General features: G+C 72.7%; 106 protein-coding genes and 2 tRNA genes (2 of these 108 only partly in view). 54 read left to right on the forward strand and 54 right to left on the reverse strand.

Features of this window, described 5'->3' with window-relative positions; genetic code table 11:
* A protein-coding gene (locus tag Q9250_RS06100) for a DEAD/DEAH box helicase (protein WP_306233699.1) crosses the window boundary here: on the reverse strand, positions 1–950 show its 5' portion. It extends 598 nt beyond the left edge of the window; the window shows 950 of its 1,548 coding nt (coding positions 1–950); the start codon lies at positions 948–950; its stop codon lies off the left edge, out of view.
* Positions 951–1,040: 90 nt separating this feature from the next.
* Here Q9250_RS06100 and Q9250_RS06105 point away from each other — a divergent pair, with 90 nt between their 5' ends.
* Positions 1,041–1,763, forward strand: a complete 723-nt coding sequence (locus Q9250_RS06105; RefSeq protein WP_306233700.1) for a ferritin-like fold-containing protein — start codon at positions 1,041–1,043, stop codon at positions 1,761–1,763.
* Between the two features lie 91 nt (positions 1,764–1,854).
* Here Q9250_RS06105 and Q9250_RS06110 read toward each other — a convergent pair whose 3' ends face one another.
* Positions 1,855–2,157, reverse strand: a complete 303-nt coding sequence (locus Q9250_RS06110) for a hypothetical protein (RefSeq protein WP_306233701.1) — start codon at positions 2,155–2,157, stop codon at positions 1,855–1,857.
* The gene (locus Q9250_RS06115; protein WP_306233702.1) at positions 2,157–2,375 is read right to left on the reverse strand and encodes a DUF3107 domain-containing protein; all 219 of its coding nucleotides are present in this window, start codon (positions 2,373–2,375) and stop codon (positions 2,157–2,159) included. The genes Q9250_RS06110 and Q9250_RS06115 overlap by 1 nt, the downstream gene beginning before the upstream one ends.
* A gap of 99 nt (positions 2,376–2,474) precedes the next feature.
* On the opposite strand from Q9250_RS06115, the gene Q9250_RS06120 reads away from it, so the two are divergent.
* Positions 2,475–5,570, forward strand: coding sequence for a UrvD/REP family ATP-dependent DNA helicase (locus tag Q9250_RS06120; protein ID WP_306233703.1), 3,096 nt, complete (start codon positions 2,475–2,477; stop codon positions 5,568–5,570).
* Entirely contained in the window at positions 5,567–8,752 is a 3,186-nt protein-coding gene (locus tag Q9250_RS06125) for an ATP-dependent helicase (RefSeq protein ID WP_306233704.1), read from the forward strand. Before Q9250_RS06120 ends, Q9250_RS06125 begins: the two co-directional genes overlap by 4 nt.
* On the opposite strand, the gene Q9250_RS06130 is transcribed toward Q9250_RS06125, so the two are convergent.
* A complete protein-coding gene (locus Q9250_RS06130) occupies positions 8,738–9,775 on the reverse strand; it encodes a phosphotransferase (RefSeq protein ID WP_306233705.1) in 1,038 nt (345 codons plus the stop codon). The genes Q9250_RS06125 and Q9250_RS06130 overlap by 15 nt on opposite strands.
* A gap of 127 nt (positions 9,776–9,902) precedes the next feature.
* Between Q9250_RS06130 and nudC the strand changes: the two genes are divergently transcribed.
* Positions 9,903–10,730, forward strand: a complete 828-nt coding sequence (nudC, locus tag Q9250_RS06135) for an NAD(+) diphosphatase (RefSeq protein ID WP_306233706.1) — start codon at positions 9,903–9,905, stop codon at positions 10,728–10,730.
* Positions 10,715–12,436 (forward strand): ATP-dependent helicase, encoded by a 1,722-nt coding sequence (locus tag Q9250_RS06140; RefSeq protein WP_306233707.1) that lies wholly within the window; start codon positions 10,715–10,717, stop codon positions 12,434–12,436. The genes nudC and Q9250_RS06140 overlap by 16 nt, the downstream gene beginning before the upstream one ends.
* Here the strand turns inward: Q9250_RS06140 and Q9250_RS06145 are convergent.
* Positions 12,363–13,070, reverse strand: coding sequence for a hypothetical protein (locus Q9250_RS06145; RefSeq protein WP_306233708.1), 708 nt, complete (start codon positions 13,068–13,070; stop codon positions 12,363–12,365). The two genes, Q9250_RS06140 and Q9250_RS06145, sit on opposite strands and share 74 nt — an antisense overlap.
* 49 nt (positions 13,071–13,119) lie before the next feature.
* Positions 13,120–14,652 (reverse strand): zinc-dependent metalloprotease, encoded by a 1,533-nt coding sequence (locus Q9250_RS06150; RefSeq protein WP_306233709.1) that lies wholly within the window; start codon positions 14,650–14,652, stop codon positions 13,120–13,122.
* 20 nt (positions 14,653–14,672) lie between these two features.
* On the opposite strand from Q9250_RS06150, the gene Q9250_RS06155 reads away from it, so the two are divergent.
* From Q9250_RS06155 to Q9250_RS06170, 4 genes are all read left to right on the forward strand, one after another.
* The gene (locus Q9250_RS06155) at positions 14,673–15,797 is read left to right on the forward strand and encodes a YlbL family protein (RefSeq protein ID WP_306233710.1); all 1,125 of its coding nucleotides are present in this window, start codon (positions 14,673–14,675) and stop codon (positions 15,795–15,797) included.
* A 108-nt stretch (positions 15,798–15,905) separates the two neighbouring features.
* On the forward strand, positions 15,906–18,884 hold the full coding sequence (locus Q9250_RS06160) for a UPF0182 family membrane protein (protein ID WP_306233711.1): 2,979 nt from the start codon (positions 15,906–15,908) through the stop codon (positions 18,882–18,884).
* 50 nt (positions 18,885–18,934) lie between these two features.
* Positions 18,935–19,008: transfer RNA gene (locus Q9250_RS06165), tRNA-Met, on the forward strand.
* A gap of 113 nt (positions 19,009–19,121) precedes the next feature.
* Positions 19,122–19,586 (forward strand): SRPBCC family protein, encoded by a 465-nt coding sequence (locus Q9250_RS06170; protein WP_306233712.1) that lies wholly within the window; start codon positions 19,122–19,124, stop codon positions 19,584–19,586.
* A 114-nt stretch (positions 19,587–19,700) separates the two neighbouring features.
* Here Q9250_RS06170 and Q9250_RS06175 read toward each other — a convergent pair whose 3' ends face one another.
* Positions 19,701–20,417, reverse strand: a complete 717-nt coding sequence (locus tag Q9250_RS06175) for an AIM24 family protein (protein ID WP_306233713.1) — start codon at positions 20,415–20,417, stop codon at positions 19,701–19,703.
* The gene (locus tag Q9250_RS06180) at positions 20,414–20,719 is read right to left on the reverse strand and encodes a thiamine-binding protein (RefSeq protein ID WP_306233714.1); all 306 of its coding nucleotides are present in this window, start codon (positions 20,717–20,719) and stop codon (positions 20,414–20,416) included. The genes Q9250_RS06175 and Q9250_RS06180 overlap by 4 nt, the downstream gene beginning before the upstream one ends.
* 72 nt (positions 20,720–20,791) lie before the next feature.
* Between Q9250_RS06180 and Q9250_RS06185 the strand changes: the two genes are divergently transcribed.
* The gene (locus tag Q9250_RS06185) at positions 20,792–21,592 is read left to right on the forward strand and encodes a carbon-nitrogen hydrolase family protein (protein WP_306233715.1); all 801 of its coding nucleotides are present in this window, start codon (positions 20,792–20,794) and stop codon (positions 21,590–21,592) included.
* Between the two features lie 21 nt (positions 21,593–21,613).
* Here the strand turns inward: Q9250_RS06185 and Q9250_RS06190 are convergent, their stop codons facing one another.
* Complete coding sequence (locus tag Q9250_RS06190) at positions 21,614–22,819, reverse strand: aminotransferase class I/II-fold pyridoxal phosphate-dependent enzyme (RefSeq protein WP_306233716.1); 1,206 nt, start codon at positions 22,817–22,819, stop codon at positions 21,614–21,616.
* Between the two features lie 92 nt (positions 22,820–22,911).
* On the opposite strand from Q9250_RS06190, the gene Q9250_RS06195 reads away from it, so the two are divergent.
* Complete coding sequence (locus Q9250_RS06195; protein WP_306233717.1) at positions 22,912–24,450, forward strand: S1C family serine protease; 1,539 nt, start codon at positions 22,912–22,914, stop codon at positions 24,448–24,450.
* Here the strand turns inward: Q9250_RS06195 and Q9250_RS06200 are convergent.
* Positions 24,447–25,376 carry a hypothetical protein gene (locus Q9250_RS06200; RefSeq protein ID WP_306233718.1) on the reverse strand — a complete coding sequence of 310 codons (930 nt, stop codon included), beginning with the start codon at positions 25,374–25,376 and terminating at the stop codon, positions 24,447–24,449. The genes Q9250_RS06195 and Q9250_RS06200 overlap by 4 nt on opposite strands.
* Before the next feature lie 101 nt (positions 25,377–25,477).
* On the opposite strand from Q9250_RS06200, the gene Q9250_RS06205 reads away from it, so the two are divergent.
* Positions 25,478–25,756, forward strand: coding sequence for a DUF3039 domain-containing protein (locus tag Q9250_RS06205; RefSeq protein WP_306233719.1), 279 nt, complete (start codon positions 25,478–25,480; stop codon positions 25,754–25,756).
* A 33-nt stretch (positions 25,757–25,789) separates the two neighbouring features.
* Here Q9250_RS06205 and Q9250_RS06210 read toward each other — a convergent pair whose 3' ends face one another.
* A complete protein-coding gene (locus Q9250_RS06210; protein WP_422665082.1) occupies positions 25,790–27,154 on the reverse strand; it encodes a nicotinate phosphoribosyltransferase in 1,365 nt (454 codons plus the stop codon).
* Between Q9250_RS06210 and Q9250_RS06215 the strand changes: the two genes are divergently transcribed.
* Positions 27,149–27,703: a GNAT family N-acetyltransferase gene (locus Q9250_RS06215; protein ID WP_306233721.1), complete on the forward strand. Its 555-nt coding sequence runs from the start codon at positions 27,149–27,151 to the stop codon at positions 27,701–27,703. The two genes, Q9250_RS06210 and Q9250_RS06215, sit on opposite strands and share 6 nt — an antisense overlap.
* Before the next feature lie 12 nt (positions 27,704–27,715).
* Here the strand turns inward: Q9250_RS06215 and Q9250_RS06220 are convergent, their stop codons facing one another.
* The 5 genes from Q9250_RS06220 to Q9250_RS06240 all read right to left on the reverse strand — a co-directional run bounded on the left by Q9250_RS06220 (position 27,716) and on the right by Q9250_RS06240 (position 31,824).
* Complete coding sequence (locus Q9250_RS06220) at positions 27,716–28,657, reverse strand: polysaccharide deacetylase family protein (protein WP_306233722.1); 942 nt, start codon at positions 28,655–28,657, stop codon at positions 27,716–27,718.
* Positions 28,658–28,719: 62 nt separating this feature from the next.
* Positions 28,720–29,655: an ABC transporter substrate-binding protein gene (locus Q9250_RS06225; protein ID WP_306233723.1), complete on the reverse strand. Its 936-nt coding sequence runs from the start codon at positions 29,653–29,655 to the stop codon at positions 28,720–28,722.
* Entirely contained in the window at positions 29,652–30,377 is a 726-nt protein-coding gene (locus Q9250_RS06230) for an ABC transporter permease (RefSeq protein WP_306233724.1), read from the reverse strand. The genes Q9250_RS06225 and Q9250_RS06230 overlap by 4 nt, the downstream gene beginning before the upstream one ends.
* Positions 30,374–31,015, reverse strand: coding sequence for an ABC transporter permease (locus Q9250_RS06235; RefSeq protein ID WP_306233725.1), 642 nt, complete (start codon positions 31,013–31,015; stop codon positions 30,374–30,376). The genes Q9250_RS06230 and Q9250_RS06235 overlap by 4 nt, the downstream gene beginning before the upstream one ends.
* Positions 31,012–31,824: an ABC transporter ATP-binding protein gene (locus Q9250_RS06240; RefSeq protein WP_306233726.1), complete on the reverse strand. Its 813-nt coding sequence runs from the start codon at positions 31,822–31,824 to the stop codon at positions 31,012–31,014. The genes Q9250_RS06235 and Q9250_RS06240 overlap by 4 nt, the downstream gene beginning before the upstream one ends.
* 93 nt (positions 31,825–31,917) lie before the next feature.
* Here Q9250_RS06240 and murI point away from each other — a divergent pair, with 93 nt between their 5' ends.
* From murI to Q9250_RS06260, 4 genes are all read left to right on the forward strand, one after another.
* A complete protein-coding gene (gene murI, locus Q9250_RS06245) occupies positions 31,918–32,754 on the forward strand; it encodes a glutamate racemase (RefSeq protein WP_306233727.1) in 837 nt (278 codons plus the stop codon).
* 12 nt (positions 32,755–32,766) lie between these two features.
* Entirely contained in the window at positions 32,767–33,504 is a 738-nt protein-coding gene (gene rph / locus Q9250_RS06250; protein WP_306233728.1) for a ribonuclease PH, read from the forward strand.
* Positions 33,501–34,118 (forward strand): RdgB/HAM1 family non-canonical purine NTP pyrophosphatase, encoded by a 618-nt coding sequence (gene rdgB, locus Q9250_RS06255; protein ID WP_306233729.1) that lies wholly within the window; start codon positions 33,501–33,503, stop codon positions 34,116–34,118. The genes rph and rdgB overlap by 4 nt, the downstream gene beginning before the upstream one ends.
* A 248-nt stretch (positions 34,119–34,366) precedes the next feature.
* Positions 34,367–35,020: a metal-dependent transcriptional regulator gene (locus Q9250_RS06260; protein ID WP_306233730.1), complete on the forward strand. Its 654-nt coding sequence runs from the start codon at positions 34,367–34,369 to the stop codon at positions 35,018–35,020.
* A gap of 26 nt (positions 35,021–35,046) precedes the next feature.
* Here the strand turns inward: Q9250_RS06260 and Q9250_RS06265 are convergent, their stop codons facing one another.
* Both Q9250_RS06265 and Q9250_RS06270 read right to left on the reverse strand, forming a co-directional pair.
* Positions 35,047–35,769 carry a DedA family protein gene (locus Q9250_RS06265; RefSeq protein ID WP_306233731.1) on the reverse strand — a complete coding sequence of 241 codons (723 nt, stop codon included), beginning with the start codon at positions 35,767–35,769 and terminating at the stop codon, positions 35,047–35,049.
* Between the two features lie 43 nt (positions 35,770–35,812).
* Positions 35,813–35,895: transfer RNA gene (locus Q9250_RS06270), tRNA-Leu, on the reverse strand.
* A 72-nt stretch (positions 35,896–35,967) separates the two neighbouring features.
* On the opposite strand from Q9250_RS06270, the gene Q9250_RS06275 reads away from it, so the two are divergent.
* The 6 genes from Q9250_RS06275 (at position 35,968) to Q9250_RS06300 (ending at position 40,524) form a co-directional block, all read left to right on the forward strand.
* Complete coding sequence (locus Q9250_RS06275; protein ID WP_306233732.1) at positions 35,968–36,738, forward strand: SDR family NAD(P)-dependent oxidoreductase; 771 nt, start codon at positions 35,968–35,970, stop codon at positions 36,736–36,738.
* Between the two features lie 23 nt (positions 36,739–36,761).
* The gene (locus Q9250_RS06280; RefSeq protein WP_306233733.1) at positions 36,762–37,091 is read left to right on the forward strand and encodes a cupin domain-containing protein; all 330 of its coding nucleotides are present in this window, start codon (positions 36,762–36,764) and stop codon (positions 37,089–37,091) included.
* Complete coding sequence (locus Q9250_RS06285) at positions 37,088–37,993, forward strand: 3-hydroxyacyl-CoA dehydrogenase family protein (RefSeq protein WP_306233734.1); 906 nt, start codon at positions 37,088–37,090, stop codon at positions 37,991–37,993. Before Q9250_RS06280 ends, Q9250_RS06285 begins: the two co-directional genes overlap by 4 nt.
* Before the next feature lie 71 nt (positions 37,994–38,064).
* A complete protein-coding gene (locus Q9250_RS06290) occupies positions 38,065–38,838 on the forward strand; it encodes an SDR family NAD(P)-dependent oxidoreductase (protein ID WP_306233735.1) in 774 nt (257 codons plus the stop codon).
* A gap of 39 nt (positions 38,839–38,877) precedes the next feature.
* Positions 38,878–39,582 (forward strand): flavodoxin family protein, encoded by a 705-nt coding sequence (locus Q9250_RS06295; RefSeq protein ID WP_306233736.1) that lies wholly within the window; start codon positions 38,878–38,880, stop codon positions 39,580–39,582.
* A 6-nt stretch (positions 39,583–39,588) separates the two neighbouring features.
* Positions 39,589–40,524 carry a prenyltransferase/squalene oxidase repeat-containing protein gene (locus Q9250_RS06300; RefSeq protein ID WP_306233737.1) on the forward strand — a complete coding sequence of 312 codons (936 nt, stop codon included), beginning with the start codon at positions 39,589–39,591 and terminating at the stop codon, positions 40,522–40,524.
* Between the two features lie 27 nt (positions 40,525–40,551).
* Here Q9250_RS06300 and Q9250_RS06305 read toward each other — a convergent pair whose 3' ends face one another.
* Entirely contained in the window at positions 40,552–42,087 is a 1,536-nt protein-coding gene (locus tag Q9250_RS06305) for a DEAD/DEAH box helicase (RefSeq protein ID WP_306233931.1), read from the reverse strand.
* 415 nt (positions 42,088–42,502) lie between these two features.
* Here Q9250_RS06305 and Q9250_RS06310 point away from each other — a divergent pair, with 415 nt between their 5' ends.
* On the forward strand, positions 42,503–43,813 hold the full coding sequence (locus tag Q9250_RS06310) for a cytochrome P450 (RefSeq protein WP_306233738.1): 1,311 nt from the start codon (positions 42,503–42,505) through the stop codon (positions 43,811–43,813).
* A 208-nt stretch (positions 43,814–44,021) separates the two neighbouring features.
* On the opposite strand, the gene Q9250_RS06315 is transcribed toward Q9250_RS06310, so the two are convergent.
* Positions 44,022–46,286, reverse strand: coding sequence for an ATP-dependent Clp protease ATP-binding subunit (locus Q9250_RS06315; protein WP_422665098.1), 2,265 nt, complete (start codon positions 46,284–46,286; stop codon positions 44,022–44,024).
* Between the two features lie 224 nt (positions 46,287–46,510).
* On the opposite strand from Q9250_RS06315, the gene Q9250_RS06320 reads away from it, so the two are divergent.
* Together Q9250_RS06320 and Q9250_RS06325 are read left to right on the forward strand one after the other, a co-directional pair.
* Positions 46,511–47,344, forward strand: coding sequence for a YrzE family protein (locus tag Q9250_RS06320; RefSeq protein ID WP_306233740.1), 834 nt, complete (start codon positions 46,511–46,513; stop codon positions 47,342–47,344).
* Positions 47,345–47,532: 188 nt separating this feature from the next.
* Positions 47,533–48,258: a Pr6Pr family membrane protein gene (locus tag Q9250_RS06325; RefSeq protein WP_306233741.1), complete on the forward strand. Its 726-nt coding sequence runs from the start codon at positions 47,533–47,535 to the stop codon at positions 48,256–48,258.
* Positions 48,259–48,346: 88 nt separating this feature from the next.
* Here Q9250_RS06325 and Q9250_RS06330 read toward each other — a convergent pair whose 3' ends face one another.
* Positions 48,347–49,513, reverse strand: coding sequence for a D-alanyl-D-alanine carboxypeptidase family protein (locus tag Q9250_RS06330; RefSeq protein WP_306233742.1), 1,167 nt, complete (start codon positions 49,511–49,513; stop codon positions 48,347–48,349).
* A 289-nt stretch (positions 49,514–49,802) separates the two neighbouring features.
* Here Q9250_RS06330 and Q9250_RS06335 point away from each other — a divergent pair, with 289 nt between their 5' ends.
* Together Q9250_RS06335 and Q9250_RS06340 are read left to right on the forward strand one after the other, a co-directional pair.
* Complete coding sequence (locus Q9250_RS06335; RefSeq protein WP_306233743.1) at positions 49,803–50,585, forward strand: alpha/beta fold hydrolase; 783 nt, start codon at positions 49,803–49,805, stop codon at positions 50,583–50,585.
* A 148-nt stretch (positions 50,586–50,733) separates the two neighbouring features.
* Positions 50,734–51,225 (forward strand): Hsp20/alpha crystallin family protein, encoded by a 492-nt coding sequence (locus tag Q9250_RS06340; RefSeq protein WP_306233744.1) that lies wholly within the window; start codon positions 50,734–50,736, stop codon positions 51,223–51,225.
* 76 nt (positions 51,226–51,301) lie between these two features.
* Here the strand turns inward: Q9250_RS06340 and Q9250_RS06345 are convergent, their stop codons facing one another.
* Positions 51,302–51,847, reverse strand: a complete 546-nt coding sequence (locus Q9250_RS06345; RefSeq protein WP_306233745.1) for a hypothetical protein — start codon at positions 51,845–51,847, stop codon at positions 51,302–51,304.
* 149 nt (positions 51,848–51,996) lie between these two features.
* Between Q9250_RS06345 and Q9250_RS06350 the strand changes: the two genes are divergently transcribed.
* Complete coding sequence (locus Q9250_RS06350; protein WP_306233746.1) at positions 51,997–52,596, forward strand: ATP-binding protein; 600 nt, start codon at positions 51,997–51,999, stop codon at positions 52,594–52,596.
* A gap of 196 nt (positions 52,597–52,792) precedes the next feature.
* Here Q9250_RS06350 and Q9250_RS06355 read toward each other — a convergent pair whose 3' ends face one another.
* The 5 genes from Q9250_RS06355 to Q9250_RS06375 all read right to left on the reverse strand — a co-directional run bounded on the left by Q9250_RS06355 (position 52,793) and on the right by Q9250_RS06375 (position 57,436).
* On the reverse strand, positions 52,793–54,088 hold the full coding sequence (locus Q9250_RS06355) for an ABC transporter permease (RefSeq protein ID WP_306233747.1): 1,296 nt from the start codon (positions 54,086–54,088) through the stop codon (positions 52,793–52,795).
* Positions 54,085–54,786: an ABC transporter ATP-binding protein gene (locus Q9250_RS06360; protein WP_306233748.1), complete on the reverse strand. Its 702-nt coding sequence runs from the start codon at positions 54,784–54,786 to the stop codon at positions 54,085–54,087. The genes Q9250_RS06355 and Q9250_RS06360 overlap by 4 nt, the downstream gene beginning before the upstream one ends.
* A gap of 545 nt (positions 54,787–55,331) precedes the next feature.
* Positions 55,332–55,994, reverse strand: a complete 663-nt coding sequence (locus tag Q9250_RS06365) for a dihydrofolate reductase family protein (protein WP_306233749.1) — start codon at positions 55,992–55,994, stop codon at positions 55,332–55,334.
* Between the two features lie 120 nt (positions 55,995–56,114).
* A complete protein-coding gene (locus Q9250_RS06370) occupies positions 56,115–56,606 on the reverse strand; it encodes a DUF6326 family protein (protein WP_306233750.1) in 492 nt (163 codons plus the stop codon).
* Positions 56,603–57,436 carry a hypothetical protein gene (locus Q9250_RS06375; RefSeq protein ID WP_306233751.1) on the reverse strand — a complete coding sequence of 278 codons (834 nt, stop codon included), beginning with the start codon at positions 57,434–57,436 and terminating at the stop codon, positions 56,603–56,605. Before Q9250_RS06375 ends, Q9250_RS06370 begins: the two co-directional genes overlap by 4 nt.
* A gap of 111 nt (positions 57,437–57,547) precedes the next feature.
* On the opposite strand from Q9250_RS06375, the gene Q9250_RS06380 reads away from it, so the two are divergent.
* Entirely contained in the window at positions 57,548–58,222 is a 675-nt protein-coding gene (locus tag Q9250_RS06380; RefSeq protein ID WP_306233752.1) for a TetR/AcrR family transcriptional regulator, read from the forward strand.
* Positions 58,223–58,282: 60 nt separating this feature from the next.
* Here Q9250_RS06380 and Q9250_RS06385 read toward each other — a convergent pair whose 3' ends face one another.
* The 9 genes from Q9250_RS06385 to Q9250_RS06425 all read right to left on the reverse strand — a co-directional run bounded on the left by Q9250_RS06385 (position 58,283) and on the right by Q9250_RS06425 (position 67,437).
* Positions 58,283–59,230 carry a hypothetical protein gene (locus tag Q9250_RS06385; RefSeq protein WP_306233753.1) on the reverse strand — a complete coding sequence of 316 codons (948 nt, stop codon included), beginning with the start codon at positions 59,228–59,230 and terminating at the stop codon, positions 58,283–58,285.
* 59 nt (positions 59,231–59,289) lie between these two features.
* Positions 59,290–60,561, reverse strand: a complete 1,272-nt coding sequence (locus Q9250_RS06390; RefSeq protein WP_306233754.1) for a hypothetical protein — start codon at positions 60,559–60,561, stop codon at positions 59,290–59,292.
* A 25-nt stretch (positions 60,562–60,586) separates the two neighbouring features.
* Entirely contained in the window at positions 60,587–61,438 is an 852-nt protein-coding gene (locus Q9250_RS06395; protein ID WP_306233755.1) for a hypothetical protein, read from the reverse strand.
* 38 nt (positions 61,439–61,476) lie between these two features.
* The gene (locus Q9250_RS06400) at positions 61,477–61,908 is read right to left on the reverse strand and encodes a heat shock protein transcriptional repressor HspR (RefSeq protein WP_306233756.1); all 432 of its coding nucleotides are present in this window, start codon (positions 61,906–61,908) and stop codon (positions 61,477–61,479) included.
* Positions 61,908–62,876, reverse strand: a complete 969-nt coding sequence (locus Q9250_RS06405; protein ID WP_306233757.1) for a DnaJ C-terminal domain-containing protein — start codon at positions 62,874–62,876, stop codon at positions 61,908–61,910. The genes Q9250_RS06400 and Q9250_RS06405 overlap by 1 nt, the downstream gene beginning before the upstream one ends.
* Positions 62,877–62,996: 120 nt before the next feature.
* A complete protein-coding gene (locus tag Q9250_RS06410; protein WP_306233758.1) occupies positions 62,997–63,701 on the reverse strand; it encodes a nucleotide exchange factor GrpE in 705 nt (234 codons plus the stop codon).
* 2 nt (positions 63,702–63,703) lie between these two features.
* Positions 63,704–65,560: a molecular chaperone DnaK gene (dnaK, locus tag Q9250_RS06415; protein ID WP_306233759.1), complete on the reverse strand. Its 1,857-nt coding sequence runs from the start codon at positions 65,558–65,560 to the stop codon at positions 63,704–63,706.
* A gap of 241 nt (positions 65,561–65,801) precedes the next feature.
* Positions 65,802–66,953: a cation:proton antiporter gene (locus Q9250_RS06420; protein WP_306233760.1), complete on the reverse strand. Its 1,152-nt coding sequence runs from the start codon at positions 66,951–66,953 to the stop codon at positions 65,802–65,804.
* A gap of 1 nt (position 66,954) precedes the next feature.
* Positions 66,955–67,437, reverse strand: coding sequence for a cation:proton antiporter regulatory subunit (locus Q9250_RS06425; RefSeq protein WP_306233761.1), 483 nt, complete (start codon positions 67,435–67,437; stop codon positions 66,955–66,957).
* A gap of 90 nt (positions 67,438–67,527) precedes the next feature.
* Between Q9250_RS06425 and Q9250_RS06430 the strand changes: the two genes are divergently transcribed.
* Together Q9250_RS06430 and Q9250_RS06435 are read left to right on the forward strand one after the other, a co-directional pair.
* Positions 67,528–68,997, forward strand: coding sequence for an MFS transporter (locus Q9250_RS06430; RefSeq protein ID WP_306233762.1), 1,470 nt, complete (start codon positions 67,528–67,530; stop codon positions 68,995–68,997).
* 262 nt (positions 68,998–69,259) lie between these two features.
* Positions 69,260–70,198, forward strand: a complete 939-nt coding sequence (locus tag Q9250_RS06435) for an endonuclease domain-containing protein (protein ID WP_306233763.1) — start codon at positions 69,260–69,262, stop codon at positions 70,196–70,198.
* Positions 70,199–70,315: 117 nt separating this feature from the next.
* Here Q9250_RS06435 and Q9250_RS06440 read toward each other — a convergent pair whose 3' ends face one another.
* Together Q9250_RS06440 and dcd are read right to left on the reverse strand one after the other, a co-directional pair.
* Entirely contained in the window at positions 70,316–71,248 is a 933-nt protein-coding gene (locus Q9250_RS06440; RefSeq protein WP_306233764.1) for a hypothetical protein, read from the reverse strand.
* Positions 71,248–71,883: a dCTP deaminase gene (gene dcd / locus Q9250_RS06445; RefSeq protein WP_306233765.1), complete on the reverse strand. Its 636-nt coding sequence runs from the start codon at positions 71,881–71,883 to the stop codon at positions 71,248–71,250. Before dcd ends, Q9250_RS06440 begins: the two co-directional genes overlap by 1 nt.
* A gap of 133 nt (positions 71,884–72,016) precedes the next feature.
* On the opposite strand from dcd, the gene Q9250_RS06450 reads away from it, so the two are divergent.
* The gene (locus tag Q9250_RS06450; protein WP_306233766.1) at positions 72,017–72,484 is read left to right on the forward strand and encodes a hypothetical protein; all 468 of its coding nucleotides are present in this window, start codon (positions 72,017–72,019) and stop codon (positions 72,482–72,484) included.
* 18 nt (positions 72,485–72,502) lie between these two features.
* On the opposite strand, the gene Q9250_RS06455 is transcribed toward Q9250_RS06450, so the two are convergent.
* Together Q9250_RS06455 and Q9250_RS06460 are read right to left on the reverse strand one after the other, a co-directional pair.
* Positions 72,503–73,228 carry a DUF1206 domain-containing protein gene (locus Q9250_RS06455; protein WP_306233767.1) on the reverse strand — a complete coding sequence of 242 codons (726 nt, stop codon included), beginning with the start codon at positions 73,226–73,228 and terminating at the stop codon, positions 72,503–72,505.
* 187 nt (positions 73,229–73,415) lie between these two features.
* The gene (locus Q9250_RS06460; protein ID WP_306233768.1) at positions 73,416–74,237 is read right to left on the reverse strand and encodes a DUF1206 domain-containing protein; all 822 of its coding nucleotides are present in this window, start codon (positions 74,235–74,237) and stop codon (positions 73,416–73,418) included.
* Positions 74,238–74,315: 78 nt separating this feature from the next.
* Here Q9250_RS06460 and Q9250_RS06465 point away from each other — a divergent pair, with 78 nt between their 5' ends.
* Positions 74,316–74,972 (forward strand): dienelactone hydrolase family protein, encoded by a 657-nt coding sequence (locus Q9250_RS06465; RefSeq protein WP_306233769.1) that lies wholly within the window; start codon positions 74,316–74,318, stop codon positions 74,970–74,972.
* A 181-nt stretch (positions 74,973–75,153) separates the two neighbouring features.
* Positions 75,154–77,775: an ATP-binding protein gene (locus Q9250_RS06470; RefSeq protein WP_306233770.1), complete on the forward strand. Its 2,622-nt coding sequence runs from the start codon at positions 75,154–75,156 to the stop codon at positions 77,773–77,775.
* 19 nt (positions 77,776–77,794) lie between these two features.
* On the opposite strand, the gene Q9250_RS06475 is transcribed toward Q9250_RS06470, so the two are convergent.
* On the reverse strand, positions 77,795–78,904 hold the full coding sequence (locus Q9250_RS06475; protein WP_306233771.1) for a carboxylate-amine ligase: 1,110 nt from the start codon (positions 78,902–78,904) through the stop codon (positions 77,795–77,797).
* Positions 78,905–78,994: 90 nt separating this feature from the next.
* Between Q9250_RS06475 and ku the strand changes: the two genes are divergently transcribed.
* From ku to Q9250_RS06490, 3 genes are all read left to right on the forward strand, one after another.
* Complete coding sequence (ku, locus tag Q9250_RS06480) at positions 78,995–79,975, forward strand: non-homologous end joining protein Ku (RefSeq protein ID WP_306233772.1); 981 nt, start codon at positions 78,995–78,997, stop codon at positions 79,973–79,975.
* A gap of 1 nt (position 79,976) precedes the next feature.
* Complete coding sequence (locus Q9250_RS06485) at positions 79,977–82,604, forward strand: ATP-dependent DNA ligase (protein ID WP_306233773.1); 2,628 nt, start codon at positions 79,977–79,979, stop codon at positions 82,602–82,604.
* Between the two features lie 271 nt (positions 82,605–82,875).
* Positions 82,876–84,048, forward strand: a complete 1,173-nt coding sequence (locus Q9250_RS06490; protein WP_306233774.1) for an acyl-CoA dehydrogenase family protein — start codon at positions 82,876–82,878, stop codon at positions 84,046–84,048.
* A gap of 43 nt (positions 84,049–84,091) precedes the next feature.
* Here Q9250_RS06490 and lepB read toward each other — a convergent pair whose 3' ends face one another.
* The 5 genes from lepB to Q9250_RS06515 all read right to left on the reverse strand — a co-directional run bounded on the left by lepB (position 84,092) and on the right by Q9250_RS06515 (position 88,662).
* A complete protein-coding gene (gene lepB / locus Q9250_RS06495; protein WP_306233775.1) occupies positions 84,092–84,586 on the reverse strand; it encodes a signal peptidase I in 495 nt (164 codons plus the stop codon).
* Entirely contained in the window at positions 84,568–86,190 is a 1,623-nt protein-coding gene (locus Q9250_RS06500; RefSeq protein WP_306233776.1) for a multicopper oxidase family protein, read from the reverse strand. Before Q9250_RS06500 ends, lepB begins: the two co-directional genes overlap by 19 nt.
* A 224-nt stretch (positions 86,191–86,414) precedes the next feature.
* On the reverse strand, positions 86,415–87,365 hold the full coding sequence (locus Q9250_RS06505) for an AfsR/SARP family transcriptional regulator (RefSeq protein WP_306233777.1): 951 nt from the start codon (positions 87,363–87,365) through the stop codon (positions 86,415–86,417).
* Between the two features lie 118 nt (positions 87,366–87,483).
* The gene (locus Q9250_RS06510) at positions 87,484–88,074 is read right to left on the reverse strand and encodes a hypothetical protein (protein WP_306233778.1); all 591 of its coding nucleotides are present in this window, start codon (positions 88,072–88,074) and stop codon (positions 87,484–87,486) included.
* A gap of 66 nt (positions 88,075–88,140) precedes the next feature.
* Positions 88,141–88,662: a DinB family protein gene (locus Q9250_RS06515; RefSeq protein ID WP_306233779.1), complete on the reverse strand. Its 522-nt coding sequence runs from the start codon at positions 88,660–88,662 to the stop codon at positions 88,141–88,143.
* Positions 88,663–89,017: 355 nt separating this feature from the next.
* Here Q9250_RS06515 and Q9250_RS06520 point away from each other — a divergent pair, with 355 nt between their 5' ends.
* Positions 89,018–89,977, forward strand: coding sequence for a cytochrome c oxidase assembly protein (locus Q9250_RS06520; RefSeq protein ID WP_306233780.1), 960 nt, complete (start codon positions 89,018–89,020; stop codon positions 89,975–89,977).
* A gap of 38 nt (positions 89,978–90,015) precedes the next feature.
* Here Q9250_RS06520 and merA read toward each other — a convergent pair whose 3' ends face one another.
* Entirely contained in the window at positions 90,016–91,392 is a 1,377-nt protein-coding gene (gene merA, locus Q9250_RS06525; protein ID WP_306233781.1) for a mercury(II) reductase, read from the reverse strand.
* Positions 91,393–91,491: 99 nt separating this feature from the next.
* Here merA and Q9250_RS06530 point away from each other — a divergent pair, with 99 nt between their 5' ends.
* The 7 genes from Q9250_RS06530 to Q9250_RS06560 all read left to right on the forward strand — a co-directional run bounded on the left by Q9250_RS06530 (position 91,492) and on the right by Q9250_RS06560 (position 99,491).
* Positions 91,492–91,881, forward strand: a complete 390-nt coding sequence (locus Q9250_RS06530; RefSeq protein ID WP_306233783.1) for a heavy metal-responsive transcriptional regulator — start codon at positions 91,492–91,494, stop codon at positions 91,879–91,881.
* A gap of 222 nt (positions 91,882–92,103) precedes the next feature.
* Positions 92,104–93,288, forward strand: coding sequence for a thiolase family protein (locus Q9250_RS06535; RefSeq protein WP_306233784.1), 1,185 nt, complete (start codon positions 92,104–92,106; stop codon positions 93,286–93,288).
* Positions 93,289–93,382: 94 nt separating this feature from the next.
* Complete coding sequence (locus Q9250_RS06540) at positions 93,383–94,240, forward strand: enoyl-CoA hydratase/isomerase family protein (protein WP_306233785.1); 858 nt, start codon at positions 93,383–93,385, stop codon at positions 94,238–94,240.
* A 134-nt stretch (positions 94,241–94,374) separates the two neighbouring features.
* Positions 94,375–95,184 carry a 3-hydroxyacyl-CoA dehydrogenase family protein gene (locus Q9250_RS06545; RefSeq protein ID WP_422665099.1) on the forward strand — a complete coding sequence of 270 codons (810 nt, stop codon included), beginning with the start codon at positions 94,375–94,377 and terminating at the stop codon, positions 95,182–95,184.
* A gap of 153 nt (positions 95,185–95,337) precedes the next feature.
* Positions 95,338–97,434, forward strand: coding sequence for a phenylacetic acid degradation bifunctional protein PaaZ (gene paaZ / locus Q9250_RS06550; RefSeq protein ID WP_306233786.1), 2,097 nt, complete (start codon positions 95,338–95,340; stop codon positions 97,432–97,434).
* A 296-nt stretch (positions 97,435–97,730) separates the two neighbouring features.
* Positions 97,731–98,135: a nuclear transport factor 2 family protein gene (locus Q9250_RS06555; protein ID WP_306233787.1), complete on the forward strand. Its 405-nt coding sequence runs from the start codon at positions 97,731–97,733 to the stop codon at positions 98,133–98,135.
* A 123-nt stretch (positions 98,136–98,258) separates the two neighbouring features.
* Positions 98,259–99,491 (forward strand): ATP-binding protein, encoded by a 1,233-nt coding sequence (locus Q9250_RS06560; RefSeq protein WP_306233788.1) that lies wholly within the window; start codon positions 98,259–98,261, stop codon positions 99,489–99,491.
* A 160-nt stretch (positions 99,492–99,651) separates the two neighbouring features.
* Here Q9250_RS06560 and Q9250_RS06565 read toward each other — a convergent pair whose 3' ends face one another.
* The 5 genes from Q9250_RS06565 to paaI form a co-directional block, all read right to left on the reverse strand.
* Entirely contained in the window at positions 99,652–100,359 is a 708-nt protein-coding gene (locus Q9250_RS06565) for a LysM peptidoglycan-binding domain-containing protein (protein ID WP_306233933.1), read from the reverse strand.
* Positions 100,360–100,540: 181 nt separating this feature from the next.
* Positions 100,541–101,023: a nucleotidyltransferase domain-containing protein gene (locus tag Q9250_RS06570; protein WP_306233790.1), complete on the reverse strand. Its 483-nt coding sequence runs from the start codon at positions 101,021–101,023 to the stop codon at positions 100,541–100,543.
* Between the two features lie 7 nt (positions 101,024–101,030).
* The gene (locus Q9250_RS06575; RefSeq protein ID WP_306233791.1) at positions 101,031–101,642 is read right to left on the reverse strand and encodes a TetR/AcrR family transcriptional regulator; all 612 of its coding nucleotides are present in this window, start codon (positions 101,640–101,642) and stop codon (positions 101,031–101,033) included.
* Positions 101,643–101,701: 59 nt separating this feature from the next.
* Positions 101,702–103,024, reverse strand: a complete 1,323-nt coding sequence (gene paaK, locus Q9250_RS06580) for a phenylacetate--CoA ligase PaaK (RefSeq protein WP_306233792.1) — start codon at positions 103,022–103,024, stop codon at positions 101,702–101,704.
* A gap of 26 nt (positions 103,025–103,050) precedes the next feature.
* Positions 103,051–103,512 (reverse strand): hydroxyphenylacetyl-CoA thioesterase PaaI, encoded by a 462-nt coding sequence (paaI, locus tag Q9250_RS06585; protein WP_306233793.1) that lies wholly within the window; start codon positions 103,510–103,512, stop codon positions 103,051–103,053.
* A gap of 106 nt (positions 103,513–103,618) precedes the next feature.
* On the opposite strand from paaI, the gene paaA reads away from it, so the two are divergent.
* The 8 genes from paaA (at position 103,619) to Q9250_RS06625 (ending at position 110,129) form a co-directional block, all read left to right on the forward strand.
* Complete coding sequence (gene paaA, locus Q9250_RS06590) at positions 103,619–104,596, forward strand: 1,2-phenylacetyl-CoA epoxidase subunit PaaA (RefSeq protein WP_306233794.1); 978 nt, start codon at positions 103,619–103,621, stop codon at positions 104,594–104,596.
* A 97-nt stretch (positions 104,597–104,693) separates the two neighbouring features.
* Complete coding sequence (gene paaB / locus Q9250_RS06595; protein WP_306233934.1) at positions 104,694–104,999, forward strand: 1,2-phenylacetyl-CoA epoxidase subunit PaaB; 306 nt, start codon at positions 104,694–104,696, stop codon at positions 104,997–104,999.
* Entirely contained in the window at positions 104,996–105,889 is an 894-nt protein-coding gene (gene paaC / locus Q9250_RS06600; protein WP_422665083.1) for a 1,2-phenylacetyl-CoA epoxidase subunit PaaC, read from the forward strand. Before paaB ends, paaC begins: the two co-directional genes overlap by 4 nt.
* Entirely contained in the window at positions 105,886–106,392 is a 507-nt protein-coding gene (paaD, locus tag Q9250_RS06605; RefSeq protein WP_306233795.1) for a 1,2-phenylacetyl-CoA epoxidase subunit PaaD, read from the forward strand. Before paaC ends, paaD begins: the two co-directional genes overlap by 4 nt.
* Before the next feature lies 1 nt (position 106,393).
* Complete coding sequence (gene paaE, locus Q9250_RS06610; protein ID WP_306233796.1) at positions 106,394–107,536, forward strand: 1,2-phenylacetyl-CoA epoxidase subunit PaaE; 1,143 nt, start codon at positions 106,394–106,396, stop codon at positions 107,534–107,536.
* Between the two features lie 142 nt (positions 107,537–107,678).
* Positions 107,679–108,452 carry an enoyl-CoA hydratase/isomerase family protein gene (locus Q9250_RS06615; RefSeq protein ID WP_306233797.1) on the forward strand — a complete coding sequence of 258 codons (774 nt, stop codon included), beginning with the start codon at positions 107,679–107,681 and terminating at the stop codon, positions 108,450–108,452.
* A gap of 41 nt (positions 108,453–108,493) precedes the next feature.
* Positions 108,494–109,288 carry a maleylpyruvate isomerase N-terminal domain-containing protein gene (locus tag Q9250_RS06620; RefSeq protein ID WP_306233798.1) on the forward strand — a complete coding sequence of 265 codons (795 nt, stop codon included), beginning with the start codon at positions 108,494–108,496 and terminating at the stop codon, positions 109,286–109,288.
* 67 nt (positions 109,289–109,355) lie between these two features.
* Complete coding sequence (locus Q9250_RS06625) at positions 109,356–110,129, forward strand: DUF805 domain-containing protein (protein WP_306233799.1); 774 nt, start codon at positions 109,356–109,358, stop codon at positions 110,127–110,129.
* A gap of 90 nt (positions 110,130–110,219) precedes the next feature.
* Here Q9250_RS06625 and Q9250_RS06630 read toward each other — a convergent pair whose 3' ends face one another.
* Entirely contained in the window at positions 110,220–111,251 is a 1,032-nt protein-coding gene (locus Q9250_RS06630; RefSeq protein WP_306233800.1) for an FAD-dependent oxidoreductase, read from the reverse strand.
* A gap of 72 nt (positions 111,252–111,323) precedes the next feature.
* Positions 111,324–111,658, reverse strand: the 3' portion of a protein-coding gene (locus tag Q9250_RS06635; protein WP_306233801.1) for an SAM-dependent methyltransferase. Its footprint extends 82 nt past the window's final position; 335 of the gene's 417 nt are visible here — the last part of the coding sequence; the start codon falls outside the window, past its right edge; its stop codon occupies positions 111,324–111,326.

Below are 111,658 nucleotides of genomic sequence, written 5' to 3' on the forward strand. Positions count from 1 at the left end.
TGGTTGATCACGTGCGTGACGTCGTCGACGTCGATGCCGCGGGCGGCCACGTCGGTGGCGATCAGCACATCCTTCTTGCCGGCCTTGAACTGCGCCATCGCGCGCTCGCGCGCCTCCTGGCTCATGTCGCCGTGCACAGCGGCGGCCTGGAAGCCGCGGTCGATGAGCTCCTCGGTGATGCGCGAGGCGGCGCGCTTCGTGCGCGTGAAGACGACGGTCTTGCCGCGGCCCTCGGCCTGCAGGATGCGCGAGATGACCTCGTCCTTGTCGAGCGCGTGCGCCCGGTAGACGACGTGCTCGATGTTGGCCTGCGCGATGGTGTCGTCGACGTCGGTCGCGCGGATGTGCAGCGGGCGCGACATGAAGCGCCGCGCCAGCGCGACGACGGCGCCCGGCATGGTGGCCGAGAACAGCATCGTGTGCCGCACCGCGGGCACCTTCGAGAAGATCTTCTCGACATCGGGCAGGAAGCCCAGGTCGAGCATCTTGTCGGCCTCGTCGAGCACGATCTCCTGCACGTTGGAGAGGTCGAGGATGCGTTGCTGCGAGAGATCGAGGAGGCGTCCGGGGGTGCCCACCACGATCTGGGCGCCCGCCTTCAGCTGGTCGATCTGGCCCTCGTAGGCCTTGCCGCCGTAGATGGAGACGACCGTCGTCGGACGGTTGGAGGTGATGAGCTCCATGTCTTCGGTCACCTGCACCGCGAGCTCGCGGGTGGGCACGACGATGAGCGCCTGCACGCCGGGGACGGGGTCGGCGCCGAGGCGCTGCGCGAGGGGGAGGCCGAACGCGAAGGTCTTGCCGGTGCCGGTCTTCGCCTGGCCGATGATGTCCTGTCCGGAGAGCGCGAGCGGGATCGTCTGCGTCTGGATCGGGAACGGCTCGAGGATGCCGCGGTCGGCGAGCGCCTGCACCATGTCGGCTTCGATGTTGAGGTCTTGGAAGGTCAAGAGGGGGTTCCGCCTGTTCGTTAGCTCCCCACAGCCTACCCGGGGGCATGCCGAACGGGCCTCCGGACGGCCCTAGACTGCTCGACTGTGGTGAAGTGGTTCGACAGGACGCCGCGCGATGTGACCCGGCAGCTGCTGCGGCACCACCGCGTGCCGGTCGTCGGCGACCGCGTGCTGCTGAGCGATGTGCGGCCGGCGCTGGTGCCGTTCGTGGGCCAGGCGCTCGGTCTCGAGCTCGACATCGTGGCGAAGGCCGGGCGCGTGCTCGATGCCGCGCCGTCGGCCGAGGCGCAGGTCGCGCTGGCTGAGGTGGTGCGCATCCACGCGACCCGGGCGACGGCGTTCGCGCGCATCCTCGAGAGCGAGGACGTCGAGCCCGAGGACGCCATGCGGCCCTTCGCCGACAGCGCCCGCGAGTTCTCGCACCACATCTCCGGCGCCGACTGGTACGAGGAGCTGCTGGCGATCCACGTCGTGAGCGGCCTGCTCGAGGACTTCTTCGTCGCGATCGTGCCCGGGCTGCCCGCCGACGACCAGGACGCCATGCTGCGCGCGCTGCGAGGCGAGAGCGCCCACCCGCAGCTCGTGAAGCTGCTGCAGGCGGCCATCGAGCTGACGCCGCGGCTGTCGGACCGGCTGGCGGTCTGGGGTCGCAGGCTCGTGGGGGATGCGCTGCTGCAGATGTACCTGGCGGTCAACGGCCCCGACGACTCCGGTCGTGCGGTGCCGAGCCAGCCGCGGCTCGAGCCGGCCTTCAACGACATCGTGGCGTCGCACACGCGTCGCATGGACGAACTGGGCCTCACCGCCTGAGCACGCCGCGTCGCGGCGTCGTCGGACGGCTCATGCCTGCTGCGACGCTGTGAAGCCCTTCGCGCAGCCGCTCAGAACCGCTGCGAGCCGGTCAGGCCTTCTGCGAGGTGAGCTGCGCGAGGTACTCGGCGTCGGCGCGCGCGCGGCGCTTCGGCAGCACGCGGGGCACGGTGAACGACACGAGCGCCGCAGCGGCGAGCGAGGCGAGCCACAGCCAGAGGTTGTCGGCGGTCGCGCCGGCGAGCATGCCGATCGTCCAGGCGACGCCGGCCGCGGCGGCGCCGAGCGACGGCGCCAGGTAGAGCCCGGTCCACTCGCGGCCGGGCGTCGCGAAGCGCGCGAAGAGGCCGATCGCTGCGCCGAGCACCATCGGCACGAGCACCAGGATGGGCATCAGGCCACGAAGCCGATCTTGCGCACCGACTCGCTGCCGATCTCGACGTAGGCGATGTTCGCGCTGGGCACGATGTAGCGGCGGCCCTTCGCGTCGTCGATCGTGAGCTGGCCGCCGTCGAGCGCGCCGACCACAGCGGCCTGCACCTCTTCGACGGTCTGCGCCGAGTCGAACGCGATCTCGCGAGCCGAGTCCTTGATGCCGATGCGGATGTCCATGCTCCTGAGGATAGGCGATCGGCGACGCCGCTCCTGCCGTGTCCGCGACCGGCGAACGGCTGGCCCGCCGATGTCGGTGGCCCCGGATACCGTGGCGGCATGCCCACGCAGACCCTGCCCGTCACGAGCGTCCCGAGCGTCACCCTCGACGCCAGCCAGCGCGCTGTGCTCGCCCTGCCGGGCGACGCATCCGCCATCGTGCTCGGCGTGGCCGGCTCCGGCAAGACGACCACCCTCGTCGAGCTCGCGGCAGCGCGGCTGGCGGCGGGCCTCGAACCCGCCCGACTGCTGGTGATCGCCGGCTCGCGGCAGGCCGCGACCGCGCTGCGCGACCGGCTGGCGCATCGCACCGCGATCGTCACGCCGGGGCCGCTCGCCCGTTCGATGCCGTCGTTCGCGCACGCGGTGCTGACCGCCGAGGCGCTCGCCGATGGGCGGCCGGCGCCGCAGCTGCTCTCGGGTGCCGAGCAGGACCGCATCATCGCGGCCATGCTCGCAGGCCATGCCGACGACGCCGCGGCGGGCCATGCGAGCGGCCCCGCCTGGCCCGAGCACCTGGGCGCCGAGGTGCGCGAGCAGGCGGGCTTCCGCGCCGAGCTGCGCGAGCTGCTGGCGGCCGTCGACGAGCGGGGCATGACGGCGGATGCGCTGGCTCGCCGCGGTCACGAGCGCGCCGTTCCCGAGTGGGTCGCCGCCGCAGCCTTCAAGGAGGAGTTCGATCGGCTGCAGCGGCTCGAGCGCCGGGGCGCCGACGCGGTGACGGCCGCGTCGCTGCTGCGGCGGGCCGCGCGCGCGGTCGCGACGGTCGACGCCGCGCTGCTGCCGATGCTCGTGCTCGTCGACGACGCGCAGGAGCTCACCGAGGGCGCCGTGGTCGTGCTCGAGGCGCTGCGCGAGCGCGGGGCCACCGTGATCGCGTTCGGCGATCCCGACACGACGACGGGCGGCTTCCGCGGCGCCGATCCGGCGCTGCTGGCGGCGCTGCCCGGGCGGCTGGGGTTCGGGGCCCAGCCTGGGCACCGGCTCGAGCTGGCGCTCGACCACCGGCACGGGCCGGCGGTGCGCGAGCTCGCCACCCGCATCGCGGGCGGCATCGGCACGGCGCTCGCGGGCGGGCAGCGCGATGCGCGGGCGACGGGCGGGGTCGACGCGGTCGCGCTGCACCTGTCGGCGTCGGTCGACGACCAGGCGCGCCGCATCGCGCGGCTCGTGCACGAGCGCCGCGCCGCCGGCGTGCCGCACGACGGCATCGCCGTGATCGTGCGCACGGGCCGGGCGGCGAGTGAGCTGGCGTCGCTGCTGTCGGCGCTCGACGTGCCGGTCTCGGCGAGCGGCCCGACGAGGCTCCGCGACACCGAGGTGGTCGACGCCCTCGTGCAGGTGCTCGCGGTCGCGACGGGCCGGCGCGAGCTGACGGCCGAGCTCGCCGAGCAGCTGCTGCGCAGCGATCTGCTCGGCCTCGACGCGCTCGCGGTGCGGCGGCTGAAGCGGGCGCTGCGGCACCGCATCATCGCCGACGGCGGCGAGGTGCACGTGGTGGGTGCCGAGCTCGTGCGCGACGCGGTGCTCGAGCCCGCGCTGCTCGAGGGCCTCCGCGGCGCGCGCCAGGGCGCCGATGCGGCACGGCGGCTGGCCCGCATGCTCGCCGACGCGCGAGCGCTCGCGACGGCCGACGACCCCGCGGCGGCCGACCAGGTGCTGTGGGCCGTCTGGAGCGCCGCGGGCGTCGCGGCCGCCTGGCAGCGCACGGCGCTCGACAGCGGCACGGGCGTCGAGCGCACGCTCGCCAACCGGCGCCTCGACGCTGTCGTCGCGCTCTTCGACCAGGTGGCGCGGCTCATCGAGCGGCGCCCCGACGCCGACACCGGCGCGTTCGTCGACGCCTGGCTGACGTCGTCGGTCGACGACGACTCGCTCGCCGCCCGCGCCGAGCACGCGCGCGTGGCCATCGGCACGCCGGGGCAGTTCGTGGGCCGCGAGCTCGACACGGTGATCGTCGCCGGGCTGCAGGACGGCGTCTGGCCCAACCTGCGCGCCCGCGGCTCGCTGCTGGGCGCGAACCGGCTCGACGGCGACGACACCGTCGACGCGCGCGCCGAGGTGCTGCACGACGAGCTGCGCACGTTCCTGAAGGCGGTCTCCACCGCCCGTTCGGCCGTGCTGCTCACCGCCGTCGCCAGCGACGACGAGCAGCCCTCGCCGTTCGTGGCCGGTCTCGACCCGGCGCCGGAGCCCGACGGCGGCTGGCACTCGCTGCGCTCGCTGGTCGCGAGCCTCCGCCGGCGTGCCGTGCGCGCCGCGAGCGAGGGCGACGAGCGCGACCTGGCGCTCGCCGCCACGGCGCTGCGGCGGCTCGGCGAGGCCGGGGTGCCCGGTGCCGCGACGGGGGAGTGGGCCGGCCTGGCCGAGATCTCGAGCACCGAGCGACTCGACGCGCTCGACGCCGTGCAGGCGAGCCCGTCGTCGCTGCAGAGCCTCGTCGACTGCGAGGTCGCCTGGGTGATCGACCGGGTCGCGGGCTCCACCGGCGGCCAGGCCGCGGGCTTCGGCACGATCGTGCACGAGGCCGTCGAGCAGCATGACGCGACCGACCCCGCCCAGCTCGAGCATGCGATCAGCGCCCGCTTCGGAGAGCTCGCGCACGAGTCGAGCTGGGAGGCCGCGCGCCAGCACGGCGACATCGCGCCGGTCGCGGCGACGATCGCCGACTACTTCCAGCGCCTCCGCGGCCTCGGGTGGCGGGTCGAGAGCGCCGAGCACGAGGCGCGCTTCGAGGTGGGGCTCGACGGCGGCGCGCTGCTGAAGGGCTCCATCGACTGGCTCGAGCACGCGCCCGACGGCACGGTGCGGGTGGTCGACCTCAAGACCGGCAAGCGCAAGCCCGACGAGCACGCCGAGCTCGGCAACCTGCAGCTGCGCGCCTACCAGCTGGCCATCGCGCTCGGCGGCATCGCCGGCGTGCCGCCGGAAGCGGCCACCGAGGCGCGGCTGTTCCTGCCCCGGCTCGAGCGGCGCGAGAAGTCGATCGACGCCGAGCCCTTCACCGATGTGCGCGAGCGGTTCGAGGCGCACCTGGCCGAGGCCGTCGCCACGATGGGCGGCGCCGCCTTCCGCGCCGTGCCCGCCGAGCACTGCTTCGAGCGCTTCGCCCACGGCCAGTGCGCCATCCACGTCCTCCCCGAGGTGACCGAATGACCGACGAGCTGCCCATCCAGACCCTCGCCGAGCCCCGCTCGTTCAGCGCGATCGAGCTGGCGGCGCTGCTCGACGAGGCCGCCGGCCGCGCCCCGCTGCCGCCCACGGAGGAGCAGGAGCGCGTGATCGAGGCGCCCTTCTCGCCCACGCTGGTCGTCGCGGGCGCCGGCAGCGGCAAGACGCACACGATGGCGCAGCGCGTGCTGTGGCTGGTCGCCAACGGCCACGCCGCGCCCGACCAGGTGCTCGGCCTCACCTTCACCCGCAAGGCGGCCCGCGAGCTCGCCGAGCGACTCGAGGTGCAGCTCGAGCTGCTCGCGAAGGCCGGGCTGGTCGACGAGGAGCTGGTGCGCACGCGCAAGCCCGTCGTGCAGACCTACAACTCGTTCGCCGGCTCGCTGTTCAAGGAGTGGGCGCTGCTCATCGGGCGCGACCCCGACTCCGAGGTGCTCACCGATCCCGCCGCACTGCTGCTCGCGCTGCGCGTCGCCCGCGGGTCCGACGACGTGCGGCTCGCCGAGATCGGCTCGGCCGCGCAGGTCGCCGAGCGGGTGCTGCAGCTCGCTGGCGAGCTCGGCGACCACCGCGTCTCGACCGCGCGGCTGCGCCGCAGCGGCATCCCCGCGGCCTTCGCGGCCCTCACCGACCTGCCGCCCGAGGCCGACGCGAAGGCGCTGACCAAGGCGAAGCGCGACGACCTGGCCGACGACGGCCGCCGCGTGGGCGCGCTCGACGCGCTCGCCGACCTCGTCGACGCCTTCGAGGCGCAGAAGCGCAGCCTCGGCGTGCTGCAGTTCAGCGACCAGGTGCGGCTCGCGCTCGACGCGATCGACGCGCACCCCGCCGCCGTCGACGAGCTGCGGGAGCGCCACCGCTTCGTGCTGCTCGACGAGTTCCAGGACACCTCCGTGCTGCAGCTGCAGCTGCTGGGGCGGCTCTTCCGCCAGACGCCGGTGATGGCGGTGGGCGATCCGAACCAGGCGATCTACGGCTTCCGCGGCGCGAGCGCCGGCACGCTCGCGCTCTTCCCCGAGCACTTCGGGCAGACCACCGCGATGACGCTCTCGATCAGCTGGCGCAACGACGTCGAGGTGCTGCGCATCGCCGACGCCATCGCCCGTGGCCTGCCGCCGCAGCCCGGCGTGCCGGTCGAGCGGCTGCACCCGCGGTGCGAGGCGGGCCCGGGCGACGTCAGCGTGCGGCACCTGCCCACCCTCGAGGACGAGGCGCACGAGCTCGCCGCCTGGCTGCGCGGCCACGGCGCGGGCACCGGCACCGGCGACGTCACCGCCGCGCTGCTCGTGCGCACGCACCAGCAGGGCATCGAGCTGGCCGACGGCCTGCGCTCGCTCGGCATCGACGTGATCCGCTGGGGCGGCGGGGGCCTGCTGCAGGAGTCCGCCGCCGTCGACCTGGTCGCGGCGCTGCGCGTGCTCGGCAGGCCCGAGGAGGGCTCGAGCCTCGTGCGCCTGCTCGCCGGCAGCCGGTGGCGCGTCGGCGTCGCCGACCTGATGGCGCTCCAGCGCCAAGCGCGCCGGCTCGCCGGCGCCGGGCTCACCGACGAGCAGCGCGCGCGTGACCGCAGCGCGGTCGTCGCAGAGGCGAGCTCGTCGATCGTCGACGCGCTCGACGCGCTGGTCGACGCCGACGGGCTCGAGGGCGCGACGGATGCGGGCTTCGCACGGCTCCGCGAGGCGGCGGTGCTGCTGCGCGGCCTTCGCCGCCGCGCAGGCATGCCGCTGCCCGAGTACGTGCGACACGTCGAGCAGGCGCTGCGGCTCGACATCGAGGTGGGCGCGAGCGCGCACCGGCACCACGCGGTGCTCGACGCCTTCGCGCGCGAGGCGCACGCCTTCGCCGCCGCCGACCAGCGCGGCACGCTCGACGCCTTCCTCGCCTACCTCGACGCGCTCGACGCCGATCGCGGCCCCGACGCCCCGCAGCCCGAGCCGGCGCCTGGCGCGGTGCACGTGTTGACCATGCACGCTGCCAAGGGCCTGGAGTGGGATGTCGTGGCGCTGCCCAGGCTCGCCCAGTCGCGCAACGACCCGAGCACGCGCGGCTGGCTCGACTGGGGCAAGGTGCCCTACGAGCTGCGCGGCGACCGCAGCCTGCTCGCCGAGCTGCAGTGGCGCCAGCCGACGTCGCACGCCTACATCGCGGAGCGCGACGCCTACCGCGAGCAGCTGGCGGCCTTCGACGAGAGCGAGCGCGACCGGCTCGCCTACGTCGCGGTCACGCGCGCCCGTCGCGCGCTGTGGCTCTCGGGCGCGCAGTGGTACGGCACCGGCCCGACGCCCGCGAAGCCGACCCGGCTGCTCGAGCTCGCCGCCGAGGCGACGGGCGCCGGCCTGCTGCCGCCGGCGACCAAGCTCGACGGCAACCCGCGTGCGGGCACCGCGGCGAGCACCGTCTGGCCGGCCGACCCGCTCGGCACGCGTCGCCCGGCGGTGGAGCGCGCCGCCGCCGCCGTCGAGGCCGCAGACTCGGCAGCGGCGACGCCGTGGGACGACGCCATCGCGCTGCTGCTGGCCGACCGCAGGGCCACGCCGCTCGCCCTCCCGAGCCGCATCGCCGCATCCGGCTTCAAGGACTGGGCGGCCGACCCCGTCGCGGTCGCCCGCCAGATCGCCCGCCCGATGCCGCAGCAGCCGTTCGCCGCCACCCGGCTCGGCACCCTCTTCCACAGCTGGGTCGAGCGCCGCGGCAGCGCGGTCAGCCTCGGCGACGCCGTCGACGACGAGCCGCTCGACCAGGAGCTGGTGGGCATCGACGCCGAGCGGCTCGAGCGGCTGAAGCGCACCTTCGCCGCGTCGCCCTACGGCGACCGCGAGCCGGCCGAGACCGAGATCGAGATCCACCTGCCGCTCGCCGGCACGACGGTGGTGTGCAAGATCGACGCCGTCTACCGCGACGGCGACCGGGCGACGGTCGTCGACTGGAAGACCGGACGGCTGCCGAGCGGCGACGCCGACCTCGAGGCGCGGCAGCTGCAGCTCGCGCTGTACCGCGCCGCCTACGCGCTGCACGCCCGGCTCGACCCTGAGCTGGTCGACGCGGAGCTGTACTTCGTCGAGCACGACAAGGTGGTCAGGCCCGATCGCATCGAGTCGCTCGCCGAGCTCGAGGCGCGCTGGCTCGCGGCGCAGCAGGCGGTGGCCGAGGCCTCAGCGGTCGGCTGAGCCCCGCTCCGCCTGCACCTCGGCGGTCGTGCCGGACGGCGACGACTCGTCGAGGTACTCCTGCACGCCGGTGAGGTCCATGGTCTCGAGCGCCTGCGGCGCGATCGCCGCACCGGGGTCGCGGTCGACGCGTGCGATCAGCCCGGCGAGCATGCCCTTCGCGTCGTCGACGATCATCGCGTCGCCCTTGTCGACGCCGTGCAGCAGCCAGCGCGCGATGTCGAGCTCCGCGTGCAGCATCGCCCGCTGGCGCACGTGCCGGTCGCCGATGCCGCGTGCCGCGGCGTGCGCCTGGAACGCGCGATCGACGCTGCCGAACTCGCTCGAGCCGAGCAGGAACGCGAGATCGCGGGCGGGATCGCCGACCGACAGCGCGTGCCAGCCGTCGATGCCGGCGACCTTCGCGCCCTCGACGCGGAACGCCTGCGCCTGCAGATCGCCGTGCACGAGCGTCGGCTTGAACTGCCACAGCCGGTCGTCGTTGAGCGCGAGCTCCCAGCGCTCCAGCAGCGGCGCGGGCACGTGGCCGGTCGTGGCGGCGCGGTCGAAGGAGTCGAGCAGCGACCGGCGCAGCGAGCCGGCGGTCGCCGTCGGCAGACCGGCGTCGGCGGCCACCGAGGTCGGCAGCTCATGGATGGCCGCGATCGCCTCGCCGACGCTCGCCGGGAGCCCCGGTCGAGCGGGGGAGATGTCGGCCAGCCGCATCGGCGAGCCGCCCAGCCTCGACAGCACGAACAGCGTCGACCTGCCGGCCTCGACCGAGCCGAGCAGGGTGGGCACGTCGAACGGCAGGCGCGAGCGGATGCCGAGGGTCAGCGCCGACAGGGCCGTCGCGTGATCCTTGGCCGTGCGCAGCGCCGCGACGGAGCGGGGGAGCACGACCTGCACCGTCTCGCCGTCGGAGAGCCGCGCCGCCACGACCGAGCGGTGCTCGTCCGAGCCGTCCTCCGTCGCGCCGACGACGTCCAGGCCGGGCACGGCGGTGGTGGCGAGCGCGGATAGAGTGAAGGGGTTCGTGCTCATGCAGGCCAGGCTAGGCCGACCTCGACCCGAGGCAGCCGCGCCACGCGACGGAGGTGACGTGCAGGTTCCACCGCTCGCTCGATCGGCGCTCGACCGAGACCACGCATCGCGTATCGACGCGGACGCCGTGGCCCGCGCCCTCGAGGACCCGTCGACGCGCATCATCGCCATCGCCGGCGACCGCTCCCCGGTGCGCGACGGCGCGCTCGTGCGGCTGCGCGTCGACGAGCTGCCCGAGTACGCGGCGCACGTCGAGCCGCGCGTGCCGCTCAGCTGGCTCGGCAGGGCGCGCGCCGGCGGAGCGACCGACTCGGGCCCGGTCGTGCTCAGCATGCTGGTGCACGAGCCCTTCGACGTCCCGGGCGCCGAGTGGCGGTCGCTCCGCGACGTGGGCGCCGCGCTCGACGATGCCGACGCCGGCGTGCTGGTGCAGGCGGTCGCGCTGGGCGTCTGGCAGCGCGAGAGCCATCACAGCCCGGTCGACGGCAGCGCCACGGCGTTCGAGGAGTCCGGCTGGGTGCGGCGCGACGTCGGCGGCTCGCCGCACTTCCCCCGCACCGACCCGGCCGTGATCGTCGCCATCCACGACGCTGCCGACGAGCGCATCCTGCTCGGCCACAACGCCGCGTGGCCCGAGTGCCGCTACTCGCTGATCGCCGGCTTCGTCGACCCGGGCGAGTCGCTCGAGGCGGCCGTCATCCGCGAGGTCGCCGAGGAGACGGGCCTGCGCGTCGTCGAGCCGCGCTACCTCGGCTCGCAGCCGTGGCCGTTCCCGCGCAGCCTGATGGTCGGCTTCGAGTGCGTCGCGCCTGAGCCCGACACGATCCGTCCCGACGGCGTAGAGATCCTCGACGTGCGCTGGTTCACGCGTGACCAGCTGCGCAGCGGCGTCGTGCAGCTGCCGGGCCCGACGTCGATCGCGTCGTGGATCATCGACGCGTGGCTGCAGCGGTGACGAGCGCCCCCAAGCCCGACGCCGAACGCATCCTCGCCGGACTCGACGAGCAGCAGCGCGTCGCCGCGACGACGCTCGGCGGCCCGGTGGCGATCCTCGCAGGCGCCGGCACCGGCAAGACGCGCGCCATCACGCACCGCATCGCCTACGGCGTCGCCACCGGCGAGCAGGTCGAGCATGCCTCGCTCGCGCTGACGTTCACCACCCGCGCGGCCGGCGAGATGCGCACGAGGCTCGCGCGGCTCGGGGCGGGCGGCGTGCAGGCGCGCACGTTCCACGCGGCGGCACTGGCGCAGCTCGGCCACTTCTGGCCCCGCATCACCGGCTCGCGCATGCCGAAGCTGCTGCCGCAGAAGGCCGCAACGCTCGCCGATGCCGCGGCGCAGCTGCGCCTGCGGCTGCCCACCGCCCAGCTGCGCGACGCCGCCGGCGAGATCGAGTGGCGCAAGTCGCAGGCGATGACGATGGAGGACTACGGCGTGCAGGCCCGGGTGCGCCCGCTGCCGACGGGCCTCGACCCCGAGGCCATGATCGACCTCCACATGGCCTACGAGCGGGTCAAGGACGAGCGCCGCCTGATCGACTTCGAGGACGTGCTGCTCGCCACCACCGGCATGATCGAGCGCGAGCCGGTCGTCGCCGACGAGGTGCGCTCGCGCTACCGCCACTTCACCGTCGACGAGTACCAGGACGTGTCGCCCATGCAGCAGCAGCTGCTGGCGGCCTGGCTCGGCGACCGCCGCGACGTCTGCGTCGTCGGCGACCCCAGCCAGACCATCTACTCGTTCGCCGGCGCCGACCCCGCGAGCCTGGGCCGCTTCGTGCACGATCACCCCGAGGCCGAGGTGGTGCGGCTCGAGCGCTCCTACCGGTCGACCGCCGCGATCGTCGGCTGCGCGAACCGGCTGATGCGGGGCCGCGATGCCCTGACCCTCGAGGCCGCGTCAGGGCAGCGCGGCGTCGAGCCGAGCCTCACCGAGCACGGCAGCGACACCGCCGAGGCGGCGGCGGTCGCCGCAGCGATCAAGGCGCAGGTCGTCGCCGGCACCGACCCCGGCCACATCGCGGTGCTCACCCGCTTCCACGCGCAGACCGGCCTCATCGAGCAGGCGCTCGCGGGCGTCGGCCTCTCGTCGACGGTGCGCGGCTCGGCGCGCTTCTTCGAGATCCCGGTCGTGAAGCGCGCGGTCATGATGCTCCGCAGCGCCCGTGCCGACGGCCGCCCGGTGTTCCAGTCGGTCACCGACATCGTGATGGGCCTCGGCTACCGGGCCGAGCCGCCGGCGACCCACGGCGAGGAGCGCGCCCAGTGGGATGCGCTGCACGCGCTGGTCACGCTGGCCGAGGAGGCAGGTGGCACCGACCTCGCGGCCTTCGCGAACGACCTCGCCCGCCGCGCGGCCACCGAGCACGAGCCCACCGTCGCGGCGGTGACCATCGCGACGATCCACGCGGCGAAGGGCCTGGAGTGGCAGCACGTGCACGTGATCGGCCTCGCCGAGGGCCTGCTGCCCATCTCGCACGCCACCACGCTCGCCGAGATCGACGAGGAGCGCCGGCTCCTCTACGTCGCCATCACCCGCGCCCAGCGCAGCCTCTCGCTCACGTGGGCGACGCACTCCGGCCACGCCGTCAGGCAGCCTTCGCGGTTCCTGGCCGAGATCGGTGCGAGCAGGCCCGCGGCCGGACGCGGCGCAGCGCGCTGATGCCGCCGTCGCGCTGACGGATCCGGGCGCCCCACCCCGACGGCAGCGTGCCCTCCCCGAGCCGGCGCACCGCATCCAGCACCGTCAGGATCGTCTGCGCGGTCGCCGCGGGCGTCGCGACCGGCGCGAGATGCCCGGGCACGAGCGTCTCGTCGACTGGGGCGCACGCGGGGCACTGGTCGCCTGCGGCGACGAACGGGCCCACCTGCACCCAGGCGTCGCCGACCACGATCGGCAGGTGCGCGACGCCGTCGAGCAGCAGCCGCTCGCGCTCGGCGTACGGCAGCCGCCACGGCGCGACCGGGATCACGAGCGCGTCGTCGGCGACCGCGTGCCCGGCCCGGTCGAGCGCGCGGTGCACGTCGAGGGCGAGACGGATGCGTCCGCGGACGCGCGCGGGCACGACCGGCTCGGTCTCGATCAGCGCGGGTGCGACCGCGTCGAGCAGCGCAGCGGCCGGCTCGTCGCCGAGCAGGTGCTCGAGCTCGCGCCGCAGCACACCGCGGGTGAGCAGCGCGAGCCCGCGCAGCGTCGACGCGTCGGCGTCGAGCTCGACGACCGGCTGCTGCGCGCCGATCGCGATGCGGTCGGGCGAGGTGCGGAAGACGGCCAGGTGCGGGTCGAGTCGGAGCATGGCGGCATGGTGCGCCATCGCGGCCGATCGCGTCGGCCGCTCTCCACAGCTACCGCTGCGCTGGCGGCTCCGGCTGCTCGTCGTCGTCGGAAGGAGCGTCGCCGGCTTCGCCAACGTCGTCGCCGCCAGCGTCGCCGGCTTCGCCAACGTCGTCGCCGCCAGCGTCGCCGGCCTCAGCTGCGTCGCCGGCCTCAGCTGCATCGACCGGGGCCTCGTCGGCCGGCGCCTCGGCGGCCTCCGCCTCACCGCCCGCGCCAGCCGGCTCGTCAGCGCGCTCGGCGTCGTCGAGCAGCTCCTGGAGCGCCAGGTCCATCTCGTCGAGCTCGCCGCCGCCCTGGAGCCGGGCGATGACGCGCGACGGGTCGTCGATGTCGGCGGCATCGGGCATCAGGTCGGGCTGGTCCCACAGCGAGTCGCGCACCTGCGGGCCCACCGCATCCGTCACCGCGCGCCAGAAGGCGGCCGCCTCGCGCAGCCGGCGCGGGCGGATCTCGAGGCCGACGAGGGTGCCGAACGCCTTCTCGGCGGGGCCGCCCGTCGCGCGGCGGCGGCGCACGGTCTCGGCGATCGCGTCGCGCTTGGGCAGCCGCGCTGTCGCCGAATCGGTGACCGCGTCGACCCAGCCCTCGATGAGCGCGATGGTCGACTCGAGGCGCGCGAGCGTCTCGATCTGCTCGGGGCTCTTCGGCGGGATGAGCGCGCCGTTCTTGAGCGCCTCGCGCAGCTCCTCGGGGTTCGTGGGGTCGAACGACTCGGCGAGCTCCTCGAGCTTGTCGATGTCGATGTGGATGCCCTCGGCGTACTCGCGCACGGAGGAGAGCACGTGCAGCCGCAGCCAGCGGGCATGGTGGAAGAGCCGCGCGTGGGCCAGCTCGCGCGCGGCCATCCAGATGCGCACCTGGTCCTCGGGGATCTCGAGCCCCTCGGCGGCCGTGCGGAGGTTGACGGGCAGCAGCGCGCCGTCCTGCGCCAGCAGCGGGAAGCCGAAGTCGCCGCCGGCGACCGTCTCGCCGGCGAGCTGCCCGATGACGTTGCCGAGCTGCATCGCGAACATCGTGCCGCCGACGTTGCGCAGGATCTTCTCGGCGCCCGCCAGCATCTCCTGCGCCTCCTCGGGCGCGTGCTCCTGCATCGCGCGGGTGAGGGCGCTCGCGATGCTGTTCGCCACGGGCTCGCTCAGCTCCTGCCAGACGGGCAGGGTCGCGTCGACCCACTGCTGGCGCGAGAGCAGCTGCAGCTCGCCCGCGGCGGCGCCGATGTCGGTCGTGTCGCCGAGCCACAGCGCGGCGAGGTCGACCGCCTGCCGCACGGCCTCGCGCTCGGCGCTGGTGACCGAGCCCGGGTCGCGCTGCACGACGGCGGCGGCCTGCCGCTGCGTCGCCGACCAGTCGATGCCGTCCTCGGTGCGCGACAGCGCCGCCTGCAGCTGCGCCATCAGCGCCTGCAGCTGCGCGGGGTCGGAGGGCATCCCCGCGGCGCCCGCGAGGCGGGAGGGATCGATGGGCCCCTCACCGGAGAGGAAGCGCTGCAGCATCTCGCGCAGCTCATCCTCGGGGCGACGGTCGTCGGGGTCCTCAGGCATGCGACTACGCTAGCCCCAGCATGTCCGAGCCTGCCGGGAATACGCCCATCCTGCCCTCCGCCGTCCGCGAACACCACGCGCGCCGGCCGCGGTTCGCCGACCTCCGTCCACGACGGATGCGTCGGGCCGGCTGGGCTGCGCTGGCGGCGGCGGGCGTGGGCTCGCTCGCGCTCGCCTTCGTCCCGTCGCCCTACGTGGTGGAGGTGCCGGGCCCGACGTTCGACACCCTGGGATCCACGGAGGCCGGCGAGCTGATCGTCGTCGAGGGCACCGAGACCTACCCGACCGAGGGCGAGCTGCGACTGCTGACCGTCGCCTACTTCGGCAACCCGCAGCGGCCGCTCTCCTGGGTCGACGTCGCGCAGTCGTACTTCGACCCGGCCGACTCGATCATCCCGATGGATGTCGCCTACCCGCCATCGGTGACGGTGCAGGAGGCCAACGAGGCCGGCCAGATCGAGATGCGCAACTCGCAGTCGGCGGCGATCGCCGCCGCGCTGATCCACGAGGGCGAGGAGGTGGTCAGCGACGTCCGCGTCGCGGGGGTGATCGCCGGCACCCCTGCCGACGGCGTGCTGCGCGAGGGCGACCGCATCGTCCGCGTCAACGGCGCGACCGCCTACGACGTCTGGTCGATCCGCGCGTCCATCGCGGCGGCCCCCGGCGCGAGCACCTTCGACATCGAGCGCGAGGGCCAGCCGCTGACGCTCGAGGTGACGCCCGCCGTCGACGGCGAGTCCCGCATCGTCGGCATCTACCCGTCGAACGAGTTCACGTTCCCGTTCCAGGTCGACATCCAGCTGCCGAACGTGGGCGGCCCCAGCGCCGGCATGATGTTCGCGCTCGGCATCATCGACGAGATCACTCCCGGCGCCATGACGGCGGGCACCCGCTGGGCAGGCACCGGCACCATCTCGGCCCTCGGCGAGGTCGGCCCGATCGGCGGCATCGTGCAGAAGATGCACGGCGCGGTCGATGCCGGCGCCTCGCACTTCCTCGCACCGGCCGGCAACTGCGCCGACGTCGTCGGCCATGTGCCCGACGGCCTGACGGTCTTCTCCGCGGCGACGCTCGACGAGGCCGTCACGGCGATCGAGACGGTCGCGATGAACGCCGACACCTCGGGGCTGCCCACCTGCGGCTGATGCTCGCCGCACTGGCCGGGTGCTCATAGGGACGACGGATACGATGGCGGCACTGCCCGACCAGCCCTCTTGGAGCAACACGACGTGTCCGCGTACCCCGAACGACCCATGCCGACCACTGCTCCGAGGAGGCAGAGGCCTTCGCCCCTGCTGATCACGGTGCTGATCGTGGCGGCGATCATCGGAGCGTTCGTGCTCTTCTCCGGCTTCTACGCTGATGTGCTCTGGTTCGACCAGCTCGGGTTCCTGCAGGTGCTGCAGACGCGCTGGGTCTCGATGCTGGTGATGTTCCTCATCGGCTTCGTCGCCATGGCGGTGCCGCTGGCGATCAGCGTGCAGGTGGCCTTCCGCTCGCGGCCGGTCTACGCGCAGCTGAACTCGCAGCTCGACCGCTACCAGGAGCTCGTCGAGCCGCTGCGCAAGGTCGGCATGTGGGCGGCACCGGCGGTGCTGGGCCTGTTCGCCGGCATCGCCTCGGCCTCGCAGTGGGAGACGGCGCAGCTGTGGCTCAACCGCCAGAGCTTCGGCGAGGTCGACCCCCAGTTCGGCCTCGACATCGGCTTCTACGTCTTCGAGCTGCCGTTCTACCAGCAGATCATCGGCTTCACGCTCGCCGTGCTCTTCATCAGCCTCGTCGCGTCGCTCGCGACGGCCTACCTCTACGGCGCGATCCGCGTCACGGGCCGCGAGTTCCGCATCTCCCGCTCGGCACGCGTGCAGCTCGCCGTCATCGGCGCGCTCTACATGATCGCCCTCGGCGCCTCGATCTGGCTCGGCCAGTACGCCGCGCTCACGCAGACCTCGCAGGGCTTCCTCGCGACCGGCGCCGGCTACACCGAGGTGAACGCCACGATCCCCGGCGCGCAGATCATGGCGGGCATCGCGGCGCTGGTCGCCGTCTTCTTCATCGTCACGGCGGTCATCGGCCGCTGGCGCATCGCGATCGTCGGCACGGCGCTGCTGATCGCGGCATCGCTGGTGGTGGGCATCGCCTACCCGGCCATCGTGCAGCGCTTCCAGGTCGACCCGAGCCCGGTCAACTTCGAGACTGAGTACATCCAGCGCAACATCGACGCGACGCGCAGCGCCTGGGGCGTCGACGCCATGGTCGAGACCCCGTCCGACGCGCGTACCGACGCCGAGCCCGGCGCGCTCCGGGCCGACGCCGAGACGACTGCGAACATCCGCATCATCGACCCCGCGCTGGTCACCGATGCGTTCGCGAACCTGCAGGAGTACCGGCCGTACTACGGCTTCCCCGAGCAGCTCGACGTCGACCGCTACGAGATCGACGGCGAGACGACCGACACCGTGATCGCGGTGCGCGAGCTCGACCTGTCGGGCCTCGATGAAGACAGCTGGTACAACCGCCACATCCGCTACACCCACGGCTACGGCGTCGTCGCGGCCTACGGCAACCAGCGCGGCCCCGAGGGCCAGCCGGTGTTCCTCCAGGCGGGCATCCCCACCGATGGTGCGCTCGGCGAGTACGAGCCGCGCGTCTACTTCGGCGAATCCACGCCCGACTACTCGATCGTGGGGGCGCCGGAGGCGACCGATCCGGTGGAGCTCGACTATCCGCGCTCGACCGAGGAGGGCAGCGGCAACGCCGAGACGACCTTCACCGGCGAGGGCGGCCCGAAGCTCGACAGCATCCTCAACCGGCTCGTCTACGCGATGAAGTTCCAGTCCGAGCAGATCATCCTCTCCGACGCGGTGAACGACGACTCGCAGATCCTCTACGACCGCCACCCGCGCGACCGCGTCGCCGCGGTGGCGCCCTACCTGACGCTCGACACCGACACGTACCCCGCGGTCGTCGACGAGCGCCTGGTCTGGATCGTCGACGGCATGACGACCTCGTCGACGGTGCCGTACTCGACGCACCGCTCGATCGCGCAGACCATCGCCGACACCACGAACCCCGCCCCGGGCTTCACGGCAGACGACGTCGTCAACTACATGCGCAACTCGGTGAAGGCGGTCGTGGATGCGTACGACGGCTCGGTCACGCTGTACGCCTGGGACACCGAGGATCCGATCCTCAAGGCCTGGCAGCAGATCTACCCCGGCACCATCCGTCCGATGGAGGAGATGTCTGGCGATCTGATGAGTCACGTGCGCTACCCGGCCGACATGTTCAAGCTGCAGCGCAACATCCTCGGCGACTACCACGTCACGAACCCGGCCACGTTCTTCTCCGGCGACGACCAGTGGTCGACGCCCGCCGACCCGACGTGGTCGAACGAGCAGGTCGCAGCGCCGCCGCAGCCCCCGTACTACCTGACGATGTCGGTCGACGGGCAGGATCCGGCGTTCACGCTGTACTCGACGTTCATCCCGCGCGATGGTCGTGAGGTGCTCTACGGCTACCTGTCGGTGAACGCGGATGCCGGAGGCACGGCAGGGGAGGTGGCCGACACCTACGGCCAGCTCACGCTGCAGATGCTGCCGAAGGACAGATCGATCCCTGGCCCCGGTCAGGTGCAGAACACCTTCGACACCGATGACGAGGTCTCGCGCGAGCTGAACCTGCTGCGCCAGGGCGCGTCCGACGTGCTGAACGGCAACCTGCTGACGCTGCCGGTCGGCGGCGGCCTGCTCTACGTGCAACCCGTCTACCTGCAGTCGACCGGTGCCACCTCCTACCCGGTGCTGCGCAAGATCCTGGTGGCCTTCGGCGACGACATCGCCTTCGAGGACACGCTCGACGAGGCCCTCGACTCGCTGTTCGGTGGCGACTCGGGTGCTGATGCCGGCGACTCGGGCGTGGATCCGACGACCGAGGAGCCGACCGATCCTGGTGCCGAGCCCGGTGTGGACACCGACCTCGAGGCGCAGCTCGACTCCTCCCTGCAGGCGGCCGTGACGGCCATGCAGGAGCGCCAGGCGGCCTACGCCTCGGGCGACGTGGTGGCGGCTGCGGAGGCCGATGTGCGGCTGACGTCGGCGCTGCAGCAGGCGGTCGACATCTCGGCGCAGATCGACGGCACGGCCGTGCCCGAGGGCACGGCACCCGAGGGCGCGGCACCCGAGCAGTCGGCACCGGCCGAGGAGCCCGCTCCCGAGGAGTCGACCGCTCCGTAGCGGCCCGATTTGCCGAACCCCGCGGCACCTGGTAACGTCTCTTCTTGTGCCGCGGGGTGGAGCAGCTCGGTAGCTCGCCGGGCTCATAACCCGGAGGTCGCAGGTTCAAATCCTGTCCCCGCAACAAGAAGTCCGCGTACTGCGGCACATGGAAGAGGCCCCCGCAAGGGGGCCTCTTCTGCATCTCCCGGGCAACCGAGCAGGGTCCGGGCGCCGATTCGTCTCTAGGCTCGCGCCATGGCACGCTTCTCGTTCTCCCGCTCCGTCGACATCGCAGCCCCTCGAGAGCGAGTGCACGCGTTCGTCGACGACTTCCACGAGTGGACCGCCTGGTCGCCCTGGGAGGGCGTCGATCCCCGGCTCGAGCGCCGCTACTCCGGCGCCGAGCGGGGCACGGGCGCCGAGTACGGCTGGAGCGGCAATCGCCGGGCCGGCCAGGGCTCGATGCTGATCCGCTCCTCGTCGCCGGAGCGCATCGACGTCGAGCTGCGCTTCACGAAGCCCTTCAAGGCGACGAACGACACCCGCTTCGACTTCGCCGACACCCCCGGCGGCACGCGCGTGACCTGGACGATGTCGGGCGAGAACCGCGGCCTCTCCGCGCTGATCTGGAAGCTGATGCCCATGGAGCGCGAGCTCGGCAAGCAGTTCGAGCAGGGCCTCCGCGACATGAAGGCGGCGGCGGAGTCCGGGCGGGCGTGAGCGGCGCCGCCAAGGCGTGACCCGCGGCACGGGGGCCGGGCGTCGCACCCGTCTCGCCGTGCGCGGCATCGCCCGCGCCGCCCGCGCCTCGGGGCAGGCTGCGACTGACGGGGCCTACTCGAAGAGCCCGCCGAGGCCGCCGCCGCTCGAGCCGCCGCCGTTGGAGCCGGAGATCTGCTGCCGGCCCTCGCTCGGCTGCACGACCACGAACCCCGGCCCGTGGAACGCGAGCTGGAACGCCTCGCCGGTGCCGCCGCGCAGCAGCGAGCGCATGTTCATCGAGTTCACGACGCTCGGCTGCAGGTTCGACGACCAGCACACCGCCGCGTTCGGGTCGACGAAGGTCGGCTGCCGGGAGCAGTCGAGCAGCAGCGGATTGCCCTCGCACGAGATGCCGACGGTGCCGACGCCGCCGAGCTCGAGGTTGAAGAGGCCGCCCGCCATCATGTTGCCGCTGCGCAGCATCTTGATGTCCCACTGCAGGTTCGGGTCGAAGGCGAGCAGGTTCTTGCCGCTCACCGACAGGCCCTCGTTCTCGAGCTGGACGGTGAACACGTTCGCCGCATCCCGCGCCAGGAACACCTCGCCCTGCCCGCGGATGCGCATGAGCGGGGCGCCCTCGCCGGTGACGAGCTTCTTCAGCATGCGCGCGGCGCCGGCGCCCTCGTGCTGGAACTCCATCTGGCCCTGGTAGGCGACCATGGCGCCCTTCGCGGCGAGCACGTCGCCACCGTTCGAGACGCTGATGCGCAGCATCTTGCTCGACTGCTTCACCCACCGCTCGGTCGACTGCGTCTCCTGATTCGCCTCCGCGAACAGCTCGGATCTCATGCGTCCCCCTCCAGGGCGTGCTCGAGCCTGACGACCTTGCCGTCGAGCTCGCCTGTCCATCCGGGTCGGATGTCGGCCTTCAGGACGAGGGATGCGCGCGGCGTGTGGGCGAGCACGGCGTCGGTCGCGCGCCGCACGACGTCGAACACCTCGTCCCACTCGCCCTCGATCGTCGTGAACATGGCGTCGGTGCGGTTCGGCAGCCCGCTCTCGCGGACCACGCGCACGGCGGCGGCGACCGCGTCGTGCACCGAGCCGTCCTCGCCCGCGGTGCCTGGTGCAACGGAGAATGCGACGAGCATCCTGCTCCCTTCGTCTCCGCGATCCTTGCACCGCGATCCCTTGCGCGCCACGCCCCGCCGTACCCTGGTCGCATGAGTGCCGCGCAGCCCCTCCTGCTCGCCGCCGCCGTGCAGCTGGCGCCGACCGTGGACGTCGACGCGAATCGCGCCGCCGCGGCCGCGTGGATCGATCGCGCCGCGGGCAGGGGAGCGCGGCTCATCGTGCTGCCCGAGTACGCCCAGCACTGCTCCAACGACCTCGCGACGACGGCGCCGGCCGCCGCGGAGGACCTCGACGGACCCTTCGTCGCGATGCTCGCCGAGCGCGCGGCCGCGCACGACGCCCTCATCGTGGCGGGGCTCGTCGAGCGGGTCGACGGCGGTGTCTCCAACACGGTCGTCGCCGTCGACGCATCCGGGGTCCGTGAGGCCTACCGGAAGGTGCACCTCTACGACGCGTTCGGCTCTCGCGAGTCCGACTGGCTGACGCCGGGGGACGTGGCGCAGACCCCGGTGGTCGAGGCGCTCGGCATGCGCATCGGCATCGAGACCTGCTACGACCTGCGGTTCCCCGAGACCACGAGGAGACTGGTGGATGCGGGGGCCGACGTCATCGTCATCCCCGCAGAGTGGGTGCGGGGCCCGCAGAAGGAGCGCCACTGGACGACGCTCGTGACCGCGCGCGCCATCGAGTCGACCGTGCACATCGTGGCCGCCGACCAGGCGCCGCCGCTGGGCGTCGGCTGCTCGCTCATCGTCGACCCGATGGGCATCCCGCTCGCGGCGCTCGGCGACGGCGAGGGCATCGCGATCGCGCCGATCGACCCCGCGCTGACGGCGGCGACGCGTGAGCGCAACCCGTCGCTGGCGAATCGGCGCTACCGGATCGCCTGACGACCTGAGGGCCTGACGCTGTCAGGCGACGGGGAGCGTCGCGTCCTTGAGGCCGGCGAGCCGGTCGGCGGCCTGGTGCAGCATGTCGTCGGACTTGCAGAAGGCGAAGCGCATCGTCGAGCGCAGGTCGCGCCGCGACGGCCGCGCGAGCGCCGACAGCGGCACGCCGACGACTCCCACCAGCTCCGGCATCCGGCGGGCCAGCTCGGTGGCGTCGGTGATGCCGAGCGGCGCGGCGTCGGCCAGCACGAAGTAGCCGGCCATCGCCTCGTGCACCGTGAAGCCGGCTTTGCGCAGGCCGCGGGTGAGGATGTCGCGCTTGCGCGCGAACGACTGCACGATCGTGTCGTAGTGCTCGTCGGCGAGCCGCAGGCCGACCGCGACGGCCGGCTGGAAGGGCGCGCCGTTCACGAACGTCAGGTACTGCTTGACCGCCCCGATCTGGGCGATGCGCTCGGGCGTCGACATGATCCAGCCGACCTTCCAGCCGGTGACCGAGAAGGTCTTGCCGGCCGACGAGATCGAGACGAGCCGGTCGCGCGCGGCCTCGAAGCTCGCCACCGGCACGTGGCGCTCGTCGTAGACCAGGTGCTCGTAGACCTCGTCGGTGACGATGATCGCGTCGCGCCGCTCGGCGATGCGCACGATGTGCCGCATGACCTCCTCGCTGAACACCGCGCCGGTCGGGTTGTGCGGGGAGTTGACGATGATCATGCGCGTGCGCGGGCTCGTCGCCCGCTGCAGGCGGTCGGGGTCGGGCTGGAAGTCCGGTGCGGCCAGCGGCACCGGCACCAGCTCGGCGCCGGCGAGCGCCGCGACCGCCGCATAGGCGTCGTAGTAGGGCTCGAAGACGATCACCTCGTCGCCCGGCTGCAGGTAGGCGAGCATCGTGGCCGCCAGCGCCTCGGTCGCCCCCGCGGTGACCAGCACGTCGCCGCGACCGAGCCCGATGCCGTAGAAGCGGCGCTGGTGCTCGATGATCGCGTCGATCAGCTCAGGGGCGCCCCTGCCCGGCCCGTACTGGTTGCGGCCGTGGTCGATCGCGTGCTTCGCCGCGTCGAGCACGGCGCGCGGGCCGTCCTCGTCGGGGAAGCCCTGCCCGAGGTTGAGCGCCCCCGTCCTCGATGCCAGCGCCGTCATCTCGGCGAAGATCGTCGGCGCGAGCCGGCCATCGGTGCCGAGCAGTCCGGCGCCCGCTGCGGTGCGCTGCCAGGGTGCCTGCTCCATGGCCCCGACGCTACTCGCTCCGCCGGGTGTTCCGAACGGCCGACATGGCAGTCGCATGGCAACCGCATGGATTCGGGTGGCACGCTCGAAGCATGACGAACCCGTACGACCCTGCCCAGCACCCGGGCGGCAACCAGCCCGCAGGGCAGAGCCCTGTGCCGAACCCGATGGCGCCGCGACAGAGCCAAGACCAGCCGAGCGCAGGTCAGCCGAGCGCAGCCCAGCCCGAGTGGCAGCGCTGGCAGAGCCCCGCGCAGCAGTCGAGCACGCCGGCGCCTGCCGCGAGCCCCTACGCAGCGCGACCCTCCGCGCCGTTCGCGAGCCCGTCCACCGGCTCCAACGGCTACGGCGCCTACGGCAACGGTGCGTACAGCAACGGCGGCTACAGCGACGCGCAGCCGACGGCCGCGTTCGGGCAGCCCGGGTCGACGCCCTCGTACGACACACCGACGACCCGCTCGGCGACCGCGCAGGCCGAGCCCCCCCGCCGTCGCGGCGGGCTGATCGTCGGCGGGCTGCTCGCGGCGGCCCTGCTGGGCGGTGCCGCGGGCTTCGGCGGCGGCGCGCTGGCGGGGATGCAGCAGGACGGGCAGACCCAGTCGGCGCCGGCGAGCAGCGGCGTCACGGGCGACACGGTGTCCGATCCGGGGACCATCGCCGACGTGGCGGCGACGGCGGGCCCGTCGGTCGTCACCGTGCAGGCGGTCTCGCAGTCGGGCAGCGGAGAGGGATCCGGCGTCGTCATCGCCGAGGGCGGCTACATCGTCACGAACAACCACGTCGTCACGCTCGACGGCGCCACCGCCGACGCGACCATCACCGTCGAGACCAATGACGGGCGCCTCCTCGGCGCCACGATCGTCGGCACCGACCCCGTCGTCGACCTCGCGGTCATCCGCGTCGACGCCGAGCTGCCCGTCATCACGATCGCGTCGAGCGACGACGTCCGGGTCGGCGACACCGCCGTCGCGATCGGCGCGCCGCTGGGCCTGTCGAACTCGGTCACCGACGGCATCGTCTCCGCCGTCGACCGCGGCCTCCGCATCGCCTCGAGCGCGGCGCCCGACGACGAGCAGCAGTCGCAGCAGGAGCCCTTCGGCTTCTGGCAGGAGGACGGCGCGCAGGCGCCCCAGCAGGACATCTCGATCCCGGTCGTGCAGACCGACGCATCCATCAACCCCGGCAACTCCGGCGGCGCCCTGCTGAACGGGTCGGGCCAGCTGATCGGCGTGAACGTGGCGATCGCCAGCATGGGGCAGGAGGGCTCCTCCGGCTCGATCGGCATCGGCTTCGCGATCGAGGCGAGCCTCGTGCAGCGCGTCGTCGAGGAGATCATCGCCGAGGGCGAGGCCAGCCACGGACTCCTCGGAGCCACCGTGAGCGACGTCCGCGACGCATCCATCGGCACCGTGGGCGCGCAGATCCAGGAGCTCAGCGAGGGCGGCGCGGCCGCCGCGGCAGGCATGCAGGCGGGCGACGTGATCACCGAGATCGACGGCGCCCCCGTCACCAACGCGGTCGACGCGACCGCCCAGGTGCGCTCGCACGCCGCCGGCGCGACGGTCGCCATCACGTACCAGCGCGGCGGGCAGTCCGCCGACGTCGACGTGACGCTGGGCGAGCTGCCCTAGCCCGCTCGACCCTCGTCGGCCGGCGCGTCGCTCGGTGCCTCGGGCACCGGCGGCGCGCCGTGCTGATCAGGGGAGCCCACGTCGCGCAGGCCCGCATCGCCGACTGCGCCGTCTTCGGCGCCACGGCGCTCGCGGAGCCGTCGCAGTCCACCGCCGAGCCCCTCGCGCTCGATCTCGCGCGCCTCACGGATGCGCTGGCCGAGGCTCGGCCGCACCTCCTTGATGACGGGGGAGAGGAAGCCGTGGTGCTGCGTCGGCGCGGGACCGAACGCCTCGCGCGCGGCCTTCACGATGTCGCGGCCCAGGATGTTGTTGCCGACGCCGCCGATGACGGCGCCGATGCCGAACGGCATGGCGCGGCCGAGCATGCCCGCCCCGGTGTTGCGCGCCATCCGCTTGAGGAAGGCGCGACGCATCATGTCGATCACCTGCCCCATCGCGCCGCTCGGCATCGCCGTGGTGATCATCTGGCCCCAGAATGCGTTGCCCGCGGCGCCGCGGCCGAGCGCCTTCTCGGTGGCGCGCTTCACGAGCGCCTTGCCACCGGTGCCCAGCATCAGGCCCATCACGAGCGCCTTGGCGCGCTGCTCGTCCTCGACGGCGATGCCGTGCACCTCGGCGACGGCCTGCGCGAAGAACGCGCTCGCCTCGAGGAAGCCGACGGTCTCGGCCATCGTGAGGCCGACCGATGCGACCGTGCCGACGCCGGGGGCGACCGCGCTGGCGCCGACCGCGGCGCCGCCGCCCGTCACCGCCGCGAGGTACTGCTTCTCGAGCCGCCGGATCATCTGCTCCGGCGTCATCTCGGGGTGCTTCTTGCGCAGGCTGCGCAGGTGGTTGACCACCAGCGGCCGCTGCACGCCCAGGATGCGCTCGAGCGTCTTCATGAGCCAGCCCAGATCCTCGTCGCGTTCGATCTCCTGCATGGGATCCCCCTGTCCTCCGGGCGCCGGCACCGCAGGACCAGCGCGCAGGGCATCCTCTCGCGACTGAGCCGTGAAGCGGCTGAGCGTGGGATCATGGACGCATGACGACCACCCCTGGACCCGACACCGTGGGCACCGGCGGCAGCACCGACGTGCTCGACCGGGAGCTCGAGAAGCTGCTCAACGAGGAGTCGGTCGAGGACGGCGACCACGACCGCTTCTCGCACTACGTCAAGAAGGAGAAGATCCTGCAGTCGGCGCTCTCGGGCAAGCCGGTGCGGGCGCTCTGCGGCAAGAAGTGGACGCCGGGCCGCGACCCGGAGAAGTTCCCCATCTGCCCCACCTGCAAGGACATCTACGAGAAGCTCCGCTCGGAGTGACCGCTCGCCCCGCGACCGTGCGGGGCGGATGCGTCAGCGGAAGACGGTGGGCAGCACCGGTTCGCCCCGCGCCAGTCGGTGCGCCTCGCTCGGCAGCTCCGCCACCGACGCGTCGTGGCGCTGGCGCGCCAGCTCGACACCGGAGTGGCCGAGCCACTGCTGCTGGATCTCGCCGGCGACGACGAGCGGCACCTGCAACGGTCGCCCGGTCTGCGCCGCGGCCTCGACCACCAGCGGGTCGTCGGTGACGAGCACCGTCTCCTCGACGGCGACGCCGCCCGCGTCGAGCGTGCGCACCGCCGACTTCTCGCCCGGCTTCGACGCCTTGTCCTCGCTCTTCTTGCCGACGCCGACCCACTCGCCGTCGTCGCCCTGGCGCGAGACCAGCTTGTAGACCATGCCCGCCGCGGGAGCGCCCGAGCCGGTGACGACGCTCGTGCCGACACCGTACGCATCCACCGGGCTCGCCTGCAGGCCCGCGATCGCGTACTCGTCGAGGTCGCTGGTGACGGTGATGCGGGTGTCGGTGGCACCGAGCGAGTCGAGCAGCCGGCGCGCGTCGGCCGCCACCTCGACGAGGTCGCCGGAGTCGAGGCGGATGCCGCCGAGGCTCGTGCCCGCGACCTCGATCGCGGTGCGGATGCCCTGCTCGATGTCGTAGGTGTCGACCAGCAGCGTCGTGTCGACGCCCAGCACGTCGATCTGCGCCTGGAACGCCTCGGCCTCGGTGTCATGCAGCAGGGTGAAGGAGTGCGCGGCGGTGCCCATGGTGGGGATGCCCCACCGCGCGCCGGCGGCGAGGTTGCTGGTGGCGCTGAAGCCGGCGATGTAGGCGGCGCGGGCGGCGGCGACCGCGGCCTCCTCGTTCGCGCGCCGCGAGCCCATCTCGGCCACCGGCCGGCCCTTGGCTGCCCGGGTCATGCGGGTCGCGGCGTTGGCGACCGCCGAGTCGTAGTTGAGCACCGACAGGGCGACCGTCTCGAGCACGACCGCCTCGGCGAACGTGCCCTCGATGACGAGGATGGGGGAGCCGGGGAAGTAGAGCTCGCCCTCGGCATAGCCGCGGATGTCGCCCGAGAAGCGGTAGTCGGCGAGCCAGTCGAGCAGCTCGGGCGACACCACGTGGTTCTCGCGCAGGAAGCGCAGCTCGTCGTCGCCGAAGCGGAACTCGGCGACCCGCTCGAGGAACCTGCCGGTGCCGGCGACGACGCCGTAGCGGCGCGCGCCCGGCAGACGGCGCGCGAACGCCTCGAAGACGGAGGGACGGAACGCGGTGCCGGCGCGCATGGCGGCATCGATCATCGTCAGCTCGTAGCGGTCGGTCATGAGCGCGGTGTCGGTCACAGGGGCAACCCTATGCCGGGGCTGCTGCGGTGCAGGTAGCGTGGATCGGTGCATTCCTCACGACCGCTGCCCGCCGCCCGCCCGCTGCCGGAGGGCGTCGCGCTCCGCGAGCCGACGCCGGCCGACGCGCTCGCGTGGGCCACGTTCCTCGTGCACGAGCAGCAGCGCACCTACGCCGGGCAGCTGCCGGTCGACTTCGCCGAGCGCGGTCTCGAGCAGGCGAACGTCGCTGGCCTCGAGCACGTCTTCGCGAGCCCTAAGGACGCCGTGCGCCGCATCGCGTGGCTGGGCGACCGGATCGTCGGCCTAGCCGCGACGAGCGCTGCCCCCGCGCGCTGGGAGCGGGAGCTGGGGCTCGTGCCGCCGCCGGCCGACCGCGAGCTCGACCGCCTCTACGTCGCCGCCGAGATGCACGGCTCCGGGCTCGGAGCCGCCCTCTTGGAGGCGGTCGTCGACGAGCGCCCGCACTACCTGTGGCTCATCGACGGGAACGCCCGCGCCGCCCGCTTCTACGAGCGGCGCGGGTTCCGACACCTCGACGAGCAGATCTCGACCGGGCCCACCTGGGGCGGGATCCCGATGCACCGGATGCTCCGCAGCTGACCGCGGCCTCGCTCAACTGAGGTGCGCGAAGGCGACACCGCGATCGAGCAGCACTGGCAGAGCCTGCCGGAAGCCCTCCGCAGCGCCGCCGCCGGGCTGGTTCATGTGCGCGATGACGATGTCGCCGGGCGCTGCCGAGCCGAGCGCCGCGGCGACCTGATCGGCACTGAAGGTGGCGCCGGCGTCGCCGTTCACCGAGAACCCGACGATCGAGCGGCCCAGCATCCGCGCGGCCTCGACGGCCACGTCGTCGGTGAACGCCGTGCCCGGCCGCATCAGCACCGAAGGTGCACCGGTGTGCTCGAGGAACCAGGCGTCGGCGGCCACGATCTCATCGACGGCCTCAGCGAGCGACGCGGTGCCGCGGATGCCGTAGGCCGACTGTCCGGAGACCGAGAGCGGCAGGTGGCGGCTGCCGTGGCTCGCGAGCGCGAACAGCGGCTCTGCCGCGAGATCCTCGGCGAGCGAGCGGTTGACGTCGATCCACCGGGCGTTGAGGAAGAGCATCGCGGGCACGTCGAGCTGGCGCAGCACGTCGAGCAGCGCGACGTCGACGCCGCTCCCGTTGGGGCCGCCGCACGCGTCGAGCGTGAGCACGACGGCCTCGCCGTCGACCCGCACGAGATGGCCGGGCAGGTTGAGTCCCCATTGCTGCGGCGCGCGGTCGTCGAGGGCCTCGATCACCGAGGCCTGGGTCGCTCCCGCGAACTGCGACTCGGCGGCGGAGGTCGCTGCGGTGGTCGGCGCAGGGACAGCGACCGGCGTCGAGGTCGGCGTCGGGGTAGGGCCGCCGCTCGTCGGACGCGGGGCCGAGGGGCTTGGACTCGGGTCGGCGGGCGCCGGGTCGGACAGCGGGCTGCAACCGGCGAGGGCCAGCACGCCGAGCACCACGGCGGTGCGCCGGGTCATCTCGGGAAGCCGTGCTTCCCAGACTTCGCGGCCGCTGCCCTGCATGCCCGGAGTCTATGCACGGCAGCGGCCGGCACCCGGCGCGACGCACGGGTGCCGGGTCGGCGTCAGTCGAGCAGCCCCTCCTCCTCGAGCCAGGCCGCCGCGATGTCTGCGGCCGGCGACTCCTCGACGGTGCTGCGGCGGTTGAGCTCGATGAGGGCCTCCGACGTGAGCGCGGCGCTCACCTCGTTGACCGTCGCCTGCGCCTCCGCGTCGACCTTGTCGCTCGCGATCGGCACGACGTTCGACGAGAGGAACAGGCCCTCCGGATCCTCGAGCACGACCAGGTCGTTCTCGGCGATCGTCGGGTCGGCGGTGTAGACGATGGCGAGCTGGATGTCGCCGTCCTGCAGGGCGCGGATCGTCAGCGGGCCGCCGCCGTCCTCGATCGGCGTGAAGGCGACGTCGATGCCGTAGAACTCCGACAGACCCATCGGGCCGTTCGGGCGGCTCTCGGCCTCGGAGTTGGCACCCATGGTGAGCGGCACGTCGACGTTCGCCAGGTCGGCGACCGTGGTCAGGTCGTACTGCTCGGCGAACTCGCGGGTGACGACATAGCTGTCCTGGTCGGTGGCGGGCGCCTGGTCGAGGATCGTGAGGCCCTCGGGGGCGGCCTCGACGAGCGCGTCGTAGACCTCGTCGCTGAGCCGCTCCTCGGGCTCGGGCGACCAGTACTGCAGCAGTGGCCCGGTGTACTCGGGGAACAGGTCGATCGCGCCCGACTCGATCTCGGGCATGTAGACCTCGCGCTGGCCGATGCGCAGCTGCCGGTCGATCGTGTACCCGTCGGCCTCGAGCGCCTGGGCGTAGAGCTCGGCGATGATCTCGCTCGAGTAGTAGTCCTGCGAGCCGACGACGAGCGTGGTGCCGTCGCCGCCGGCCGCCGGGGCGGCGGTTTCGCCCTCGGCGAGTGGGTCGGCGCTGGCGCAGCCGGCCAGCACGAGGCCGCCTGCGGTGAGGGCTGCGAGGGCGATGCCCGCCCTGCGGATGTTGCGTGTCATGCGTGGATCCTCTCCTGTGCGCCTTGGGGTGCGCGATGAGCCTTGGCGCCGGAGCGCGCTCGGTGGGGTTCGGCGCGGCGGGCAGCCGCGGATTGGGCGAGCTGGAAGCCGAGGTCGACGACCAGCGCGAGCAGGCCGACGAGCAGCGACGCGCCCAGCATCATGTCGTACTGCTGGGTCTTCACGCCCTCGAAGAACGGGCGGCCGATGCCCGTGTTCGCGACGTAGGCGGCGAGGGTCGCCGTCGAGATCACCTGGAGGGCCGCCGAGCGCAGGCCGCCGATGATCACTGGGGCGGCGAGCGGCAGCTCGACGGCCTGCACGATCTGCCACTCGGTCATGCCGACCGCTCGCGCGGCGCCGATCACCGGCCGGTCGACCGACTCGACCCCGGCGTAGGCGCCCGCGAGCACCGGCGGGAGCGCCAGCACCAGCAGCGCCAGGAACGGCGCCTCCAGCCCGATGCCCAGCGCCAGGCCGAAGATCGTCAGCAGGCCGAGCGTCGGCAGCGCCCGTGCGCCGCTCGACACGGCGATCACGAGCGCCCGGCCACGCCCGGTGTGGCCGATCCAGATGCCGGCGGGGATGCCGATCACGGCGGCGGTCAGCACGACCGCGGCCGAGAACCCGAGGTGCTCGAGGATGCGCTGGCCCAGGTTGCCGGCGCCCGTCCAGTTCGCGGGGTCGAGGAGCCAGGCGATCGCCTCGACGAAGAGGTTCATGCGCGCACCGCCCGCAGCCACGGCATGGTCAGCCGCCCGGCGAGCACGCACAGCCCGTCGAGGGCGAACGCGACCGCGACGGTCAGCACGATGCCGGTGAGGATCGACGCCTCGATGCCGCGCTGGAACCCGTCGGTGAAGAGCGTGCCGAGGCTCGAGATGCCGATGACGGCGCCGACCGTCACGAGGCTCACGGTCGACACCGTCACCACCCGCAGCGACGACAGCAGCACCGGGCCGGCGAGCGGCAGCTCGACCTTCCAGAACATCGCCCAGCGGGAGTGCCCGGTCGCGGCGGCGGCCAGCCGGACGTGCCCGGGGACGGAGGCGAACGCATCCGCCGCACCGCGCACCAGCAGCGCGCAGCCGTAGACCGTGAGCGCGGTGATCATCGTGGCGGGGGAGCGCAGCGAGAAGCCGGTGATCGCCGGGATGATGATGAACATCGCCAGCGACGGGATCGCATAGAGCAGGCCGGTGCCGGTCAGCAGCGGGGTGCGCAGCCTGGGGCTGCCGGCCGCGAGGCGGCCGAGCGGCACCGACAGCAGCAGCGCGAGCAGGATCGGCGGGATCGCGAGCAGCAGGTGGTCGACCAGCAGGTCGCCCACGATGTGCAGGTTCTGGCTGAGCCAGGTCATCCGGCCAGCACTCCCGCCGGGCGCCCGTCGCCGTCGACGACAATGCTGCGGCCGTCGACATCGCGGATGCTGAGGGTGCGGCGGGCGCTCTCGGCACCCACGAAGCTGGAGACGAACGCATCCGCCGGCGAGGCGAGGATCTCGGCGGGGGTGCCGCGCTGCGCGATCTCGGCGCCGGTGCGCAGCACCAGCACCTCGTCGCCGAGCGCGAACGCCTCGTCGACGTCGTGCGTGACGAACAGGATGGTCTTGCCGAGCTCGGCCTGCAGCGCCCGCATCTCGGCCTGCAGCTGGTCGCGCACGATCGGGTCGACGGCGCCGAAGGGCTCGTCCATGAGCAGGATGTTCGGGTCCGCCGCCAGCGCGCGCGCGACGCCGACGCGCTGCTGCTGGCCGCCGGAGAGCTGCGCCGGGTAGCGGTCCGCGAGCTTCGGGTCGAGGCCCACGCGCTCGAGCAGGCCCAGCGCCGCCGCGCGCGCCTCGCGGCGGTTCCTGCCCTCGAGCACGGGCACGGTCGCCACGTTGTCGGCGACCGTCCGGTGGGGCAGCAGGCCGCCCGCCTGCAGCACGTAGCCGATCGAGCGGCGCAGCCGCACCGCGTCCATCGAACGCACGTCGACGCCGTCGATCGAGACGGTGCCGCTCGTGGGCTCGACCATGCGGTTCACCATGCGCAGCAGGGTCGTCTTGCCGGAGCCCGAGGAGCCCAGCAGCACGACCACCTTGTGCGAGGGCACGACGAGGCTGAATTCGCCGACCGCGGTGGTGCCGTCCGGATACTGCTTGCGCACGCTGTCGAACTCGATCACGCGTGACTCCTCACGTCGGCGGGGTGCCGACAATACCGCTCGCCGCTGACACGGGGCACGGGCACTGCAGCGCCCGCGACTAGGCTTGCCGTCGTGCAGCGCCCGATCGGAGTCTTCGACAGCGGCGTCGGCGGGCTCACCGTGGCGCGGGCGATCATCGACCAGCTGCCGAACGAGTCGATCACCTACATCGGCGACACCGCCAACGGCCCCTACGGGCCGCGCGACCAGGCCGAGGTGCGGCACCTCGCACTCGACGTGCTCGACACGCTCGTCGGCCAGGGCGTGAAGATGCTCGTCATCGCCTGCAACACCGCCACCGCCGCCGTCTACGACCTGGCCGTCGAGCGGTACGAGCGGGGGATGGGCATCCCCGTCATCGCGGTCATCGAGCCGGCCGTGCGCGCGGCCGTCGCGCAGAGCCGCTCGGGTCGCATCGGCGTGATCGCCACCGCCGGCACGATCGGCTCCGGCGCCTACCAGCGCGCCTTCGCCGAGGCCGGGGTGGCGCACGTCGCCGCCGGTGCCGCGCCGCGCTTCGTCGAGTTCGTCGAGTCGGGCGTCACCACCGGCGACGAGGTGCTCGCCGCCGCCCACGACTACCTCGAGCCGCTGCTCGCCGAGGGGCTCGACACGCTCGTGCTCGGCTGCACCCACTACCCGCTGCTCGCCGGCGCGATCGGCTACGTCGCCGGCCCCGACGTGCGGCTCGTCTCGAGCGCGGAGGAGACCGCGGCCGACGTCTACCGGATCCTCAGCGACCGGAAGATGCTCGCCGCGCCCGGCACCGAGCCCGTCTACGAGTTCGAGGCGACCACCGAGGCGCAGGGCCCGTTCCTGCGGCTCGCGCGGCGCTTCCTCGGACCCGAGGTGACGCACGTCGAGTTCCACCAGACCGGGGTCATCACGCTCCCCGGCCGCACCGACTGAAGGAGACCCCCGATGGCACGCAAGGACGGCAGGCAGCTCGACCAGCTGCGCGAGGTCACGATCGAGCGCGGCTGGAGCCAGCAGGCCGAGGGGAGCGCCCTCATCTCCTTCGGCGGCACTCGGGTGCTGTGCACCGCATCCGTCATGCCCAATGTGCCGCGCTGGATGATGGGCAAGGGCAAGGGCTGGGTGACCGCGGAGTACTCGATGCTGCCGCGCTCGACGAACGAGCGCATGGACCGCGAGAGCGTCAAGGGCCGCGTCGGCGGCCGCACGCACGAGATCTCGCGCCTGATCGGGCGGAGCCTGCGCGCCGGCGTCGACATGCGGGCGCTCGGCGAGCTGTCGATCGCGATCGACTGCGACGTGCTGCAGGCCGACGGCGGCACCCGCACCGCGGCGATCACCGGCGCCTACGTGGCGCTCGCCGACGCGATCTCGTGGGCGCAGGGCCAGGGCCGCGTGCCCAAGAGCGCGAAGCCGCTCATCGACACCGTGTCGGCCGTCTCGGTCGGCATCGTCGACGGGGAGCCGATGCTCGACCTCGCCTACACGGAGGATGTGCGGGCCGGCACCGACATGAACGTCGTCGCCACCGGCCGCGGCCTGCTCATCGAGGTGCAGGGCACCGCGGAGGGCGCGCCGTTCGACCGCTCCGAGCTGAACGCGCTGCTCGACCTGGCGCTCGCCGGCACGGCGACCCTCACCGAGCTGCAGGTGGCCGCGCTCGCCGAGACGCGGGCCGCATGACCAGCCTCGGCTCGACCGGCATCGATGCGGTCGGCGGCGGACTGCAGGTGGTCGTCGCGACCCGCAACCCGCACAAGGTCGAGGAGCTCGGCCGCATCCTCGCGCCGCTGCTGCCGGGCGTCGAGCTGCTGCCCGACAGCGGCCCGGAGCCGGTCGAGGACGGCGACACGTTCGAGGCCAACGCGCTCATCAAGGCGCGCGCGGCGCACGAGCGCACGGGTCTGCCGGCGCTCGCCGACGACTCGGGCATCGAGGTCGATGCGCTCGACGGCGAGCCGGGCATCCACTCGGCCCGCTACGCCGGCACCCGCGTCGACCGCGACAACCTCGAGCTGCTGCTCACGAACCTCGGCGACCGCGCCGACCGCGGGGCGCGCTTCGTGTGCGCTGCGGCGTGGGTCGACGGCGACGGCGAGACCGTCGTGCGCGGCGAGTGGTCGGGCGAGATCGCGGATGCGCCCCGGGGCGCCGGCGGGTTCGGGTACGACCCGATCTTCCTCCCGCACGACGCCGGCGGCCGGGCCGCCGCCGAGCTGAGCCCCGAGGAGAAGGACGCGCTGAGCCACCGGCGGATCGCGTTCACGGCGCTCGCGGAGCGCATCGCGCGCGGCTGACTCGGCAGCCGGCTCCCCGGCCGCGCACGCTCATCGCGGTGCGGTGGGATGCGCTGCTCGCCTGGTCGCTGCTCGCCTGGTCGCTGGGCGTCACGGTGCTCGCGTCGATGGTCGGGTGGTGGCGGCGTTCTGGATGGACATCTCCCCGGGCGGGGCCGTGGTGCTCACGCAGGGCCTGGCGTTCGGGCTAGCGTTGCTGTTCGGGCCCCGCCGGGGGCTCGTCTTCCGGTGGGCGAGAGCGAGGCGTCATGCAGTCGACAGCGGCTGAGGACTACGTCAAGGCGGTCTACCACCACACCGAGTGGCAGTCCGAGCCGATCACGCCGTCGCAGCTCGCGACGCGACTCGGCCTGGCGAACTCGACGGTCACCGAGATGGTGAAGAAGCTGAGCGCCGCGGGCCTCGTGCACCACCGCCCGTACGGCGCGATCGAGCTCACCGACGCGGGCCGGGCGCTCGCGGTGCGGCAGGTGCGCCGGCACCGCGTGGTCGAGACCTGGCTGGTCGAGCGGCACGGCTACGACTGGGACGAGGTGCACGACGAGGCCGAGATCCTCGAGCACGCGCTCAGCGACCGGCTGCTCGACTCGATCGCCACGTCGCTCGGCGACCCCGTGCGCGACCCGCACGGCGACCCCATCCCGGCCGCCGACGGCACGGTGACCAGGCCGGATGCGGTGCTGCTGGCGAGCGCGCGGGTGGGCCACGAGGGCACCGTCGTGCGCATCTCCGACGCCGACCCCGCCATGCTGCGGTTCCTCGCCGAGGCCGGGGTGGCGCTCGACGCGCCGCTCACGGTGCAGGGGCAGAAGCCCTACTCGGGCTCGATCAGCGTGGCGACCCCCACGGGACAGGTCGACCTCGGGCCCGACGTCGCGCAAGCGGTCTGGCTCAGCGCGTAGCCGAGCCCGCGCAGTGCTCGCGGCGGTCAGCGCTCGATGCCGTAGTGCCCGGTGTCGCTGAGGTCGAGCGTCTCGACCGCGCCGGTCGCGGTGCCCTCGCGGATCTCCTTCGCGACCTCCCGGCGCGACTGGATCGCGTGCCAGACGATCACGCCGATCGCCATCGCGACCACGGCCAGCAGCACGACGTCGATGTACTCGGTGACGAGGTCGGCGACGCCCGGGATGTGCGCGACGCCCCAGCCGAGCAGCGGCAGCCCCGCGCCCCAGAGGAGCCCGCCCAGCACGTCCAGCCTCAGGAACAGGGGCCACGGCATCCGCCCCACCCCTGCCGCGACCGGCATGAAGGTGCGCACGATGCCGATGAACCGGGCGATGATCACGGCCGCGGCGCCGTAGCGGATGAAGAAGCGGTTGGTGCGCTCGATCGTGCGATGCGAGAACAGGCCAGACGAGCGCCGCTGGAAGATCGCCGGCCCCGCCTTGTGGCCGATGAAGTAGCCGAGTTGATCGCCGGCGACCGCGCACGCCCAGATGCACAGGCACACCAGCCAGATGGGCTGCGGGATGTCGCCCGTGAACGAGAGCACGCCGGCGACGACGAGCAGCGTGTCGCCGGGCAGCAGGAAGCCCACGAGCAGGCCGGTCTCGACGAAGACGATCGCGCAGACCAGCAGCAGCGCCCACACGCCCGCGCCCTGGATGAGCCCCTCGACGTCGATGAGGAGCTCGGTGGAGAGGGGAGGCATGGTCGCTCCTTCGCGAGGTGCCGCCGCTGGGACGGCCGCTGAGTGCGGGAGAGGGGACTTGAACCCCCACGCCACAAGGGCACAGGAACCTAAATCCTGCGTGTCTGCCAATTCCACCACTCCCGCGTGGATGACGGGATTCAGCGTACCGGCGCAGCGGCATGTCGAACGGCAGGGTGGCGATGGCAGAGTGGGCCCATGCAGATGCGCGCGCTCGTGACGGGGGCGTCGGCGGGGCTCGGCGCGGAGTTCGCCCGGCAGCTCGCGGCCGACGGCTTCTCGCTCGTGCTGGTCGCGCGCCGCGAGGAGCGCCTGCGCGCGCTCGCGGCCGAGCTCTCGGCCGCCCGCCCGGGTACCCAGATCGAGGTGCTGGTGGCCGACCTCACCGACGCGGCAGGCCTCGAGCGGGTGGCGGCGCGCGTGGCGGCCGCCGACCGGCCGATCGACGTCTTGGTCAACAACGCCGGCTTCGCGGTCTCGGAGCCCTTCCACGCATCCGCCATCGACGACGAGCGGGCGATGCACGAGCTGCTCTCGTGGGTGCCGCTGCGGCTCGCGCACGCGGCGCTGCCGGGCATGCGAGCGCGCGGCCACGGCGGCATCCTGAACGTCGCGAGCATGGCCGGGCAGCTGCCGACCGGGTCGTACGCGGCGGCGAAGGCGCAGGTGATCGCGCTCTCGCGCTCGCTGCACGCCCGCTACCGGCGCGATGGCGTGAGCGTGACCGCGCTGCTGCCGGGCTTCGTGGTCACCGAGTTCCACGATCGCATGGAGATCGAGCCGACCGCCGTGCCGCGGGCGGCGTGGGCGGATGCGTCTGCGGTCGTCCGCGACGGGCTCCGCGGCCTGCGCAGGCGGCGCGCGGTCGTCGTGAGCGACTGGCGGTACCGGCTGGCGGCGCCGCTGCTGCCGCTCGTGCCCGACCGGATGGCGGCCGGGTGGGGGCTCGCGGGCCGCCTCGAGGACTGACGGAACGGGAAGAAGGAGGAGCCATGGAGATCATCAGCGCATCGCTCGCGGCGCTCGCGAAGGCCGAGCCGCTCGAGGCGGGCAAGGTCGCCACACGCGTGCTCTCGCACGACGCGGCCGCGACCATCATCCACGTCGGGCTGGGCGCCGGCGGCGAGCTCGACGACCACCGGGTGCCCGGGCCGATCCTGCTGGTCGGGCTCGACGGCACCGCGACGGTCACCGAGGGCGAGGCCTGCGCGCAGATCGAGGCGGGCGGCATGCTGCGCATCGACGAGCACGTCATCCACCGCCTCCGCTCCGACGAGGGCGCCAACGTGCTGCTCGTGCGCCTGCCGAAGGCTGCTGGGTGACCGAGCGCCTGACCGAGCGCACCGCCGTGACCGAGCGCATCGCCGTGCTCGGCGCGGGCGTCATGGGCGCTGGCATCGCGCGCGTCTTCGCTCGCGCCGGCCACGAGGTGCGGGTGTTCGACGTCGACCCGGCGGCCGCCACCCGCGCCGCCGAGTCGGCCGGCGCATCCGCCCACGACACCGTCGAGGCCGCCGTCGTCAGCGCCACCGTGGTGCTCGAGGCGGCGCCCGAGCGGCTCGAGCTGAAGCTGGCGCTGCTGGCGCAGATCGAGGCCGCGAACGCCGATGCCGTGATCGCCTCGAACACCTCGTCGATCGGGGCGGATGCGCTCGCGGCCGGCATGCGGGACCCCTCGCGGCTCGTGATCGCCCATTTCTTCAACCCCGCCGACACGGTGCCGCTCGTCGAGGTGGTGCCGGGGCCGGCGACGCCGCAGGCGACCGTCGACCGGATGGTGGCGCTGCTCAGCGAGGCCGGCAAGGTGGCTGTGCCGCTCGCGCAGCAGGTGCCCGGCTTCATCGCGAACCGGCTGCAGGCGGCGCTCTACCGCGAGGCGATGCACCTCGTCGAGCTGGGCGTCGCGAGCCCGGCGCAGGTCGATCAGGTCGTCACCGCCGGCCTCGGCCCGCGCTGGGCGCTCGCGGGCCCGTTCGAGGTGATGGACCTCGGCGGCCTCGACGTGTGGACGAGCGTGACTGATGGCATCTTCCCGAGCCTCGGCGACGCATCCGCCGCCCCCGACATGCTTCGCGAGCGTGCCGATCGGGGCGAGCTGGGAGCGAAGACGGGGCAGGGATTCCTGCCGAGAGATGCGGATGCGTCGGCCCGGTTCGCGGGCAGGCTGCGGTCGCTGATCGACGCGCGCGACGGCATCGTGGAAGTTCCTTCGAATTTGGAATAGATTGCGTCGCTGCGGGTTGTCTCAAGGGAGTGGGCGACGAGCCACGCCGCCCGTGACGGAAGGATCCGAAGATGACGTTCCCGGTTCTTGAGGGCAAGGTCGCGATCGTGACCGGCGCAGCCATGGGCATGGGCGAGGCGACCGCTCGCCTGTTCGCCGAGGCGGGCGCGAAGGTGGTCGTCGCCGACTTCAACGAGGAGAAGGGCGAGGCCGTCGCGGCCGAGATCCGCGCGAACGGCGGCGAGGCGTTCTTCGTGCAGGTCGACATCTCGAAGGGCGAGCAGGTCGAGGCGATGGTCGCGCAGACCGTCGAGCACTACGGCCGCCTCGACGTGGCGGTTAACAACGCCGCGCTGACCCCCGATCAGGGGCTGGTCTCCGAGATCGACGAGGCCTACTGGGATCGCCTCATGTCGGTCGACCTGAAGGGCACCGCGCTGACGCTCAAGTACGAGCTGCGCCAGATGCTCGCGCAGGGCGACGGCGGCTCGATCGTCAACATCTCGTCGACGTCTGGCTTCCGCGTGCAGCCGATGACGGTCGCCTACAACGCCGCCAAGCACGGCGTGAACGCACTGACGAAGACCGCGGCGGTCGAGAACGGCCCGCACGGGATCCGCGTGAACTCGGTCGCCCCCGGCGCCGTCGACACGCCGATGCTGCGCGGCGCCATCGAGCAGTTCGGCCTCGACCCGAACGAGTACCCCAAGCAGCTCTCGGCGCTGCACCGCTTCGCGCAGCCGGCCGAGATCGCGCAGGCGAGCCTGTGGCTGGCCAGCGACGCCTCGTCGTATGTGACCGGCACGACCCTGCACGTCGACGGCGGATACACCGGCGCCATGTGACCCTTTCGGCGACGGCGTGGGCGTGGCACCGTGGGGCGCATGACCGAACCCATCCGAGCCATCTACTTCAACGGCACGCTCACGCCCTCGCCGGGCGACAGCCACACCGACCTCCTCATCGAGGCCAGCGCGAGCATCCTGCGCGGCCAAGGTGTGGAGGTCGAGGTCGTCAGGGCCGTCGACCACGCGCTCGCGCCGGGCGTGCAGCCCGACATGACCGAGCACGGCGCGAGCGAGGACGCCTGGCCCGCACTCTGGCAGCGGGTGCTGGCAGCCGACATCATCGTGCTCGCCACGCCGATCTGGCTGGGCGACGCATCGAGCGTCACCCGCCGCGTGATCGAGCGGCTCTACGCCGAGTCGGGCGAGCTGAACGACCAGGGCCAGTCGATCTTCTACGGCAAGGTCGCCGGATGCCTCGTGGGCGGCAACGAGGACGGCATGAAGCATGTGGCGCGCGAGGTGCTCTATGCGCTGCAGCACATCGGCTGCACGATCCCGCCGCAGGCCGACGCCGGCTGGGTGGGCGAGGCGGGGCCCGGCCCGAGCTACGGCGACGAGCTCGACGACGGCTCGCACGCGGGGGCCGACAACGACTTCACGAAGCGCAACGTCACGATCATGGCGTGGAACCTGCTGCACCTGGCGAAGATGCTGCGCGGCGGCATCCCCACCGAGGGCAACGACCGCAACGCCTGGGAGCGCGGCGAGCGCTTCGGGTTCCAGAACCCCGAATACCGGTAGCCCCCGATGGACGCGATCGGGTGGCTGCTCGAGGGAGACCCCGCGATCCGGTGGCAGGTGATGGCCGACCTGCTCGACGAGGATCCGGATGCGGTGGCCCGCGAACGCGCGCGCGTCGCCCGGGAGGGCTGGGGCGCGGCACTGCTGGCAGCCCGCGGCCCCGACGGGCAGTGGGCGGGCGGGGCGCACTTCCCGAAGGCCGAGCCGACGCTGCCCGGTCAGCCCTGGACCTCCACCGCCCACGTGCTCACCGAGCTGCGGCTGCTGGGCGCCGACCCGGCCGACGAGGCGGTGCGCGAGGCCGTGGCCGACGTGAAGCGGGTGACGCGCTGGGAGTACGACGACGAGCCGTTCTTCGAGGGCGAGGTGGAGCCGTGCATCAACGGCGCGCTGGTGACGAACGCGGTCTACTACGGCGAGGACGCCGCGCCGATCGTCGAGCGGCTGCTGGGGGAGCGGATGGCCGACGGCGGCTGGAACTGCGAGCAGGAGCAGGGCTCGGTGCGCTCGTCGTTCGACACCACCATCGCGGTGGTCGAGGCGCTCGCGGCCTACGAAGCCGTCAGCGACGACCCGCGCGTGCGCGAGGCTCGCGCGAGCGGCGAGCAGTACCTGCTCGAGCGCGACCTGCTGCGGCGCAAGTCGACCGGCGAGATCCCGAAGCCCAGCTACACCCAGCTGGCCTTCCCGCCCAGGCACGAGTACGACGCGCTGCGGGCGCTCGAACACTTCCGCGCGGTGGGCGCGATGCCCGAGGAGTCGATGCGTGAGGCGATCGACCTGCTGCACGCCAAGCGGCGCGACGACGGCACCTGGGCGCTCGACGTCAAGCACGGCGGCGACGCGGTGAACGACTACGGGCCGGTGGGGGAGCCGAACCGCTGGATCACGCTGAAGGCGCTGCGGGTGCTGCGCTGGGCGGGGCACTCGCTGCGCACGTGAGCCGCGGCGGCGGGCTCGCTCGCGGGCTCAGGCGGTCGCGACCGCGCCCGCGCGGCCGAGGGCGCTGCCGCGCAGCAGTGCGATCGCCGACACGATGCCGAGCAGCGCCAGGGAGGCGTAGGTGGAGACGAAGGTGCTCGAGCTGGTCGCACGGGGGCTGAGATCCGCCATTTGCGGCTCTTCGCCGTTGAGCGTGGGTAGCGGGTGACGCGCCGGAGCAGCAGCACCGGCGGCAGCGGGGCGCTGACCGGCGACCTCGGGACGACCCGAGCGGTCCTTGCGGGGGCGCTCCGAGCGAGCCGCACCGGCGCCGGCACCGTGGGCGCCCGAGCCTGCCAGACCGTCGCGACCGGCGCCGCGGCCGCGGCCACGGCCGCCGCCCGAGCGACCAGCACCCTGCGGCTGCTGGATCTCGTTGCCCGAGCCGGGGCCGCCGGGGACCGGCGCCACGTGGGGCGCGTACGGCCCTACAAGGGCGTCGACCGGGTCGGAGGAGGCGGTGACGATCTGCGCCTGCACCTGGATGCCGGCCTTGCGCAGCAGCGACATGGTGTCGCCGCGCTGCGAGGGGATCATGACGGTGACGACATCGCCCGCCGAGCCGGCGCGAGCCGTGCGGCCCGAGCGGTGCAGGTAGGCCTTGTGCTCCATGGGCGGGTCGACGTGCACCACGAGCTCGACGTTGTCGACGTGCACGCCGCGAGCAGCGACATCCGTCGCCACCAGCACGCGCACGGTGCCGTCGGAGAACTGCGCCAGGTTGCGGTCGCGGGCGTTCTGCGACAGGTTGCCGTGCAGGTCGACGGCGGGGATGCCGGATGCGGTGAGGTGCTTCGCGAGCTTCTTCGCCTGGTGCTTGGTGCGGGTGAAGAGGATGCGGCGGCCCTCGCCCGAGGCGAGGCGGCGCACGAGCAGGTTCTTGTCGTCGGCCGAGACCTCGAACAGGTGGTGCGTCATCGCGGCGACGGGCGAGTTCGCCTCGTCGACCGAGTGCATGACCTCGTTGGTGAGGAAGCGCTTGACGAGCTTGTCCACGCCGTTGTCGAGCGTGGCCGAGAACAGCAGGCGCTGGCCCGACTGCGGCGTCTTGTCGAGGATCTTCGTGACGACCGGCAGGAAGCCGAGGTCGGCCATGTGGTCGGCCTCGTCGATGACGGTCATTTCGATGGCCTGCAGCGAGGCGACGCCCTGCTTCATCAGGTCTTCGAGGCGGCCGGGGCAGGCGACGATGATGTCGACGCCGTTGCGCAGCGCGGTCTCCTGCGGGCGCTGCGAGACGCCGCCGAAGATGGTGGTGACGGTGAGGCCAGCGGCCTTCGCGAGCGGCGCGATCTCGGCCGCGATCTGGGTGGCGAGCTCGCGCGTCGGGGCCAGCACGAGGCCCAGAGGCAGGCCCTTGCGGCGGTTGCCGCCGGCCAGGTCGCCCGACAGGCGCGCGACGAGCGGGATCGAGAAGGCGAGGGTCTTGCCCGAGCCGGTCTTGCCGCGGCCCAGCACGTCGCGACCCGCGAGCGTGTCGGGCAGCGTGTCGGCCTGGATGGGGAAGGGGCTCTCGCGGTCCATCGTCTTCAGCGCGGCGACGAGCTTGGCGGGAACGCCGAGCTGCGCGAAGGTCGTGGTGGCCTCGGGGGCGGTGATGGTGTCAGTCAAGGTTGCTCTTTCTGTGAGCGGAGCGCGCGCATCCGAGACGCCCGCACACAGGTGCAGACGGGGTTTCTTGGGTGGATGCGTCGACGCAGTTCGGCGAGCGCGGCGGAGGCCGCGATCGTTCGCCGTGGAAGTTCATCGACGCGGCGCCTTCCTTCAGGAAGTCACGGCGGAGAGAGGAGCGTTCAACGACGCAGGCGAGCTGGCTTCAACGCCCTGCTCGCACAGTGCCCCCAGCGTAGCAGGCGGGGTCTGACATCACCTAGCACGATGTGCGCAGAGCCCGTCGCAGAGCCCCTCCGCACAGCCACGGGGTCTAGCGTCGGGCGGCATGGCGACGACCACAGTGACCCACCCCCTGCTGCCCGACGACACCCCCGCGTTCGTCGTGCACGGCTACGACTTCGGCGCGCGCATCTGGCGCCGGGCCGGCTCCGCCGCCGCCCGCGCTGTGCCGCTGCGGCTGCTCGGCCGCGACTCGGTGCTGGTGCGCGGCCGCGAGGGCGTCGAGCTCTTCTACGACGAGGGGCGGATGCGTCGCCACGGCGCGATGCCCGCGTTCGTCCAGGAGGTGCTCTTCGGGCACGGCTCGGTGCACTCCCTCGACGGCGCAGCCCACCGCCACCGCAAGGCGACCTTCCTCGACGTCGCCTACGAGAACGCGCAGGTCGAGCGGCTGCTGCCGCACCTCGAGCGCGAGTGGCGCTCGGAGGTCGACGCGTGGCTCTCGGGCGGCACCCGTTCGGCGTACGACGCCGCGGTGGGGGCGCTCGGCCGCGCGATCATGCGCTGGGCGGGGCTGCCCGGCACCGCCGACGCGAAGACCCGCTGGGCCGCGCGCGAGGCGCAGATCGTCGACGGCTTCGGCGTCCCCTACTCGCCCGAGTTCGCGCTCGCCGGGCTCAACCGCTGGTGGAGCGACCGCCACGCGCGCGCGCTGATCGAGGCGGTGCGCGCGGGCACGCTCCACGCGGCCGAGGGCACGGCGCTCCACGAGTGGGCGTGGCACCGCGATCCCGACGGGCAGCTGCTCGACCCCAGGCTCGCCGGCATCGAGCTGCAGAACGTGCTGCGGCCGACGATCGCGGTCGCACGCTTCGTGGCATTCGCGGCGAAGGAGCTGCACGAGCGGCCGGAGTGGCGCGAGCGCATCGCCGCGGAGACCGCCGAGCGCGGTCGCCTCACGGCCGGGCCGCTGGCGACCGCGTTCGCGCAGGAGGTGCGGCGCACCGCACCGTTCGTGCCGATGCTGCCGGCGCAGGCGATCGTCGACGTCGAGCTCGACGGCGAGCACCTGCCGGCAGGCGGCCGCGTCTTCATCGACATTCTCGGCACTGACACCGACGAGCGGTCCTGGGAGCGGGCGGCCGAGTTCGACCCGGAGCGGTTCGTCGGCGCCGACGACTACGAGTCGATTCCCGCGTTCATCCCGCACGGCGGGGGCAGCCCGGCGACCGGCCACCGCTGCCCGGGCGAGAAGATCGCGATCGCCGGGCTCGCCGCGGCCATCGCCGCGCTGAGCGACCCGCGACTGGCGATCAGCGGCGAGCGGCTGGGGGTGAACCGGCGCCGCCTGCCCACCAAGCCCGCTTCCGGCGGCGTGGTGCGCCCCGCATCCGTCGCTCGCTGCCCCTTCCACTGACCCCGGCCGTCCGCCGACGCCCGACCGCACCGCTCCTCCCGCACCGCTCCTCCCGCACAGCTTCTCCCGCACAACGCAAGCCCGCGCACACGATCCCGCGGCATGCGGCCGCGATCCGGCGCAGCTTCCGCGGATCGCGGCCGGCGGGCTTGCGTCGTGCTGCGCCTCGGCGGTGCAGAGCGGCGTCAGCGCTCTGCACCCGGTCGGGTCAGCGCTCGTCGGGCTCGTCGTCGAGCAGCTCGGCGTCGACCGGCTGCTCGTCGAGGTCGTCGACGTCGTCGACGGTGTCGGCGTCGAACGACCACTGCGCGAGCCGCTCGGCGCCGGCCGGCCCGACCCACAGGCCCGAGCCGGAGGGCGCCACGTCGACCACCACCGTGTCGCCGTCTCGCACCTCGCCCGCGAGCAGCGCCCGAGCGAGGCGGTCGTCGATCTCCCGCTGCATGAGCCTGCGCAGGGGGCGCGCGCCGTACATGGGGTCGTAGCCGCGCTCCCCCAGCCACTGGCGTGCCGCATCCGTCACCTCGACCGTGAGCCTGCGCTCGCGGAGGCGACGGTCGAGCCCCAGCACCTGGATGTCGACGATCGCGCCGAGCTCGGCCTGCGAGAGCGCGTCGAAGATGACGATGTCGTCGAGGCGGTTCACGAACTCGGGCTTGAAGGCCGCTCGCACCGCGCCCATCACCTGCTCGCGCGCCTGCGCGGTCGGCACGGTCGGGTCGGTGAGGAAGCCTGAGCCGAGGTTCGAGGTGAGGATGAGGATGGTGTTGCGGAAGTCGACCGTGCGGCCCTGCCCGTCGGTGAGCCGGCCGTCGTCGAGCACCTGCAGCAGCAGGTCGAAGACCTCGGGGTGGGCCTTCTCGACCTCGTCCATGAGGATCACCGAGTACGGGCGGCGGCGCACGGCCTCGGTGAGCTGCCCGCCCTGCTCGTAGCCGATGTAGCCGGGAGGGGCGCCGACGAGCCGGGCGACCGAGTGCTTCTCGCCGTACTCCGACATGTCGATGCGCACGAGCGCCTTCTCGTCGTCGAACAGCAGCTCGGCGAGCGCCTTCGCGAGCTCGGTCTTGCCGACGCCGGTGGGGCCGAGGAAGAGGAACGAGCCGGTGGGCTTGTCGGGATCCGAGACGCCCGCGCGGGTGCGGCGCACCGCATCCGACACCGCGGCCACGGCCTCGCGCTGCCCCACGACGCGGTGGGCGAGCTCGCCCTCGAGCGCGAGCAGCTTCTCGGTCTCGCCCTGCAGCAGCCGGCCGACGGGGATGCCTGTCCAGGCGGCGACCACCGAGGCGATGTCGTCGGCGGTCACCTGGTCGCCGACCATGCGGGCGCCGGCCTCGGCGGCGGTGGCCTCGGCCTGCTTCAGCTGCTGCTCGACGCCCGGGATCTCGCCGTAGAGCAGCCGCGAGGCGCGCTCGAGGTCGCCCTCGCGCTGCGCGCGCTCGGCGCGGCTGCGCAGCTCGTCGAGCGATTCGCGCAGCCCACCGATGCGGTTGAGGCTCGCGCGCTCGGCCTGCCAGCGCTGGTCGAGCCCGGCGAGCTCGGCGCGCTGCGTCTCGAGCGTCTGCTCGAGCTGCGCGAGGCGCTCCTTCGAGGCGTCGTCCTTCTCGCGCTTGAGCGCCAGCCGCTCGATCTCCATGCGGTCGACAGTGCGGCGCAGCTGGTCGATCTCGGTGGGCGCCGAGTCGATCTCCATGCGCAGGCGGCTCGCGGCCTCGTCGATCAGGTCGATCGCCTTGTCGGGCAGCTGGCGCGCGGTGATGTAGCGGTTCGAGAGGGATGCGGCTGCGACGAGTGCGCTGTCGGCGATCGTGACCTTGTGGTGCGCCTCGTACCGCTCCTTGAGGCCGCGCAGGATCGCGACGGTGTCCTCGACGCTCGGCTCGCCCACGTACACCTGCTGGAAGCGCCGCTCCATCGCGGCGTCCTTCTCGATGAACTCGCGGTACTCGTCGAGCGTGGTCGCGCCGATGAGGCGCAGCTCGCCGCGCGCGAGCATGGGCTTCAGCATGTTGCTGGCGCCCTGGCTGCCCTCGGCGGCGCCGGCGCCCATGATGATGTGCAGCTCGTCGATGAAGGTGACGATGCGACCCTCGGCCTTGGCGATCTCGGCGAGCACGTTCTTCATGCGCTCCTCGAAGTCGCCGCGGTACTTGCTGCCGGCGATCATCGCGTTGACGTCGAGCGAGACGATCGACTTGCCCTTCAGGCTCTCGGGCACGTCGCCGGCGACGATGCGCTGCGCGAGGCCCTCGACGACGGCGGTCTTGCCGACGCCGGGCTCGCCGATGAGCACCGGGTTGTTCTTGGTGCGGCGCGAGAGCACCTGGCTGATGCGGCGGATCTCGCTGTCGCGACCGATGACGGGGTCGAGCTTGCCCGCCCGCGCGATCGCCGTCAGGTCGGTGCCGAACTGCTCCAGCGCCGACTGCTCGTCGCCCTGACCGGGCATCATGCCGCCCATCCGTGCCATCTGCTCCCCCATCGATCAAACTTGAGTGGTGTTGACTCAAGTTTACTCCGGATGCTGGATGTTGGCTAGGAGCATGGCGCACGACGGCGGGTGGCGGCGAGGAAGGCTGGACGCCGCCTAGGAAAACCGGGCGGCCTCGGCGAGGAGGCCGATACTGGGGTACAGCAGCGCCGGATCCGGCGCTCGATCGAGCACGACGACGTGAGCGATGTGAGGAGATCGACATGACCACCACCGGCCCGAACGACTCCGTTCCCCGAAGCCAGCCGTACACCTCCGATGCTGAACGGCGGAGCACGCCAGACGACCTGAACGATCGCAGGCACGGCGCGGGCGACCGCGACCGAGACGGCGTGCCCGACGACCGCGAGCGGCAGCGGGCGCTCGGCGACCGCGACGGCGACGGCGTGGCCGATGTGCGCGAGCGCCGGGTCGCCGACGACCGGCTCCGCGACGACCGCTTGGGGTTCGACCCGCGCCACGACCGCGAGCTGGTCGTCGCCCGCGAGCGCGAGCGCTTCGGCGGCGTCAAGGTCGGCGCCGCCTTCTTCGGCTGGCTCACCGCCACCGGCGCCGTGGTGCTGCTCACTGCGCTCGCCGCGGCGATCGCGGCGCTCATCGCGACGCTCACGGGCGGCATCGACGACGCGGTCGAGGACGCGCAGCAGAACCTGCAGTCCACCGGCATCTGGGGCATCGTCATCCTGCTGGCCATCTGGTCCGTCGCCTACTACTGCGGCGGGTACGTCGCCGGGCGCATGGCGCGCTTCGACGGCGCGAAGCAGGGCGTCGCGGTGTGGGCGTGGGCGGTCGTGATCGCCATCATCGCCGCGCTGATCGGCCTGGTGGCCGGGCAGAACTTCGCGCTCCCGCCGGGCTCGATGCCCACCCTGCCGCTGCCCGAGGACCAGGCGACCACCGCCACGATCATCTCTGCCGTGGTCGTCGCGATCGTCGCGCTCGTCGGCGCCGTGCTGGGCGGTCTCGCCGGCATGCGCTTCCACCGCCGCGTCGACCGGGCGGGCTTCGAGGTCGACGCGACCGACGAGCGCCGATAGGGGCGACCCACCGCATCCGCCCGGTACGCCCTCTGTTCGAGCGCGTGCCGGGCGGAGCCACGTCGACCTGCAGCACGCCGCTGTCGAAGCCGCGCTCCGGAGCGGCCGACCACGCCCCGGCTAGGATCGCGATGATCGCTGGGGCACCCGCTCCATCGCCCTGATGCCGCCGAGCCGCGGGAGCACACATGTCGACCAGCACGACGAAGGCCTCGCCCATCCGCCGATTGCTGCTCGTCGGCCGCGCCGTGATCGCCTTCGCGATCCTCGCCGCGATCGTCGGGCAGCTCATCACCAGCGTCACCTTCTGGACGGCGCGCGGCGACGCGTCGATCGCGCTCGACCTCGCCAACTTCTTCAGCTTCTTCACCATCGAGTCGAACGTGCTGGCGATGGTGGTGCTCGCCGTGCTCGTCGCCGCGCAGCTCGGGCGGCCCCGCATCGGTCGCCGCTTCGACGTGCTGCTGCTGTGCGCCGCCACGTACATGGTCGTCACCGGCATCGTCTACAACACGCTCCTGCGCGGCATCGAGCTGCCGCAGGGCGCGACCCTCGGCTGGTCGAACGAGGTGCTGCACCTCATCGCGCCGCTGTGGATGCTGATCGACTGGCTGCTGAGCTCGGGCAAGCGCGACCTGCGCTTCGGCGACATCGGCATCGTCGCGGTGTTCCCCGTCGTGTGGCTCGCCTACACGCTGCTGCGCGGACCCTTCACCCTCGACCAGGCGAGCGGCCGCGACTGGTGGTACCCCTATCCGTTCCTCGACCCGGCGACCCATGCCAACGGCTACGCCGGCGTCGCCATGATGGGCGCGATCGTCGCCGCGACGGTGCTGCTCGCGGCGTCGGGCATGATCGCGATCTCGCGCGCGCAGCGCCGGCGGGCGACCGAAGCGGCGCCCGTGGGCGCCTGACGGGGGCGAGCCGACGCATCCCGCCGACAGCGCTTCTTCGACGACGAGGGGATCGCTCGCTCCGGCGACGGGGCCTGCTCGCGTGCCGCTACAGCCGTTTGGCCAGCGCCTCGGCGGCGCGCTGCAGCCGCCAGTCGAGGCTCGGCTCGGTCGGGGCGCCGGACGGTGCGAGCGCGACCGAGCGCGAGGTGTCCCCGACCTGCAGGTCGAGCGACGCCGCAGCATCCGGATCCCACGCCGCAGGCGCGTGCACCGCGACCCGAACGGGCGTGCCGCGCCAGTGCAGGATGTGGATGGCCGAGGTCGTCTCGAGCTCGACCGGAGCGCCCCAGGGCACGTCGTGCGCGACCTCGGCGTCGGCGGGCAGCACGGTCAGCCACTGCAGGTTGGTCGCGACGCTGTCGACCAGCGCGGCGGTCACCGCGCCGCGATCGACGCCGGGCTGGATGCCCAGCAGCGCGACGCGAACGCGCACGGGCGTGCCGCCGACGACGCGCGTCGCGCTCACGAGCACGGTGCGCCCGTGCGCGTAAAGATTGCCGGTCTTGCCGCTGTCGATGCCCGCCGAGCCGAGCGCCTCGTTGGTGTTCTCGATCAGCCCGATCCGCGGCAGCGTGGCCGTGGCCGTGCCGCTGATCTCCCGCAGGGCGGGCCGCGCATCGACGGCATCCATGAGGTCGAGGAGGCCGGCGGTCGTCGCGACGCCGCGGGCGCTGAGGCCGGTCGCGTCGGCGACCTCGAGCCCCACGATGCCCTGTTCGTCGAGCCATGCTCCGGCGGCCGCGAGGTAGCCGTCGTGGCTGCCCCACGCCCAGTCGGCGAGCGTCATCGTCGCGTTGGAGGCACTGATGAGCATCGCAGCCTCGAGCAGCTGGCGCTGCGTCAGCACGTCGCCGACGGCCACGGGCAGCACCGAGGCGCCCTGCCGGACACCAGCGGCGAGGTGGGCCACGTCGCGCTCGCTGAGCGTGATCGACGGCCCGGCCTCACCCGGTGCCAAGGGGCGCGCATCCAGCAGCACGGCAGCGAAGAGCAGCTTCGCGACGCTCGCCATGGGTCGCGATCCCGTGTCGCCGGCGAAGCCCGTCGCACCCTCGATGCCCTCGACCTCGAAGGCCGCAGCCGCGACGCCCGCGGGCCAGTCCACCGTCGCCTGCCCGATCTCGGTCTCGATCTGCTCGACGCTCAGCGTCGCCGAAGGGGGCGCGGCGCTCGCGACGGTCACCGCGCCCACCCCAGCGACGCCGAGGGCCATCGCCGTGACGCTCGCGAGCGCGAAGCGGGCGCGCCGCGCGCGTCGTGGACGTCGCGCGCCCGAGGTCGCGATCGTCGACCTGTGCTCGAGGGGCTCGATGCTCGGCCTGCCTTCCGGTGGCTTCGCGCGCGCGAGGGGCGCTCGCTGTGATATGGGAACACGCGATCGTCGCCCGGCATTCCGCGCCGCACAGTCCTCTGCGGCCACTCGCGCGCCCGCGCACTCACCGCCTGCGACCGACCTCGCGGCGCCCCACGACGCATCCGCCCGCCATCATTACGCTGGCGGAGTGAGCGACCTCCACACCACGCAGCTCGGCGAGCAGGGCTTGCCCGTCGTCTTCTGCCACGGGCTGTTCGGGCAGGGCAAGAACTGGACGCAGATCGGCAAGGCGCTGAGCGCTCGGCATCGCGTGACGCTCGTCGACATGCCCAACCACGGGCGCTCGCCGTGGACGGAGCGGCTCGACTACGTCGAGATGGCGGATGCGGTGGCGGGCGTCATCGACGAGCCCGCGACGCTCGTCGGTCACTCGATGGGCGGCAAGGCGGCGATGCTCACCGCGCTGCGGCATCCCGACAAGGTCGCGCGGCTGTGCGTCGTCGACGTCTCCCCGGTGCAGTACCGCGAGAGCGACGAGTTCCGCGGCTTCATCGACGCGATGCTCGCGATCGACCTGGCGGCGCTCGGCTCGCGCGGCGAGGCGGATGCGGCGCTGGCCGAGGCGGTGCCGGACCCGGGCGTGCGCGCCTTCCTGATGACCAACCTGCGCCACGAGCGGGGTGCGGAAGGCGACGACGGCTGGCGCTGGCTGCCCAACCTCGAGGTGCTGCGGCGCGACCTGTCGACGCTGCGCGGCTGGCCCGAGACCGACGCGGTCTACGAGGGGCCGGTGCTGTGGATCGCGGGCGCCGAGTCGCGCTACGTGCGCGACGAGTTCCGGGAGGCGATGGAGGCGCGCTTCCCGCACGTGCGGCGGGTCACCGTGAAGGGCGCCGGGCACTGGGTGCACTCGTCGCAGCCGGCGATCGTGACGGCGCTGCTCGAGCGCTTCCTCGGCGACGGGGCCTGATCTTCAGCGAGCTTTGAGGTCGTTTTTAGCACTCTCCAGGTGAGAGTGCCAATACTGGAGGCGTCCCTCGGGGCCCCGCCTCGGTGGACTGCCAGAACACTTCGGCCGCCGCGCAGGGCGGCGGCCCGGCGTGAGGAGGTGGTTGTTCGTGGCACTGACCTTCGACCCGTTCCGCGAGATGGACCGCATGGCGGCACGACTGCTGACCGGCAGCGGCGGCTCCGCAGGCTCCAGCTGGATGCCGATGGACCTCTACCGCTCTGACGACCACTACGTGGTGCACGTCGACCTGCCCGGCATCGATCCGGGCTCGATCGACCTCGGCGTCGATGCCGGCACGCTGACGATCCAGGCCGAGCGCACGATCGGCGGCGGCGACCAGCGGCAGTGGATCGCGCAGGAGCGGCCCGCCGGCCGCTACATCCGGCAGCTGAGCCTCGGCTCCGACGTCGACCTCGACGCCATCGAGGCCTCGTACGAGCACGGCGTGCTCACGCTCACGATCCCGGTCGCCGAGCGCGCGAAGCCGCGCAAGATCGAGGTGCAGCAGGGCGGCGGCCGCACGCAGATCGACGCCGGCAGCGGCTCGAGTTCGGGCGAGGGCTCGAACGCCCGGGCCCAGGCGGGCTCGACGAGCTGACGCGGCACGCCGCGAGCGCAGGCGGTGCAGGCCCAACGGGCCGGCACCGCCTCTGTGCGTACGGCGCAGGCTCCGGTCAGCGGCTCCAGACTCCGTCGAGCGCGAGGAACGCGGTCGAGCGCGGCGGCTCGGCGGTCTCGTCGACGCGCGGCTCGCCGGCGAGCGCGACCCCGTCGAGCTCGATCGAGCCGCGCCGGCACGGCAGCAGCCGCAGCGCCAGGCTGTGCTCGACGCCGTCGAGCTCGAGCTCGTCGGTCGCGACGGCCCGCTCGCCCAGCACGTCGTCGATGCGCACCTCGATGCCGACCGCCCGCGCCACGAGCCCGGACTCCGACAGCTCGACCGCGACCTCGTCGGTGCGCACGTCGACCTGCGACCAGTCGAGCCCCGCGGCCTCGGGCAGGTGCCGCACGAAGCGGCCCGACAGCCACGACGTCAGGCCCGGGTCGATGCCGATCACCCGCACGAGCCCCGCGTGCCAGAGGATCAGCGCCGTGCCCGACCCCATCGGCGACTCGTCGACGCGCCAGACCGACGCGAGCGTCACCGTCTCGTCGCCGTCGAGCAGCTGCACCGTCGGGTTCGCGCCGCGGAGGATGGGGGTTCTGGGGGTCTCGGTCACTCCCACGACGCTACTCGGATGCGTCGGGTCCGGTCGCCACCGCAGCACCGGTCGCGACCGTGGTCGCTGGGCGCCCTCCGCTCGCGAAGCGGGCGCCCGGCCCGCTCACGATGCGGGCGCGAGGCCCCGCGTCCGGCAGAATGCTCCTCATGCCTGACGCCGCCGAGCCCCTCGCGAAGGTCGTGCTCATCGGCGGCGCGTCGGGCTCCGGCAAGTCGCGCATCGCCGAGCTGAGCGGCTTGCCGATCCTCCGCCTCGACGACTTCTACCGCGAGGGCGACGACCCCGCCCTCCCCCGCCTCGACAGCGGCGAGGCCGACTGGGATCACCCCGCATCGTGGCACCGCGACCGCGCGCTCGACGCGCTCGAGCAGCTCGCGCGCACCGGCCGCACGGCCGCACCGGTCTACGACATCTCCCGCAGCGCATCCGCCGGCACCCACGAGGTGACGCTCGGCGGCGCCACCCGCTTCGTGGCGGAGGGCATCTTCGTCGCCGAGGTGGTGGCCGAGGCGCGCCGCCGCGGCATCCTCGCCGAAGCGCTGTGCGTGCGCCGCTCGCGCTGGGTGACGATGGGCCTGCGCTTCGCCCGCGACCTGCGCGAGCACCGCAAGAGCCCGGCGTTCCTGGTGAAGCGCGGGCTGATCCTCGCGGGCCGCGAGCCGGCGATCGTCAAGGCGCTGACGGATGCGGGGTGCCGGCCCGTGCGCGTGCGCACCGCCACGCGCATGCTCGCCCGCGCCCGCTGAGGCGGCGGCCGGCCCACCCTGCCCCCAGCGGGGCCCGCCCCAGCCGCGGCCGCGGCCGCGGCTGCCCCGCACTTCGACGCACAACGCAAGCCGCCGGCCCGGATCTCGGGGGATCCGGGCCGGGCGGCCCTCGTTCGCCGCGGAACACGGTCGACGGGCTTGCGTTGTGCGGAGGCGCCTGCGCAGCGCCGCGCCGCTACTCGTAGCGGAGCGCCTCGATCGGCTGCAGCGACGACGCGCGGCGGGCCGGCAGCGTGCCGGCGAGGAACGCGATGCCCATCACGACGGCCATGATCAGCGCGATCGACAGCGGCTCGAAGCGCACGATCTCGAGGCCGGGCAGCTCGGCGAAGAGCCCCTGCGCGAGGATCGGGCTGACGGTCACCCCGAGCAGGATCGCGACCCCCGCGCCGAGCGCGCTGCCGAGGAAGCCGATGAAGACGGCCTCCATCGAGAACAGCCCGAACACCTTGCCCGAGCGCATGCCCATCGCCTTCATCAGGCCGATCTCGCGGGTGCGCTCCTGCACGCTCATCAGCAGCGTGTTGACGATGCCGAAGCCCGCCGCCAGCAGCGCGATGACCGCGAAGGCGTTGAGGATGCCGGTGACCACGTCGATCACGGTCTTGAACGTGCCGATCTGGTCGGCGACCGTCATGCCCGAGAAGCCCTCGGCCAGCAGGTCGTCCTTGATCGCCGCGATCTGCTCCGGGGTCGAGGCAGGGTCGATCGAGGCGTTCACCGCCAGGTAGACCGGCGACACATCGCCGACCATGCCCGTCTGCTGCGCTTCGCGCACGGCATCCGCGAGCGCCAGGTTGGTCTCGGCGCCCAGCTCGAGCAGGCCGGGGTTCATGACCCCGACGACGACCGCACCGACCTCGTGGTGCGAGCCCACGGCATCCGTCACCCCGAGGGTGCCCGTCTCGCCGATCATGGCGCCGGCGTCGGCGAAGCCCAGCGCGTCGACGTAGTCGAGGGGCAGCTGCACCTGGGGCTCGGCCACGTCGGCGACCGCGGTGCCCGCGGCCAGGTCGGGCACGAACGCGCCCGTGGCGAGGTCGAGCGGCAGCTGGTACTGCTCGGAGCCGCCCGCCTCGATGTAGTCGACCTGCAGCGAGATCATCGGCGTCACCTCGGTGATGCCGGCGACACCCGCGATGGCGTCGAGGTCGGACTCGTTCATGCCTCCCGGCACGAACCCGGGAGGGCCGTCGACCGCGGCGGCGCCGCCGGTCGCCCGCTCCGGGTCGTAGAGCGACGGGCCGTCGTCGACCGGGCCGTCCTCGGGCGCGGCCGTCACGGAGAGCACGCCGGGGGCGCCGATCGCGCCGACCTGGCTGTCGATGAAGCTCGACACACCGGCGCCGATGGCGCTGGTGATCGTGAGGGTGAACGCTCCGATGAAGATGGCGATCACCGTCAGCGAGGTGCGCAGCTTGCTGCGGAACGTGTTCTGCACCGCCGAGGCGATGACGTCGCGGGCCCTCATGCCGTCACCTCCACGAGCTCGGGCGCGATCTCGAGGCCGTCGCGCAGGTGGATCTGCCGGTCGCAGCGGGCCGCGAGCTCCTCGTCGTGCGTGACGATCACGAGCGTGATCCCCTGGGTGCGGTTGAGGTCGAAGAGGATGTCCTCGACCGTGCGGCCGGTGACGGAGTCGAGGTTGCCGGTCGGCTCGTCGGCGAAGATCACCTTCGGCTCGGTGATGAGCGCCCGGGCGATCACGGCCCGCTGCTTCTGCCCGCCCGAGAGCGCGGTGGCGCGGTTGCCCGCCTTGTCGTCGAGCTCGAGCGCGCGGAGCGCCGCCATGCCGCGCTCGGTGCGCTCGCGCTTGCCGAGCCCTGCGATCTTGAGCGGCAGCACGACGTTCTCGAGCACGGTCGCGTCGGGCACGAGGAAGAACTGCTGGAAGACGAAGCCGAAGTCCTCGTTGCGCAGGCGGTGGATCGCTGCCGTGCCGAGGCCGGTCGCGTCGGTGCCGTCGATCGCGAGGCTGCCGGCGTCGGGGGCGTCGAGCAGGGCGAGGATGTGCATGAGGGTCGACTTGCCCGAGCCGCTCTTGCCGATGATGGCGAGCGACTCACCGCGCTGCACCTGCAGCGTCACGCCCTTCAGCGCGTCGAACCGGCTGTCGCCGGAGCCGTAGGACTTGTGGATGTTCTGTGCATCGAGCACGAGGTCGGGCATGGCCGCTCCTGGTTGGGGGGAGTCGCGGAACTCGCGACGACTTGATCCTGCTCCTGCGGCATCTGCCGGGGCAGGGGGTTGACCGGAGGGTTATCCCCCGGTTCACCGCCGCGGGCCGGCTCGGGAGCCGCCACTCGAACGCCGGAAGCGCCAGTCAGACGCGGGACGCGCCAGTCAGGTGCGGGAGGCGCCAGTCAGGTGCGGGAGGCGCCGCTCAGGTGCGGGAGGCGCCAGTCAGGTGCGGGAGGCGCCAGTCAGACGCGGGAGGCGCCACTCGACGGGCAGGCGGGGCGGGGCGGGCGGGGGGTCAGGCGGAGTCGCCGTCGCGCTCGTCGACCATCTGCTCCTTNGCTCAGGTGCGGGAGGCGCCAGTCAGGTGCGGGAGGCGCCAGTCAGGCGCGGGAGGCGCCGCTCAGGTGCGGGAGGCGCCAGTCAGGCGCGGGAGGCGCCGCTCAGGTGCGGGAGGCGCCAGTCAGGTGCGGGAGGCGCCAGTCAGACGCGGGAGGCGCCACTCGACGGGCAGGCGGGGCGGGGCGGGCGGGGGGTCAGGCGGAGTCGCCGTCGCGCTCGTCGACCATCTGCTCCTTGCCGTCGATCACCGCGAAGGTCGCCGTGGTGAACGGCGTCGGCACGAGCGTCATCGCGACGCACCCGTTCGTGGCGACCCGCGCATCCAGCACCTGGAACCCCGTCGGGCCGGCGCCCTCGAACACCCGCTTGCCCGAGCCGATCACCTTCGGCACCACGATCAGCCGCAGCTCGTCGATGAGCGACTCGGCCAGCAGTGTCTGCAGCAGCTGCCACGAGCCGTGCACCTGCAGCTCGCCCTCGCCTGCCGCCTTCAGGTCGCGGATGCGCTGCGGCACGTCGGTGGAGAACACCGACGCCGTGTGCTCCCACGGGGCGTCGCCGGCCGACAGCGTGCCCGAGACGACGTGCTTCGGCATCGCGTTCAGCCGCGCCGCCACCAGGTCGTCGGGATCGGTGACCTGCGGCCAGTAGTCGGCCATCATGTCGTAGGTGGTGCGGCCGAACAGCAGCGCATCGGTCTTCTTGAACCAGCCGTCCACGGTCTCGGCGACCACGTCGTCGAAGATCGTGGCACCCCATCCGCCCCACCGGAAGCCGCCCGAGGTGTCCTCCTCGGCACCGCCCGGACCCTGCATGACGCCGTCGAGCGTCATGAACTCGTGCGCGACCAGTCGCATCCGTCCTCCTCGTCGAGGCAGCGGCGCGCTCCTGGGCGCGCGCCGCGGCAGGTTCGAGCATGCTCGCGCGCCACGGCAGCCGCAAGGGGTGCGCCGCGACGCGCGCGCTCTGCGAGGCGTCTATGCGATTACTCCCGGTCGAAGGTCGGTCGTCGCGGGACCGGCTGCGACGGGGAGGGTTCGAGGCCACTTCCAGGCGGAGCGCAGGATGAAGGCGAGCAGGATCACTTCCAGCCCGAGGCCGAGCACGTAGAAGGACATCCACTCCTGGCCGACCTGGCCCACGGCGTTGAAGGCCGCGAAGGGGATCTGCACGGAGGCGGCGACGAGGTTGGTGATGCGATTGGCCCGGGCGGGCAACGCCATCGAGAGCACGATCATGGCGATCGGGATCGCCAGCAGCGTCAGCGCCGTGATCGCCCAGGTCGGGGTGATGTCGAACTGCCAGACGACGCCGGCGAGGATGTCGTCGACGACGCCGGGCTTGTAGAAGGCGAGGATGTCGACGTAGGCGTAGAGGAGCACGAGGCTCGTCCACGCTGCGGCGAGCTTGGCCTGCACGGGGATCGTGGGGCTCTCGAGCAGGCTGGGGGTCTTCGATCGGATGGTCATCGCTGCTTCCTTCGAGTGGAGCGGTCCGTCCGCCGGATCGGCGATCGGTCTGTGCGGTCATGCGGATGGGTCGAGTCGTTCTCGTCGGTCGTCGCGTCGGCGGGGAGGTCGACCGCTCGAGCGCGCAGCAGCCGCATGCCGGTCACCAGCAGCCACACGAGCCAGGCCGCGACGCCGGGCAGCCCCACGAACAGGAGCGCCGAGCCGTCCGCGATCGCGAAGCTGGCCAGCCCGGCGGCGAGCAGCAGCGCTCCCCCGGCCACGCCGAGCACGCGCTGCCATGGCGGCGCGAGCCGGCTGGCATGCGCCGCCAGCGCAGCGCCGATGAAGGTGGTGCCGAGCGCCGGCAGCGCGAGCGCGAACGCCGCTGCGTGCAGCTGCCAGACGAGCTCGAACAGCGGGCTCGGCTCGGCGAGGTCGCGGGCGGCCAGCACGGTGCCGATCCACAGGACGCTGTAGAGCGCGAAGACCGCCGAGAGCACCGCAGCGGCCGCGACCGCGAGGCGCGACCAGTCCGCACCCGCACCCCCGCGACGCGCGACGAGCCCGTGGAGGCCGGTCACGAACCCGAGCAGCAGCGGCACGTGCAGCGCCTCCTGGCCGACCGCGATCGCGACCACGACCGGGTTCTGCGCGTGCCAGGCGAGCACCTCCTCGATCGGGTCGCCGTAGCCGGGAGGGCCCGTCGCTGCGAACATCCCGTTCTGGATCGCCATCGACGTCGCGAGCGCGATCGCCGTCACGCCGACGACCCGCAGCGTCGCCAGCCCGGGCGGGCTCGCCCCCGGCTCCACCGGCGCCTCGCCGTTCCATCGCTGTTCGATTCCCACGGAATCCTCCTGGCCCTAGACAGTTCGTACACCGTACGTCGTACGCTGTACGAGACACTATTGTCGTACGCTGTACTGGTGTCAAGCATTCGAGCGGGCGAGGAGAGACCGGTGCCAGCGAAGCGGCAACGCAAGGTCGCATCAGACTCGGGCCTGAGCAAGCGACGGGTGGTGGCCGAGGCCATCCGGCTGGCCGACGACGAGGGCGCCGACGGATTGAGCATGCGTCGGCTGGCCAGCGAGCTCGGCGCAGGCGCGATGTCGCTCTACCACTACGTGGCGGGCAAGGAGGAGCTGCTGGACGCCATGGTCGACGTCGTGTTCGACGAGATCGAGCTCCCGCCCGAAGGGACCGACTGGCAGTCGGCGATGCGACGACGAGCGGCATCCGCCCGACAGGTGCTCGCACGTCACCCCTGGGCGATCGGCCTGATGGAGTCGCGGACCTCGGCCGGGCCCGCGAACCTCCGCCACCACGAGGCGGTCACCGCCTGCCTGCGGAAGGCTGGCTTCCCCGTGCTGATGGCGACGCACGCCAACTGGCTGCTCGACAGCTATGTGTACGGCTTCGCGCTGCAGGAGGCGAGCCTGCCGTTCGACACCGCAGAGGAGCTCGCGGGCATGGTCGAGGGCATCTATCTGCCCCAGCTTCCTCCTGACGAGTTCCCCTACCTCAACGAGTCTGCCGCGGCGCTCGCCGCCGCCGGCTTCGACCCGGCGGCGCAGTTCGACTTCGGCCTCGACCTCGTGCTGGCCGCCCTCGAGCCCCTGCGAGCCGCTGCGTAGCGACGATCGCTGGCGGCTCGCCACGCGATCCGAGAATCAGGAGGTCGGCCCAGGTCTGCCTCAGGCGGTCAGCAGCCGCACGAGGTCGGTGCGCGGGATCTGCATCGCAGACGGCAGTGCCGGATCGATCAGCACGCCGTCGACGTGCGTCATCGCCTGCAGCAGCGACAGCAGCATCTCGTGCGACAGCAGCATCGGCTCGCCCTCCAGGCCGAACGCCCGCCACGACGCCATGTCGAGGAACACCGGCAGCAGCCGACGGTCGCCGTCGACCGCGATGCGCGGCTGCGCGCCGTCGACCGGGATCGCGACCGAGGTGCGCCGCAGGCCGAGCACGACCGCGACCTCGTCGCCGGCGGTGAGCCCGGCCCGCACGAGCGCGACCGCGTCACCGCTACCGCCACCGTTCGGTGCGGCCGAAGGGATCGTCATGGGGCTCCGTTCCTCCGCGCCAGAGGACGGGCCGACCGGCTGCGCCGGCCCGCCAGCTGCCGCGGCCCGGCGCGCCTGACGGCGCGCGATCGCCAGCCAGGTCACGGGCCCGGCCGCCCAGCCGATCAGCGTCGCGGAGGCGATCGAGAGCACCACCCAGATCGCGGCCACGATCCAGAAGGCGACCACGCCGGTCAGCAGCGTCACGAGACCCAGCAGCAGGCTCGACAGGCCAGAGAGCACCGCCTGGATCGCGGTGCCGAGCAGGGCACCGCGCGCCGTGACCGCGCCCGCTCCCGCGACGCCGGCCCGACGCATCCGCCCCGCCGAGAGGTGCGTGCCGAGCCAGATCGAGCCGCCCGCGACGAGCAGCAGAGCCAGCACGATCGGCAGCGCCCACCAGAGGTCGGGGCGCTCAGCCCAGGCCACGACCTCGCGGCCCCAGTCGGCCTGGCCGAGCAGATCGATGATCGCCGCGCGCACGATGAGCAGCACGATGCCGACGACCACGAGCCCCCACAGCAGCGCCGCGCCGCCCGCGACGAACGACATGCCGATCGCTCCCGCCGAGCGCACCGCGGCACGCTGCGCGGCATCGAGCGGGTCGAGCCGGGGCGTCCGGGGCCCGCGGCGGCTCATGCGCCGGCGGCCGGGGCCGAGCGCGGGGCACCGCGCAGCGCCACCTGCGCGAGCTCCTCCTCGTCGCGGGCGCGAGCCGCGGCCTCCTCAGCCGCAGCGAGCGCCCGGAAGTCGACGGGCGGGCGCGCGGTGGTGAGGAACATCCAGCCGAAGGCCATGCCGACGAGGCCGGTGAGCAGCACCGCCATCGCCAGCAGCCCGAACAGGGTCGACCACATCGAGCCGACCGTCAGCGACGACGAGCTGCTCGCGAGGAGGCTTCCGACGCCGAACAGGAGCGCACCCGGCCAGTAGACGACGCCGAACACGCCGGTCGCCGCCGTCGTGCACAGCCACGCCAGCCACGCCGAGCGGTGCGGCTTCGCCAGCCCGGCCGACCTCGCCCAGAAGGCGCTGAGCACCCAGCCGAGCGCGAGCACCATGCCGCCGATCAGGGCGCCGATGATCACGGTCGCCCAGACCCGGTCGGGCGTCGTCCAGAGCGCCACGACCGACGTGAAGGAGTCGGCGTCGATGTCGGTGACGGAGTCGCCGGAGAGGTGCAGCAGGAACGCGAAGCCCACCACGAGCACGAACGCCGTCAGCAGGTGCGTGGCCAGCGCCATGACGGTCTGGCCGATCCAAGAGCTGAGCAGCGCGACACGCTTCTGCTTGCTGCTCCAGGTGACGCGGGGCATGGGCAGGAGCATGGGCATCGGCGGCGCATAGCCGCCGGGGGCGTACGGGCCCAGCGCGTACGGACCCTGTGGGTACGCACCCTGCGAATACGGGCCCGGGATGGGCGGGGCGTAGGTCGGGAGCTGCGGGTACGGATGCTGCGGGTGCGGTCCGGGCGGATACGGCCCCTGCGGATACGGTCCCGGACCCTGCCCCGCCGGATCCGCCACGACCGGCTGCCCGTAGGGCGCCCCGCCGTAGACCATTCCGTAGGGCCCCGGCTGCCACTGCGGCGGCACGAAGCGCGACGGCATCGAGGCGGCGATCGCCGGGCGCATGCCGGGCGGCAGCGCCGCTCCCCCGGACGACCCGGCGCCGGGGTTCGCGACCATCTGCATGACCGGCGGACCGAGCGCGGCGCGCTCGCGACGCATCCGCGCCCGCTCCTGTGCCCGACTCTCGATGGCCGTCGTCGGCACGAGCGCATCGCGTGCCGGCGCCGAGTCCGGCCGGAGCGCCTTCGCTCGACCCGCCGCAGCCGCGCGTGCGGCAGCATCGCCGGGCACCGGGGTGTCGGTGCCCGGCGGCGGCGGCGCAGCGGGATCGGTCATGCGGGCGTCAGGGTCTCTGCGGGGCTCAGCGCGCGGCAGCCTCGGGCGCGCCGGTGACGACCGTCGCGCGGAACACCGACGCCATCCACCACCAGACGAGGATGCCGGTGGCCACCGCGATCGCGACCGAGAGCACCAGGAAGAGCAGCACGCCGAAGATCGCGTTCGCCACCACGGCCGAGACGCCGCCATCGCCGAACTGGAAGAACAGGCCGCCCAGCGCGCCCGCCGCGGCCTGCAGCACGAACGATAGACCGAGCCCCATCGGCACGGCGGTGAGCGTCACGAGCACCGGGTGGAACACCTGGTGCGCCCGCAGCACCAGCCACGACAGCAGCAGTCCGCCGAGCAGCATGACCGCGCCGATGATGCTCAGCCAGAACGACACGTTGCCGAAGGTGGTCGGGTCGACGGCGGTGATCTGCTGGTCGAGGTCGCGCGCGGTGGCCTCGCTGAAGAGGCTCGTGAAGGCGACGATGATCGTCTTGAAGACGGTCGTGAGGTACCAGGCGCCGATCGGCACGGCGAGCGTGATGAGGCCGAGCGTCACGAGCGGCAGGCCCAGCGCACCGGCGATCGCGGCGCCGCGGCGCTCGCGCTTGCCGAGCTTGGGGCGCTGCACCTGCACGGTCTCGACGCTGACGGGGCCGTTGCGGATGCGGTCGACCGCCTCCGCGCGCTCGTCGCGCTCGTCGATCACCGTCGTGGGCGCGTCTGCGGAGCGCTCGGCCAGGGGCGTCGACACGCGCTGCGCCGCCACGGAGCCCGTCGCGGGAGCGCTCGCGCGCATGGGGCGCGTCTCGCCGTCGTCGACGGGCAGGGGGATGGGCGCTGATGCGTCGCGCTGGACGGGCCGGGGCCGCGGGGTCTCTTCCACGGGCACATCATGGCACCCGTCGCGCCGCCGAGCCCGGATCAGCGGGTGGGACCGCGCCAGAGGACGACGGAGCCGGGCTTCGAGGGGCGCGCGCCGGCGCGCAGCGTCTGGATGCCCGCCGAGCCCGCCGCGAAGATGCGGCGTCCCTGCTGCTGCATCACCGCATCCGCCAGTGCCGTCTCGAGCTCGCGAACGCGGGCGCGCAGCTCGCGGTTCTCGTCGCTCATGTCGAGGATGCGGCGGATGCCCTCGAGCGAGACGCCCTCGCTCGAGAGCAGCTGCACCTGCCGCAGCCGCCCCACGTCGCGCATCGAGTAGCGACGCGTGTTGCCGGCGGTGCGGGCGGGCTCGACCAGCCCCAGCCGGTCGTACTGCCGCAGCGTCTGCGCGTGCAGGCCGGCGAGCTCGGCGGCCGCCGCGATCGAGAAGATCGGCGACGTCTCGTCGAGGCCCTCCGGCTGCCCGAGCATCAGGAGGCCTTGGCCTTCGTCAGCAGCTCGTCGCGGGGCGAGTCGCTCGGGCCCGCCTGCACGAACGCCTCGAGGTGCTCGACCTGCTCCTTCGTGAGGTGGCTCGGCACCGCGACCTGGATGGTCGCGAGCAGGTCGCCCGTGCCCTTCCTGCCGGCCACGCCGCGCCCCTTGACCCGCAGCACGCGGCCCGAGGGTGTGCCGGGCGCGACCTTCAGCCGCACCGGGCCGCCGCCGAGCGTCGGCACCTCGATCGTCGCGCCGAGGGTGGCCTCGGCGAACGTCACCGGCACGTCGACGCGCAGGTTGAGCCCATCCATCGTGAAGACCGGGTGCGGGCGCACCTGCACCGTGAGGATCAGGTCGCCCGGCTCGCCGCCGCTCGCCGACGGGTCGCCCTTGCCGGCCAGCTTGATCTTCTGGCCGTCGTGCACCCCGGCGGGGATCTTCACGTTCATCGTCTTGCCGCCCACGGTGAGCTTGAGCGTGTCGCCCTGCACCGCCGAGGTGAAGTCGAGCGCGGCCCGTGCGGTGACGTCGCGGCCGCGGGCGGGGCGGCGCTGGCCGAAGCCGCCGCCGAAGCCGCCCGCACCTGCCCCGCCGCCGCCGAACATGCCGCCCAGCAGATCCTCGAAGTCACCCTGCGAGTACTGCACGCGCGGGCCGCCGCCGAAGCCGCCGAAGACGTCCTCGAAGCCGCCGGAGCCGCCCGGCGCGAACCGGGGCCGGCCGCCCGCCATCGCCCGCACGGCGTCGTACTCCTGCCGCTGCTTGGGGTCGGAGAGCACGGCGTGCGCCTCGGAGATCTCCTTGAAGCGCGCCTCGGCCGCGGCGTCGCCCGGGTTCGAATCCGGGTGGAACTGCCGCGCGAGCTTGCGGTAGTGCTTCTTCAGATCGGCTGCCGAGACATCCTTGGCGACGCCCAGCACCGCGTAGAAGTCCTTGTCGAACCAGTCATTGCTGGCCATGCGCCACCCCCTCCCGCGCCTTCGGCGCCCGGTCGATCTTTGCCGGATCCGTCCCTGCGGCCGAACCCATCCCTGCGGCCGAGCCCATCCCTGCGGCCGACCCCATCCCTGCGGCCGGGATCACTCTGCCGGAACGAAGACCGCGACCTTCGCGGCGCGCAGCACGCGCTCACCGACCCGGTAGCCCGACTGCACGACGTCGGCGACGACCATCTCGGTCACCTCCGGGTTCGGCAGCTGGGCGACGGCCTCGTGCTTCTCGATGTCGAAGGGCTCGCCGATCTCGCCGAGCTTCACGACCCCGAGCGCCTCGAACGAGCCGCGCAGCTTCGCCGCGACGAGCGCCAGCGGACCCTCGGCCAGGTCGCCGTGCTTCTCGGCGAGGTCGAGGTCGTCGAGCGCGGGCAGCAGCGACGCGAGCACCGACGCGGTGGTCGACGCCTTGTCGAGCGCCCGCTCCCGCTCGATGCGGTTGCGGTAGTTGACGTACTCGGCGCGCAGCCGCTGCAGCTCGTCGAGCTGCGCGGCGGACTTCGCCTCGAGCTCGGCGCGCTCGGCCTCGTAGGCCTGGGCCTCGTTGGCGAGCAGCGCGCGATCCTCGTCGCTCAGGTCGTCGGATGCGTCGGCCTCGGCCTGCGCGTCGGCCGCCGGTGCCGCCTCGGTCGCCTCGGGCTCCGCCGCGGGGGCGGCTCCGGAGCCGGCCGAAGCCGGCTCGCGGGGCTCGCCCGTCACGGGGTCGATGCGACGCTTGTCGGTGATGTGCGGCTCGACGGGCTGCTCGTCGGGCTGCTCGTCGTTGGACTCGAACTGCTCGTGCTTGGCCACGGCTACTTCTTCTCGTCCTCGTCGTCGACGACCTCGGCGTCGACGACATCGTCGTCCTCCGCCTGGGTCGCCGCGGGCTCCTCGCCGTCAGCGGCCGGCTGCTGCGCCTGCGCCTGCTGGTAGATGGCCTCGCCCAGCTTCGACTGCGACTGCTGCAGCTTCTCGACGGCGGTCTTGACCGCTTCGTCGTCGTCGCCCGCGAGGGCCGACTTGACCGCATCCACGTCGGCCTGCACCTCGGCCTTGACGTCGGCGGGCAGCTGCTCGGCGTTGTCGGTCAGCACCTTCTCGACCGAGTAGACGAGCGTCTCGCCGGTGTTGCGCTGCTCGGCGGCCTCGCGGCGCGCGTGGTCGGCGGCTGCGTTGGCCTCGGCGTCCTTCACCATGCGCTCGATGTCCTCCTTCGAGAGGCTCGAGCCGCCCGTGATGGTCATCGACTGCTCCTTGCCGGTGCCCTTGTCCTTGGCGGAGACGTGCACGATGCCGTTGGCGTCAATGTCGAAGGTCACCTCGACCTGCGGGATGCCGCGGGGCGCCGGCGCGATGCCGGTGAGCTCGAACGTGCCGAGCGGCTTGTTGTCGCGGGTGAAGTCGCGCTCGCCCTGGAAGACCTGGATCGCGACCGAGGGCTGGTTGTCCTCCGCGGTCGTGAAGGTCTCGGAGCGCTTCGTCGGGATGGCGGTGTTGCGCTCGATGAGCTTCGTCATCATGCCGCCCTTGGTCTCGATGCCGAGCGAGAGCGGGGTGACGTCGATGAGCAGCACGTCCTTGCGCTCGCCCTTGAGGACGCCGGCCTGCAGGGCGGCGCCCACGGCGACGACCTCGTCAGGGTTGACGCCCTTGTTGGGCTCCTGGCCGCCGGTGAGCTGCTTGACGAGCTCGGTGACGGCGGGCATGCGGGTCGAGCCGCCGACGAGCACGACGTGCGCGATCTCGGAGACCGTGATGCCGGCCTCGCGGATGACGTCCTCGAAGGGCTTGCGGGTGCGCTCGATCAGGTCCTTCGTCATGTTCTCGAACTGGGCGCGGGTGAGCGTCTCCTCGAGGTTGGCGGGGCCGTTCTCGGTGAGCGAGAAGTAGGGCAGCTGGATGCTCGTGCTGGTCGACGACGAGAGCTCCTTCTTGGCCTGCTCCGCTGCCTCCTTGAGGCGGCGCATCGCGATCTTGTCGTTCGAGACGTCGACGCCCGACTGCTCCTTGAAGCGCGTCTTCAGCCACTCGACGACGCGGTCGTCCCAGTCGTCGCCGCCCAGGCGGTTGTCGCCGGCGGTCGAGCGCACCTGGATGGTCGAGAAGTCGTCGTCCTTGCCCACCTCGAGCAGCGAGACGTCGAAGGTGCCGCCACCGAGGTCGAAGACGAGGATCAGCTCGTCCTCCTTGCCCTTGTCGAGGCCGTACGCGAGCGCGGCGGCCGTGGGCTCGTTGATGATGCGGAGCACGTTGAGGCCCGAGATCTCGCCGGCCTCCTTCGTGGCCTGGCGTTCGGCGTCGTTGAAGTAGGCGGGCACGGTGATGACGGCATCCGTCACCTTCTCGCCCAGGTAGGTCTCGGCGTCGCGCTTGAGCTTGCCGAGGATGCGCGCCGAGATCTCCTGCGGCGTCAGCTGCTTGCCGTCGATCTCCTGCTTCCAGTCGGTGCCCATGTGGCGCTTGACCGAGGAGATCGTGCGGTCGACGTTCGTGACGGCCTGGCGCTTGGCCGGCTCGCCGACGAGCGTCTCGCCCTCCTTGACGAAGGCGACGACCGACGGGGTCGTGCGGAAGCCCTCCGCGTTCGCGATGACGGTGGGCTCTCCGTTGTCGAGGAATGCGACGACGGAGTTGGTGGTGCCGAGGTCGATGCCGACTGCTCGTGCCATGTGATTGCCTCCTGTTCGCAGCTGCGCTGCGCTCGTGCCTGGTTCCGGCAGACGAACCCGCCGCCGATCGAGTCGCTGTGGCGGTGCGCTCGTCTCCCGGAACCCCGGCCGCGACCTGCGCCCCGGACGGGCGCCGACTTGAGTCGCGATGGCTCAAGTTTTCCATCTTGAGTCGCCTGGTGTCAACTTTGTCGGCTGTGCATCGGCCGTGAGTCGCGTAGGCCGCTGCGTGAGCACTCCCCTACGTCAGCACACCGCGGCTCGAGGGCACGATCCAGCGCGCCAGCACTGGGCCGCCGATCGCGGTGAGCAGCACGTAGCAGGCGGCGACGGCACCGACCTCCGGATAGCCGGCGCCCACCGCGAGCGCCGCGATCACGATCGAGAACTCGCCCCGCGGCACGAGCGCCGCCCCCGCCCGGAGCCGGCCGCGCCGCTGCACGCCGTCGCGCGCGGCCGCGATCCAGCCGGTGCCGAGCTTCGTCGCCGTCGTCACCACCGCCAGCAGCAGCGCGGCCGGCAGCACGGGCAGCAGCTCGGCCGGCACGATCGGCAGGCCGAAGGAGAAGAAGAAGATCGCGGCGAACAGGTCGCGCAGCGGGCTCAGGATGCTGCGGGCCCGCCGGGCGATCGACGGCGGCACCGCGATCCCGACGAGGAACGCGCCGACCGCCGCCGAGGCGCCCAGCAGCTGGGTCAGGCCCGCGACGATCAGCGTGATGCCCAGCAGCCGCAGCAGCACCTGCTCGTCGCTCGGGTGGCTGAGCAGCCGGCCGAGCGGCGCCGACGCGCGCCGCGAGGCGATGAGGATCGAGGCCACCGCGCCCATCGCGAGCGCCACGGCGCCGAGCGCCTGCCACCACTCGGCCCCCGTCAGCACCGCGATGAGCACCGGCAGGAAGAGCGCCATGGCGATGTCCTCGATCACGAGCAGCGACAGCACCGCCGGCGTCTCGCGGTTGCCGAGCCGCCCGAGGTCGTCGAGCAGGCGCGCCACGATGCCCGACGACGAGACCCAGGTGATGCCGGCCAGCGCGAGGCACGCCGGCAGCGGCATCCCGAGCGCGAGCCCGATCAGGAAGCCCGCCCCCGCGTTGAGCCCGAAGTCGACGAGCCCCGATCGCCCGTGCCGGGCGAGCGACTGGCCGAGCTCCTCGGCGGTGAACTCCAGCCCCAGCATGAGCAGCAGCAGCAGCACGCCGATCTCGGCGGCCGGGCCGATGAAGGGCAGCGCGTGCGTGATGTCGACGACGCCGCCGCTGCCGAGCGCGAGGCCCGCGAGCAGCATGAACGGCACCGGCGAGATGCCGATGCGGTGCGCCAGCAGCCCCAGCAGCGACACCCCGAGCACGACCGCGCCCAGCTCGAGCAGGAGGGCTGCGACGTCGTGCATGTCAGGCCGGCTGCAGCCTGATGCGCAGCTGGTCGATGCCGGTCGCGGATCCCACCACCACGAGCGTGTCGCCGGGCTCGAGCGGCTGCTCGGGGCCGGGCGCGGCCAGCACGTCGTGCTCGCGCACGATGGCGACGATCGAGCAGCCGGTGAGCGTGCGCGCCTTCGTGCTGCCGAGCGGGTGCCCGGCGAACGGCGAGCCCGGCTCGATCGACAGCCGCGCCGACTCGAGCCCCGGGATCTCCCGGGTCACGTCGAGCAGGCCGTCGGCGATCCGCGCCGCGCCCAGCAGCTCGGCGAGCGCATCCACCTCGTCCTCGTCGAGGGCCAGCGCCAGCCGCACGTCGTCGGGATCCTCCTTGCCGCGCACGTAGAGGTCTGCCTGCCCCTCGCGGTGCACGACGACCGAGAGCGGCACGCCCTTCACCGTGGTCATGTCGTAGCGCATCCCGATCCCGGGCAGCAGCGTCTGCGTGATCTCCACGTGCGCATTGTGGCACCGTCGGGGCGACGCGACACCCGCCGGTCATCGGGCCTGCACCGGCTGTTCGCCCGGCGGCCCTACGCTCGAGCCATGAGCGTCCCTCAGGAGCCCGTGGAGGCATCCGTCACCGCCCCCGGCAAGGCATCGCGCGACGAGCTCGTGCAGCCCGCGCAGGTGGGCGTCGAGCCCGTCACCCGCCGCGAGCTCGGGCGCCGTGCGCGCGCGTGGGCGATGTGGGACTGGGGCTCCGCGTCGTTCAACGCGGTCGTCACCACCTTCATCTTCAGCACCTACCTGGCGTCGGGCCTCTTCGTCGACCCGGCCATCGTCGACGCGGCCGGCGAGGGCGGCTCGCCGGAGCTCACGCGCGCGCTCGCCGACAACGCCTCAGTGGTCGCCTGGGCGGTCGCGATCGCCGGCATCCTGGTGGCGCTGATCGCCCCGATCGTGGGCCAGAGGTCGGATGGCGGCGGTCGCCGCAAGCTGTGGGTCACGGTCAACACCGGGGTGACGATCGTCGCCATGGTCGGCATGTTCTTCGTCGCGCCCGTGCCCGGCTACCTCTGGCTCGGTGCGATGCTGCTGGCCATCGGCAACCTCTTCTTCGAGTTCGCCGGCGTCAACTACAACGCGATGCTGCACCAGGTCTCGACGAAGGAGTCGCTCGGCCGCACCTCGGGCTTCGGCTGGGGCATGGGCTACGTCGGCGGCATCGTGCTGCTGGCGCTGCTGCTCGTGCTGTTCATCTTCCCGATCGTCGACGGCGGGGCCGCGGGCAACGGCATCCTGAACGTGCCGAGCGGCCGCGACGGGGGCGGGCTCGACGTGCGCTTCGCGGTGCTCGCGAGCGCCGCCTGGTTCCTGGTGTTCGCGCTGCCGCTCATGCTGCGCGTGCCCGAGCTGCCGCCGACGGGCGCCGTGCCGAAGCGCGTCGGCATCATCGAGTCGTACCGCATCCTGTTCCGCACCATCGGCCGCATCGGCCGCCGCGCGCCGAAGACGCTGCTGTTCCTCATCGCCTCGGCGGTGTTCCGCGACGGGCTCTCGGGCGTCTTCACCTTTGGCGCCATCATCGCGGCGCAGGTGTTCGACTTCACCTCCACCGAGGTCATCCTCTTCGCCATCGCCGCCAACGTCACCGCCGGCATCGGCACCTTCGTGGGCGGCTGGGCCGACGACCGCTTCGGGCCGAAGATCGTGATCATCGTCTCGCTCATCGCGCTGTCGATCTCGGGCTCCGCGGTGCTGTTCATCGAGCCCAAGAGCCTGTTCTGGGTGTTCGGCCTGGCGCTCGCCACCTTCGTCGGCCCGGTGCAGTCGGCGTCGCGCTCCTTCATGGCGCGCATCACGCCCGAGGGCCGCGAGGGCGAGATGTTCGGCCTCTACGCCACCACCGGCCGCTCGGTGTCGTTCCTCACGGCGACGCTGTTCGCGCTGTTCGTCTCGATCTCGGGCGAGACGCGCTTCGGCATCCTCGCGATCGTCGTCGTGCTGATCGCCGGCCTGCTGCTCGTGCTCCCGGTCTCGCCGAAGCCCACGCGCATCGACGACACCGACTGAGCCGCGGCGCCGGCGGCACCCTGGCCTGCGCCGGCTGCCGACCGGCCGCCCAGCCCTGTGCGCGCCCGCTTCCGGTACCTCCTTGCCGCTGCCCGACGCATCCGCTCGTCATGGGGTACCGGTTTCCGGTAGCGAATTGCCGGCTCCCGAGGCATTGCTCGGCATGGGCTGCGGGGGCCGCGGTCGGCGTGCGCGGCTCTGCCCTCCACAGGACGGGGCGGATGCGGCGCCGGCGCCGCGCAGGATGGCGCACGATGCGCGCATGCCCGCTGCCGCACCGCTGCCCGAGTCACTCGCCGACGGCCCGTTCTCCATCGCCGCAGCGAGGTCGGCAGGGGTGCCGGCGTCGCGCCTGCGCAGGGCCGACCTCGTGCGGCCCTGGATCGGCGTGCGCAGCACCGTCGCACCCCACGACCTGCCGTCGCACGCCGCTGCCTTCGCCCAGCGCATGCGCACCGGCCACGTCTTCGCGGGCGTGACCGCGGCCCGGCTGTGGGGGATGCCGGTCGCATCCCTGTGGAAGCCCGAGGAGCCCTTGGTCGTCGGCGTGCCCGCGGGGACGCCGCGCACCCGCGTGACCGGCGTGCGCACCCGCGAGTTCGATCCGCGGCGGCTCGGACCGACCGAGCTCGACGGCCTGCCGATCCTCGCGCCCGCTGCGACCGTCATGAGCCTCGCCCGCGACACCGAGCACCGCGATCTGGTCGCGCTCGTCGACGCGCTCGTGACGCCATCGCGGTGGTACCCCGACCTGCGGCTGCCGAAGCGCGCCTACGCCGACATCGCGGCGCTGGCGGCCTTCGCCCGGCGGTGCCGAGGGCTGCACGGCGCAGCCGCGTTCAGCGCAGCGGTCGACGACGCCCGGGCGGGCGCCGACTCTCCGCAGGAGACGCGCACCAGGCTGGTCATCGTGGCTGCCGGGCTGCCGGAGCCGGTGCTGCAGCACCCGATCCGGGCCGATGGCCGTCGGATCGCCGTCGTCGATCTCGCCTACCCGCACTGGCGCATCGCCATCGAGTACGAGGGCGAAGGCCACCTGAAGGATCCCGCGCAATGGGCGAAGGACATCCGCCGCTACGAGCGGCTCGAAGCCCTCGGCTGGATCGTGATCCGCGTCACCAAGTCGGATCTGACCGGCGACGCGGCCGCCCTGACCCAGCGCGTGCGCGCCGCCGTCGCTCGCCGCAGCACCGCCGACTGACGCCGGCGCATCGCTCTCCTGCCGGCGAGCGTGGGCTTTGCGGTACCCGGTGACCGGCGCCGGGGCGCGCAGACGGCATCCGGGTACCGGAAGTGCGGCGGTACGGCGCGGGGCGGCTCAGACGAGGGGGTCGGTGGGGCGGATGCGCTCGGCCTCGATCGCGGGATGGCCCAGGATGCGGTCGATCAGTCGGGCACTGCCGCCGACCAGCGTCACGTCGAGGTCGAGGTCGGTCGCGACGAACCAGGCGGGCGCAGCATGCGGCTCGACCGGCCAGATCGCGTTGGGCGTCCGGCCGGGGTACGGCCGGTCGTGCCGCCAGCCCAGCCCCGCGGTCTCCACCCAGCGCGGGTCGAGGAAGACCGACAGCGGCGAGCGCAGCAGCACGTGCCCGCGGCCCTGCTGCTCGCGCGGCAGGCCGAGCACCCGCTGCGCCCGCATGGCGGCCAGCACCTCGGGGTCGACCGCCGCGACCTGCTCGGCCCGGTGCTCCGCCTGCAGCCGCCGCGTCTCGCGCCGCCGCACCCACCAGCTCGTGCCCGCGGGGAAGGCGGCGAAGGCGCTCGAGCCGCGCGGGTCGAGCTCGCGCCCTTCCCACACCGCGCTCAGCACTTCGGCATCGCCGTGCTCCTCGAGCAGCAGCGAGGCGAGGGTCGCGAGCAGCGGCCGCGGGATGTCGCCGTCGTGCGGCTCGCCGATGCGGCTGCCGTCCGGCAGCGCATGGCGCTCCGTGAGCCGCGAGCCGTCCGGGAGGTCGCGGCCGATCTCGCCGAAGCGCCGCAGCCACACCGACCACGGCTGCGGCTCCCCCAGCCGGTCGCCGATCAGCACCGCCGCCTCGGCCCACGAGATCTGGCGAGATCCGTAGACGGGCGTGCCCCACGCATCCGTCTCCCCTGTGGGCGTCTCGAGCGTCGCCGGATGCAGGATGCGCGCGTAGGCCTCGAAGATCGGCGGCACGACCGCGGCGATCGAGCCGAGGTCGGCGAGCGCCGCCTGCACCCAGCGCGCGCTCGAGACGTCGTGCTCGACGCGCAGCCGCCCGGCCATCAGGGCTCGGCCTGCTCCACCTCGGCGGGCACCGCCGGCACGCCGTCGCTCGGCGCCGCATCGATGCGCGTGCGGTGGAACGACTGGAACGAGCGCGACGCCGTCGGCCCGCGCTGCCCCTGGTAGCGGTTGAGGTTGGGACCCTGGCCGTAGGGGTGCTCCGAGGGCGACGAGAGCTGGAAGTAGCAGACCTGCCCGATCTTCATGCCCGGCCACAGCTTGATCGGCAGCGTCGACACGTTCGACAGCTCGAGCGTCACGTGGCCCGAGAAGCCCGGGTCGATGAAGCCCGCGGTCGAGTGCGTCAGCAGCCCCAGGCGCCCGAGCGACGACTTGCCCTCGAGCCGCGCGGCGACGTCGTCGGGCAGCGTGATGCGCTCGTAGGTGGCGCCGAGCACGAACTCGCCCGGGTGCAGGATGAACGCCTCGTCGGCGCCCACCTCGACCAGCCGGGTGAGTTCGGGCTGATCCTCTGCGGGGTCGATGAACGGGTACTTGTGGTTGTCGAAGAGCCGGAAGCCGCGGTCGAGCCGCACGTCGACGCTCGACGGCTGCAGCATCGCCAGGTCGAGCGGGTCGAGGCCGAGGGAGCCCGAGTCGAGCCGGGCACGGATGTCGCGATCGCTGAGCAGCACGGCCCGAGCGTATCGGCCGCGACGTGCCGTCGTCCGAGGGGCCGGGTCGCTGTTGAGCAGAAGTCATGGCGGATGCTGTGGTGCAGTCAGGGGCGGAATGGTGGACGATGGGCATTACGAGATGGAGGGCGCCGTGAGCGTGCATCGAGGACGCCGACTGGAGGACTGGGTCGAGCTGGCTGCAGCAGCCGTCGAGCGCGCCAAGCGGTCGCTCGGCGACCAGGAGGTCGCCCGCCGCGTCGAGGCGTCGGTCTCCGACGAGGACTACGAGACGACCGTCCGCGTGCTGCGCACCATGGGCCGCGATCTGCAGGCCTCCGCGCCCGATCTCAGCGCGCTCGACGCGAGGCTCCGCGGGCACGTGGAACCGCATCCGCACGTGCCGGAGGTGCCCGAGGAGGCGCCAGCCGCGACGAGCGAGCTCGCCGCCGAGCGCGGCCCGGCCTCAGAGACCGACAGGCCCGACAAGACCGCGCAGGCGACGCTCGACGACCTGCCGATCGACGAGCGCGGCTCGCTCAGCCCGATGGAGGTTGCGAAGCAGCTGGCGCGGCTGCGCAACCCGATCCTGCCGCACCCGCGTCGCGGCCGGGCACGCTGACGCCTGCCCCGACCGCGGTCAGCGCGCCCAGATGCCGCGCGTGACGCAGTAGACGCCGTAGACGATCAGCCCCGCCGCGATCGCGACGAGCGAGAGCACGCCGCCCGGCACGGTCGTCAGCGACTGCAGCGCGCCGTCGAGGCCGCCCGTCTGCCGCGGCTCGTCGCGCACCGCACCGACCACGAACAGCCCTCCGACGATGAGCACGGCGAGGCCCTTCGCGACGAAGCCCGGCATGCCGAGCGCCTCGACCAGGCGCCGGAAACGGCGGGGCGGCGCGACGTCCTCGAAGAACTTCCGCCGCAATCCACGGAGCACGAACGCGATGCCGACGCCCGCGATCACCAGGCCGACGGCTCCCAGCAGCCAGGGGCCGAGCGGATGCGCGATGACCGCTGCCGACACCGACTCGGTCGCGGCCTCGCCGTCGATGGAGCCGCCGGTCGCGAACACCAGCGCGGTGCCGCCGACGACGGCGTGCCCGACGCCTCGCCCGGCCGCGCGCAGCGCGTCGCGGCGGTGGCCGCGCGAGGCGGCGATCGCGACCACGAAGGCGTGCAGGGCCAGCGCGACCAGGGCGATCCCGACCACCCACAGCGCGATGCCGCCGAGCACGGTGCCGCCGAGCGCGCGCATCGCGCCCGACTGGTCGGCCGAGCCGCCGGCACCGAAGGCGATGCCCAGCGCGATCCCGCCGATCAGCACGTGCACCACGCCGTTCGCCGACTGCCCGACCGCCTCCACCCAGGTGGCGGCGCGGTGCTGCTCGAACTCGACCGCCGCGCGCTGCGCCTTCCGAGCCGCGCGACGCGCGCCGCGCGAGCCGTGACCGGCGCGCGCGACGGGACCGGAGGCATCCGCCCCCGGTTCGGGCCCCGCCTCGGGCCCCGCGTCGAAATGCGCCCGGTCGTCGTCCAGGGGAGCCGCCGGTTCAGCGGGTCCAGATGCCGCGCGCGAAGCAGTAGACGCCGTAGAGCATCAGGCCGAGGGCGATCGCGATCAGCGCGATCACGCCGCCCGGCACGGTCGTGAGCGACTGCAGCGCGCCGTCGAACCCGCCGGCCTCCTCGGGGTCGTGCTGGATCGCGGCGACGACGAACAGCGCGCCGACGACGACGATCGCGACGCCCTTGGCGACGTAGCCGGCGGTGCCGAGGCCGTCGACGGCGCGCTTCCAGCGTGCGGGCGGGGCGACGTCCTCGCGGAACTTGCGCTTGACGCCCTTCATCACGAAGTAGATGCCGACGCCCACGATGCCCACACCGATCAGGCCGACGAGCACGGTGCCGAACGGGTTCGACATCAGCTGGCTCGAGAACGTCTCGGTCTGCGACTCGCCGTCGGTGCTGCCGCCGGTCGCCGCGACGAGCGCGGTCGCCCCGATGGCCGCGTAGGCGATGCCGCGACCCGCCTCCTTCAGCGCGTCCTTCCAGTCGCGGCGCGACGCCGCGATCGCGGTGACGAAGGCGAGCAGCGCGAGCGCCAGCAGCGCGATCGCGACGAACCAGAGCGCGAAGCCGCCCACCGGCGTCTCCTTGAGCGCCTGCATCGCGCCCGACTGGTCGGCCGATCCGCCGGCGCCGAATGCCACGCCCAGCGCGATCGCGCCGATGATGATGTGCACGACGCCGTTGGCGACCTGCCCCGCCCCGGTCACCCAGCGCATGGCGGGGTGCCGCTCGGCTCTCGCCGCGACGTCCTGCGCCTTCGACTTCGCGCGACCGGCGGCATCCACTGCTTCAGAGGCATGCATGCGTGCGCTATCGCCATCGACCATGGAGCAACCGTAGTGCCAACGGTTAGCGTTGACGCACGAGCGAAGGAGCAGTCCATGGCCATCGAGACCACCGACGACACCGCCACCCGCTGGCACGGCACCGAGGGCGACCCCGTGGTCGTGCTCGCGCACGACTGGAACGGCCGCCTGCCCTGGATCGACGCGCTCGGCGCGCGCCTGGCCGACGAGGGCTTCCGGGTCGCGGTGCCCGACTTCTACGGCGGCCGCTCGACCCGTGACGACGGCGAGGCCGGGCAGCTGCTCGGCGAGCGCTACGCCGACCTGCCGGGGGCGATGCACATCGTCAGCGAGACGATCGGCGAGGCCCGCGCCCTCGGCAGCGAACGCGCCGCGGTCGTCGGCTTCTCGATGGGCTCGACGATCGCGCTCGGCTACGCCGCCGAGAGCCCCTCGCTCGACGCGATCGTCGCCTACTACGGCGCCCCCTTCCCCGGCATCGCCGCGGGCCCGCGCGTGCCGGTGCTCTTCCAGCTCGCCGAGAGCGACGACTGGAGCGGCCGCGAGGCCCCCGAGGACTACCGCGCCCGGCTCGCCGCCGAGGGCTACGACGACGTGCAGCTGCATCACTACGCGGGCGCGATCCACGGGTTCCATAACGCCGACGTCGCCAAGTACAGCGCGGATGCGTCGGCGGCGGCCTGGCCGGTGACGGTCGCGTTCCTGCGCGACCACCTGGGCACGGCCGGCTGAGGCCCAGTGCCGAGGGCCCAGGGCCGACGCCCCAGTGCCGACGGCGAGGGCTGACCCCGAGGGCGGTCGGATGCCGAGCGCCGTGATCTGAGGCGAGCCCTGCGGAAACGTTGGGCGCCGGATCCTGGAACTCCGTGCGGTCGAGCGTCAAGATATCCGCATGGCAGGGTCGGATCGACCCGTGATCCGCACCCCAGACCAGCGGATCCGGGTGTTCGTGAGCTCGACGCTGCGCGAGCTCGCCGATGAGCGCCGCGCGGTGCGCGCGGCGGTCGAGCGGCTGCGCCTCGCGCCGGTCATGTTCGAGCTGGGTGCGCGGCCGCATCCGCCCCGCGCGCTGTATCGCTCGTACCTCGCGCAGAGCGATGTCTTCGTCGGCATCTACGGCGACAGCTACGGCTGGGTCGCGCCCGACGAGGAGATCTCGGGGCTCGAGGACGAGTACCGGCTCGCGCCGGCGCGCATGCCGAAGCTCATCTACATCCGCGAGGCCGGGCAGCGCGATGCCCGGCTGCAGGAGCTGATCGCGCGCATCCAGGCCGACGACACCGCCGCCTACCTGCCGTTCCGCACCGCCGAGGAGCTCGAGGAGCGGGTCGCCGACGACCTCGCGACCCTGCTCGCCGAGCGCTTCGACGAGTCGCAGCGGCCGCCCGACGGCGGCGCCGCCGAGATCCCGCCGACGCCCGACTCGCGCGTGCCGGTGCCGTACACGACGACGATCGGTCGCGAGCGCGAGATCGCCGAGGTGCGGGCGCTGCTCGAGCGCCGCGCCGACCGGGTGGTGAGCCTCATCGGCCCTGGCGGGGTCGGCAAGAGCCGCCTCGCCATCGAGGTGGCGCGCGCGAGCGACGACCTCTTCCCCGACGGCCGCTACTTCGTGCCCCTCGAGGGCGTGCTCGAGCCGGCGCTGCTGCTGCCGACGATCGCGTACGTGCTGGGCATCCGCGACAACGGCGAGGCGGCGCTCGAGGAGCGCATCGCGCGCGCCCTCGCCGACCGCCGCGTGCTGCTGGTGCTCGACAACTTCGAGCAGATCGTCGAGGCGGCGCCGCTGCTCGTGCGGCTCTACGACGTGGCGCCGACGACCGCGTTCCTCGTCACCAGCCGCGCGGTGCTCCGCATCCGCGGCGAGCGCGTGTTCGAGGTGGGCTCGCTGACCGTGCCGGCCGACGACGCCGTCGACAGCGTCGACCGGGTGCTGCGCTCGACGGCCGCGGCGCTCTTCGTCGACCGCGCGCAGGCGGTGAAGCCCGGCTTCGCGCTGACCGACGAGAACGCGGCCGCGGTCGCCGACATCTGCCGCAGCCTCGAGGGGCTGCCGCTGGCGATCGAGCTGGCCGCGGCGAAGGTGCGGCTGCTGAGCGCGCAGGGCATCGCCCAGCGGCTCGAGCAGAGCCTGCCGCTGCTGACCGCGGCGGTGCGCGACCTGCCAGAGCGGCACCGCACGATGCGCGCGACCATCGACTGGAGCGTGAGCCTGCTGCCCGACGAGCAGCGCGACCTGCTCGAGGATCTCGGCGTCTTCGCCCGGCAGTTCTCGCTCGAGGCGGTCGAGGCGGTGGGCGTCGGCCGCTCGTGGGAGGGCCGGGCGCTCGAGGCGATCACCGCGCTCATCGACGGCTCGCTCGTGAAGCAGACCGAGGCGGGCGGCGGCGCCGTGCTGTCGCTCCTGTCGATCGTGCGCGAGTACGCGATCGGCCGGCTCAAGGAGCGCGGCGAGGCGGCCCGCATGCGCGCCGCGCACGCCGACTACTACAGCGCGCTCGTGGCACGGGTGGCCCCAGGGCTGCGCGGCGCCGGCGCGAGCGGCCCCGGGCAGGGCGAGGCGGTGCTGCAGCTCGGGCTCGAGCTGCCCAACCTGCGCGCCGCGGTGCGGCACCTCGTGCACACCGACCGCCTCGACGAGGCGGGTGACTTCGCCTGGCGGCTGCTCATCTACTGGTGGATCGCCGGGTTCTTCGGCGAGGTGCGCGTGTGGATGCTCGAGCTGCTCGACAAGGATCAGCCGATCAGCGCCCACACGCGCGCGGTCGCCTGGTTCTTCTCGCTCTGGAGCGAGATGTGGCAGCGCCCCACCGAGAGCGTCGTCGCAGGGCTCGGCGAGTGCGTGCGGCTCTTCGCCGAGAGCGGCGACGACGACGCGGTCGCCATGAGCACGGCCGCGCGCGCCACCGCCCGGCTGCAGCTGCCGCTGCCCGACCTCGACACCGCCGAGCGCGAGCTGGGCGAGGCGGTCGAGCTGCTGCGCGGCCAGGGCAACGCCTGGGCCGAGGCGATCACCGAGGTCTCGCGCGGACGGCTCGCGTGGCTGCGCGGCCGCACCGGCGACGCACAGGCGCGCTTCGACCGCGCCACGCAGGTTGCCGGGGCCAGCGGCGACCTGTTCACCCTCTCGGTCGCCGGCAACCACCAGAGCCGGCTGCAGCTGGTGCGGGGCGAGATCGATGCGGCGGAAGGCGGATGCGTCCGCACGCTGCTCGTGTCGGTGCGGTTGCACTTCGAGGAGGGGGTCGCCTACGCCCTCGAGGGGCTGTGCGCGGTCGCGGCCGCGCGCGGCGACGGCGAGCGGGCAGGCACGCTGGCAGCTGCCGCATCGGCGATCCGGCGTCGCATCGGCGTCTTCGACGCCGAGGTCTTCTCGGTGCACACCCCGCAGCTCGACGCCATGCGCGCCGCCGACCCGGAGGCCGTCGCCGCCGGCGAGCGGCGCGGCGACGAGCTCTCGGTCGCGGAGGCGATCGCGCTCGCGCTGCCCGACGGCGAGCGGCAGCGGGTCGCGGCCGCGCTGGCCCGCTGGTGAGCGCTCCGGGCGCGCGGGGTCAGGCCGTGAAGGTGGTGCGCAGCAGCTTCGCGAGCGCCGGCACGCCCTGCGCGAGCGCGGCGCGCTGCCGTGCGGCGCCGGTGCCCTCCGCACGGATGCGCTCCACCACCGCTGCCACGCGCGACCAGTCTCCCGACGTCTCCAGCGCCGCTCGCGCGACCGTCAGCATCCGCTCGATGACGATCCAGGCGGGGGCTGCGGATGCGGTGGTCGGGTCGACGAGGTCGTCTGCCAGCCCGTGCCGGGCCGCGTGCCACACCGCGGCGTCGACATGCTCCGCGTGGGTCGCGGCGCGGGCGTGCGGCAGCTCGCCGGCGATCGCCGCTTCGACGAGCGCGCGGCTGAGCAGCGCGATCGCGACGGTCTCGTCGGCGGTGAGCTGCGCGTCGAACAGCCGCAGCTCGATGGTCGGGTAGCGCTCGGCGAGCCGCATCATCCAGGCGAGCGACCCGGTGTCGAGGGTCGTGCCGAGCCCCACGAGCGCGCGCGTGCGGCGGTCGTAGTCGGCGGCGTCGGCGAACGCGGGCGGCACCGACGCGGTCGTGAACCGCCGCCCGACGATCGTGCGCCAGCTGGCGAAGCCGGTGTCGGCGGCGTCGAAGAAGGGCGAGTTCGCCGTCAGCGCGATGAGCGGCGCGAGCCACGGCCGCAGCGCCCGCATGGCCGCGACGCCCTCGTCGCGCGAGTCGATGCCGACGTGCACGTGCAGGCCCTGGATGCGGTGGTCGACCCGCACCGCGCCCAGCTCCTCGTCGAAGCGCAGGTAGCGATCGCCCTCGGCGGTGCGCGAGCCGCCGCAGCCGTGCGTGGTGCCGACGCTCGCGGCGATCAGGCCCCGGCGCCCCGCGGCCTGCGCGAGGCCGCGACGGAACACCCCCACCACCCGGTCGGCGGTCGCCGCGTCGACGAGCACCGGCGACGAGAACTCCACCTGGGCGCGCAGGTACTCGTGCCCCACCCAGTCGACGGCGGCGTCGCTCTCGACCAGCTCGGCGATCACCGCGTCGGCCACGTCGACCGGCGACAGCCGCTCGGGCTCGAGCAGGATGACCTCCTCCTCGACCCCGAACGTGCGGAGCGAGCGCCGAGTCGGCTGCAGCAGCGTCATGGCCCGGATTGTCCCCCACCGTGCTGAGCATCTGCTCCGACTTCGAGGGCAGCACTGGCGTGCAAGGCGCCTTCGGGGGACAGTAGGCCCATGCGAGCGATCTGGAAGGGTTCCATCACCTTCGGCCTGGTGAACGTGCCGGTGAAGCTGTACTCCGCGACCGAGGAGCACGACCTGCAGCTGCACCAGGTGCACGACGCCGACGGCGGGCGCATCCGCTACGAGCGCAAGTGCGAGGTGTGCGGCAAGAAGGTCGCCTACGAGCACATCGACAAGGCCTACGACGACGGCGAGCAGACCGTCGTGCTCACCGACGACGACTTCGCCGCGCTGCCCGCCGAGCGCAGCCGCGAGATCGAGGTGCTCGAGTTCGTGCCGAACGAGCAGATCGACCCGATCCTGCTCGATCGCAGCTACTACCTCGAGCCCGACTCGAAGAGCCCGAAGGCCTACGTGCTGCTGCGCACCGTGCTCGAGGACACCGCCCGCACCGCCGTGGTGCGCATGTCGCTGCGGCAGCGCACGCGGCTCGCGACGATGCGGGTGCGCGACGACGTGCTGCTGGTGCAGACGATGCGCTGGGCCGACGAGGTGCGCGCGGCCGAGTTCGCGAGCCTCGACACCGACATCGCGGTCGGCAAGCGCGAGCTCGAGCTGGCCCGCTCGATCGTGCGCGAGCTCGAGGCCGACTTCGACCTCGAGCAGCACGTCGACGAGTACCAGCAGCAGCTGCGCACGCTGGTCGAGGCGAAGCTCGAGCAGGGCGACGCGCTCGACACCGCCGCCACCTTCGGCGAGACCGACGAGGGCGAGGGCGCCGAGGTCATCGACCTGCTCGAGGCGCTGCAGCGGTCGGTCGACAAGAAGAAGGCGGATGCCTCCGGTGGCGCGTCGTCCGGCGGCTCGGCCGAGCGGGCGCCCGCGAAGGCCGCCGCGAAGCCGGCCGCCAAGAAGGCGGCGGCGAAGTCGCCCGCGAAGAAGGCCGCGGCGAAGAGCGGCACCGCGAAGGCCGAAGCGGACGGAGACGAGAAGCCGGCCAAGAAGCCCGCCGCGAAGAAGCGGTCGGCCTGAGATGGCGGCCGCCGACCGGATCGTCGTCGGGGGCCGGAGCCTGCGCTTCACGAACCCCGACAAGGTGCTGTACCCGTCGACCGGCACGACCAAGCGCGACGTGCTCGAGTACGTGCTGCGCGCATCCGCCGCCATCATCGCCCACGGCGGCGGGCGCCCCGTCACGCGCAAGCGCTGGCCGGAGGGGGTCGGCACCGAGCGGAAGCCCGGCGACCTGTTCTTCCAGAAGCAGCTCGAGCGGGGCGCGCCCGACTGGATCGAGACGGTCGAGCTGGAGCACAGCACCGGCCCGAAGTCGTACCCGGTGCTGTCGGAGCCGGCCGCGCTCGCCTGGATGGCGCAGATGGGCGCGCTCGAGCTGCACGTGCCGCAGTGGCGCATGCACGACGGCGAGCGGCAGCCGCCCGACCGGCTCGTGCTCGACCTCGACCCGGGCCCCGGCGCCGACCTCGACGACTGCGCGCAGGTGGCGCTGTGGGTGCGCGAGCTGCTCGTCGACATCGGGCTCGACCCGGTGCCGCTGACGAGCGGCAGCAAGGGCATCCACCTCTATGCCCGGCTCGACGGCACGGTCAGCTCGGAGCAGGCGAGCGAGGTCGCCCACCAGCTCGCCCGCTCGCTCGAGCAGCTGCACCCCGAGCTGATCGTGAGCGACATGGCGAAGGCGAAGCGGCAGGGCAAGGTGCTGATCGACTGGAGCCAGAACTCCGGCTCGAAGACGACCGTCGCGCCGTACTCGCTGCGCGGGCGGCCGCGGCCGACTGTCGCCGCGCCCCGCACCTGGGACGAGGTCGAGGCGGGCGGGCTCGAGCAGCTCGAGTACACCGAGGTGCTCGAGCGGCTCGAGCGCGACGGCGACCTGATCGCCGCGCTCGACCCGCCGCCCGACCGGCTCGCGAAGTACCGCGGCATGCGCTCGGCGCACAGGACGCCCGAGCCGGTGCCGGCCGAGCCGCCGGTGCCGACCGACGGGCAGTCGTTCGTGATCCAGAAGCACCGGGCGAGCCGGCTGCACTACGACTTCAGGCTCGAGCGCGACGGCGTGCTCGTCTCGTGGGCGGTGCCGAAGGGGCCGCCGTCGACGCCGAAGCAGAACCGGCTCGCGGTGCACGTCGAGGATCACCCGCTCGAGTACGGCTCGTTCGAGGGCACGATCCCGAAGGGCGAGTACGGCGCCGGCGTCGTGGAGATCTGGGATGCCGGCACCTATGAGCTCGAGAAGTTCCGCGACGACGAGGTGATCGCGACGCTGCACGGCAGGCCCGACGGCGGGCTGGGCGGCGACCCCTACCGCTTCGCGCTGATCCGCACCGACGCCGAGCAGCGGTCGTGGCTGCTGCACCGCATGAAGGAGCAGGATGCCGAGCGCGACGCGCGGCTGAAGGGCTACGCGCCGAAGCGGGGTGCCGCGGGGGCCGATGCCGAGGGTGGCGCGGGCGACCCCGAGCCGGCGGCGGCTGCTGAGGGGGCGAGCGCTTCGGTGAAGACCGGCGCGAAGGCACCCGCGAAGCGCGGCGCGCGGGCCGCTGCGGCGCCGGTGCAGGCCGCTGGCAAGGGCGCCGCGAAGAGCGCCGCGAAGGGGTCAGCGACGACCGGCACCGCGACCCGCGCGAAGCTGGCGCCGAAGGACGAGCCGCCGATCGTGCTCTCGAAGGCGACCGGGCGCCGCAAGGGCGACCGGAGGACCGACCTGCGGCCGATGCTCGCGACGCAGGCCGAGGCATCCGACATCGACGACGAGCGCGAGTGGTCGTTCGAGGTGAAGTGGGATGGCTGGCGCGTGCTCGTGCAGCTGGGCGACCCGGTGCGGCTCGTCAGCCGCGGCGGGCAGGAGCTGTCTGCGGGCTTCCCCGAGCTGGTCGAGGCGCTGCCGGCGGCGGTCGGCACGGCCGATGCGGTGCTCGACGGCGAGATCGTCGTGCTGCGGCGCGGGGCGGCCGACTTCGCCGCACTGCAGCAGCGCGCTGGCCTCACCGGGCGCCCCGCCAAGAAGGCCGCTGCCGCGACGCCGGCGACGCTGATGCTCTTCGACCTGCTCGAGCACGAGGGCTCCCGCCTCATCGACGAGCCGCTCGACCGGCGCCAGTCGCGGCTCGACGCGCTCGTGCACGAGAGCGCCCGCGTGCGCGTGTCGAAGCCGCTGCGCGGCTCGCTCGAGCGGATCCTCGCGGCGACCGCCGAGGGCGGCATCGAGGGCGTGATGGCGAAGCGCCACGACAGCCGCTACCGCCCGGGCAAGCGCTCGGGCGACTGGCTGAAGCTCAAGCACGCGCAGACCCGCGAGGCGGTGGTGATCGGCTGGCTCGAGGGCAAGGGATCGCTCGCCGGCACCGTCGGCTCGCTGGTGCTGGCGCTGCCGGACGACGAGGGGCGGATGCGCTACGCCGGCCGGGTGGGCACCGGATTCTCGGAGGCGGAGCGCAAGCGGCTGCGCGAGCGGCTCGTGGCTCGCCGGACCGCGCCGTCGGTCAGCGGGGTTCCCGCGGACGTGAGCCGACGCATCCACTGGGTCCGTGCCGTGGTGGCCGAGGTGGCGCACACCGAGCAGACCGAGTCGGGTGCGCTGCGGCACCCGGTCTGGCGGGGCCTGCGCCACGACAAGGCGCTCGCCGACCTGCGCCCCGACTGACCGCCCCTCCCCCACCTGACTGGCGCCTCCCGCACCTGACTGGCGCCCCCCGCACCTGACTGGCGCCCCCCGCACCTGACTGGCGGCTCCCGTGCCTGAGTGGCGGCTCCCGTGCCTGAGTGGCGCCTCCCGCACCTGAGCGGCGCCTCCCGCAGGCGAGTGGCGCCTCCCGCACCTGAGCGGCGCCTCCCGCAGGCGACTGGCGCCTCCCGCACCTGACTGGCGCCTCCCGTCCGCCCGCCGGCGATCGACCGCCTGCCAGGATGACCGCATGACCACCGACCTGCTCGACATCGAGTCGCTGCTGACCGACGACGAGCGGGCCACGCGTGCTCGGGTGCGGGCGCTCGTCGACCGCGAGATCCGCCCGCACATCGCCGACTGGTTCGAGCGCGCCGTCTTCCCGCGCGAGCTGGCGCCGGTGCTGGGCGAGGCCGGGCTGCTCGGCATGCACCTGCAGGGCTATGGATGCGCGGGCGCCGGAGCGGTCGAGTACGGCGTCGCGATGCAGGAGCTCGAGGCGGGCGACAGCGGCATCCGCACCTTCGTGTCGGTGCAGGGGTCGCTCGCGATGACGGCGATCGCCGAGCACGGCTCCGAGGCGCAGCGCGAGCAGTGGCTGCCGCGCATGGCGCGCGGCGAGGCGATCGGCTGCTTCGGGCTCACCGAGCCGAACGCCGGCAGCGACCCCGGCGCGATGACCACGTTCGCGCGTCGCGACGGCGACGATTGGGTGATCGACGGGGCGAAGCGCTGGATCGGCCTCGCCTCGATCGCCGACGTCGCCGTGATCTGGGCGCAGACGACGGATGGGGTGCGCGGCTTCCTGGTGGAGACCTCGTCAGAGGGCGTGCCGACCAAGGGATTCACGGCGACCCCGATCGAGCCGAAGCTCTCGATGCGCGCGTCGATCCAGTGCGACATCGCGCTCGACGGCGTGCGGGTGCCGGAGTCGGCCCGGCTGCCGGGGGCGCGAGGCCTGCGAGCACCGTTCGAGTGCCTGAACGAGGCCCGCTTCGGCATCGCCTGGGGCGCGCTCGGCGCCGGGCGCGACGCGCTCGAGACGGCCCTCGCCTACGCGGGCGAGCGCGAGGTGTTCCGGCGGCCACTGGCGGCGATGCAGCTGACGCAGTCGCGGCTGGCCGAGATGGCGCTGTCGCTGCAGCAGGCCCAGCTGCTCGCGCTGCACCTGGGCCGCCGCAAGGAGGCGGGGCTGCTGCGTCCGCACGAGATCTCGATGGGCAAGCTCGCCTCGGTGCGGGCGGCGATCGACGTTGCCCGCGAGGCGCGGGCGCTGCTGGGCGGCAACGGCGTCTCGCTCGAGCACTCGCCGATGCGGCACGCGGCCAACCTCGAGAGCGTGCGCACCTATGAGGGCACCGACGAGGTGCACACGCTCGTCATCGGCCAGGCGCTCACCGGCCTGGCGGCGTTCCGCGGCTGAGCGCGCTGGCCCAGACCGCGGAAGTCGCCGGCATCGGCGCGCGTCAATGCCAGAGCACCATCCCGACGACGTCGTCGACCGGCACCGGCCCGTAGTCGCGCGAGTCGATGGACGCCTCCCGGTTGTCGCCCATGACGAAGACGTGCCCGGCGGGGATCAGCGTAAGGCCGAAGAACGTGGCGTCGACCTGACGGAAGTCGACGTGCGGCTCGGGAACGACGACCTCGTCGACATACAGCACCCCGTCGCGCACGGCCAGCGTCTGGCCGGCGACGGCGATGACGCGCTTGAGCGTGCTCTGCCCGTCGTCGGGGCTGCGGAAGACCACCAGCCGGCCGACGTCAGCGGGGCTCGCCGGCACCTCGAGGCGCGAGACCAGCAGCGTGCTGCCCGGCAGCACCGTCGGCGCCATGCTGTCGGAGACGACCGTGACCGGCTCCACGACCCACAGCCGCAGGCCCAGCACGACGCCGGCGCCGAGCAGCGCCGCAGCAACGACCCGGATGAGTGCCGACCGGGTCAGAGGCCGTCGTCCCATGTCGGCTTCGCCGCGTTGATCGGGTCGTTCGCGTCGACCGCGCCGTCGGCCAGGCCGACGCTGAACTGCACCATCATGTCGTGGTCCTCGTGCGGCAGGTTGTGGCAGTGCACCATGTACTTGCCGCGGTGCGGACCGAACTTCATCAACAGCCGCACGGTCTCCCCCTCGCCCACGTACACGACGTCCTTGGGCCCGACCTCGTACGGGAACGGCGCTCTGCCGTTGCGACTGAGGATCTGGAAGTCGACCAGGTGGGTGTGGATCGGGTGGAACCAGCCGCCCGAGCTGTTCTCGAACTCCCAGATCTCCGTGGCGCCGAGCTCGGGATTGGCGATCACGTTGCGGAACCCGCTCGCCACCACCCCCGCCCAGGTGCCGGCGGCGGCGGTCTCGCCGATCCTCCAGACGTTGGTGACATCGTCGCGCTTCACGCGCCACCTGCGGGTCTTGGTCGACTGCGCCTGCGTCAGCGACATCACCTCGCTGGCCGCCAGCGTGGTGGGGATGGTGTTCCAGGTGGGGTCGCTGGTGTCCACCGGGGCACCGACGACGTCGAACGCCATGATCTTGTTCGTGTTGTCGAAGTCGCGGTTGTTCTCGTTGGAGAGGTTGCGCAGCTCGATCCGCTTGCCGACCGCGTACTTGCGGAAGTCGATCAGCACCTCGTAGCGCTCTGCGCTGGCGTGCCGCCAGCTGACCACGCTCTGCGCCTTCGGCATCAGGCCGCCGTCGGTCGCCACGATCGTGACGGCGTCACCGGTGCTCAGCATCGGTCGCAGCGAGCGCGAGATGCAGGCGTTGAGGATGCGGAAGCGGTAGATGCGCCGCTGCACCTTCATCACCGGCCACGGCTTGCCGTTGACCAGCATCACGTCGCCCCAGAGCCCCGACTGCTCACGGTCGTCGTAGGCGAGGGTGCCGTTCGCGGCGAAGATGGCATCGCTGACCGTCATCGCCACGTCGAAGGCGCCCTGCGGCAGCAGCTGGCGCTCCTGCGGGTCGTGGATGTGGTACTGCGCCGCGAGCCCGGCATAGACGTTCAGCGCCGTGTTGTGCACGGCGTGGTCGTGGTACCAGAGCGTTCTCGCCGCCTGGAAGTTCGGGTACTTGTAGTCCTTCCTGAACCCCTGCTGGGAGACGTCGCTCGCGTAGCCGTCGAACTGCGGCAGCGAGGCCGAGCCGTGCAGGTGGGTCGAGATCGACAGCAGGTGGTCGTCGATCGGATGCTTCGCGGGCAGCTGGTTGCGCATCCGCAGCACGGCCTTCGTGCCCCGCTCGACCTTGATGGTCGGGCCCGGGAAGGTGCCGTTGTACGACAGGATCGGCGTCCTGAGGCGCGGCAGGATTGCGGCGCTCGCCGCCATCGCGGTCACCAGGTACGAGTTGACGGGGGCGCCGTCCGCCGGGTCGATGCCCGTCTGATAGGGCTGCAGCAGGGGCGCTTGAGAGAAGGCCGTCTGGTACGGCCGCGGCATGTCGCGATCGCTCAGGCGGCTCGCAGAACTCGCGCCGACGGTGCTGAGCGGCAGCGCCAGCGCGCCGGCCGCGCCGATCACGCCGAGCCCGCCGAGTGCCAGGAACTGGCGTCGTGAAACTGACATGGGGTGCCTCCTCGCACCTGGGAACACCCAGAGGATGACGTGCGGTGCTTGGAAAAACCCTGTTACGAAAGTGGATGGCGCGGCGTCGGGTTCAGAGCTTCCGCGGCCGGGGTACAGGCGCGACGGGACGCGCCCGCGAGCCGGCCCACGGCATCCGCGATCTCGCCGTCCTCGCCGGTCTGCAGGCAGGATCGACGGGTCGGCCGAGCGCCGACCTGTCGGAGTCAGGCGGCCTGAGTGGCGCGGCGCAGGAACGCCGTCAGCACATCGCCCGCCTGCCGGACCGCTTCGCCGATGCGAGCCTCCAGCGGCTCTGCGTCGAAGTCGGGCTCGGCGCTGCGCACCAGCTGGTCGTTCAGCACGAGCAGCGCCGACACCGCATAGGACAGCTCGCCCTGGCCTGCGGCAGTGGCGTTCAGCAGCCGGGCGTGCGCCGCGCGCAGCGCGGAGCTCGGCTCGCAGCCGAGCTCGCTGTCGAAGCGCTGCCGGCAGCGATCGTAGGCCCGCAGCCCCTCGGCGCACTGCCCGCTCCGCTCGAGCGCGACGATCAGCGCCGTCCACGCGCCTTCGTGCAGCGGGTCGTCCATGAGGGCCTGGTTGGCCCAGTCGGCCGCGTCGGCATGGGCGCCGATGGCGAGCGCCGACTCCGCCGCGAGCACGCGTGCCGCCGTGACGTCATCCGCGTGACGGGTGCGCTCCTCCGCGGCCCAGGACGGGCGCAGCTCGTCGCCCAGCAGCGGCCCGGTCGCCAGGGCAAGCGCCTCGACGACCAGCGGGTAGGCGACGGCCGGCTCGGCGCGTTGGGCGCAGCGCAGCAGGGAGTCGAAGCGCGCCAGGTCGAGATCGACCAGCGAGATGTCGATCAGGTAGCCGCCCGTGGTGGTGCGCAGCGGCCCGGACTTTCCCCGGGCGGGCTGCAGGTGCCGCCGCAGCACGCTCACATAGCTCTCGAGGGTCGACCGCGCCTCCTTGGGCGCCCTGTCGCCCCACAGCAGCTCGATCAGCACGTCCTTCGAGACCGGGGCGCCGCGTCGGAGCAGCAGGATCTCGAGGATCTGGCGCGGCTTGGGTCCGCCCAGATGGGCACCCAGTGCGATGCCGTCGCGGCGCACCACGAGCGGGCCGATCATGCTGACCGACAGTCGAGCCGGTTCGTCGACGGGACGGGTGTTCATCGTGCCCCCTGGGGGTGAGGTCTGATGAACACATTCTTCCGGGCTGCTCGGCGTCGGCAAAGGCTCCCGGCGTCAGGAAAGGCTCAGTACGAGGGCCGCCAGCGGCCCAAGAATTGGGTCAACGGTCGGCGGTGTGGTGCTTGACGCCCAAGGCCAGCCGGCCGCCGTCCTCGCCCTCGAGCGTGAGCTCCACCGCCTGGTTGGGGATCTCGAAGACGAGCGTCGCGGCGAGCACCTCGCCCTGCCGAGCCTCATAGACCCCCGGCGAGGCCCACAGCGGGCTGACACGGCCGGCCCCCAGCCCGAGGATCGTGTAGTCGTCGGCGGAGAACGCGATGCCGTCCTCGCCGAGCGCCGTCAGCTCCAGCAGGATGCGGACCCGGTGCGAGCCTTCTGCCGGGGCATCCGTGAGCACCGCAGGCGCGTCGTCCGGCAGCCAGCCGTCGGTCTCGAGCGGGATGATCCCGTTGACGCGCGCCACGCCGCCCGGCAGCTCGGTCACGGCCCCGAGCAGGGCGATCGGCTCGCTCTTGGCCGAGAGGTCGGCGTACACCGCCAGGCCCGCGCCGATCAGCACGGTGAGGGCGATGGCGAGCAGGACTCGCGGGCGGCGCAGCCGCTCGATCAGGGTGGGTCGAGCCGGCGCGGCGTCGCGCTCCTGAGGCTCGGTGTCGTTCGGAAGCGTCGATCCGGCGGCAGGGAGGGCCATGCGGTCACCATGGGGGGCGGGCCTTGGGAAAAGCCTGTTCCGGCAGACGCGCGAGGGCTTGCGCTCCTAGCTCGAGCGGATGTCCCACACATGGTGCTCGAGGTCGTGCAGCGCGTAGACGAGCAGCGTCTCGACCGTGAAGACCGAACCGTTGGAGCGCCTGCCGGGCCGTTCCCACGCGTCTGACGGCACCGCATCCGCCGCATTCGCGAGGCTGGTGGCGGCGAGGTCGACCTCGGCGGCCACGTGCTCGGGCCGCTGGCTGGCGTAGTCGCCGTCGACCGCCGCCTGATCCTGGTCCCAGCTCGCGAACTCGGGATCGTCGGCGGCGAGCAGCTGCTCGAGCCGGCCCTGCATCACGCGGCACACGTCGCGCACGTGCGCCGCGTACTCGAGCGGCGACCAGGTCGCGTCGTCGGGGCGCTCGGTCACGCGCTCGCCGTGCATGCGCTGGTGCATGGCGGCGGCGGCATGGCGGATGCGCCTGCCGAGATCGTCGCGGTCGACCTCGAGCGGGTCGAAGCCGCACTCGGGGCAGCGCTCGTGGAGCACCCAGGTCCAGTCCTTGGTGTCGGGCTCGATCGGCATGGCTCCACTCTGCCACGCCCGCGAAAAGCCGCACGGCGCGGCTGCGGCGGCTGCACAGCGGTCGCTGACGACCGCGTGCCCCTCGCCGGGAGAGCGCGCGCGGCTGTCCTATGATGGCTTGGGTTGCAGGCCTGCACATGCCGACCGGGCTTGCCCAGCAGCCCCGAGCGAGCCCAGCGCCCGACCGATGCGCGCCGGGACGGATCGGACAGCGTGCGGCAGCCCGAGGCCATCGAACCAGGAGCAGAACCATGTCGCATGTGGCGGGCGCCGTGAGCCGCCCCCGATGCACCCGGCACCAGCCTCGGGCTGCAAGCCGTCGTCGGGCTGTCGCACCGAACCGCGAGCCTGAGCGATGAGCTCCTCCGACGCCGGGCAGCTGCTGCCCCCCAGCTTCGAGCAGTTCCTGCTCCCGGGGCCTTCGACCGTGTCTCTGCTGCCGGTGGTCTCGGTGCTGCTCGCCATCGCCTACACCGCGGGGATCATGCGGTTGCGGCGGCAGGGACAGCGCTGGCCGTGGTGGCGCACCGCGTGCTTCCTGCTCGCTTGCCTGCTGATGGCAGTGGTCACCGGGGCGCAGATCGACGCGTATGGCCAGCTCATGTTCTCGATCTTCATGTTCCAGCAGCTCGCGCTGATGATGGTGATCGCCCCGCTGCTCGTCCTCGGATCTCCGGGGACCCTGCTGCTGCGAGCCACGCCACGCCGCGGCTTCGGAAGGACGGTGCTCCGGGTCGCGCTGTGCGGACTGCGATCGAGAGCGGCTCGGTTCGCGCTGCATCCGGCGCTGGTCATCCCGTTGATGCTGCTGTGCTTCTTCGGGCTCTACGCCGGTGGAGTCGCGGATGTGCTGCTGCGCTCCCCGATCGGCCACATCGTCCTCGAAGTCGTGTTCCTCGTCGTCGGGATCCTGATCACCGCGCCACTGGTCTCATCCGATCCGCTTCCGCGGCGAACCTCCTACCCGAGTCGGATGTTCGGCATCTTCCTCGAGATGCAGGTGCACGCCGCGTTCGGGCTCGTGACGCTGTTCTCCGCCACGCCGATCGTCCGCTACTTCGCCACGGCGCCTCCAGAGTCGTGGGAGGTGGATCCGGTTCGCGACCAGGGAATAGCGGGGATCCTGGCGTGGACCTTCGGGGAGCTGCCGCTGCTCGCATTGCTGGTCGTGACGCTGGCGCGATGGCAGCGCCGCGACAGGACGCGGGCGAGGGCGGCCCAGGACAGCTCCGATGCCGAGACGGACGCGTACAACGAGTACCTGCTGCAGATGCAGCAGCGCGCTCAGGACAGCGAAGGCGACCGGCGGAGCTGAGCAGGGTCGAGCTGCAGCGATACGTCGATGCGGCGCCGTCAGGCGCAGCACGAGGTGGGCAACTCGTTGCGGAAGAGATTCGCGGTGAGGCGGATGCCTTCGGCCATGGTGAGGTACGGCGCCCAGATGTCCGCGAGCTGCGTGACGGTGAATCCCGCGGTGATCGCGTAGGTCGCCGCCAGCATCAGCTCACCGGCAGTCTCGGCCAGGGCGTGGACGCCGAGCACCTTGCCGCTGTCGGCATCGGCGACGATCTTGATGCCGCCGCGGGTGTCGTGGTTGGCGATGGCTCGTGGCACGTCCGCCAGGCTCAGGTAGCGGCATGCGCACCGGTGACCCGCCGCGATCGCTTGGGCTTCGGTGAGGCCGGCGGAGGCGAGCTGTGGTGACGTGAACAGCACTTGCGGAAGACCGGTGCAGTCGACGCGATCACGATGGCCCAGCGCGTTGCGGGCCGCGACCCTGCCGGCCATCGCCGCGACGTAGACGTACTGCGGCGCAGCGGTGACATCGCCGGCTGCGAACACGGCCGGGTTCGTCGTCCGCTGCCGATCGTCGACGCGGATGAAGCCGCGGTCATCGGTCGCAATGCCTGCAGCGACGAGATCGAGCTGGTCGCTGCGAGGCACGCGCCCGGTCGCGACGAGGACGCGTTCTGCGACGACAGTCCTGCCCGATCGAGTGCTCACCTCCACTGCGCTGTGACGCCGCGCGAAACTGATGGCGCGATCCTCGATGACGGTGATGCCCTCGGAGCGGAAGGCATCGCGAAGCTCGGAGGAGAGCTCGGGCTCGGCGTGCGGGGCCAGCCGCCCGACGATCGACACGGCGACGCCGAGACGAGCGAAGAGCTGCGCCTGCTCCATGCCGACGTAGCCGCCGCCGATCACGACCAGCGAGGTGGGGAGCTCGGTGAGCTCCATCGCCGTGGTGGAGGTGAGATGGTCGACCTCCTCGATGCCCGGTAGCGCGGGAATGTGCGGAGCGGCTCCGGTGGCGATCAGATACGAGCTGGCGCGAAGCGGCTGCCCGTCGACGTGCAGGGTCCGGGGGTCTGCGAACCTCGCTGCTCCATGGAGGACGCCGAAGCCGTACGCGTCGGCGATGTCGGCGTACTTCGTCTGGCGGAGCACGCCGACCAGCTCGTCCTTCTGCTGCACGAGTGCGCTGACATCGACCATCGAGGCCGAGGTCGGTGCGCCGGGGAACGGACTCGCGAGTGCGGCATGGCGCGCATGCGCGGCAGCGAGCAGAGTCTTCGAGGGCACGCAGCCGACGTTCACGCAGGTGCCGCCCAGGACGCCCGACTCGATCGCGACCACGCTCGCTCCTTCGAGCCGAGCATGGATCGCCGCGGACATCGCTGCCCCGCCCGTGCCGATCACCGCCAGGTCGAGTGCGTTGCCATCAGTCATCGCGGTCTCCTCCTCAGCCCGACCGCCCGTGTGCGGCCTGACCGCCAGCATGGACCTTGAAGTACGGTTGAAGGTCAAGGGCGTCGTCGGAGGTGCAGGATGCGGATCGGAGAGCTGGCAGCGAGGACGCGGATGGCGCCATCGACGCTGCGGTACTACGAGCAGCGCGGACTGCTGCGCCCACCCGAGCGCACACCGGCGGGGTACCGCAGCTACGGCGACGAGGCGGCGCAGCGCTTGGAGTTCATCGAGCGGGCTCGCGCCGCCGGACTCACGCTCACACAGATCGCGCAGATCCTCGGCATTCGCGACTCAGGCGCTTCGCCGTGCGCGCATGTGCAGGGTCTCCTCGATCGCCGAATCGTCGAGATCGATGAGCAGCTCGCGCAGCTCGCGCTGCTGCGCGCGAGCATCGCCGAACTCAGCGCCCGCGCGGAACAGGTGCAGCCGGAGGCGTGCACACCTGAGTCGATCTGCAGCTACCTCTGACATTCACCGGGCTCACTCCTGCGAGCGCGGCAGCTGTCATGTTCGTGGAATGCGTCGCGCTCCGCGCGATGGCGGTCCTGCCGTCTGCGTCGAGCGCCCGACGCTCTCAAGACGCCGCCATCCCGTTTGCATGAGACGGTGGCTCGCCATAGTGTATTCCTGAACGATCGGTCACTAATTCGGTGACGCCGCGATCGGAGCGACGACGGAGTCAGGAGCACCATGCCCGAGGCGTACCTCATCGGTGGCGCGCGCACCCCGGTCGGCCGCTACGGCGGCTCGCTCGCCGGCATCCGCCCCGACGACCTGGCAGCGCTGGTCGTCGGTGAGGCCCTCCGCCGCGCCGACCTCCCCGGGCACGCGATCGACGAGGTGATCCTCGGCGCCGCCAACCAGGCCGGCGAGGACAACCGCAACGTCGCCCGCATGTCGGTGCTGCTCGCGGGCCTGCCCGACGACGTGCCGGGCATCACCGTGAACCGCCTCTGCGCATCCGGCATGTCGGCCGTGATCATGGCGTCGCAGATGATCCGGGCCGGCGACGCCGACGTCGTGATCGCCGGCGGCGTCGAGTCGATGACCCGCGCGCCCTGGGTGCAGGCCAAGCCCGAGCGGGCGTGGGCGAAGCCCGGCGAGGCCTACGACACGTCGATCGGCTGGCGCTTCCCGAACGCCCGCCTGCTCGCCCGCGACAAGGCCACCTACTCGATGCCCGAGACCGCCGAGGAGGTCGCCCGCGTCGACGGCATCACCCGCGACGAGGCCGACGCCTTCGCGCTCCGCTCGCACGAGCGGGCGATCGCGGCGATCGACGGCGGCCGCTTCGCCGACGAGATCGTCGCCGTGCCCACCAAGGCCGGCGAGGTGTCGGTCGACGAGGGCCCCCGACGGGAGACGACGATGGATGCGCTCGCTCGCCTCCGCCCCGTCGTGGCCGGAGGGTCCGTGGTCACCGCGGGCAACGCATCCAGCCTCAACGACGGAGCGTCGGCGATCGTCGTCGCGAGCGAGACGGCCGTCGCGCGCTTCGGCCTCACGCCGCGCGCCCGCATCGTGGGCGGCACCAGCGCCGGCATCGCGCCGGAGATCATGGGGCTCGGGCCCGTGCCGGCGACCGAGAAGCTGCTGGCGCGCACCGGGCTGTCGATCGATGACATCGGCGCCGTCGAGCTGAACGAGGCGTTCGCGACCCAGTCGCTCGGCACGATCCGACGACTCGGGCTCGACGAGTCGATCGTCAACGCCGACGGCGGCGCGATCGCGCTCGGCCACCCGCTCGGCTCGTCGGGCTCGCGGCTGATCGTGACGCTGCTGGGGCGCATGGAGCGCGAGCAGGCCTCTGTCGGCCTCGCGACCATGTGCGTGGGCGTCGGCCAGGGCACCGCGATCCTGCTGGAGCGGGTGTAATGCCGCCGCGCAAGGTTCTCAACGTGCCAGGTGCGTGCTCGGCGCGATATATCGATCGAACGCACACCTGGCACGTTGAGATCGGGGCGACGGCATGACCGGCGCCTCGCTGTGGGTCGTCGACCGCGGCAGCCACCTGCTCGCGACCCTCAACCGGCCCGAGAAGCGCAACGCGATCGACCGCGACCTCATCGACTCGCTGCACCTGCTGTGCGCGCGGCTCGAGGTCGAGCGGCGCACGCTCGTGCTCACCGGGTCGGGCGGCGACTTCGCGGCCGGCGCCGACATCGCCCAGCTGCGCGAGCGGGGCGCGACCGAGGCGCTCGCGGGCATCAACACGCGCGCGTTCCAGCGGGTGCGCGCGCTGCCGATGCCCGTGATCGCGGTGCTCGACGGCTACGCGCTGGGCGGCGGCGCCGAGCTCGCCTACGCGGCCGACATCCGCATCGCCACGCCGACCCTGAGGATCGGCAACCCCGAGACCGGGCTCGGCATCATCGCCGCGGCCGGCGCGACGTGGCGCCTGCAGGAGATCGTCGGCGACGCCCTCGCCGCCGAGATGCTGCTGACCGGGCGGCTGCTGGGTGCTGACGAGGCGCTGGCGGCAGGGCTCGTCACCGCGGTGCTCGAGCCCGAGGCGGCGCTCGCGAAGGCGGTCGAGCTGGCCGAGCGCATCGCGGGGCTCGACCCGGCGGCGACGCAGGCGACGAAGCGCGCGCTGCAGGCACCCGCGAGCGCGCACCCCGAGATCGACCTCGCCGAGCAGGCGGTGCTGTTCGAGAGCCCCGAGAAGCATCGCCGCATGACGGCGTTCCTCGAGCGCCGCAGCCGCGCTGCAGCAGATACCGACGCCGGGCGCGGCGACCGACCGGCGGCATCGAGCGCACCGGCCGACGCCGAGCACGGCGATGCGGCCGCCGTCCGCGAGCCCCGACGCGAGGAGACCCCGTGACCGACCTGACCGACGCGGTGGCCCCCGACGGCACGCGCTCCGCCGCCCGCTCCGCCGCCCGCCCCGCCGACGACACCGACGCCCAGGTCGGCGCCGGCGCACCCGAGCGCGTGGGCGTGCTCGGGGGCGGCCGCATGGGCGCGGGCATCGCGCACGCCTTCGTGCTGGCCGGCAGCCAGGTGGTGGTCGTCGAGCGCGACGCCGCCGCCGCGAGCGCCGCCGAGCAGCGGGTGGTCGACAGCCTGCGCCGCAGCGTCGAGCGCGGCTGGGCCGAGCCCCTCGACGAGCTCGCCGGCCGCCTGCGCGTCGCCGTCGACGTCGCCGCGTTCGTCGATTGCGACCTGGTGGTTGAGGCCGTGCCCGAGGACGAAGCACTGAAGGCGGATGCGCTGGCTCGCGTCGAGGCGGTCCTCTCCCCTGCCGCGTCGCTCGCCTCCAACACGTCGTCGATCTCGATCGACCGGCTCGCCGCGGTGCTCTCGCGCCCCGAGCGGTTCCTGGGCCTGCACTTCTTCAACCCGGTGCCGGCATCCGCCCTGGTGGAGATCGTGCTCGGGGAGGCCACCGCCCCCCAGCTCGCCAACAGCGCACGCACGTGGGTCGAGGCGATCGGCAAGACGCCGGTGACCGTGCACGACGCGCCGGGCTTCGCGAGCAGCCGGCTGGGCGTCGCGATCGGGCTCGAGGCGATCCGCATGGTCGAGGAGGGCGTCGCGAGCCCCGGCGACATCGACCTGGCCATGGAGCTCGGCTACAAGCACCCGGTGGGGCCGCTGCGCACGACCGACATCGTCGGCCTCGACGTGCGCCTCGGCATCGCCGAGCAGCTGCACCGCGAGCTGGGCGACCGCTTCGCGCCGCCGCAGCTGCTGCGCGACATGGTCGCCGAGGGCCGGCTCGGCAAGAAGAGCGGCCGCGGCTTCTACGACTGGAGCGCCGAGTGACCAAGCTCCGGCTGACCCGCCGCCCCGCGCCGCACAACGCAAGCCGCAGCGCCACGATCCCCGCCCGACCGGGCCGACCCGACGCATCCGCCCATCAGCGCGCCGCACGGGCTTGCGTTGTGCGCGACCGCTGACCGAACCATGGAGACGACGATGACTGACACGACGATCACCCGCGCCCGACTGCTGCCCAGCTACGTGCGGGATGCCTGGTGGGAGCCCACCGAGGCCGACGCGAGCGACGCGACCGTAGTGCGCGACGCCTCCACCGGCGACGAGGTCGTGCGCGTCTCGACCAGCGGCCTCGACGTCGCCGCCGCCCTCGACCACGCCCGCACGGTCGGGCAGCACAGCCTGGCGCCGCTGACGTTCCACCAGCGGGCGATCCTGCTGAAGCAGTTCGCGCTCGCCCTCACCGAGCGCAAGAGCGAGCTCTACGAGCTCTCGAGCCGCACCGGCGCGACGAAGAACGACTCGTGGGTCGACATCGACGGCGGCATCGGCGTGCTCTTCACCTACTCGTCGAAGGGGCGGCGCGAGATGCCGCAGTCGACGATCTACCTCGACGGGGCGGTCGAGCCGCTGTCGAAGGACGGCTCGTTCCTCGCCCGCCACATCTGCACGACGCTGCCGGGCGTCGCGGTGCAGATCAACGCGTTCAACTTCCCCGTCTGGGGCGCGCTCGAGAAGCTCGCGCCCGCGTTCCTCGCCGGCATGCCGACGCTCATCAAGCCCGCGACGCCCACCGGCTACGTCGCCGAGCACATGGTGCGGATCCTCGCCGAGTCGGGCCTGCTCCCCGCGGGCGCGATCCAGATCGTCAACGGCTCGGCCCGCGACCTGCTCGACCACCTGGGCCTCGGCGACACGGTCGGCTTCACCGGCAGCGCCTCGACCGCCGACGCGCTGCGCCGCCACGAGGCCGTACAGGCGCGCGGCGTGCGCTTCACCGCCGAGACCGACTCGATCAACGCCTCGGTGCTCGGCCCCGACGCCACCCCGGGCACGCCCGAGTTCGACGCGTTCGTGCGCGGCGTGGTCGCCGAGATGACCGCGAAGGCCGGCCAGAAGTGCACGGCGATCCGGCGCGCGATCGTGCCGACGGGCATGACGGATGCGGTCGCCGCCGCCGTGCGCGATCGGATCGCCGCGAAGGTGGTCGTCGGCGATCCGCGCGCCGAGGGCGTCACGATGGGGCCGCTCGCCTCGGTCGAGCAGCGCGACGAGGTGCTGCAGCAGGTGATGAAGCTGCGCGAGGGCGGCGGCGAGATCGTCGTCGGCGGCGACGCCGGCCACGTCACCCTCGCCGACGGCTCGCTCGGCGAGGCCGAGGGCGGCGCGTTCGTGGCCCCGACGCTGCTCGCGTTCAAGGACGCAGAGGCGGATGCGCTGCACAGCGTCGAGGCGTTCGGCCCCGTCGCGTCGCTCGTCGAGTACGGCTCGCCGGAGCAGGCGGCCGAGATCGTCGCCCGCGGCGGCGGATCGCTCGTCACCTCCGTCGCCTCGCACGACCCGGCGTTCGTGAGCGAGCTCGCACGCCGCATCGCCCCGCACAACGGCCGCATCCTGCTGCTCGACCGCGACGACATGCGCGCATCGACCGGCCACGGCTCTCCGCTGCCGATGCTCGTGCACGGCGGCCCGGGCCGCGCCGGCGGCGGCGAGGAGCTGGGCGGCATCCGCTCGGTGCTGCACCACATGCAGCGCACGGCCGTGCAGGGGTCGCCCGCCATGCTCACCGCGCTCACGGGTGTCTGGCACCCGGGGGCTCCGGCGTCGACGGCGGCACCGCATCCGTTCAGGAAGTCGCTCGCCGAGCTGCAGATCGGCGACCAGGTCGTCTCGGAGCGGCGCGAGATCACGCTCGACGACATCGAGCACTTCGCCGAGTTCACGGGCGACACGTTCTACGCGCACATGGATCAGGAGGCGGCCGAGGCGAACCCGTTCTTCCCGGGCCGCGTCGCGCACGGCTACCTGCTGCTGTCGTTCGCGGCCGGGCTGTTCGTCGAGCCGGCGGCGGGCCCCGTGCTGGCGAACACCGGCCTCGACAACCTGCGCTTCATGACGCCGGTCTCGCCCGGCGATTCGCTGCGGGTGACGCTCACCGCGAAGCAGATCACGCCGCGCGAGACCGACCCGTACGGCGAGGTGCGGTGGGATGCGGTGCTCACGAACCAGGACGACGAGACGGTCGCGCAGTACGACCTGCTGACGTACGTCGCGAAGGAGCTCGAGCCCGGCTGGTAGGTCGCGCGGTCACGAGAGGCGGAGATTCCACCGGACGCGGTGAGCTGCTCCGCCTTTCATGACGTTCGGCGAATTGCTCCGCCTTTCGTGACGACGGCTGGGGCTGGGGCTGGGGGCTGGGGGCTGCGGGTCGGACTGGGGCTGGGGCTCGGAGCTGGGGGGCGGCGGCCGCGGCCCGACCGAGCCGCGCCTTCCCGCCTCTGGCGCGCGCCGCGCAGCGGGGCGAGAATGCGCTCAGCGCGCGGATCGTCGGGTGCCGCCGATCGACGGCGCGCGGCTCCCGCAGGAGGTGCGTCATGGCCGACGCCGACAGGAACGCGCAGCACGAGGCAGTGGTCGAGCGGCTGATCGCGTGCATCAACGACCGCGACATCGCGGTGATGGACGAGCTCTTCCACGAGGATGCGGTGATGGACTGGCCGCAGTCGGGCGAGCTCGTCGTGGGCGGCGACAACCGGCGCGGCATCTACGGCGCCTTCCCGCAGCTGCCGACCATCACGCCGCGCCGCCTGGTGAGCGCAGGCGACCTGGTGATCGCCGAGGCGTCGCTCGACTACGGCGGCGGCACGCCCTACAAGACGGTCTTCATCTTCGAGTTCCGCGGCGACCGCATCATCCGCGAGACCGCCTACTGGAGCGAGCCGTTCGACCCGCCCGAGTGGCGCTCGCAGTGGGTCATCGCGCCCGATCAGGTCGACTGAGCGCTCGATCACGAACGCGGATCGGGCGAGGGCGCAGCGGGTCGAAGGAGCACGCCCTTCCCCATCGAGCCCTCGGCCGTTGGTAACTTTATCAGCACCCGATTGAGTGGTAAAGTTACCGCCATGCGCAATCCGGTGGACAACCCATTCACGCCTGGCTCGGACACCGTGCCCGAGGTCTGGGCCGGTCGCACAGAGCAATTGAGCGATTGGCGCGACGCCATGCGCCCGCGCCTCCTGAAGGGGCTCCCAGAACGAGGGCGCACGATCCTCGGGGAGCCGGGACTGGGCAAGTCCTCCCTCGTACGGCGGATCGCCCAACATGCCGAGCGCTCGGGTGATTGGGTGACGCCGCAGCTCCGGATTCCGTTGGGTGCGGACCCCATGAAGCTCGTCGCGGCTGCCACCTTGCAGCTCGCCGACTCGGCTGGACTCGCGTCGTCGCGAGAGCGTCGGCTCAAGCAGCTCCTGCAGCGCGTCGAGGCTGTCGCCGTCAGCGGTGCATCTCTGAGCGTGCGCGGAAGCGAAGGCCCAGAGCCTCACACTGCGTTGACTGAGCTCCTCGTCGAAGTCGGGCGTGCAGCGATCGAGGCGCGCAAGGTTGCGTTGATTCACGTCGATGAGGTCCAGAACGTGACCGACGAGAGAGCGCTGTCTCAGCTGCTGATCGCGCTGGGTGACGCGATCACCTTTGAGACAGAAGTGACGCTTCCGGGCGGTGCTCAGATCAGGCGCACACTACCCATCGCCGTCTACCTCACGGGCCTCCCGGACTTCGAAGACAGAGCAGGAGCGCACAAGGGCGCGACCTTCGCACGCCGCTTCAAGACGACGCTCCTCGCGCCGATCGGCGACGATGACCTTGCGGGCGCACTGCAAGATTTCGTCGACCCCGGCTGGGAAGTCTCCGATGAGTCTGGCGGTGTGCAGCTCGTCCGCTTCGAACAGGACGCAGTGTCCGCGGTCATCGACCTCTGCCGAGGCGAGCCTTTCCTCTTCCAACTTGCTGGACAGCACGCCTGGAACGCTGACACCACTGACACGGTGACGCGCGAGCAGGTCGCCCGAGGGTGGCGCAGCGCGCAACGCGAGGCAGTGGCGCACGTTGAACGAATCCTCGGACGACTGCCGCAGCGCGAGCGCGAATTCGTGGAAGCGATGGCGCGAATACCAGCGCAGGAGCGTCGCCTCACTCGAATCGCAGCCGAGGCAGGATTCGCCAAGCCCTCCGATGCCGGAACGACGTCGCGACGGCTCGATACCGTTCGCGGCATCATCGAACGAGGCACCCAGTACACGTTCCGCCATCGTGCGCTCGAGGCATTCCTGACGAGCGATTGGCCGAACCTGGAGTGACGAGTCTCGGCCATCGGCGGTCATCGATGCGGCTGTGCATCGGCGGGTCGCCAGGAGCGAGCCCGGCGGCTGCCTCTGGCGACGCCTACCGCACACGCGGGCGTCGGCCCGCGCGACCGATCGATCGCGCGGGCCGACGTGCTGCTCGGAGCAGCCGAGGTCACTCGGCGGGCAGCACGAGCTCCTGGCCGACCTCGATCAGGTCGGGGTCCTCGACCGTCTCCTGGTTGACGGCGAAGATGCCGAGCCAGCCGCTGTCGACGCCCTGCGCCTCAGCGATCTCGAAGAGCGTGTCGCCGGCCACGACCGTGTAGGTCACGTCGGAGGGCTCCACGTCGGGCAGCTGCAGCTGCGCCGGCTCGGCTGCAGCGGCAGCCGGCGCGGCCGGCGCCTGACGCGCCGCGGGCGCGGCCTGCTGCGCCGCGGGCGCAGCCTGCTGCGGGGCGGGGGCCGCCTGCTGGGCGGGCGCCGCATCGACGGGCGTGCTGCTCGGCGACGCCGAGCCGCTCGCGCCGATCCGCGCCGAGCACGTGGGCCAAGCGCCCCAGCCCTGGCCGGCGAGCGTGTTCTCGGCCACGCGGATCTGCTCCGCGCGCGACGCGGCCGCCGGGTTGCCCGAGCCGCCGTAGGCCTCCCACGTCGACTGCGAGAACTGCAGGCCGCCGTAGTAGCCGTTGCCGGTGTTGATCGACCAGTTGCCGCCCGACTCGCACTCGGCGAGCGCATCCCACGTGGCGCCGTCGGCCGCGTTGGCCGCCGTCGGCACGAGCATGGCGGCGGCGAAGACGCCGACGCCGACGGAGGTCACGAGGCCTCCGCGGACGATCCGCTTCGAACGGCGCACGCCGGTGGTGTTCTGCTTCTGCATCACGGTGAACTCCACAGCCCCGTCTCAGCGCGCGTCTCCCGCGCATCCGACCGCCCGACCGGAATGTCTCGATTCCATGGAGCGAAGGACTCTTGGGGCGGATGCGACGGCCGTCCTTCGCGGTTCAAGTCGCCGACACTACCCCAGATCACGATTCGATAACAATCGGCGTGGCGAAATGTCAGGCGAGCAGCCCTCGCAGTAGCGCGAGGTCGTGCGAGTCGACCGGCCGCAGCTCGTACCCCTCGCGCAGCGAGATCAGCCGAGCGGCATCGGCGACGACCACCCGCTGCCCCGCGACCGAGCCGACCGCCCGCGACGCCGCCGGATGCACGATCGAGCCGCCGTCGAGCAGCGCCTGCACGCCGTCGCCGCCCGGCACGATGCGCATGGGGTGCAGGTCGACCGCCCGACTCGCAGCACCCTCCCCGGCGCGCAGCTCGACCCGAACGGGCAGCCAGTCGACCGCCACCCGGTAGCCGTCGCGCTCGAGCCAGCCCACCGCATCCGCCATCGCCGTCTCGTCGAGGAACACGTCGAGGTCGGCGTGCGGCCGCGTCTGCCTGCCGACCAGCGCATCGACCGCCCAGCCGCCGTTGCACTGGTAGACGACGCCGCGCGCCTCGAGCCAGGCGACGACGCGCGCGACCTCGGAGCCCTGCACGAGCGGCCTACAGCGACGAGGGCTCGCGCAGCCCCGTACGGATCAGCTCGAGCACCGAGTCGGCCAGCTGCTCCGGGCTCACGGGACCGTCGGGCCGGTACCACTCGACGATCGAGTTGACCATGCCGAAGGTAAGCCGCTCGGCGATGCGCGGCTCCATGTCGGGCCGCAGCGTGCCCTCGTCGCGCGACAGCTCGAACAGCGCGCGCAGCTTGCGGTCGATGTCGCGCCGCCGCCGCATCGCCTCGAGCTCGATCGGGGTGTTGCCGCGCAGCCGCAGCAGCAGCGTCACGAACGGCAGCTGCTCGCAGAGCACGAGCACCGCACCGCGCACGACGAAGCGGATGCGGCTCACGACGGCCCCCGTCGTCGCCTCCGGTGCGTCGAAGACGGCCTCGAGGGCGTCGAGCGCCCGGCCGAGCGCGACCTCGAGCATCTGCTCCTTCGAGGCGAAGTGGTGGTAGATCGCCGACTTCGACAGCCCCAGCTTCTCGGCGATCGAGCCGAGCGATGCGGCGTCGTAGCCGCGCTCGTTGAACACGCCGACGACCACCTCGAGCATCGAGTCGCGGTCGTAGCCGGGGCGGCCGCGGCGGGTGGGGTCGGCGGTGGTGGTCATCGATCAATCCTCACGCATGGGGTGTTGGTCTCGATACGCGGCCGGGCTGCGCCCGGCAGCTACTCGACCGGCGGGGTGGTGCGGAAGTCGTAGACGCGCTTGTACTTGCCCTCGGAGCGCGGCAGCGAGCCGGCCGGCACGATCTCGACGTCGACGGTCGTGCCGATGCGCTCCTTGATGCGCAGCTTCAGGATCTCGGCGGCCGCGGTCGACACCACCGGCTTCACGCCCGGGGTGCACTCGATCTTGACGACGAGCCCGTCCATCTGCCCGCGCTTCACGAGCTCGAGGATGAAGTGCGGCGTCAGGTGCTCGATCTCGAGCGCGATCTCCTCGATCTGCGTCGGGAAGAGGTTCACGCCGCGCAGGATGATCATGTCGTCGTTGCGGCCGGTGATCTTCTCGATGCGCCGCATCGTGGGCTGCGCGGTGCCCGGCAGCAGCCGCGTCAGATCGCGGGTGCGGTAGCGCAGCACCGGGAACGCCGTCTTCGTCAGCGACGTGAAGACCAGCTCGCCCATCTGGCCGTCGGGCAGCACCTCGCCCGTGTCGCCGTCGATGACCTCGGGCAGGAAGTGGTCCTCCCAGATGGTCGGGCCGTCCTTCGTGATCGCCGACTCGCTCGCGACGCCCGGGCCCATGACCTCGGACAGGCCGTAGATGTCGACCGCGACCAGACCCATCCGCCGTTCGAGCTCTGCCCGCATCTCGTTGGTCCACGGCTCGGCGCCGCAGATGGCGATCTTCAGCGACGACTCGCGAGGGTCGAGCCCGGCGTCCTCGAAGGCGTCGGCGATCGTCAGCAGGTACGAGGGCGTGCACATGATCGCGTCGGGCTTGAAGTCGTTGATCAGCTGCACCTGCCGCGTCGTGCCGCCGCCCGAGACGGGGATGACCGTCGCGCCGAGGCGCTCGATGCCCGCGTGGGCGCCGAGGCCGCCGGTGAACAGGCCGTAGCCGTAGGCGTTGTGCACCTTCATGCCCGGGCGCACGCCGGCGGCGCGCAGCGAACGGGCGACGAGGTCGGCCCAGTGGTCGAGGTCGGCCTGCGTGTAGCCGACGACCGTCGGGCGGCCGGTGGTGCCGGAGGAGGCGTGGATGCGCACCACCTGCTCCATCGGCACCGCGAACATGCCGAAGGGGTACGACTGGCGCAGGTCCTCCTTCGTGGTGAAGGGCAGCTTCGCGATGTCGTCGAGCGTGCGGATGTCGTCGGGGTGCACGCCGGCCTGGTCGAGCTTCTGCGTGTAGGTGGGCACGTTCGCGTAGGCGTGCCGCACGGTCTGCTGCAGCCGCTCGAGCTGCAGGGCGCGCAGCTCGTCGAGCGACAGCCGCTCGCCGCTGTCGCGGAGGTGATCGGATGCGGTGGGCTGGTCGAGCATCGTCGCTCCTGTCGTGTGCATGGGGATCAGGCGGGGCCGCCGGCGCCCGCCGGGGTGGCCGCGGGGTCGATGGACGGCGCGGTGCGGTTGGTGGAGAAGGAGCGGCCGCGGAACTCGGCGACCGTCTCGCCGGTCTCGTCGACGATGGAGACGTCGTAGATGCCGTTGCGCCCGCTCTTCCAGCGCCGCTCGGCGGTCGCGGTCAGCGTCTGGCCGGCGTGCGTGGCCTTCGCGAAGGTGATGTCGGCGCCCGAGGCGACGGTCACGTGCGCGTCCTCGTTGCAGGCGTAGGCGAAGGCGGTGTCGGCGAGCGTGAAGACCAGCCCGCCGTGGGTGATGCCGAAGCCGTTCACCATGCCTTCGGTGATGTCCATGGTGAGCACGGCGCGGCCGCGCTCGAGCTCGGCGATCTCGATGCCGAAGGTCTCCTTCGCGCGATCGGTCTCGGCCATCACCGTGGCCAGCCAGGTGTCGTCTCTGGTCGTCATGCACGCTCCATTGCGCTCGTTGCGGTCTCGCCAGCGCCGAGTCTATACTTACTGAACGTTCGGTCACTAATTCATTTCCGGGCGCTACCACCTGGAGGAGTCGACGATGACGCTCACCGCACCCGACGCATCCGCCGCCCGCCACCCTGCGGGCCCGAGCGGCGAGGAGCTCGCCGAGCTGCAGGCCCGCTTCGACGCGATCATCGAGGCGGACCAGCGCATCGAGCCGCGCGACTGGATGCCCGACGCGTACCGCAAGACGCTGATCAGGCAGATCTCGCAGCACGCGCACTCCGAGATCATCGGCATGCAGCCCGAGGGCAACTGGATCTCGCGCGCGCCCAGCCTGAAGCGCAAGGCCATCCTGATGGCCAAGGTGCAGGACGAGGCGGGCCACGGGCTCTACCTCTACTCGGCCGCCCAGACGCTCGGCATCAGCCGCGACGAGATGACCGAGCAGCTCATCGAGTCGCGCGCCCGCTACTCGTCGATCTTCAACTACCCCACGCCCACCTGGGCCGACATGGGCGCGATCGGCTGGCTCGTCGACGGCGCCGCGATCTGCAACCAGGTGCCGCTGTGCCGCGCCTCGTACGGCCCCTACGGCCGCGCGATGGTGCGCATCTGCAAGGAGGAGTCGTTCCACCAGCGGCAGGGCTTCGAGATCCTGCTCGAGCTCAGCCAGGGCACCGAGGCGCAGCACCGCATGGCGCAGGAGTCGGTGGACCGCTGGTACTGGCCGGCGCTCATGATGTTCGGCCCGCCCGACGACGAGTCGCCGAACTCGGCGCAGTCGATGGCGTGGAAGATCAAGCGCTTCTCGAACGACGAGCTGCGGCAGCGCTTCGTCGGCATGCTCGTGCCGCAGGCCGAGGTGCTGGGCCTCACGCTGCCCGACCCGAACCTGCGCTGGAACGACGAGACGAAGAGCTGGGACATGTCGGAGATCGACTGGACCGAGTTCAACGAGGTGCTCGCCGGCCGCGGCCCCGCGAACGCGCAGCGCATCCAGCACCGCCGCGAGGCGCACGAGGACGGCGCCTGGGTGCGCGAGGCGGCCGCCGCGTATGCGCGCCGTGGCTGAGGGTGAAGGCCATTTCTGGCCTTCACCGCCACGGCTAGCGCCGGGGTCCGTCCCGGGCCCCGGTCCTGCAGAGCAATCGATCATGAGGGAGACGAAGATGTCGACACCCGGAGACGTCGCCGGCGAGGGCTGGCCCCTGTACGAGGTGTTCGTGCGCGCCAACCGCGGCCTGAGCCACGTGCACGTCGGCTCGCTGCACGCGCCCGACGACGACATGGCGCTGCGCAACGCGCGCGACCTCTACACCCGCCGCAACGAGGGCGTCTCGGTGTGGGTGGCCCGCTCGACCGCCATCACCACGAGCGACCCCGACATGAAGGGCGCCTTCTTCGAGAGCCCCGCGGGCAAGAACTACCGCCACGCGAAGTACTACGAGAAGAGCGCGGAGGTGCCCCACCTGTGAACGCGCAGCCGCAGCGCGATGCCGCAGCCATCGCCGCAGAGCACCAGGCCGACACCGAAGCCGTGCACGGCGACGTGAGCGTCGACGAGACGACCCTCTCGGCAGAGCTGGCGGGGGCGGATGCGTCGGCGACGGCGAGCGCGGACGTCGCGGAGTACGCGATGCGGCTCGGCGACGACGCGCTGATCCTCTCGCAGCGCCTCGGCTGGTGGATCTCGCGGGCCCCCGAGCTCGAGGAGGACATGGCGCTCGGCAACATCGCGCTCGACCTGCTCGGGCACGCCCGCAGCCTCCTGCACTACGCGGGCAGCGCATCCGGCCGTTCCGAGGACGACCTGGCCTACTGGCGCGACGAGCCCGAGTTCCGCTGCGCGTGGCTCTTCGAGCAGCCGAACGGCGACTTCGCGCACACGATCGCGCGCGGACTCATCGCGTCGATCTGGATGCAGGAGCTCTACACGGCGCTGTCGCAGTCGACGGATGCGTCGCTGGCGGCCATCGGGGCGAAGTCGGTCAAGGAGGTGGCCTACCACCGCGACCACGCCGTGCAGTGGACGCTGCGCCTGGCCGGCGGCACCGACGAGTCGCGCCGCCGCCTGCTGGTGGCGCTGACCGACCTGTGGCCGTACACCGACGAGCTGTTCCGCGACGACGAGCTGCACGAGCGCCTGGAGGGCGTCGCGCCGCGGCCGTCGGGCCTGCGCGCGGGATTCGATGAGATCTGGAGCGCGGTGCTCGCCGAGGCCGAGATCACCGAGGCCGACTTCACGAACTCGAAGATCGGCCAGTCGTCGGGCGGCGGCCGCCACGGCAACCACTCCACGCACCTGGGGCCGTTGCTGGCCGAGATGCAGGTGCTGGCCCGAGCGCACCCGGGAGCCTCCTGGTGAACAGCACCACCGCATCCGCCCCCTCGGTCGTCGAAGCCCGTCGCATCGCGGCGACCGTCGTCGACCCCGAGGTGCCGGTGCTCACCATCGACGACCTCGGCGTGCTGCGCGACGTGCGGCTCGACGGCCAGACGGTCGTCGTCACCCTCACCCCCACCTACTCGGGCTGCCCGGCGATCGACCAGATGCGCGACGACGTGCTGCTGACGCTCACCGCGGAGGGCTTCACGCACGTGCGGGTCGACTTCACGCTCAGCCCCGCGTGGACGACCGACTGGATGAGCGAGGCCGGCAAGCAGAAGCTCGAGCAGTACGGCATCGCCCCGCCCACGCACCGCGCGGGCGAGCGCTCGGGCCCGATCCCGCTGTCGCTGGGCGTCAAGTGCCCGCGCTGCGGCAGCCTGCGCACGCGCGAGGTGTCGCGCTTCGGCTCGACCGCCTGCAAGAGCCACTTCGAGTGCCTCGCGTGCCTCGAGCCCTTCGACCACTTCAAGGTGCATTGACATGGCGGCGATCAACTTGGGCTCGACCGGGCTGGGGATGGGCGCGGCGCGCCGGCGCGGGCAGTTCCACGCGCTCGAGGTCGCCGACGTGCGGCCGCTGACCGCCGAGTCGGTCGAGGTCACCTTCGCGGTGCCCGACGAGCTGGAGGATGCGTTCGGCTACGTCGCCGGCCAGCACCTGGCGCTGCGCGCGACCATCGACGGGCAGGAGATGCGCCGCTCGTACTCGATCTGCCGGCCACCCAGCCCTGGCGCGATCTCGGTGGCCATCAAGCGCGACCTCGGCGGCCGCTTCTCGACCTGGGCGAACACCGAGCTGCAGGCGGGCGACCGCATCGACGTGATGAGCCCGCAGGGCACCTTCACCTCGGCGCTCGACGACGTCGACGGCGCGCACGTCGTGGGCATCGCCGCGGGCTCGGGCATCACGCCCATGATGGCGCTCGCGCACGAGGTGCTCTCGCGCTCCGACACCTCGACCTTCTCGCTGCTGTTCTCGAACCGCTCGACGCTCGACGTGATGTTCATCGAGGAGCTCGCCGACCTCAAGGACCGCTACCCCGCGCGCCTCGCGCTGCACCACGTGCTCTCGCGCGAGCAGCGCGCGTCGCCGCTGATGTCGGGCCGGCTCGACCAGGAGCGGCTCGAGACGATCCTCGCGCAGCTGATCCGCCCCGAGTCGGTCGACGAGTGGTTCCTCTGCGGGCCGTTCGAGCTCGTGCAGCTGTGCCGCGACGTGCTGGGGGCGAAGGGCGTCGACCCGGCGCACGTGCGCTTCGAGCTCTTCACCACAGGCAAGCCGGATGCCGCCGGTGGCGACCGCGGGCGGCCCGTGCAGGTGGCGGCGGGCGAAGGCACCTGGACGCTCGACTTCACCCTCGACGGGCAGTCGTCGCAGGTGGAGTCGCCCACGTCGGCGCGCGAGTCGATCCTGAACGCGGCGCTGCGGGTGCGGCCCGACGTGCCGTTCGCCTGCGCGGGCGGCGTCTGCGGCACCTGCCGCGCGAAGGTCGTGTCGGGCAGCGTGAGCATGACCGAGAACTACGCGCTCGAGCCCGACGAGCTCGAGCGCGGCTACGTCCTCACCTGCCAGTCGCACCCGAAGGGCGACACGACCAGGGTGGTCGTCGACTACGACATTTGAGCCCGGAGGACTCACCCTTGTGGTGAGTCTGTAGGGCTCAAGATCGAGTAGCCGCCGCAGGCGGCGTATCGAGATCCGGTCACGCATCTCGCTACGGCCCTGCGGGCATACTCGAGACCTGTGTCCGAGTGAAGGGGTTCCCATGATCGAGCTGCAGATCACCGACGGCATCGCCGAGGTCGTGCTGAACGCGCCCGAGAAGCGCAACGCGCTCGACGCATCCGCTCTCACTGAATTGGCGGATGCGTTCACTCGCGCCGAGCGGGCGGGCGTGCGCGCGCTCGTCCTGCGCGGCGAGGGCAAGGTGTTCTGCGCCGGCCGCGACATCTCGCAGGTCGACCCGCGCACCGACGACACGATCGGGTACCTGCGCGACGGCCTGCAGCCGCTGCTGCAGCAGATCGCCGCGTTCCCGGCGCCCACCTTCGCGGCCGTGCAGGGCGCGGCGCTCGGGGTCGGCCTCGGACTGCTGATCGCTACCGACGTGGTCTACGTCGCCGAGACCGCGAAGTTCGGCAGCCCGTTCGCGGCGCTCGGCGCCACGCTCGACTCGGGCGGCCACGCGCTCCTCTTCGAGCGGCTGGGCGCGCACCGCACGCTCGACCTGATCTACTCGGGCCGGCTGATGACCGGCGCCGAGGCGGTCGCCGCCGGCCTGTTCTCGCAGGCGCTGCCCGACGTGTCGCTGCTCGAGACGACGCGGGCCGCCGCGGCGCACGCGGCGCAGGGCCCGACGCTGGCGTTCATCGCGTCGAAGGAGCTGATCCGGGGCCTCCGCGACGAGCGGCTGGGGCTGTGGCAGTCGATGGGCGGCGAGAGCGCGGCGCAGGCAGCGCTGGCCGAGACCGTCGACTACCGCGAGGGCTTCGCGGCGTTCCAGCAGAAGCGCACGCCCACCTTCACCGGACGCGACTGAGCCCTGCCGGTCGACCCGACACGACGCATCCGCCCTCGCCCATGACCCGCATCGATCACCTCGCCGCGCTCGCCGACCTGCAGCAGCGGTTCCTCGACACGACCCGGCGCGCTGACCCGGCCACGCCGATCCCGTGGCTCGGCCGCTGGAAGGTCGAGCAGCTGGTGGTGCACCTGGCGCGCATCCACCACTGGGCGGCGGCGCAGGCGCGATGCGAGCAGGAGAGGCCGCTCGGACGCGGGCCGTTCGCCGACCTGCCCGGGCTCTACGCCGAGTGCGCGGCCGAGCTGCGGGCGACGCTCGCCGAGCTCGACCCCGACGCGCGCGCCTGGGCCCTCGTCGACGACGGCGTGCCCCGCGGCGAGCAGACCGGCACCGTGCGCTTCTGGCACCGCCGGCAGCTGCACGAGACGCTCGTGCACCTGTGGGATCTGCGCACCGCTGTCGGCGAGCCGCTCGGTGTCGACGGAACGCTCAGTGCCGACGGAACGCTCAGTGCCGACGACGCGCTCGGTGCCGACGACGCGTTCGCCGCCGATGAGGCGCTCTGGCTCGACTGCCTCGACGAGGTCGTCACCGTCATGCACCCGCGGCAGCTGCGGCTCGAGCGCGTGCCGCCGCCCGCGGCCCGGCTCGTCTTCCGACCTGCAGGGGCGGATGCCTCCCTCGCACTCACCGGGGCACCCGACGGCGCCGCCGAGATCGTCATCGCCGGGCCGGCACGGTCGCTGGCGCTGCTGGCCTGGGGTCGCCTCGGGCTCGCTGCGGAGGGCATCGAGGTGCGCGGCGACCGCGACCTGGCTGCAGCCGTGCTGGATGCCGGCCTGACGCCGTAGGCGACTCGCGCGCGAACATCCGGTGAACGCGGCGGGATCGAGCTCCGCGGTGGGGGACAATGATCGCGTGACCAGCACCACCGCGCAGATCCCCGTCGGCCAGCCGCTCTACGGCGCGTCGTTCGGGGCGTCGATCAGGCGCTTCTTCCGCGGCTACGTGAAGTTCTCGGGCCGGGCGAGCCGCAGCGAGTTCTGGTGGGCGATGCTGTTCACCTTCCTCATCTCGCTCGTGGTGCAGGTGCCGTTCTGGATCGCCTGGGCCGCGGTGATGGCGTCGACGTTCCGAGCCGACTCCTTGAACCCGGGCTCGGCCGGCTTCGCGTCGGCGGAGGCGGAGATGCTCGGCTCGCTGGGCACGATGATGATCTTCGTCGTGCTGCTGTCGCTGGTGTCGCTCGCGATCGTGCTGCCGACCTACGCGGTCATGTGGCGGCGGCTGCAGGACGCGAACTTCCACGGTGCCCTCGCGCTGCTGAGCCTGGTCGGCTTCGGCATCGTGCCGATCATCATGTGCATCCTGCCCTCGAACCCGGCCGGAGTGCAGTACGACCCCGGTGCGCGGGCGCAGCTCGCGAGCGGCTACGGCGCGTACGGGCAGCAGCAGGCCTGGGCGCAGGACCCGTATGGGCAGCAGGCCTACGGCCAGGCGCCGCAGCAGTCGAGCAGCCCGGCCTACGGGCAGCCGACGAGCAGCCCGGCCTACGGCCAGCCCGCGGTCAGCCCCGCCTACGGACAGCCCTCCGGCGAGCAGCAGTACGGCGAGCCACAGTACGGAGCGCAGTCCTACGGCGGCCAGTCGTACGGCGGCCAGCCCTACGGGCAGCAGCCGCAGCAGCCCTGACCGGGGCGCCGGCGCGGCGCCGCTCCTGGGCAGCCGCTGCTCCATGGCGACCTCCGTCGGCCCGATCCGTGCAGGAGCCAACGGCGGCGCTCACCCGAGCAGCGCCGCCACGCGCTCGGCGGTGCCCCACGAGAGCGTCATGCCTGAGCCGCCGTGGCCGTAGGCGGCGATCACGCGCAGCGCCCGCCTCGGCACCTCCTCGATGCGCAGCGTGGCACGGCCGGGCCGCAGCCCGACCGCCCGCGACAGGATCCGCTGCCCGGCGACCGCCGGCACCAGCGCCTCGCAGCGCTCGATGATGGCCGCCTCGGTCGCCGGGTCGGGCTCGAGCGACGTCGCGCCCACATCGTGCGTGCCGCCCAGCACCACGCAATCGCGACGCGGCAGCACGTAGGTGAGCCCTGCCGGGTTCTCGTCGTCGATCACGAACGCGTCGATGCCCAACCCGTCGATGCCGAACCCGTCGATGCCGAACCCGTCGATGCCGAACCCGTCGACGCCGGGGTGCTCGACCCGCACCACCTGCCCGCGCACGGGCACCACGTTCGCGTCGTCGCCGAGCAGCGCTCCCCCGCGCGCCCCGGCGGCCACGACGACGACGTCGAAGTCGTGCGCCAGCGCATCCACGTCGTCGACGACCCGGCGCTCGAACCGCACGCCGAGCGCCGCGCACCGCGCCCGCAGCCACGGCAGGTACAGCGACATCGTGGCGAGCGGCGCGGTCGTGCTCATCGCGGTCGCACCGGCGCCCAGCGCAGCGGCCGCGACGCCGAAGGCGGGCAGGTCGGATGCGTGGACCTCGGTCGCGCGCAGCATGGTCGTCCAGGAGCGGTCGGGGTCGGGCGACCGCTCGATGATGAGGCCGCGGCGCAGGTCGATGCCCGCGTCGGGCTCGTGCGTCGCGAGCGCGGTGAGGCGCGCGAGCGTGGTGGCGAGCATGGTGTCGACGGCGGCGGAGCGCTCGGCGGCGTACGGGAACCAGACGGCGCCGGCGATCGCCGACGTCGTCTCGAGGGGCTCGAGGTCTGCCAGCACGGTGACGCGCCGACCGGCCGTCGCGAGCTCGTGCGCGATCGACAGCCCGATGACGCCGGCGCCCACCACCGCGATGCGCTCGCCCATGCTGCCTCCTCAACGTGTCAGGTGCTCGCTCGACGCGATTATCTCGTCGTGCACGCACCTGGCACGTTGAGATCAGTGGAGCGGGATCGCCTCGAGCGGATCGCCGCGGTCGACGTAGAGGGATGCGCCGGGCGCGGTCGCTGCCGCGAGCTGCGCCAGCGCGGCGGCCTCGAGCTCGGGGTGGCGGCCGTCGAGCGCGCCGACGCGGATGGCGACGACGAGGTCGAACGGCTGCTCGTCGCGCTTGAGCCGGAAGGTCTCGGCGGTCGAGACGCGGAAGTCGAGGCTGCCGTGGTCGGAAGCCCGCTCGGCGGCCTGGATCGCCGTCGGCGAGCGATCGACGCCCAGCACGTAGCCCTCGGCGCCGACGCGCGCGGCCATCGCCCGCGCGAGCGCGCCCGGGCCGC

Source organism: Agrococcus beijingensis, from assembly GCF_030758955.1.
Taxonomy (GTDB): Bacteria; Actinomycetota; Actinomycetes; order Actinomycetales; family Microbacteriaceae; genus Agrococcus; species Agrococcus beijingensis.

Excerpts from the sequence above, each read along its gene's own strand:
- Q9250_RS06110 (WP_306233701.1), bottom strand. The coding sequence starts at position 2,157 with ATGCCCATCCTGGTGCTCGTGCCGATGGTGCTCGGCGCAGCGATCGGC.
- Q9250_RS06115 (WP_306233702.1), bottom strand. The coding sequence starts at position 2,375 with ATGGACATCCGCATCGGCATCAAGGACTCGGCTCGCGAGATCGCGTTC.
- Q9250_RS06120 (WP_306233703.1), top strand. The coding sequence starts at position 2,475 with ATGCCCACGCAGACCCTGCCCGTCACGAGCGTCCCGAGCGTCACCCTC.
- Q9250_RS06125 (WP_306233704.1), top strand. The coding sequence starts at position 5,567 with ATGACCGACGAGCTGCCCATCCAGACCCTCGCCGAGCCCCGCTCGTTC.
- Q9250_RS06130 (WP_306233705.1), bottom strand. The coding sequence starts at position 9,775 with ATGAGCACGAACCCCTTCACTCTATCCGCGCTCGCCACCACCGCCGTG.
- Q9250_RS06145 (WP_306233708.1), bottom strand. The coding sequence starts at position 13,070 with ATGCTCCGACTCGACCCGCACCTGGCCGTCTTCCGCACCTCGCCCGAC.
- Q9250_RS06150 (WP_306233709.1), bottom strand. The coding sequence starts at position 14,652 with ATGCCTGAGGACCCCGACGACCGTCGCCCCGAGGATGAGCTGCGCGAG.
- Q9250_RS06155 (WP_306233710.1), top strand. The coding sequence starts at position 14,673 with ATGTCCGAGCCTGCCGGGAATACGCCCATCCTGCCCTCCGCCGTCCGC.
- Q9250_RS06160 (WP_306233711.1), top strand. The coding sequence starts at position 15,906 with ATGCCGACCACTGCTCCGAGGAGGCAGAGGCCTTCGCCCCTGCTGATC.
- Q9250_RS06170 (WP_306233712.1), top strand. The coding sequence starts at position 19,122 with ATGGCACGCTTCTCGTTCTCCCGCTCCGTCGACATCGCAGCCCCTCGA.
- Q9250_RS06175 (WP_306233713.1), bottom strand. The coding sequence starts at position 20,417 with ATGAGATCCGAGCTGTTCGCGGAGGCGAATCAGGAGACGCAGTCGACC.
- Q9250_RS06180 (WP_306233714.1), bottom strand. The coding sequence starts at position 20,719 with ATGCTCGTCGCATTCTCCGTTGCACCAGGCACCGCGGGCGAGGACGGC.
- Q9250_RS06185 (WP_306233715.1), top strand. The coding sequence starts at position 20,792 with ATGAGTGCCGCGCAGCCCCTCCTGCTCGCCGCCGCCGTGCAGCTGGCG.
- Q9250_RS06190 (WP_306233716.1), bottom strand. The coding sequence starts at position 22,819 with ATGGAGCAGGCACCCTGGCAGCGCACCGCAGCGGGCGCCGGACTGCTC.
- Q9250_RS06195 (WP_306233717.1), top strand. The coding sequence starts at position 22,912 with ATGACGAACCCGTACGACCCTGCCCAGCACCCGGGCGGCAACCAGCCC.
- Q9250_RS06200 (WP_306233718.1), bottom strand. The coding sequence starts at position 25,376 with ATGCAGGAGATCGAACGCGACGAGGATCTGGGCTGGCTCATGAAGACG.
- Q9250_RS06205 (WP_306233719.1), top strand. The coding sequence starts at position 25,478 with ATGACGACCACCCCTGGACCCGACACCGTGGGCACCGGCGGCAGCACC.
- Q9250_RS06210 (WP_422665082.1), bottom strand. The coding sequence starts at position 27,154 with ATGCACCGATCCACGCTACCTGCACCGCAGCAGCCCCGGCATAGGGTT.
- Q9250_RS06220 (WP_306233722.1), bottom strand. The coding sequence starts at position 28,657 with ATGCAGGGCAGCGGCCGCGAAGTCTGGGAAGCACGGCTTCCCGAGATG.
- Q9250_RS06225 (WP_306233723.1), bottom strand. The coding sequence starts at position 29,655 with ATGACACGCAACATCCGCAGGGCGGGCATCGCCCTCGCAGCCCTCACC.
- Q9250_RS06230 (WP_306233724.1), bottom strand. The coding sequence starts at position 30,377 with ATGAACCTCTTCGTCGAGGCGATCGCCTGGCTCCTCGACCCCGCGAAC.
- Q9250_RS06235 (WP_306233725.1), bottom strand. The coding sequence starts at position 31,015 with ATGACCTGGCTCAGCCAGAACCTGCACATCGTGGGCGACCTGCTGGTC.
- rph (WP_306233728.1), top strand. The coding sequence starts at position 32,767 with ATGGCACGCAAGGACGGCAGGCAGCTCGACCAGCTGCGCGAGGTCACG.
- rdgB (WP_306233729.1), top strand. The coding sequence starts at position 33,501 with ATGACCAGCCTCGGCTCGACCGGCATCGATGCGGTCGGCGGCGGACTG.
- Q9250_RS06260 (WP_306233730.1), top strand. The coding sequence starts at position 34,367 with ATGCAGTCGACAGCGGCTGAGGACTACGTCAAGGCGGTCTACCACCAC.
- Q9250_RS06265 (WP_306233731.1), bottom strand. The coding sequence starts at position 35,769 with ATGCCTCCCCTCTCCACCGAGCTCCTCATCGACGTCGAGGGGCTCATC.
- Q9250_RS06275 (WP_306233732.1), top strand. The coding sequence starts at position 35,968 with ATGCAGATGCGCGCGCTCGTGACGGGGGCGTCGGCGGGGCTCGGCGCG.
- Q9250_RS06280 (WP_306233733.1), top strand. The coding sequence starts at position 36,762 with ATGGAGATCATCAGCGCATCGCTCGCGGCGCTCGCGAAGGCCGAGCCG.
- Q9250_RS06290 (WP_306233735.1), top strand. The coding sequence starts at position 38,065 with ATGACGTTCCCGGTTCTTGAGGGCAAGGTCGCGATCGTGACCGGCGCA.
- Q9250_RS06295 (WP_306233736.1), top strand. The coding sequence starts at position 38,878 with ATGACCGAACCCATCCGAGCCATCTACTTCAACGGCACGCTCACGCCC.
- Q9250_RS06300 (WP_306233737.1), top strand. The coding sequence starts at position 39,589 with ATGGACGCGATCGGGTGGCTGCTCGAGGGAGACCCCGCGATCCGGTGG.
- Q9250_RS06305 (WP_306233931.1), bottom strand. The coding sequence starts at position 42,087 with ATGGACCGCGAGAGCCCCTTCCCCATCCAGGCCGACACGCTGCCCGAC.
- Q9250_RS06310 (WP_306233738.1), top strand. The coding sequence starts at position 42,503 with ATGGCGACGACCACAGTGACCCACCCCCTGCTGCCCGACGACACCCCC.
- Q9250_RS06315 (WP_422665098.1), bottom strand. The coding sequence starts at position 46,286 with ATGGCACGGATGGGCGGCATGATGCCCGGTCAGGGCGACGAGCAGTCG.
- Q9250_RS06320 (WP_306233740.1), top strand. The coding sequence starts at position 46,511 with ATGACCACCACCGGCCCGAACGACTCCGTTCCCCGAAGCCAGCCGTAC.
- Q9250_RS06325 (WP_306233741.1), top strand. The coding sequence starts at position 47,533 with ATGTCGACCAGCACGACGAAGGCCTCGCCCATCCGCCGATTGCTGCTC.
- Q9250_RS06330 (WP_306233742.1), bottom strand. The coding sequence starts at position 49,513 with ATGGCCCTCGGCGTCGCTGGGGTGGGCGCGGTGACCGTCGCGAGCGCC.
- Q9250_RS06350 (WP_306233746.1), top strand. The coding sequence starts at position 51,997 with ATGCCTGACGCCGCCGAGCCCCTCGCGAAGGTCGTGCTCATCGGCGGC.
- Q9250_RS06355 (WP_306233747.1), bottom strand. The coding sequence starts at position 54,088 with ATGAGGGCCCGCGACGTCATCGCCTCGGCGGTGCAGAACACGTTCCGC.
- Q9250_RS06360 (WP_306233748.1), bottom strand. The coding sequence starts at position 54,786 with ATGCCCGACCTCGTGCTCGATGCACAGAACATCCACAAGTCCTACGGC.
- Q9250_RS06365 (WP_306233749.1), bottom strand. The coding sequence starts at position 55,994 with ATGCGACTGGTCGCGCACGAGTTCATGACGCTCGACGGCGTCATGCAG.
- Q9250_RS06370 (WP_306233750.1), bottom strand. The coding sequence starts at position 56,606 with ATGACCATCCGATCGAAGACCCCCAGCCTGCTCGAGAGCCCCACGATC.
- Q9250_RS06390 (WP_306233754.1), bottom strand. The coding sequence starts at position 60,561 with ATGACCGATCCCGCTGCGCCGCCGCCGCCGGGCACCGACACCCCGGTG.
- Q9250_RS06400 (WP_306233756.1), bottom strand. The coding sequence starts at position 61,908 with ATGCTCGGGCAGCCGGAGGGCCTCGACGAGACGTCGCCGATCTTCTCG.
- Q9250_RS06405 (WP_306233757.1), bottom strand. The coding sequence starts at position 62,876 with ATGGCCAGCAATGACTGGTTCGACAAGGACTTCTACGCGGTGCTGGGC.
- dnaK (WP_306233759.1), bottom strand. The coding sequence starts at position 65,560 with ATGGCACGAGCAGTCGGCATCGACCTCGGCACCACCAACTCCGTCGTC.
- Q9250_RS06420 (WP_306233760.1), bottom strand. The coding sequence starts at position 66,953 with ATGCACGACGTCGCAGCCCTCCTGCTCGAGCTGGGCGCGGTCGTGCTC.
- Q9250_RS06430 (WP_306233762.1), top strand. The coding sequence starts at position 67,528 with ATGAGCGTCCCTCAGGAGCCCGTGGAGGCATCCGTCACCGCCCCCGGC.
- Q9250_RS06435 (WP_306233763.1), top strand. The coding sequence starts at position 69,260 with ATGCCCGCTGCCGCACCGCTGCCCGAGTCACTCGCCGACGGCCCGTTC.
- Q9250_RS06440 (WP_306233764.1), bottom strand. The coding sequence starts at position 71,248 with ATGGCCGGGCGGCTGCGCGTCGAGCACGACGTCTCGAGCGCGCGCTGG.
- Q9250_RS06460 (WP_306233768.1), bottom strand. The coding sequence starts at position 74,237 with ATGCATGCCTCTGAAGCAGTGGATGCCGCCGGTCGCGCGAAGTCGAAG.
- Q9250_RS06465 (WP_306233769.1), top strand. The coding sequence starts at position 74,316 with ATGGCCATCGAGACCACCGACGACACCGCCACCCGCTGGCACGGCACC.
- Q9250_RS06475 (WP_306233771.1), bottom strand. The coding sequence starts at position 78,904 with ATGACGCTGCTGCAGCCGACTCGGCGCTCGCTCCGCACGTTCGGGGTC.
- ku (WP_306233772.1), top strand. The coding sequence starts at position 78,995 with ATGCGAGCGATCTGGAAGGGTTCCATCACCTTCGGCCTGGTGAACGTG.
- Q9250_RS06485 (WP_306233773.1), top strand. The coding sequence starts at position 79,977 with ATGGCGGCCGCCGACCGGATCGTCGTCGGGGGCCGGAGCCTGCGCTTC.
- Q9250_RS06490 (WP_306233774.1), top strand. The coding sequence starts at position 82,876 with ATGACCACCGACCTGCTCGACATCGAGTCGCTGCTGACCGACGACGAG.
- lepB (WP_306233775.1), bottom strand. The coding sequence starts at position 84,586 with ATGGGACGACGGCCTCTGACCCGGTCGGCACTCATCCGGGTCGTTGCT.
- Q9250_RS06500 (WP_306233776.1), bottom strand. The coding sequence starts at position 86,190 with ATGTCAGTTTCACGACGCCAGTTCCTGGCACTCGGCGGGCTCGGCGTG.
- Q9250_RS06505 (WP_306233777.1), bottom strand. The coding sequence starts at position 87,365 with ATGAACACCCGTCCCGTCGACGAACCGGCTCGACTGTCGGTCAGCATG.
- Q9250_RS06510 (WP_306233778.1), bottom strand. The coding sequence starts at position 88,074 with ATGGCCCTCCCTGCCGCCGGATCGACGCTTCCGAACGACACCGAGCCT.
- Q9250_RS06515 (WP_306233779.1), bottom strand. The coding sequence starts at position 88,662 with ATGCCGATCGAGCCCGACACCAAGGACTGGACCTGGGTGCTCCACGAG.
- Q9250_RS06520 (WP_306233780.1), top strand. The coding sequence starts at position 89,018 with ATGAGCTCCTCCGACGCCGGGCAGCTGCTGCCCCCCAGCTTCGAGCAG.
- merA (WP_306233781.1), bottom strand. The coding sequence starts at position 91,392 with ATGACTGATGGCAACGCACTCGACCTGGCGGTGATCGGCACGGGCGGG.
- Q9250_RS06530 (WP_306233783.1), top strand. The coding sequence starts at position 91,492 with ATGCGGATCGGAGAGCTGGCAGCGAGGACGCGGATGGCGCCATCGACG.
- Q9250_RS06535 (WP_306233784.1), top strand. The coding sequence starts at position 92,104 with ATGCCCGAGGCGTACCTCATCGGTGGCGCGCGCACCCCGGTCGGCCGC.
- Q9250_RS06540 (WP_306233785.1), top strand. The coding sequence starts at position 93,383 with ATGACCGGCGCCTCGCTGTGGGTCGTCGACCGCGGCAGCCACCTGCTC.
- Q9250_RS06545 (WP_422665099.1), top strand. The coding sequence starts at position 94,375 with ATGGGCGCGGGCATCGCGCACGCCTTCGTGCTGGCCGGCAGCCAGGTG.
- paaZ (WP_306233786.1), top strand. The coding sequence starts at position 95,338 with ATGACTGACACGACGATCACCCGCGCCCGACTGCTGCCCAGCTACGTG.
- Q9250_RS06555 (WP_306233787.1), top strand. The coding sequence starts at position 97,731 with ATGGCCGACGCCGACAGGAACGCGCAGCACGAGGCAGTGGTCGAGCGG.
- Q9250_RS06560 (WP_306233788.1), top strand. The coding sequence starts at position 98,259 with ATGCGCAATCCGGTGGACAACCCATTCACGCCTGGCTCGGACACCGTG.
- Q9250_RS06565 (WP_306233933.1), bottom strand. The coding sequence starts at position 100,359 with ATGCAGAAGCAGAACACCACCGGCGTGCGCCGTTCGAAGCGGATCGTC.
- Q9250_RS06575 (WP_306233791.1), bottom strand. The coding sequence starts at position 101,642 with ATGACCACCACCGCCGACCCCACCCGCCGCGGCCGCCCCGGCTACGAC.
- paaK (WP_306233792.1), bottom strand. The coding sequence starts at position 103,024 with ATGCTCGACCAGCCCACCGCATCCGATCACCTCCGCGACAGCGGCGAG.
- paaI (WP_306233793.1), bottom strand. The coding sequence starts at position 103,512 with ATGACGACCAGAGACGACACCTGGCTGGCCACGGTGATGGCCGAGACC.
- paaA (WP_306233794.1), top strand. The coding sequence starts at position 103,619 with ATGACGCTCACCGCACCCGACGCATCCGCCGCCCGCCACCCTGCGGGC.
- paaB (WP_306233934.1), top strand. The coding sequence starts at position 104,694 with ATGTCGACACCCGGAGACGTCGCCGGCGAGGGCTGGCCCCTGTACGAG.
- paaE (WP_306233796.1), top strand. The coding sequence starts at position 106,394 with ATGGCGGCGATCAACTTGGGCTCGACCGGGCTGGGGATGGGCGCGGCG.
- Q9250_RS06615 (WP_306233797.1), top strand. The coding sequence starts at position 107,679 with ATGATCGAGCTGCAGATCACCGACGGCATCGCCGAGGTCGTGCTGAAC.
- Q9250_RS06620 (WP_306233798.1), top strand. The coding sequence starts at position 108,494 with ATGACCCGCATCGATCACCTCGCCGCGCTCGCCGACCTGCAGCAGCGG.
- Q9250_RS06630 (WP_306233800.1), bottom strand. The coding sequence starts at position 111,251 with ATGGGCGAGCGCATCGCGGTGGTGGGCGCCGGCGTCATCGGGCTGTCG.